Below are 113,542 nucleotides of genomic sequence, written 5' to 3' on the forward strand. Positions count from 1 at the left end.
TTTGGTGTCTTTTGTTTAGGTCAGATTGTTCTGAACTTGAAATTCTGCCCTGTCTTTGATGGGGAGTTTTTGTTTGGAGAGTTTGATCCTGGCTCAGGACGAACGCTGGCGGCGTGCTTAACACATGCAAGTCGAACGGAAAGGCCCTTCGGGGTACTCGAGTGGCGAACGGGTGAGTAACACGTGGGTGATCTGCCCTGCACTTTGGGATAAGCCTGGGAAACTGGGTCTAATACCGAATAGGACCGCGCTCTTCATGGGGTGTGGTGGAAAGCTTTTGCGGTGTGGGATGGGCCCGCGGCCTATCAGCTTGTTGGTGGGGTAATGGCCTACCAAGGCGACGACGGGTAGCCGGCCTGAGAGGGTGACCGGCCACACTGGGACTGAGATACGGCCCAGACTCCTACGGGAGGCAGCAGTGGGGAATATTGCACAATGGGCGCAAGCCTGATGCAGCGACGCCGCGTGAGGGATGACGGCCTTCGGGTTGTAAACCTCTTTCAATAGGGACGAAGCGCAAGTGACGGTACCTATAGAAGAAGGACCGGCCAACTACGTGCCAGCAGCCGCGGTAATACGTAGGGTCCGAGCGTTGTCCGGAATTACTGGGCGTAAAGAGCTCGTAGGTGGTTTGTCGCGTTGTTCGTGAAAACTCACAGCTTAACTGTGGGCGTGCGGGCGATACGGGCAGACTAGAGTACTGCAGGGGAGACTGGAATTCCTGGTGTAGCGGTGGAATGCGCAGATATCAGGAGGAACACCGGTGGCGAAGGCGGGTCTCTGGGCAGTAACTGACGCTGAGGAGCGAAAGCGTGGGGAGCGAACAGGATTAGATACCCTGGTAGTCCACGCCGTAAACGGTGGGTACTAGGTGTGGGTTTCCTTCCTTGGGATCCGTGCCGTAGCTAACGCATTAAGTACCCCGCCTGGGGAGTACGGCCGCAAGGCTAAAACTCAAAGGAATTGACGGGGGCCCGCACAAGCGGCGGAGCATGTGGATTAATTCGATGCAACGCGAAGAACCTTACCTGGGTTTGACATGCACAGGACGCCAGTAGAGATATTGGTTCCCTTGTGGCCTGTGTGCAGGTGGTGCATGGCTGTCGTCAGCTCGTGTCGTGAGATGTTGGGTTAAGTCCCGCAACGAGCGCAACCCTTGTCTCATGTTGCCAGCACGTAATGGTGGGGACTCGTGAGAGACTGCCGGGGTCAACTCGGAGGAAGGTGGGGATGACGTCAAGTCATCATGCCCCTTATGTCCAGGGCTTCACACATGCTACAATGGCCGGTACAAAGGGCTGCGATGCCGTGAGGTGGAGCGAATCCTTTCAAAGCCGGTCTCAGTTCGGATCGGGGTCTGCAACTCGACCCCGTGAAGTCGGAGTCGCTAGTAATCGCAGATCAGCAACGCTGCGGTGAATACGTTCCCGGGCCTTGTACACACCGCCCGTCACGTCATGAAAGTCGGTAACACCCGAAGCCGGTGGCCTAACCCTTGTGGAGGGAGCCGTCGAAGGTGGGATCGGCGATTGGGACGAAGTCGTAACAAGGTAGCCGTACCGGAAGGTGCGGCTGGATCACCTCCTTTCTAAGGAGCACCACGAGACCTGGGCCGGCCCCGTAAATCGCGGGATCAGCTGAGCTTTCAGGCGATTCGTTGGATGGCCCCACACCTGTAGTGGGTGGGGGTCTGGTGCAACAACAAACTTGTGGAACTGCCAGACACACTATTGGGCTTTGAGACAACAGGCCCGTGCCCCTTTTGGGGGTGGCATCCGGTTGCGGGTGTCGGCGTGTTGTTGCCTCACTTTGGTGGTGGGGTGTGGTGTTTGATTTGTGGATAGTGGTTGCGAGCATCTAGCACGCATATGTTGGGTCTCACTCCTTGTGGGTGGGGCCTGGTTTGTGTGTTGATGTGCAATTTCTTTTGAAACTCATTTTTGGTTTTTGTGTTGTAAGTGTTTAAGGGCGCATGGTGGATGCCTTGGCACTGGGAGCCGATGAAGGACGTTGGAGGCTGCGATATGCCTCGGGGAGCTGCCAACCGAGCGTTGATCCGAGGATGTCCGAATGGGGAAACCCGGCACGAGTGATGTCGTGTCACCCTGCACTGAATACATAGGTGTAGGGAGGGAACGCGGGGAAGTGAAACATCTCAGTACCCGTAGGAAGAGAAAACAAAATGTGATTCCGTGAGTAGTGGCGAGCGAAAGCGGAGGATGGCTAAACCGTATGCATGTGATACCGGGTAGGGGTTGTGTGTGCGGGGTTGTGGGACCTGTTTTTCCAGTTCTACCTGGCTGGAGGGTAGTGAGAAAATGTCGTGGTTAGCGGAAGTGGTTTGGGATGACCTGCCGTAGACGGTGAGAGCCCGGTACGTGAAAACCTGACATCTACCTTGAACGGTGTTCCCGAGTAGCAGCGGGCCCGTGAAATCTGCTGTGAATCTGCCGGGACCACCCGGTAAGCCTGAATACTTCCCAGTGACCGATAGCGGATTAGTACCGTGAGGGAATGGTGAAAAGTACCCCGGGAGGGGAGTGAAATAGTACCTGAAACCGTGCGCTTACAATCCGTCAGAGCCCTCGACTTGTCGTGGGGTGATGGCGTGCCTTTTGAAGAATGAGCCTGCGAGTCAGGGACATGTCGCGAGGTTAACCCGTGTGGGGTAGCCGCAGCGAAAGCGAGTCTGAATAGGGCGTATCCACACAACAGTGTGTGGTGTAGTGGTGTGTTCTGGACCCGAAGCGGAGTGATCTACCCATGGCCAGGGTGAAGCGCGGGTAAGACCGCGTGGAGGCCCGAACCCACTTAGGTTGAAGACTGAGGGGATGAGCTGTGGGTAGGGGTGAAAGGCCAATCAAACTCCGTGATAGCTGGTTCTCCCCGAAATGCATTTAGGTGCAGCGTCACATGTTTCTTGTTGGAGGTAGAGCTACTGGATGGCCGATGGGCCCCACAGGGTTACTGACGTCAGCCAAACTCCGAATGCCGACAAGTCCAAGAGTGTGGCAGTGAGACGGCGGGGGATAAGCTCCGTGCGTCGAGAGGGAAACAGCCCAGATCGCCGGCTAAGGCCCCTAAGCGTGTGCTAAGTGGAAAAGGATGTGCAGTCGCGAAGACAACCAGGAGGTTGGCTTAGAAGCAGCCACCCTTGAAAGAGTGCGTAATAGCTCACTGGTCAAGTGATTGTGCGCCGATAATGTAGCGGGGCTCAAGCACACCGCCGAAGCCGCGGCAACGTATTTATACGTTGGGTAGGGGAGCGTCCTGCATCCGGTGAAGCAGCAGAGTGATCTAGCTGTGGAGGGTGTGGGAGTGAGAATGCAGGCATGAGTAGCGAATAGGCAAGTGAGAACCTTGCCCGCCGAAAGACCAAGGGTTCCTGGGCCAGGCCAGTCCTCCCAGGGTGAGTCGGGACCTAAGGCGAGGCCGACAGGCGTAGTCGATGGACAACGGGTTGATATTCCCGTACCCGTGTATGTGCGTCCCTGATGAATCCATTGTGCTAACCATCCAAAACCGTCGTGACCGATCCCTTCGGGGTGAGGCGTTGACGGGGCTGCGTGGGACCCCGGTGGGTAGTAGTCAAGCGATGGGGTGACGCAGGAAGGTAGCCGTACCAGTCAGTGGTTGTACTGGGGTAAGCCTGTAGGGAGAAACGTAGGCAAATCCGCGTTTCACATATCCTGAGAGGTGATGCATAGCCGTTTGAGGCGAATTCGGTGATCCTATGCTGCCAAGAAAAGCCTCTAGCGAGGACATACACGGCCCGTACCCCAAACCAACACAGGTGGTCAGGTAGAGAATACTAAGGCGTACGAGTGAACTATGGTTAAGGAACTCGGCAAAATGCCCCCGTAACTTCGGGAGAAGGGGGACCCCCATATCGTCAAGGCTCTTGCGGCCGGCAGCGGGAGGGGGTGGCACAAACCAGTGAGAAGCGACTGTTTACTAAAAACACAGGTCCGTGCGAAGTCGCAAGACGATGTATACGGACTGACGCCTGCCCGGTGCTGGAAGGTTAAGAGGACCTGTTAACCCTTCGGGGTGAAGCAGAGAATTTAAGCCCCAGTAAACGGCGGTGGTAACTATAACCATCCTAAGGTAGCGAAATTCCTTGTCGGGTAAGTTCCGACCTGCACGAATGGCGTAACGACTTCTCAACTGTCTCAACCATAGACTCGGCGAAATTGCACTACGAGTAAAGATGCTCGTTACGCGCGGCAGGACGAAAAGACCCCGGGACCTTCACTACAACTTGGTATTGGTGCTCGATACGGTTTGTGTAGGATAGGTGGGAGACTGTGAAGCTCACACGCCAGTGTGGGTGGAGTCATTGTTGAAATACCACTCTGATCGTATTGGGCCTCTAACCTCGGACCGTATATCCGGTTCAGGGACAGTGCCTGGTGGGTAGTTTAACTGGGGCGGTTGCCTCCCAAAATGTAACGGAGGCGCCCAAAGGTTCCCTCAACCTGGACGGCAATCAGGTGTTGAGTGTAAGTGCACAAGGGAGCTTGACTGCGAGACGTACATGTCGAGCAGGGACGAAAGTCGGGACTAGTGATCCGGCACCTCTGAGTGGAAGGGGTGTCGCTCAACGGATAAAAGGTACCCCGGGGATAACAGGCTGATCTTCCCCAAGAGTCCATATCGACGGGATGGTTTGGCACCTCGATGTCGGCTCGTCGCATCCTGGGGCTGGAGCAGGTCCCAAGGGTTGGGCTGTTCGCCCATTAAAGCGGCACGCGAGCTGGGTTTAGAACGTCGTGAGACAGTTCGGTCTCTATCCGCCGCGCGCGTCAGAAGCTTGAGGAAATCTGTCCCTAGTACGAGAGGACCGGGACGGACGAACCTCTGGTATACCAGTTGTTCCACCAGGAGCACCGCTGGATAGCCACGTTCGGACAGGATAACCGCTGAAAGCATCTAAGCGGGAAACCCCCTCCAAGACCAGGCTTCTCACCCTTTTAGAGGGATAAGGCCCCCCGCAGACCACGGGATTGATAGACCAGACCTGGAAGCCTAGCAATAGGTGCAGGGAACTGGCACTAACCGGCCGAAAACTTACAACAACCAACAAACACCAAAGTTTGATGAGTTTCAGTAAGACACACACCTGACCTCGCAACCACACCACAAACACCCACACCTCGTGTGACCGGAGTGCACACCGCACCCCACCACCAAAACACAAGGTTCACACCCAAAAACGGGTGAATAAAGTTACGGCGGTCCATAGCGGCAGGGAAACGCCCGGTCCCATCCCGAACCCGGAAGCTAAGCCTGCCAGCGCCGATGATACTACCCTCCCGGGTGGAAAAGTAGGACACCGCCGAACACAAATTAAGTCCCGAGCCCTCCAATTTCGATTGGAGGGCTCGGGCATTTTTGTATGTGCATGCAAAGAGGTGCGTATTCAATTCCAATTCGGAAATTGAATACGCACCTCTTTGCTCAATTGAAAAGCGCCGGCATCGTGCGGCTTTTCTCCAATTCCAACAGAGCCCGCTTGCGTTCCAGTCCACCGCCGTATCCGGTGAGGCTGCCATTGGCGCCGATGACCCGATGGCACGGCACAATGATGCCGATCGGATTGTGCCCGTTGGCCAGCCCGACTGCGCGCGATGCGGTCGGTGAACCGATCTGACGGGCGATCTCGCCATATGTGCAGGTCTGGCCGTACGGGATGGTCAGCAAGGCCTCCCACACCCGGCGCTGGAACTGCGTCCCCACCATGTCGAGCTTGAGGTCGAACTCCGTACGGTCGCCGGCGAAATACGCCGACAATTGGTCGACGGCGTCGGAGAACGCCGTGTCGTCGGCCTCCCAGCCTTCGCGGCTCGGTTCATAGGTCTGATCGACCATCCGCAGGTGCATGAGCCGCCCGTCGCGGCCGGCCAGCGTGAGCAGACCGACGGGACTGTCCATGGTGCGGTATTGCAGTGTCGTCATGACTTCTCCTGTCGGTCGTGCGGGGGCCATTCGTTCACCGCGTGGTCCAGTGTGGTCCACAGGTGTTGGGTCGCATACGCGCGCCACGGTCGCCATCTGGTGCTGTGTTCCACGAGCCGCTCCGGGGGTAAGCCCAGATGGCCGGCGGCCGCACGCACGCCAAGATCGGTGGCCGGGAAGGCATCTGGATCTCCGAGGCCGCGCATGGCGATCACCTCCGTGGTCCACGGCCCGATCCCGGGGAGCTCGAGCAAGCGCTCGCGAGCCCGGGTCCAGTCGCAGCCGGGATCGAGGACGACATCCTCCTCGGCGATCGCCCGCACCAGTGCGGTGACGGTGCGCTTCCTGGACGCGGGCATCGCCAGATCGGCGGGTTCCAGGCCGGCCAGCTCGGTGATGCTGGGAAACACGTGGGTCAGACCTCCGGCCTCGTCGGAGAGCGCGGATCCGTAGCGGGCGACGAGGCGACCGACGTGAGTGCGGGCGGCCTTGATCGACACCTGTTGCCCGATCACCACCCGCAGAGCCAGTTCGGATTCGTCTACGGTGCGCGGGATGCGCTGCCCCGGTGCCTTGGCCACCACCGCGGCCATTCCCGGATCGGCCTGGAGTGCCTCCACTACCGCCTCGGGATCGGCATCGAGGTCCAACAGGCGCCGGCACCGTGCGATGGCGGCCGACAGGTCCCGGAAGTCCTCGAGTACCAGCATGCACCGGACATGGTCGGGTTGTGGGGTCAGGCCGACCACCCCGTGGCCGTGTGGCAGCCGCAGGGTGCGCCGGTACTGCCCGTCGCGCACTTCCTCCAGGCCCGGAACCGCACTCGCGGCCAGGTGCCCGAACAAACCTTCGTAGGCGAAGGGCGTGCGAACCGGCAGCCTCAGCGACAGGACTCCGGGAGCCGCGGAGGCGTCGGACGCGAAGCGGCGGCGGGCGCGCTGCCGCAATTCGGTCGGTGTCAGATCGCATACCGCGCGCACGGTGTCGTTGAACTGCCGGATGCTGGCGAAGCCCGCGGCAAACGCAACGTCGGAGAACGGCAGCTCGGTGGTCTCGATCAGAACCCGAGCGGTCTGGGTGCGTTGCGCCCGGGCCAATGCCAGGGGGTTGGCTCCCAGCTCGGTCTGCAGGATGCGTTGCAGCTGGCGGCTGGTGTATCCCACGCGGGCGGCCAGGCCCGTCACCCCTTCGCGGTCCACCGTGCCGTCGGCGATCAGGCGCATGCATCGCGCGACGACGTCGCCGCGCACGTTCCACTCCGGGGAGCCCGGCGAGGCATCCGGCCGGCATCTCTTGCACGCTCGGAAGCCGGCCGCCTGGGCGGCAGCCGCGGTGGGGTAGAACCGCATGTTGCGGGCGAAAGGCGGACGCACCGGACAGCTGGGGCGGCAGTAGATGCCCGTGGTGAGCACGGCGGTGACAAACCAGCCGTCGAACCGTGCGTCCTTCGACTGGACGGCCCGGTAACAGCGGTCGAAATCCTCGTGCATGAATTCCACGATGGCACGGCAGCCGGCGCTTCACTAGCGGAAAAACGACATGGTAGTGGGAGCGTGCTCGCGGTTAGACTGCGACCGTGGCCGACCTGGTGCAGCACTACCTGGACCGGATTCGTGCCGAGCAGATCGAACTGCGTGACGGCACTTTGGCAAGCTACATCCCAGAACTGGCCGATGTCGACCCCGAGGGGTTCGGTCTGAGCCTGTCCTCCTCGGACGGCTACGTGTACGAATCTGGCGACACTGCAGTGGAATTCACCATTCAGTCGATCTCCAAACCGTTCACCTATGCGCTCGCGCTGTCGCAGATCGGCCAGGACGCCGTCGACGCCAGGATCGGTGTCGAACCCTCGGGTGAAGCGTTCAACGAGATCAGCGTCGACGATGTGACCAAGACGCCGAAGAACGCGATGATCAATGCCGGTGCCATCGCGGCGGTTTCACTCATCCCCGGAGCGAGCCCCGACGAGCGGTTCGACCGTATCCTCGCTTTCTACTCCGCGTGTGCGGGTCGACGGCTCGACATCGACATGGATGTGTACCTCTCGGAGAAGGAGACCGGCAACCGGAATCGGGCGATCGCGTACATGCTGACCAGTTTCGGTGTGCTGGACGGCGATCCGGACGACGTCCTCGACGTGTATTTCCGGCAGTGCTCGGTCAAGGTGACCAGTACCGACCTCGCCCGAATGGCAGCCACCCTGGCCCGGGGCGGGCTCAACCCGCTCACAGGTCGGCGGGTCGTCGATGCGGGTGTGGTCCGACGCACTCTCAGCGTGATGGTGACGTGCGGAATGTACGACGCGACAGGGGATTGGGTGAGTGCGGTCGGCATGCCCGCCAAAAGCGGGGTGGGCGGCGGCATCGTGGCGGTCCTGCCCGGCCAACTCGGTATCGGGGTGTACTCACCGCGTCTGGATTCCCGCGGCAACAGTGTGCGCGGGGTACAGGTGTGCCGCAGCCTGTCCGCACAGTTGGGGCTTCACTTCCTCACGGTCGGCCGTGAGTCGTCTTCGACCTTACGGGCGGTCTTCGACGTCAGCCCGGGCATTCGGGTCTACGAGGTACAGGGCGATCTGTTGTTCGCCGGAGCCGAGCAGGTGCTGCGGACTGCCGAACACGAGCGTGGTGAGTACGACGTCGCGGTGCTCGACGTGACCCGGGTCGATGACATCAACGATGCCGCGCGGGGCATGCTGACCGGAATGCGGGCCAGCCTGACCGCGGCAGGCAAGGAGGCCTATCTGGTCGACCCGGACGGCCGCGTGGTGCCGGCCGACCGGCGCGACGATTACGACGCCATCGTGTTCCGCACCCTCGACGAGGCGGTCGACGCGGCGCGGCAGTCGGGTATCGGCTAGGCCGGAACGGCCACGCGGGTCGGCTCGGCCAGCCCGCGCAGAGTGACCGTTTCGCCGAGTGACCAACGGGCCCTTTCGGTCTCGGAGGCATTGGCGATCGTGTCCGAGGAGGCAACCAGGTGCCCGGGCACCTGTTTGGAGAACTCGCACAGTCGCGCGGCCTCGTTGACCGGCTCCCCGATCACGGTGTACTCGAAGCGTTGTTTGGCGCCGACGTTGCCCGCCACCACCTGGCCGGCCGCCACCCCGATGCCTGCCGCGAGCTCGGGCACCTCGACTCGCAGTCGTCGAGCGATGGCCCGCGCCGCGGCCAGGGCTTCGTCCTCGGCGTTGGGCAGCGATACCGGCGCACCGAACACCGCGAGGATCGCGTCGCCCTCGAACTTGTTGACCAGGCCGCGATGTGTGTCGATCTCATCGACGATGACGGCGAAGAACCGGTTGAGCAGATCGACCACTTCGATGGCCGGGCGCGTGGTCACCAGCTGCGACGAGCCGATGACGTCCACGAAAATCACTGCGGCATGGCGCTCCTCGCCGCCGAGGACAGGCTTCTCCTGCTCGGCCAGTGCGGCCACCTCGCGACCGACGTGGCGGCCGAACAGATCGCGCACCCGCTCGCGCTCGCGCAGGCCGTGCACCATCGAGTTGAATCCGCGTTGCAGCTGTCCCAGTTCGGTGCCGTCGAACACCACCAGGTTGGTGTTGAGATCACCCTGCTCGACCCGGTTCAGGGCCGCGCGCACGACGCGGATGGGGGTTGCGGTCAGGTAGGACACAATCCACATCAGCAGGAACCCGAACACCAGCGCAAATGAGCCGAGACCGATGACGGCATAGGCGAACTGGACCGGGGTGAGGTTGTTGAGCGTCACGGCGAACACCGCGGCGAGCATGATGCCCAAGATGGGAACGCCCGAGCTCAGCGCCCACACCACCATGGTGCGGCCCATGATGCCCTGCGCCAGGCGGACCGGTGGCGGACCCGCTTCAAGTGCCTGCGCGGCGACCGGCCGCAGTGCGAACTCGGTGAACAGATGGCAGCTGACCGACACCACGATGCCGGGAAAACTGATGCCCAGCAGGAACTTCGGAATGTAGTTGGTGTCGACGAGGCCGTAGAGCGTCGTCAACAACGCGGTACCCACGCCCCACAGGATCAGCAGCACCCTGGTGAGCCGGAACGGGGCGAGGAAGGTGTTCCGCTGATCCGCGACGGTAGGTGGACGTTCTTCGATGGCCCAGCGCACGTTGTCGATCACCCGGGTGGTCGCCCAGAACACCCCGACGATCAACGCCGTGGCCATGTAGACGGGAGCCACGATGAAGGTGATCCAGCGGACCGGCGGGTCGAACACGGCCGGGGAGGGGAACAACAGCGTGACGATGATCATCGAGATGCCGATGCCGAGCAGGTTCACCAGGATCACGAACGTGGTGAGGATGACCTGAATGCGCACCCGGCGACGGCGCTGGCTCTCCGATACCCGGCCCAGCACCCACGATCCATATTCCGGTGTGGCCGGGATCCGGCTGTTCTGGCGGGTGACACCTTCAAGGACGCGACCCAGCCGTCGTGCCAGCGATTTGTCGGAGTTCATTGTGGCGTCAGCCTAGTTCGTTCGAGATGCCCTTAAGGTGGATCGGGTGCGCCTCGTGATTGCCCAGTGCACCGTCGACTACGTGGGGCGGCTGACCGCCCATCTGCCTTCGGCCCGCAGGCTGTTGTTGTTCAAGTCCGACGGTTCGGTCAGTGTCCATGCCGACGATCGCGCCTACAAGCCGCTGAACTGGATGAGCCCGCCGTGCTGGCTCACCGAGGATGCCACCGACGGTGTGCCGGTCTGGGTGGTCGAGAACAAGGCCGGTGAGCAGTTGCGCATCACGGTCGAGGACGTCGAGCACGACTCCAGCCACGAGCTCGGGGTCGATCCCGGCCTGGTGAAGGACGGGGTGGAGGCACACTTGCAGGTGCTGCTGGCCGAACATGTCGAGCTGCTGGGTGCGGGTTACACCCTGGTGCGCCGCGAGTACCCGACCGCGATCGGGCCGGTGGATCTGATGTGCCGGGACGAGCTGGGTCGTTCGGTGGCTGTGGAGATCAAGCGCCGTGGGGAGATCGACGGTGTGGAACAGCTGACGCGCTACCTCGACCTGCTCAACCGCGACACCGTGCTGGCCCCGGTGGCCGGCGTGTTCGCCGCCCAGCAGATCAAGCCGCAGGCAAGGACATTGGCCGCCGACCGTGGAATCCGTTGTGTGACTTTGGACTACGACCAGATGCGGGGCATGGACAGCGACGAATATCGGCTGTTCTGATGCGACGTCGGTCCCGCGAACACCGCCGGTTGGCTCCGTTGCCGCCGTCGCGCCGCATCGAGACGGGACCTGACGGCTATGACTACGAAGTGCGGATGGTGGCCGCTTCGCGTGCGGTGAAGGTCTACCGCTGCCCTGGATGTGACCACGAGATCCGGGTGGCTACCGCGCATGTGGTGGTGCTGCCGATCGACGTCGGCGATGTCGACGACCGCAGGCACTGGCACACCGCCTGCTGGGCGAACCGGGCCAATCGCGGCCCGACGAGAAAGTGGTCTTAGTGCTCGGAATCGGCGGCCGGTTCGACCAGTTCGATCAGCACGCCGCCGGCATCCTTCGGGTGGATGAAGTTGATGCGTGAGTTCGCCGTGCCCTTGCGCGGGGCGTCGTAGAGCAGCCGAACTCCCTGGCTGCGCAGGCGCTCACTCAGTGCGTCGATGTCGCTGGTGCGGTAGGCCAGCTGCTGCAGGCCGGGGCCGCTGCGATCGATGAACTTGGCGATCGTCGACTTCTCGTCGAGCGGGGCGAGGAGCTGGATCTGGGCGCTGCCCTTGGCGGCGCCGCGCACCGACAGCATGGCCTCGCGCACGCCCTGCTCCTCGTTGATCTCCTCGTGCAGGACGATCATGCCGAGGTTGTCGTGGTACCACTTGGCCGCGGCATCCAGATCGGGAACGGCGATACCGACGTGATCGATCGCCGTCACCAGCGCGGAAGCGAGTGCGGGACGGGCATCAACCTGATCGGCGGTCATAACGTAACGGTAACCTCAACCTGAACGTTTGCGCATGTGTGATCGCCCACACAGCTCTTGGACCCTGGCTTTGGAGGTAGGAAATGACTGCGGATAGTCGCACGTCGGTGATCGTTGCTGGAGCGCGTACTCCGGTCGGCAGATTGATGGGCTCGCTGAAGGATTTTTCGGGCAGTGACCTGGGTGCTATCGCCATCCGCGGCGCTCTGGAGAAGGCCAAGGTCGATCCTTCGCTGGTGGACTACGTGATCATGGGTCAGGTGCTGACCGCGGGCGCCGGTCAGATGCCCGCTCGCCAGTCCGCTGTGGCCGCCGGAATCGGCTGGGACGTGCCCGCGCTGTCCATCAACAAGATGTGCCTTTCGGGCATCGATGCGATCGCGCTGGCCGATCAGCTCATCCGGGCCGGTGAGTTCGAGGTTGTCGTCGCCGGTGGCCAGGAGTCGATGAGCCAGGCCCCGCACCTGCTGCCCAAGAGTCGTGAGGGCTACAAGTACGGCGATGCGACGCTGGTCGACCACCTGGCCTACGACGGCCTGCACGACGTCTTCACCGACCAGCCGATGGGCGCGCTCACCGAGCAGCGCAACGACGTCGACAAGTTCACCCGGGCCGAGCAGGACGAGTTTGCTGCTCAGTCGCACCAGAAGGCCGCCGCGGCGTGGAAGGACGGGGTGTACGCCGACGAGGTGGTGCCGGTGTCTATCCCGCAGCGCAAGGGCGACCCGATCGAGTTCGCCGAGGACGAGGGCATCCGGGCCAACACCACGGCCGAATCGCTGGGTGGCCTGCGTCCGGCCTTCCGCAAGGACGGCACCATCACCGCCGGCTCGTCGTCGCAGATCTCCGACGGTGCGGCCGCAGTTGTCGTGATGAGCAAGGCCAAAGCCCAGGAGCTGGGCCTGGACTGGCTCTGTGAGATCGGCGCGCACGGTGTGGTCGCCGGTCCGGACTCCACGCTGCAGAGCCAGCCCGCCAACGCGATCAAGAAGGCGCTCGAGCGCGAAGGCATCACCGTCGACCAGCTCGACATCCTCGAGATCAACGAGGCGTTCGCTGCGGTGTCGCTGGCCTCCGCCCGCGAATTGGGACTGGACGCTGGGTCCATCGCCTCGAAGGTGAACGTCAACGGTGGCGCGATCGCGATCGGCCACCCGATCGGCATGTCGGGTGCGCGCATCACGCTGCATGCGGCACTGGAACTGGCCCGCAAGGGCTCGGGCTACGCGGTGGCCGCGCTTTGCGGTGCCGGTGGCCAGGGCGATGCCCTGATCCTGCGTCGCTGACAGCTAATCGGCGCCTTTCCCAACGACGCTGTGTAGTAGCTGGCCGTCCGTTCGGGCACAATGGCGGCCATGAAGAGCTCTTTCGACCCGCGCACGGTTGCCGGCTGGTTCCGGCTCATCGCCCTCGCTGAGGCGGTGAGCTGGGCCGGCCTGCTGGTCGGGATGTACTTCAAGTACCTGGGAAGTCCGCGCACCGAGATCGGTGTCAAGGTGTTCGGCCCCATCCACGGCGGCATTTTCGTCGCCTTCGTGGCGATCGCCGTGCTGGTCGGGTTGGCCCGCAAGTGGAACATCGGCACCTGGATCCTGGCGTTGCTGGCCAGCATCGTGCCATTGGGCAGTGTGATCTTCGTCATGTGGGCGGACCGGACGGCCCGGATCGATTCGGGCCGGGATTCGGACGGGAGCCCGGCACTGGTGGCGCAACCGGGCGGCGCCGTGCCCGAAACGACGTGACAGACTTGGTGGCGTGACTCGTCCACGACCTTCTGTCGGGCCGGCGCTGGCCGGCGCGGTTGATCTCTCGGCACTCAAGCAGCGGCCCGCAACGGGCGGTGGCAGCCCCAGCGCGGCCGGCGGCCCGAATGTCACCGAGGTCAACGAAGCCAACTTCGAAGCCGAGGTGCTGGTCCGCTCCGGACAGGTGCCGGTGGTGGTCCTGCTGTGGTCGCCGCGCAGTGATTCCAGTGCCGCCCTGGGGGACACCCTGGCGGGTCTGGCCGCGACCGACAACGGCAAGTGGTCGTTGGCGCTCGTCAACGTCGACACCACCCCGCGGGTGGCGCAGATGTTCGGCATCCAGGGCGTGCCCACCGTGGTGGCGCTCGCCGGTGGCCAACCGATCGCCAGTTTCCAGGGCTCGCAGCCGGCCGACGAACTCCGCCGCTGGGTCGACTCGCTGCTCGAGGCGACCGCGGGCAAGCTGACCGGATCCGGCGCCGCCGGCGACGATGACGTCGAGCGGGTCGATCCTGAGCTGGCGGCGGCCCGGGCCGCCCTCGACGAAGGCGACTTCGCCGCCGCATCGGCCGCCTATCAGGCGATTCTCGATGCCCAGCCCAATCACGCCGAGGCCAAGGGCGCGGTCCGTCAGATCGCGTTCCTGCAGCGGGCGAGCGCACAGCGGCCCGATGCGGTGGCCGCTGCCGACGCCGCTCCAGACGACATCGAGGCGGCCTTCGCCGCTGCCGACGCCGAGATCCTGGCCCAGAACGTGTCGGCGGCCTTCGACCGGCTCATCGCGCTGATCAAGCGCACCGCGGGCGACGACCGGACCAAGGTGCGGACCCGACTGGTCGAGCTGTTCGACCTGTTCGACCCGGCCGACCCCGAGGTGGTCGCCGGCCGGCGCAATCTGGCCAACGCGCTGTACTAACGCGTCAGACGGGCTCGAACCACAGCATCGCCAGCGGCGGCAGCACCATCACCGCCGACGCCGGGCGGCCGTGCCACGGTTCATCGGTGGCCTGCACCGCGCCCATGTTCCCCGCGCCCGCGCCGTTGTAGATGGTCGCGTCGGTGTTGAGCACCTCGCGCCATTCGCCGGCGTGGGGTAGGCCGAGGCGGTATTCGCTGTGCTCACTACCGGCGAAGTTGACCACGCAGGCCAGCACGGAGCCGTCGGCGCCGAACCGCAGGAAGCTCAGCACGTTGTTGGCCGAGTCGTTCGCATCGATCCAGGAGTAGCCCTCGGGGCTGGTGTCGCGGCTCCACAGTGCCGGGTGCCGGCGGTAGATCCCGTTGAGGTCGCGCACCAACCGCTGCACGCCACCGGAGAAGCCGTGCTCGTCGAGCTGGAACCAGTCGAGCCCGCGTTCCTCCGACCACTCGGCCCGCTGCCCGAATTCCTGACCCATGAACAACAATTGCTTGCCCGGGTGTGCCCACTGATAGGCCAGCAGGCTGCGCAGGCCCGCGGCCTTGGCGTGATCGTCGCCGGGCATCCGGCCCCACAGCGTGCCCTTGCCGTGCACGACCTCGTCGTGGCTGATCGGCAGCACGTAGTTCTCGCTGAACGCGTACAGCATCGAGAACGTCATCTCGTGGTGGTGATAGCTGCGGTGCACCGGATCATGGCTGACATAGTCGAGCGTGTCGTTCATCCAGCCCATGTTCCATTTCATCGAGAAACCAAGGCCGCCAAGGTTGGTCGGGCGGGTGACGCCGGGCCAGGAGGTGGACTCCTCGGCGATGGTGACGATGCCGGGGCTCACCTTGTGGACCGTGGCGTTCATCTCCTGCAGGAACTGCACCGCCTCCAGGTTCTCCCGGCCACCGTGGATGTTGGGTGTCCAGCCGCCCTCGGGCCGTGAGTAGTCGAGATAGAGCATCGAGGCGACCGCGTCTACTCGCAGGCCGTCGACGTGGTATTCCTTCAGCCAGTACAACGCGTTGGCGACCAGGAAGTTGCGCACCTCGGGCCGGCCGAAGTCGAAAACGTAGGTGCCCCAGTCGAGCTGCTCGCCCCGGCGGGGGTCGGAATGTTCGTAGAGCGGGGTGCCGTCGAAACGGCCCAGTGCCCACGCGTCTTTGGGGAAGTGCGCCGGAACCCAGTCGACGATCACCCCGATCCCGGCCCGGTGCAGTGAATCCACCAGGTACCGGAAATCGTCAGGAGTCCCCAACCGCGACGTCGGGGCGTAATAGGAGGTGACCTGGTATCCCCATGAACCGCCGAACGGATGCTCCGCCACGGGCAGCAGCTCGACGTGGGTGAAGCCCTGTTCCACAACGTATTCGGTCAGCTCGGTGGCCAGCTGCCGGTAGCTCAGGCCCGGGCGCCAGGACATCAGGTGCACCTCGTAGGTGCTCATCGGTTCGAAGACCGGGTTCTGTGCGGCCCGCCGGCTCATCCACTCGCCGTCGCTCCAGGTGTAGGAACTGGTGAACACCCGGGACGCGGTCTGCGGTGGCACCTCGGTGGCGAAGGCCATCGGGTCGGCCCGGTCGGTGGTGACCCCGCCGGCGCCATGGACTCGGAACTTGTACAGCCCGTTGGGCGGGAAGCCGGGCCAGAACAACTCCCACACGCCCGACGAGCCAAGGGCCCGCATCTGGGCCTCGTTGCCGTCCCAGTGGTTGAAGTCGCCGATCACGCTGACGCCCTTGGCGTTCGGTGCCCATACGGCGAACGACACACCTTCGACGACACCGTCGGCGGTGGTGAAGCTGCGTGGGTGGGCGCCCAGGATCTCCCACAGACGTTCGTGGCGTCCCTCGGCGAACAGGTGCAGGTCGAGTTCGCCGAGCGTCGGCAGGAATCGGTAGGCGTCGGCCGTGGTGTAGGTGAAGATGGTGTCGTCGGTGCCGGGATAGCCGATCTCCAGGCGGTAATCGGCCAGGTTCGTGAACGGAACGGCCACCGCGAAAAGCCCGGAGTCGATGTGCTGCAGGGGGAATCGGTCGCCGCCGATCACTGCCACGACCTTGGAGGCGTGCGGGCGGTAGGCCCGGATGACCGTCCGGCCGTTGTATTCGTGGGCGCCGAGCACCGAGTGAGGATCGTGATGCTGACCGATCAGCAGTCGCTGGATGTCGGTCGGGTCGGGCCGCAGATGTAGGTCGGTGAGGTGATTGCTTCGTGTCATCTAGTTCTCATTCCCTGCGTAGCAAGCCCAGTCGTTGCTCATAGGGTACGAGCGGCATGTTCAAGACGTGTGCCACAGCCTTGGCAGGATCGAGGCGGACGTAATTCGACTGCCCCCATTGGTATTCCTCGCCGGTGATCTCGTCGCGTACCCAGAACCGGTCATGTGATTCCATACCCAACGCCTCCATGTTCAACCACAACATGGCTTCCTCCGCGCTGAACGGGTTGAGCGTGACGACCACGAGCACCGTGTCTCCGGTGATCGGGTCGAACTTGCTGTAGGCGAGCAGTGCGTCGTTGTCCACGTGGTGGAACGTGAGCGTGCGCAGCTGGCGCAGGGCCGGGTGCAGACGTCGGATCTCGTTGAGGCGGGACACAAACGGCTCAAGTGAACGGCCCTCGGCCAGTGCTGCCTCGAAGTCGCGAGGACGCAGCTCGTACTTCTCGGAGTCCAGATACTCCTCGCTGCCCTCGCGGACCGCCCGGTGCTCGAACAGTTCGAAACCGGAATACATGCCCCACGACGGGCTCATGGTCGCGGCGAGGACCGCGCGGATCGCGAACATGCCCGGACCGCCGTGCTGCAGCGATTCGTGCAGGATGTCAGGGGTGTTGACCCACAGGCTGGGTCGCGCACTGTCGGCGTTGTGGGTGATCTCGTTGCCGAATTCGGTGAGCTCCCACTTGTTGGTACGCCAGGTGAAATACGTATACGACTGGGTGAACCCCCGTTTGGCCAGGCCGTAGAGCCGGGCCGGCCGGGTGAAGGCCTCGGACAGGAACAGTACGTCGGGATCCTCGTTCTTGACCTCGGCGATCAGCCAGACCCAGAAGTTCGGCGGCTTGGTGTGTGGGTTGTCGACGCGAAAGACCTTGACGCCGTGCGAGATCCAGAACCGCACCACCCGGAGCACCTCGCGGTAGAGCCCGGCGGGATCGTTGTCGAAGTTGAGCGGGTAGATGTCCTGGTACTTCTTGGGCGGATTCTCCGCGTAGGCGATGGTGCCGTCGGGCAGCACCGTGAACCATTCCGGGTGCGCTGCGGCCCACGGGTGATCGGGGGCGCACTGCAGGGCGAGGTCCAACGCCACCTCGATGCCCTGCTTGCGGGCGGCGCCCACGAATTCGTCGAAGTCCTCGATGGTGCCCAGGTCCGGGTGCACCGCGTCGTGGCCGCCTTCGTCGCTGCCGATGGCCCACGGGGAGCCGACGTCGTCCGGGGCGGCGGTCACCGCGTTGTTGCGTCCCTTGCGGTGCACCTTGCCGATCGGGTGGATGGGCGGCAGGTAGACGATGTTGAAACCCATGCGGGAAAGCCGGGGGAGCTGCTGTGCGGCGGTGGCGAACGTTCCGTGCACGGGGTGCCCGGCCTTGTCCCAGCCGCCCGTGGATCGCGGGAACATCTCGTACCACGAGGAGAAGCGTGCCAGTGGCCGGTCCACCCAGACGCCGTATTGCTCACCGCGGGTGACCAACTCGCGCAGTGGGTACTGCGCGAGCAGTTCGGTGACCTCTTCGGACAGCGCGGCGCCGGCTCGCAGGAACGGGTCGCCCGGGACGCGGAGCGCCGCGGCCGCCTCCAGCAACGGGTCGCGCAGTTTTCGGGGCATCCCGGCGGCGGCACGCTCGAGCAGCCGCGCCCCGACGAGAAGATCGTTGGACAACTCGGCCTCGCTCTGGCCGGCGCCGAGTTTGGCCTCGACCGCGTGCCGCCAGGTGGTCAGCGGATCGCCCCAGCCGTCGACCCGGTACGTCCACAGTCCGACGCTGTCAGGGGTGAACTGACCGTGGAACACATCGGGGGTGTGCCCGGTCGACATCGGCAGGGCCTGCGGCTTGATCCGCTGGGTGGGGCGAATCACCGCGTCGATCGGCGTCGGTAACGCCGCGGTGCCGGGTCCGGTGGCCAGCCGTGGGTAGTCGGTGCCGAGGTATCGCACCACGAGGGTGGCCGCGACCGCGTCATGACCTTCGCGCCACACGGTGGCCCGCACCGGGACCACCTCGCCGACGACGGCTTTTGCCGGGAACTGCCCGCCGAAGACCACAGGCGCGACATCGTCGATTCCGATACGACCGGCCACCCATCCACTCCTCACATCGTCACGGTTCAAGCGGCTGTCTGCGTTCACTCGCCTTGTCGCGTCTGATACCCACCGTAGTGGGCTGCCCAATCTCGTGGGTGCTAAGCGCAAGCTGACCGCCGTCGAGACGGAGAACACTGTCTGTACGGATCTCTCTCGCCGCTGCGCGCGCCGCAATTGTCAGTAAGGTTGGATCGCGTGAAAGCCCTGAGAAGGTTCACTGTCCGCGCGCACCTTCCCGAGCGGTTGGCGGCACTGGAACGGCTGTCGATCAACCTGCGCTGGTCATGGCACAAGCCCACCCAGGATCTGTTTGCTGTCGTCGATTCCGACCTGTGGCAGCAGACCAACGGTGACCCGGTCGCGTTGCTGGGTGCGGTGAGCCCGCAACGGCTCGACGAGCTGGCCGGTGACGAGTCGTTCCTGGGTCGGCTCGATGAGCTCGCCGCAGATCTCGACAACTATCTGAGCCGCCCGCTGTGGTACCAGCAGCAGATCGCCGACGGTGTCGAGATGCCGAAGGGGATCGCGTACTTCTCGATGGAGTTCGGCGTCGCCGAGGTGCTGCCGAACTACTCGGGTGGCCTGGGCATCCTGGCCGGTGATCATCTGAAGTCGGCGTCGGATCTGGGTCTGCCGTTGATCGCGGTGGGCCTGTACTACCGCTCGGGCTACTTCCGGCAGTCCCTGACAGCCGACGGCTGGCAACACGAGACCTACCCGTCGCTGGATCCGCAGGGGTTGCCGTTGCGGCTGCTGACCGACGCGTCGGGGGAGCCGGTGCTGGTGACGCTGGCCCTGCCGGATGCCCGTGAGCTGCGGGCCCGGGTGTGGATCGCGCAGGTGGGCCGGATTCCGCTGCTGCTGCTCGATTCCGACGTCCCGGAGAACGAGCACGAACTGCGCGGCGTCACCGACCGGCTGTACGGCGGCGATCAGGAACACCGCATCCGGCAGGAGATCCTGGCCGGTATCGGCGGGGTGCGCGCGATCCGGGCCTTCACCGAGATCGAGAACCTGCCCGCACCAGAGGTGTTCCACATGAACGAGGGCCACGCCGGCTTCCTCGGGGTGGAACGGATCCGCGAACTGGTAGCGGCCGGGCTGGACTTCGACACCGCACTGACCGTGGTCCGGTCGTCGACGGTGTTCACCACCCACACCCCGGTGCCGGCCGGCATCGACCGGTTCCCGGTCGAGATGATCAGGCGTTACTTCGGCAGCCCAGCCGATGAGCGCTCGCGCGAAGAGCATCAATGGAGTGGGCCGCCCGACAGTCGCCTGCTGCCCGGGGTGCCGTTGGAGCGGGTCGTGGCGTTCGGTGCCGAGGACGATCCGTCGAAGTTCAACATGGCGCACATGGGCCTTCGGCTCGCGCAGCGCGCCAACGGAGTGTCGCTGCTGCACGGGCGGGTCAGCCGGGCCATGTTCAACGAACTGTGGCCGGGATTCGACCGGGCCGAGGTGCCGATCGGATCGATCACCAACGGTGTGCACGCCCCGACCTGGGCGGCTCCGCAGTGGTTGGCACTGGGCCGTGAGCTGATCGGGTCGGAGGCGGCCGAACCCGCGGTGTGGGAGCGGTTGCAGGAGGTCGAACCGGGGCATATGTGGTGGATCCGCTCCCAGCTGCGGGAGACGCTGATCGGCGATGTGCGTGCGCGGTTGCGCCGCTCCTGGCTGGAGCGTGGCGCGTCGGAAGCCGAACTGGGCTGGATCGCAACGGCTTTCGACCCATCGGTGTTGACCGTCGGGTTCGCCCGACGGGTGCCCACCTACAAGCGGCTGACGCTGATGCTGCGTGACCCGGAACGGCTGGAGAAACTGCTGCTGGATGAGGAGCGTCCGGTGCAGTTGATCGTGGCGGGCAAGTCGCATCCGGCTGATGACGGTGGCAAGGCGCTCATCCAGCAGATCGTGCGGTTCGCCGACCGCCCCGAGGTGCGGCACCGGATCGCGTTCCTGCCGGACTACGACATGTCGATGGCCCGGTTGCTGTACTGGGGTTGCGATGTGTGGCTCAACAATCCGCTGCGGCCGTTGGAGGCCTGCGGTACGTCGGGGATGAAGAGCGCGCTCAACGGCGGGCTGAACCTGTCGATCCGGGACGGCTGGTGGGACGAGTGGTACGACGGCGAGAACGGGTGGGAGATCCCGACCGCCGACGGTGTGGATGACGAGGCCCGTCGCGACGACCTGGAGGCGGCGGCCCTCTACGACCTTCTCGAACACGCTGTCACGCCGAAGTTCTACGAGCGCGACGAGCATGGCGTCCCGACCCGCTGGGTCGAGATGGTGCGCCACACGCTGCAGGTGCTCGGGCCGAAGGTGCTGGCCTCACGCATGGTTCGCGACTACACCGAGAAGTACTACCTTCCGGCCGCTCGGTCGTTGCGTGCGACCGTCGAGGCCACCTCGGGCGAGCCGTTCGGCGCGGCCCGGGAGCTGGCCGTCTACCGGCGGCGGGCGCAGGAGGCCTGGCCGAAGATCCAGATCACCGATGTGGACAGCTACGGCCTGCCCGACACACCGTTGTTGGGATCAGAGCTGACGCTGACGGCCACGGTCCAGCTGGCGGGCCTGCGGCCCGACGAGGTCACGGTGCAGGCCGTACTGGGCCGGGTGGACGCCGGCGACGTGATCCTGAATCCGGTGACCGTGCCGATGGCGCACACCGGATCGGGCGACGACGGCACCGAGGTGTTCTCGGCGAGCGCACCACTGCCGGTGGCCGGGCCGGTGGGCTACACGGTCCGGGTGCTGCCGCACCATCGGCTGCTGACCGCAGACAACGAGCTGGGTCTGGTGGCGCTGGCTTGAGTAAAGCGCTCAAAGTTCAGCTCGACGGCGGGCCGTACGCGCTGGCAGCCGGAAGTGACGGAGCCATGTGGGTGACCCTGGTGCACGGCGGTGCCGTCGCCCGGATCTCGGACACCGGCGAGGTCAGCAGATACCCGGTCGGTGAGTGCTCCCGTCCGTCCATCATCACGGCTGGGCCGGATGGGGCGCTGTGGTTCACCTGCTCCGGCGATGATCGCATCGGCCGGATCACCACGGCGGGGGAGTTGAGTTCCTTCGAATTGCCCAGTGGCAGTGCGCCATTCGGGATCACTGCCGGCCCCGACGACGCATTGTGGTTCACCACGATGTCCTCGGGCGAGATCGGCAGGATCGGCACCGATGGTGAGATCAGCACCGCGGCCGCGGTCGGCGGGATGCCGTCGATGATCACCGAGGGGCCCGACGGTGCGTTGTGGTTCACCCTCAACGAGACCGGCGCGGTGGGCCGGCTGACTGTCGACGGCGTTCTGAAGGTCCGCGAATTACCCACTGCCGCAGCCGGTCCCGTCGGCATCGCGGCGACCCATGACGATGCGGTGTGGTTCACCGAGATCCGAGCGGACAAGATCGGCCGGATCCCGGTCCACGACGCCATCCAGGAACTGGATCTGCCGGGTAAGCCGCACGCGGTGGTCGCCGACCCGACCGACGGAGTGTGGGTCAGCCTCTGGGGCGCCGACCAGATCGCCCGGATCAGCGGCGACGGCGAGGTGGTGACGATCGACCTGCCGCCGGGCAGTGAGCCCCACGGGTTGGCCATCGGTCCCGACGGCGCCTGCTGGGTGGCACTGGAGTGTGGCTTCGTCCTGAAAATGCCCACCTGAGTGTCAGCCGGTGATAACGGTCGGGTAAAGACATAGGCAGCCTTGTTCCCTCCGGGAACGTGGCGATACGTTCCCGCGGGGAACCGTAACGGGAGGCCGCCTGTGTTCATTCGCTCGTTCGGACTGCTCGCCGCAGTGTCGGTGGCCTGCGCGGCGTCGGTGACGCCGGCCTGGGCCGATCCCGCCGTCCCCGAGGTCGAGGTCGTCGCCGACGTGGCGCCCGCACCGGGCGAACCTGCCCCCGCCGACATCGTCGAGTCGACTCCGCCGGCCCACCTCAAGACCCCGGATGGCTGGAACCTGACGGTGTCGGCCAGTGACGAGACGCAGGCGACGGTGCCACCTCTGACCACCGCGATCTCCTCTCGCGAATATGTCGTCGGTGGTACCTACCGCGGTTCGATGGTCGGCCCCGACGGGGGCGACAAGCCGGGCGGCACTCTGGAGGCTGGCTATCAGATCGGCTGCGGCATCGACATGAGCACCTCCAACGGCGTCGCGCTGACCGGGACCCTCGGGCTCAACTCGTCCGTCGGAATTCTCGGCACCGACGTGGTCACACCATGGCCCGAGGGAATCCTGCCGGGCGTCGGCTCCAACATCGGCGGCGGTATCACCGTCGGACTCAAACCCGGCATCATCAACCTCATCCCGGTGACCGAGAAGGAATTCAAGGGCACGGAGCCCTGGGTGATGATCAGCAACTTCCGGGTGAAGATCGACGGCTGTGTGGGCCAGTCATTCATCCGGTCCTATGCGGTGCTGACCCGCTCGACCGATGAGTCCGAGGCCGTGCTGGCCTGGTACGGCACCACCAAGGTGGTTTGAGCGGTCACGCGAACCGTTTGAGGCAGCGGTCCTCGTCGCCGAGGATGCCGACCCGGAAGGCATCGATGCGGGCGAAGCCCGAGGGCACCGATTCACCGTTGACGTCGCTGGCCGCCAACCCGTTGGTGAGGATGCCCGACACCGCCTCGTCGACATCGCCGGCGGTCAGCAGGATCGTGTCACCGTTGGGCAGGTTGACGGGTTTGATCATCTTGGCCGTGGCCACGCCCGTCAGACAGGCCGTGCGCAGCGCCGCCTCGGCGTTGTCCAGCACCAGGCCGCGGGCATGCTGCAGGGCCAGGGTGTAGCGCGAGATCAGCACCGAGAAAGCGGTGTTGTCACCGCCGGCGAGGTCGCCGACATCGACGTCCTCGGACGGTTCGGCAAGCAACTGCAATTCGGCCAGATCGACCACGATCGTGTTGGTGTCAGGACAGTAGGAAACCGGCGGGCTGGGTCGCGCACCAGGACAGTCCACGGCGGCGTCGGGCCGGAAGTCGAGCTGCGGGGGATCGGCGGGCTTGAAGGTGATGTTGAGCGCGTCGACAATCGAGCGGACCCAGCGCTCGGTGATGTCCAGGTCGCCGCTCTGGTCCTCCGGCAACAGGACCGGAAGATCGCCGCGCCGCTGGTCGATCTCCTTGACGTCGATCGCGGCACACGCCGCGGGCCCGTCGGTGAACCCGAACTGGAATGCCGAGATCCGTTCGAACGCCGACCCGTGCTCGTCGATGCCCATCTGGGCCTCGGCCTCGGTCAGCAGTGGGTCCCGGAACGCGATCACCGCGGCCAGCAGGTTGTTGAGCCCGTCGGCGGTACTGAGCGTGAACCGGGGCGAATCACCTTCGGCCACCCAGCGCATGTAGCTGCCGGCCAGACAGTCCGCCTGCTGTTCGGCGACCAGGGTGGGTGTACTGCGGCTGATCAGCCCGGCCTGCTGCTGGATCGCATGGCCGTACTCGTGCGCGAGCACCATGACCGCGCCCATGTCGCCGTTCTGCCGGCGCAGGCCGGGTATCAGCACACCGCGGTCCCAGCCGATGGTCCGATCCGGTTTGCAGAACGCGGCATTGACCAGTCCGTAGGTCTCCATACCGCAGAATTCTCCGTCGAAACTCTCGGCGTCCCAGGAGATCAGCGCGCGCACCGGTTGGAACTCGCCGTCAAACGCCTGCGAGTACGCACTCGACCAGAAGTCCTCGAGGTCACTGACGGCACTGGCGGCCAGATTGTCGCTCTTGCCCCCGTCGGTGTCGTCGACCTCGCGCGAGGGCTTCTCGGCATCGGGACGCAACCCGCTGGACCCATCGGTGGCCGGCATGCCGGCAACCGAGAACGGATCGCTGAACACCGACACCGGCGTGCCGCCGACCAGAGATGCGCACGCGGTCAATGACACCGCCGTGCACACCGCGAGCGCGATACCGAACAGGGTGCGTCGGCTCATATTGCTGCCTTCCGGTGCACTCTGGCGGCCAACTGTCCGCGCGGGTATGCCGCACACACTAGTTAACTCGCGGTGCGCAGGGTGCGATATCAGCCCGCTCCCCGAAGCCGCTTCAGCGACTGACGCACCCGGTCAGGGTCGGTGGTGGACCAGAACGGGGGCAATGACGAACGCAGGTAGCCGCCGTAGCGGGCGGTCGCCAGCCGGGAGTCCAGCACCGCGATCACCCCGCGATCGTCGGTGTGGCGCAGCAGCCGGCCGGTGCCCTGGGCCAGAAGCAGCGCGGCGTGGTTGGCGGCGATCGCCATGAAACCGTTGCCGCCGTGGGCGCTGATCGCCCGCTGGCGGGCGGTCAGCAACGGATCGTCGGGACGGGGAAACGGAATCCGGTCGATCAGTACCAGGGACAATGAGGGCCCTGGTACGTCCACGCCCTGCCACAGCGACAACGTGCCGAACAGCGATGTCTCGGGGTCGTCGGAAAACTGTTGAACCAGAGCGGAAGTGGTGTCCTCGCCCTGACACAGCACCGGGGTGGACAGTCGCTCGCGCATGACCTCGGCGGCGGCCTTGGCCGCGCGCATCGACGAGAACAGGCCCAGGGTGCGCCCCCCGGCAGCGGTGATCAGGCCCTCGATCTCGTCGAGTGTCCGGCTATCGGTGCCGTCCCGTCCGGGCGGCGGCAAATGCTTGGCCACGTACAGGATCGCGGATTTGGCGTGGTCGAATGGGGATCCCACGTCCAGGCCGCGCCAGCCCGGTTTGGCGGGCGCGCCGGCCGCGCCCGGTTTTGCCGGCCCATCGGCGTCGGCGACGCCGCCCAGGCCCCAGTTGCGGGCCATCGCATCGAAGTTGCCGCCGAGGGTCAGCGTCGCCGAGGTCAACACCGCGGTGGTGTTGGCGAACAATCTCGTTCGCAGCAGGCCCGACACCGACATCGGGGCCACCCGCATGATCACCCGGGTGGCGTTCGCGCTTTCTTCCCGTGCCACCCAGACCACGTCGACGCGGTCGGGGATGGGTGGGACGAACGACGTGAGGATGCGGGTGGCGGTATCGCTGACGTCGTTGAGTGCGGTGACGGCCTCGGTGCGGGCCGAGGCGGCCTGCGGGTCGCTGGGGCTGGTATCGATTGCGGTGCGCGCCGCGTTCGCCGCGTCGCGCAGTGCGGTCAGGTAGATGCCCAGTTCCTCGTCGAGCACGTCGATGCGGCCGGCGTCGAGCTCGTGCAGCAGCGAGGACAGCGTCGCGACGGCGGCCTCGAAGCGTTGCGCCAGTTCATCATCGACCAGTCGTGACATCCTGCGGTGCGCCACCGCCATGGACGTCGCCGACAGTTCGGCGGTGGCCACCCCGGTGACCCGGTCGGCCAGCTCATGGGCCTCGTCGACCACCAGCAGCTCGTACTCGGGCAGCACCGAGAAGTCGGAGAGCGCGTCGATGGCCAGCAGGGCGTGATTGGTGACGACGACGTCGGCGGCACCGGCCTTCTCGCGCGCCCGCTCGGCGAAGCAGTCGGTGCCGAACTGACAGCGCGATACGCCGATGCACTCTCGCGCCGACACGCTGACCTGGGACCAGGACCGGTCCGGCACACCGGGAACCAGTTCGTCGCGGTCCCCGGTCTCGGTGTCCGAGGACCATTCGGTGAGCCGCTGCACGTCGCGGCCCATGGCGCTGACCGCCATCGGGGAGAACAGCTCGACCTGGGGAAGGTCCGCCGGTTCTTCGGTCGCTCCGTTGTGAATCTTGTTGAGGCACAGGTAGTTCCCCCGGCCCTTCAGCAACGCGAACGCGGGCTTGCGGGGCAATGCGTCGGCCAGTGAGTTCACCAGTCGGGGCAGGTCACGGTCGACGAGCTGACGTTGCAGGGCGATGGTGGCCGTCGAGACCACCACCGGCTGTTCGGTCTGCAGCGCGCGGGCGATCGACGGCACCAGATATGCCAGCGACTTGCCGGTGCCGGTCCCGGCCTGCACCGCCAGGTGTTCCCCGGACTCGAAGGCGTTGGCGACCGCCTCGGCCATCTCCACCTGGCCCGGACGGCTGGCCCCGCCGAGCCCTGTGACGGCGATCTTGAGGAGGTTGGTCACCACGTTGGCCACCTCGCGGGATGGCTTCGCTTTGGTCGTCATGGTCTGGGTGGCACGACCCGGGTGGGGATGGCCGGCTCGCCGCGGGACAGTTTCAGCCCGTCCCACGGCAGGCTGTGCAGCCCGGCGGCGACCCGCTCACGCGCGGCGGCCAGTTCGGTGGCGGGGTGGGGCCTTCCGACGGGGACGCCGCCGGTCACCAGCGGCACGGTGAGCGGCCGGGCGGTGAGCCCCGATGTCTCCACCGGCTCCTCGCCGTACGGGTAGACCACTTCTTCGACGATCGTGCCCGAGGCCTTGGCGAGCCGGACGGCCTGCTTGCGGCCGCCGTGGGATTCCTTGTGGCTGCTGCGCTTGGCCACCGGCATCCCGTCGACCTCGACCAGCTTGTAGACCATGCCCGCGGTCGGCGCGCCCGACCCGGTGACCACCGAGGTGCCGACACCGTAGCTGCCGACCGGCTCGGCCGCCAGGGCGGCGATCGCGAATTCGTCCAGATCGCCCGAGACCACGATCTTGGTACTGGTGGCGCCGAGCTCGTCGAGCTGCTGGCGCACCTGGCGGGCCAGTACACCCAGATCGCCGGAGTCGATGCGCACCGCGCCCAGTTCCGGACCGGCCGCCGCGATCGCGTTGACCACGCCCGCGGTGATGTCATAGGTGTCCACCAGCAGGGTGGTGCCGACGCCGAGGGCTGCCACCTGGCCACGGAACGCCGCCTGCTCGTCGGGGCCGGACTCGGTGGTGTGCACCAACGTGTAGGCGTGCGCCGCGGTGCCCAGCGCCGGCACCCCGTAACGCTGCTGGGCGGCCAGATTCGACGATCCGGTGAACCCGGCGAGATAGGCCGCGCGGGCCGCGGCGACGGCGGCCTGCTCGTGGGTGCGGCGCGAGCCCATCTCGATCATGGGCCGGCCGTGGGCGGCGCTGACCATCCGGGCCGCTGCCGAGGCGATCGCCGTGTCGTGGTTGAGGATTGACAGCACGAGCGTCTCCAGGACCACGCACTCGGCGAAGGTCCCGTGCACGGACAGCACGGGCGAGCCGGGGAAGTAGAGCTCTCCCTCGGCGTAGCCGTCGATGTCACCGCTGAACCGGTAGTTCGACAGAAATTCCAATGTCGCCGGGTCCAGGAAATCGGAGAGTTCGTCGAGCATTTCGGGGATGAACGTGAACTCCGCCAACGCTTCCACAAAGCGGCCGGTGCCGGCGACCACGCCATAACGGCGCCCCTCGGGCAGCCGACGGGCAAAGACTTCGAACGTGGTGCGGCGGTGCGCTGTGCCGTCGCGCAGCGCGGCGGCGAGCATCGTCAGCTCGTACTTGTCGGTGAGCAGCGCGACGGTCACACCAGCAACCGTAGCTGTTCGCGGCTGCTTCAATATCGCGGCTCCCCTGCCGGTATTGTGGGCCCATGGTTACACCGGCGAAGGCCCGACCGGGGACCCGTGAAGAGCGCAGTGTGGGTGTGTCGCCCCGGGAAGATTCAGCCACCGAAAGCCCGTGGGTGACCATCGTCTGGGACGATCCGGTCAACCTGATGACCTATGTCACCTACGTGTTCCAGAAACTGTTCGGATACAGCGAGCCGCATGCCACCAAACTCATGATGCAGGTGCACAACGAGGGCAAGGCCGTGGTGTCGGCAGGCAGCCGCGAGTCGATGGAAACCGACGTGTCCAAACTGCACGCCGCGGGGCTGTGGGCCACCATGCAGCAGGACCGCTGATCGACTGTGCGCAAATGGAAACGGGTCGAGACCGCCGACGGTCTGCGGTTGCGCTCGGCGTTGGAGGCCCACGAGGCGGCGTTGTTGTCGAGCCTGGGCAATTCGATGCTCGGGATGCTCGACGAGCGTGGATCGTCAGGACCCACAGACGAACTCGAGATGATCACCGGGATGAAGACCGGCAATCCCCAGCCGCCCGAGGACGCCACCATGAAGCGTCTGCTCCCGGATTTCTATCGGCCGCAGACCGAGCACCCGGCCGGCTCCGGTACCGCCGAGAGTCTCAACAGTGCGCTGCGCGGTCTGCACGAACCGGCCATCATCGGCGCCAAACGTGAAGCGGCTCAACGGTTGTTGGACACCATCCCGGATGGTGGCGGCAAGTTCGAGCTGACCGAGCCCGACGCCGAGGCGTGGGCCGCGGCCGTCAACGACATCCGGTTGGCGTTGGGCACCATGCTCGACATCGGTCCGCGGGGGCCCGAGCAGTTGCCTGCCGAGCACCCGATGGCCGGACACCTCGACGTCTACCAGTGGCTGACCGTGCTGCAGGAGTACCTCGTTCTCGGCCTGATGGGGAGATAAGCGTGATGGGTTCGATCACCGACATCGGCGGCATCCTGGTCGGCCACCATCACCGCATCGACCCCGACGTGACGCTCGGCTCGGGATGGGCGTCGGGATCAACCGTCGTGCTCACCCCGCCCGGCACGGTCGGCGCCGTCGACGGTCGCGGCGGTGCCCCCGGCACCCGCGAGACAGATCTCCTCGACCCGATCAACACCGTGCGCCACGTCGATGCCGTGGTGCTGACCGGCGGCAGCGCCTACGGGCTGGCAGCTGCCGACGGTGTGATGACCTGGCTGGAGGAGCAGGGCCGCGGCGTGGCGATGGACGGCGGCGTGGTGCCGATCGTGCCCGCCGCGGTGATCTTCGACCTGCCGGTGGGCGGCTGGGCCAACCGGCCGACGGCCGAGTTCGGCTACGCGGCGGCCTCGGCGGCGTCCACCGAGTTCGCGCTGGGTACCGTCGGCGGCGGGGTCGGTGCGCGGGCCGGGGTGCTCAAGGGCGGCGTTGGTACCGCCTCGGTGACCCTGGATTGCGGGGTGACCGTCGGTGCCCTGGTGGTGCTCAACGCCGCCGGCGATGTGATCGATCCGGCCACCGGTCTGCCCTGGATGGCGCGGATGATCGAGGAGTTCGGGCTCATCGCCCCGCCTGCCGATCAGCTCGCCGCGTACGCCGACCGCCACCGCGAGATCGGCCCGCTGAACACCACCATCGCGGTGGTCGCCACCGATGCCGAGCTGAGCCCGGCCGGGTGCCGCCGGGTGGCCGTCGCCGCACACGACGGGTTGGCCAGGACCATCTCGCCGTGTCACACCCCGTTGGATGGCGATACGGTGTTTGCGCTGGCGACCGGCGCGGTGACCGTCGAACCCGACGAGAAAACGCCGGTCGCGATGTCACCGGAGACCGCACTGGTCACCCGGGTCGGGGCGGCCGCGGCCGATTGTCTGGCCCGCGCCGTGCTGGTCGGGCTACTGGCCGCCGAGCCGGTGGCCGGAATACCGACCTACCGTGACATGTTGCCGGGAGCGTTCGAATGAAGGAGTTGTGACGTGCTGGTGATCCGCCGGGATCTCGTCGAGGCGATGGTGGCGCATGCCCGCGCCGACCACCCTGACGAGGCGTGTGGGGTGATCGCCGGGCCGGAGGGCTCCGATCGGCCGGACCGGTTCATCGCGATGGTCAACGCCGAGCGTTCCCCGACGTTCTACCGATTCGATTCGGGGGAGCAGCTCAAGGTGTGGCGTGCGTTAGAAGATGCGGGTGACGCTCCGATTGTCATCTACCACTCACACACCGCGACCGAGGCCTACCCGAGCCGCACCGACATCTCCTACGCCTCCGAGCCGGATGCCCACTATGTGCTCATCTCCACCCGGGACCCGCAAGAGCACGAACTGCGCAGCTACCGCATCGTCGACGGCGTCGTCACCGAAGAACCCGTCACTATCGTCGAGCAGTACACCTAAGGAGACCTCATGGCAGTAACCGTTTCGATCCCGACCATCCTGCGTCCGCACACCGACGGGCAGAAGCGCGTCAGCGCCTCCGGCGACACCCTGCAGGCGGTGATCGCCGATCTCGAGGCCAACTACTCCGGGATTAGCGGTCGCCTCGTCGACCCCGACAATCCGGGCAAGTTGCACCGCTTCGTCAACATCTACGTCAACGACGAGGACGTGCGGTTCTCCGGCGGCCTGGACACCGCGATCACCGACGGCGACTCCGTGACGATCCTGCCTGCCGTGGCAGGAGGGTGACGGGCAGGTCATGACCAGATACGACTCGCTGCTGCAGGCACTCGGCAACACCCCGTTGGTCGGGCTGCAGCACCTGTCGCCCCGGTGGGAGGACGGCCCGGACGGGCCGCACGTGCGGTTGTGGGCCAAGCTCGAGGACCGCAACCCGACCGGCTCGATCAAGGATCGGCCGGCGCTGCGCATGATCGAGCAGGCCGAGCGTGACGGTTTGCTCAGCCCGGGGGCCACGATCCTGGAACCCACCAGCGGCAACACCGGAATCTCGCTGGCGATGGCCGCGATGCTCAAGGGCTACAACATGATCTGCGTGATGCCCGAGAACACCTCCATCGAGCGGCGGCAGATCCTCGAACTCTACGGCGCGAAGATCATCTTCAGCCCGGCCGAAGGTGGTTCCAATACCGCCGTGGCGACCGCGAAAGAGCTTGCGGCAGAGAACCCTTCGTGGGTGATGCTGTACCAGTACGGCAATCCGGCCAACACCGACGCGCACTACTACGGCACCGGCCCGGAGCTGCTGGCCGATCTGCCCGAGATCACCCACTTCGTCGCCGGGCTCGGTACCACCGGCACGCTGATGGGCACCGGCCGATTCCTGCGCGAGCAGGTCCCGGGTGTGCAGATCGTGGCTGCCGAACCGCGTTACGGCGAGGGCGTGTACGCGCTGCGCAACATCGATGAGGGATTCATCCCCGAGCTGTACGACCCCGACGTGCTGACCACGCGGTTCTCGGTGGGTTCCTACGACGCGGTCAAACGCACCCGCGATCTGGTGACCCGCGAAGGCATCTTCGCCGGCATCTCCACCGGCGCGGTCCTGCACGCGGCACTCGGTATGGGCGCCAAGGCCATCAAGGCCGGTGAGCGCGCCGACATCGCCTTCGTGGTCGCCGACGCCGGCTGGAAGTATCTGTCCACCGGTGCCTACGCCGGTAGCCTTGATGACGCAGAGGACGCGTTGGAGGGGCAGCTATGGGCGTGAGCGGGCAGGCGTGACGAACCCAGGTCTACCCTCGTCCACCGAACCGAAGAAGCGGCCGGCGTGGGTGGTCGGCGGCCTGACGATCGTCAGCTTCGTGGCGTTGTTGTACGCGATCGAGATCGTGGACACCGTCATGGGTCACCGCCTCGACCAGGATGGCATCCGGCCCCTGCAGACCGACGGACTCTGGGGCATCCTGTGGGCGCCCCTGTTGCACGGCGGCTGGCCGCATCTCATCGCCAACACGGTGCCCGCCCTGGTGCTCGGCTTCCTGATGACCCTGGCCGGCATGGGGCGCTTCATCGCCGCGACCGCCATCATCTGGATAGTCGGCGGCTTCGGCACGTGGCTGATCGGCAACATCGGCCTGCACTGCCCCTACGTGACCGTGCAGTGCACGAGCACCCACATCGGCGCTTCCGGGTTGATCTTCGGTTGGCTGGCCTTCCTGATCGTGTTCGGGTTCTTCACCCGCAACGTGTGGGAGATCGTGATCGGCATCGTCGTGTTGTTCGTGTACGGCGGCGTCCTGTTCGGGGTGCTGCCCGGCAATGCGGGGGTGTCCTGGCAGGGCCACCTGAGCGGGGCCATCGCCGGTGTGGTGGCGGCGTACCTCTTGTCCGGACCGGAGCGCAAGGCACGGGAAGCGCGCAAAAGGCCCAACCAATTGACCGCATGAGCGAACAACTGGCACCCGTCGGCATCTTCGACTCCGGCGTGGGCGGACTGACCGTGGCCCGCGCGATCATCGACCAACTGCCCGACGAGGACATCATCTACGTCGGAGACACCGGCAACGGTCCCTACGGGCCGCTGACAATCCCCGAGATCCGGGCCCACTCGTTGGCCATCGGCGACGACCTGGTGGCCCGCGGCGTCAAGGCTCTCGTGATCGCATGCAACACCGCGTCGTCGGCCTGCCTGCGCGATGCGCGCGAGCGCTACTCGCCGGTGCCGGTGGTCGAGGTGATCCTGCCCGCCGTGCGGCGCGCGGTGGCCGCCACCCGCAACGGGCGCATCGGGGTGATCGGCACCGCCGCCACGATCGCCTCTGGCGCCTATCAGGATGCGTTCGCCGCCGCGCGCGACACCGAGGTGTTCGGGGTGGCCTGCCCGCGGTTCGTCGACTTCGTCGAACGCGGGGTCACCAGCGGCCGTCAGGTGCTCGGTCTGGCCGAGGGTTATCTGGAGCCACTGCAGCGGGCCGAGGTCGACACCCTGGTGTTGGGCTGCACGCACTATCCGATGCTGTCCGGGCTCATCCAGCTGGCCATGGGCGACAACGTCACGCTGGTGTCTTCGGCCGAGGAGACCGCCAAGGATCTGCTCAGGGTGCTCACCGAGCTCGATTTGCTGAAGCCACACGAATCCGGTCCGGCGCAACGGGTGTTCGAGGCGACCGGAGATCCCGAGGCATTCACCGGCCTGGCGGCCCGCTTCCTGGGGCCCGGGTTGGACGGCGCGCGGCAGGTCCGACGTCACGCAGGCTCCGGAAAATGATCTCCGTCGCCCAAACCGGCGATGTCTTGGCAACGCGCACTCCGGGCATGGCAAGCTAGACACTGTGCGATTGACCATCCTGGGGTGCTCCGGCAGCGTTGTCGGCCCGGATTCGGCAGCCTCTGGCTATCTCGTCACCGCACCTGACACGGTTCCGATGGTCGTCGACTTCGGCGGTGGCGTCCTGGGTGCGTTGCAGCGCTATGCCGACCCGAATTCGGTCAACGTGTTGCTGTCGCATCTGCATGCCGATCACTGTCTGGATCTGCCCGGGCTGTTCGTCTGGCGGCGGTATCACCCGATCCCGGCCACCGAACGTGGGCTGATGTACGGGCCGGCCAACACGTGGGCCCGGCTGGGTGCGGCGTCCTCACCCGAGGGCGGTGAGATCGACGACTTCACCGACATCTTCGAGGTGCGCAACTGGGAGGACGGCTCCCCGGTGCAGTTGGGCACGCTCAACGTCACGCCGCGGTTGGTGTGTCATCCCACCGAGTCCTACGGCATGCGTTTCACCGATCCGTCCGGGGCGACCCTGGTCTACAGCGGCGACACCGGATACTGCGACGCACTCGTCGAACTGGCCCGCGGAGCCGACGTCTTCCTGTGTGAGGCGTCGTGGACACATGACCCGTCGCGCCCGCCCAAGCTGCACCTGTCGGGCACCGAGGCAGGCCGCGCCGCCGCGGCCGCCGGTGTCGGTGAACTGCTGCTGACCCACATCCCGCCGTGGACCTCACGCGAGGACGTGATCAGCGAGGCCAAGGCCGAGTTCGACGGTCCGGTGCACGCGGTGGTCTGCGGCGAGACCTTCGACGTCACCCGGGGCTGACCCGCTAGGGTTGGCGGGTGTCCAAGCGAGAAGACGGTCGTCTCGACGACGAGCTGCGTCCGGTAACCATCACCCGCGGTTTCACATCGCATCCCGCCGGCTCGGTACTGGTGGAGTTCGGCCAGACCCGCGTCATGTGCACCGCCTCGGTCACCGAAGGCGTGCCGCGCTGGCGCAAGGGTTCCGGGCAGGGCTGGCTGACCGCCGAATACGCCATGTTGCCGGCCGCCACGCACGACCGCTCGGACCGGGAATCGGTCAAGGGTCGCGTCGGTGGGCGGACGCAGGAGATCAGCCGTCTGGTCGGGCGCTCACTGCGCGCCTGCATCGACCTCGGCGCGCTGGGGGAGAACACGATCGCCATCGACTGCGATGTGCTGCAGGCCGACGGCGGAACCCGCACCGCGGCGATCACCGGCGCCTATGTCGCGCTCTCCGATGCCGTGACGTATCTGGCTGCGGCCGGGCGGCTTTCCGACCCACGGCCGCTGTCCTGCGCGATCGCGGCGGTGTCGGTGGGTGTGGTCGACGGCCGCGTCCGCGTCGACCTGCCCTACGTCGAGGACTCCCGTGCCGAGGTCGACATGAACGTCGTCGCCACCGACACCGGTACCCTGGTGGAGATCCAGGGCACCGGCGAGGGCGCGACCTTCCCGCGGTCCACGCTGGACAAGATGCTCGATGCCGCGCTCGGAGCGTGCGAGCAGTTGTTCGTGATCCAGCGCGAGGCACTGGAACTGCCGTATCCGGGCGTGCTGCCCGAAGGGCCGGCTCCCAAGAAAGCGTTCGGTAGCTGAGTGCCCGCACTTCTCGTGGCCAGCCGTAACGCCAAGAAGCTGGAAGAGCTGCGTCGAGTGCTGGATGCCGCCGGAGTAGTCGGGCTGGAGTTGTTGTCGCTGGCCGACGTGGCCGCCTACGACGAGGCACCCGAAACCGGTGCGACGTTCGAGGACAACGCACTGGCCAAGGCCATCGATGGCTTTCGAGCCACCGGATTGGCTTGTGTGGCAGACGATTCCGGCATTTCCGTGGACGCGCTGAACGGAATGCCCGGCGTGCTGTCCGCGCGGTGGTCCGGCAAGCACGGGGACGACGCCGCGAACACCGCGTTGCTCCTGGGGCAGCTGGCCGATGTGCCCGACGAGCGGCGCGGGGCGGCGTTCGTGTCCGCGTGCGCCCTGGTGTCTTCGGCTGGATCGACCGTGGTGCGGGGGGAGTGGCCCGGGACGGTCACCCGTTCGCCGCGCGGCGACGGCGGGTTCGGGTATGACCCCGTCTTCCTGCCTTCAGGGTCCGACAAGACGGCCGCCGAGCTCTCGCCGGCGGAGAAGGACGCGGCATCACACCGCGGCCGGGCGCTGGCGTTGCTGGTGCCGGCGCTGCGGGAACTGGCCGGGGCTTAGCCGGCTCGCCACGGCGTGCGTTTGTCGCGCTGCTCGTTTGGCGCACCGCTCGTTTGTCACGCCGCTCGTTTGTCACGCTGGAGTGGCTGTCGCGCCCGAGTGTCACGCTAGCGTGCACAGAATCGACTGCGGCCCAGTCGTTGCCACGCTGGAGTGGCTCCCAAGTTCGGGGGCCACGCTGGCGTGACAAAGCGGGTCGAGTCAGACCGCGACAGCCTGTGAGCGGCGGGTCAGCAGGAGTGCTGCCGCGCCGATGCAGGCACTGGCCACCATGGCCACGGCCATGGGCAGGGCGGTGTGGTCACCGCCGAGGCCGACTATCGGCGACACGACAGCGGCCAGGCCGAACTGCAACGCGCCCAGGACCGCAGACCCGGTGCCGGCCGCATGGCGGACCTGATCGAGGGCCAGCGATGTGGCATTGGCGGCGACCAGGCCCAGGCTCGCGACCGCGCCCCACAGCAGCAGCAATGAGGCCCACAGCACCGGGCCGAGCAGGGCGTCCACCAAGAGCAGGACCGAGAACAGGACGAGCAGGCCGATCCCCAGGTGCAGCAGCCTGCGCTGGCCGAAACGGCCGACGATTCTGGCGTTGACGGCATTCACGATCACGATGCCCGCGGCGTTGGCGGCGAAGGCGAACGAATAATGCAACGGGGAGAGGCCGAGCACGTTCTGCAGCACGAACGGTGAAGCCGAGATGTAGGCGAACATCACCGTGAAGCCGAACGCGAAGGCCAGTGTGTAGCCGATGTAGCCGCGGTTGGTCAGCACCGACCGCGCATCGCGGAGCATGGCAGTCACGCCGCCGGTGTGGCGCCGGTCCTGCGGATGGGTCTCGGGAAGCACTGCGACCACGCCGAGGAACATCGCGACGGCGAGCCCGGCGAGAATCCAGAAGATGCCGCGCCAGCCGATCAGGCCCATCAGCGATCCACCGATGAGCGGCGCCAGCACCGGTGCGGCACCGTTGATGATCATCATCAGGCTGAAGGCACGGGCGGCCACGGCGCCATGTGCGCGATCGGCCACCACGGCACGGCTCAGCACGACGCCGGCGGCGCCGCTGAATCCCTGCACGAAGCGGAATGCCGTCAGCGCAGCGATGTTCGGAGCCAGCGCGCAGGCCACGCCGGCCAGGATGCAGACCAAGGTGCCCGCGAGCATCAGGGGGCGCCTGCCGAATCGGTCGGAGAGCGGACCGATGATCAACTGCCCGCTGGCCAGGCCCACCATGAACGAGGTCAGGGTGAACTGAACGGCCGAGGCCGATGTTCCGAACTCGGCGGCCATTGCCGGGAAGGCGGGCAGATACATGTCGATCGACAACGGCGCCACGGCGGTCAGCAGCGCAAGCACGCCCAGCCAACTCAGCGGCAGTGCAGGCGTCTCGGGCGTCGTCTCGGCATTTGTGGTTCGAGTAGTCATAAGGCCTTGGATCGAAGATTTATGTATAAAGTTATATGTAATATAGCGGACGTGGCGGCCACACGAGTACCCGAAGCGATACGTGATGTGCGTGACACCGCGGCGGCCGTGCGGACGCTGGTCTGGTCACTACGGCGGTTCGGCGAGAAGCAGGTCGGTCTGGAACCGTTGCCGCACTCGGAGTTCGAAGTCATCCGCACGGTGGGCGACCACCCGGGGATCAGTGTGTCCGAGACCGCACAGGTGCTGGCGCTGCAGCCCAGCAATGTCAGCACCACGGTACGGAAGCTGGTTGAGCGCGGTCTGATCGACCGCACGCCCGACGACCAGGACCGCCGCTGCATTCGGCTGCATCTGACAGCCAGGGCCACCGAACACAAGAAGTTGATCGACGCCGCCTGGACCGCCGGCATCCGCGAGCAGTTCGCGCAGATGACTGAAGAGGAGGTGGCGACCTTGGTCAAAGCCGGGCCGCTACTTCAGCGGCTGGCCTCGATGGCATAGCCGCTGGAGCCTAGAGCTCGAAGCGCTTCTTCAGCTCCAGGGTGTTGAAGTGCTCGACGATGATGCCCAGCAGCGGAATGGTGCCCGCGAGCAGCACACCGATGGTCTTGCCGATCGGCCAGCGAACCTTGACCGCGAGGTTGGCCGTGAACATCAGGTAGATGAAGTACACCCAGCCGTGCACGATGCCGATCCAGCTCGGCGGGTTGTCCACCTGCACGATGTACTTGAGCACCATCTCGTAGCACAGCGCGATGAGCCAGATACCCGTCGCCCAAGCCAACACGCGGTAGCCCAGCAGGGCCTTGCGAATGGTCTCCTTGGGCGTCGAAACAGGCGGCGTGACCTCGGTGCCCGGTTCTGGTGTGGTCATCTATCGGTCCTGTCTTTCTTCTCGGACTGGTCGGACTTGGCCAGCTCGGCGAGGTAGGCGTTGTACTCGGAGAGTTCTTGGTCGCCGCCGTCCGCGGCCGCGGGCTTGGGCCGTTCGGGCAGCAGGCCCGCGGGGATCTCGGTGACATCGCCGCTGGGCCGTTCCGGCGGCGCGTCCTCGTAACGGACGAACTTGTAGTAGGCGTAGAAACAGAATCCCGCGAACATCGGCCACTGCAGGGCATAGCCCAGATTCTGGAAGGTGCCCGAGGCCGACTCGTACCGCGTCCACTGCCACCACGCCAGCGCCAGGCAGCCGGCGGCGCCAAGGCAGACCAGTGCGATGAGCGCCGGTCTCCTACGCCGTGTAGTGGACATTCGTCCATGGTACGGCGCGGGTCTCGGGGGCGACGAATGTGTCGAGGTGAGCGGTGGCGGCCTTGCGGTAGGCTGAGCGCGCTCCATGCGGGCGTGGCGCAATTGGCTGACGCGCCGGCTTTAGGTGCCGGTGTTCGAAAGAACGTGTGGGTTCGAGTCCCACCGCCCGCACTCTTCACGGTCGGTGGTCGGGTCCCGAGCCCTCGACGGCCGGCGCCCGCAATTCATCCCGCAGCGACGCGATCTCGGCCCGCAATTCATTGATGTGCGCTGCGGTCACGGCCGCAGTGGCAGCGTCGTCGTCAGCGACGCTCTGCACGATCCACGACGCGATCGTCGCGGTGATCGAACCGACCAGGCTGATCCCGCCGATCATCAACAGCGCGGCGATGACTCGTCCCGTCGTGGTCACCGGGTACATGTCTCCGTAGCCGACGGTCGTGATGGTGGTGATCGCCCACCAGACCGCCTGGCCGAAGTCGGTGATGTGGGCATCGGGGTGGCCGCGCTCGGCCTGCAGCACGGCCAGCGACGCCACGTAGACCAACAGGACCGCGCCCGAGATCGTGTAGAGGATGACCTTGCCGCGGATCGCATGCCCGACGGCTTTCTGGATCACGCCGATCAGGACGATGAGGCGCAACAACCGCAGCGGCCGCAGCAGCGGCAGAATCACGATCGCGAGATCGACGAGGTGGGTGCGGAACCAGTGCTTGCGGTCGTCGGCCAGATACATCCGGGCCGCATAGTCCGCGGTGAACACGGCCCAGGTGAGCCAGGTCGCCAACTCGACGGCCCGGGCTGCCAGCCCGTGGGGCTGCACCAGCACCTCCACCGAATATGCGGCGAGGAACACTGCTGCCACCGAGGCCAGCGGCCACTCGGCGCGGGCTTCCCATCTGTCGAGGCGCTGCATCGTCACCGCAAAAGTGTGCGACACATAGCGCAAACGGGCTCGGGCAACCCCGCCGAATCTCCCCACCGACCTGCTGGTCGGTCCTGCCGGCCAGGCCGTATCGTTCCATCTCGCCGGCACGTTCACGGCATACGGCAGTCGTCGTCAGCGCGGGAGGAATCGATACACGTGAGCAAGCGGATAGTCGCAATTGTCCTGGCAGTGATGGTGATTGCCGTGGGTTGCGGCAAAGGCGATGACTCCGCGGCGCAGACGGTCACCCCCGGCCACGCCCAGGCATCGCCGTCGGGCACCTATACCGCCTTTGCCGAGCCGGGTCAGGAAGAGAACGGGGACGCGCCCTGGGCCGTGGTGGTTCGGGACAAGGCCGGCAAAGAGGTGTTCCACGACCATTCGTCCTACAGCGCGCGCAACGGCGTGATGATCACCTGGCTGCCGACCGAACCCGAACAGCTGTGGGTGTATTCGGGCGACGCCGGGGTCTACCGGATCGCTCCCGGCAGCCAGGGCGGGTGGACCCGCGCCGGCGTCAAACCCGAGAACGTGCCCTCGGAGGTAACACGCCTCTGGGAGTCGTCACGCTCCTGAGGCGACCGGGGCAGACTCGAGGTGTCAGACGGGAGGAGAACCGATGATCGAAGTACTTCCCGACATGCCCGAGGGTGTGTTCGGTATCCGGGTGTCGGGCCGAGTCCGCGGTGACGACCTACGCGAATTCCGGCCGACGATGGACGAATTGCTCCAGACCGGTGAGATCCGGATCGTCGAGGTCATCTCAGCGGACTATGAGGGGTTCGGCAGCGGCGGGCTCGTGGAGGATTTGAAGCTCGGCTTCGGTGCGCTGTTCCGCCATCATTCGGCGTTCAAACGGATCGCCGTCGTCTCCGATATGGAGTGGGTCGCGCACGCGATGCATGCGTTCGCGTGGATGATCCCGGGTGAGATCAAGGTGTTCGGGCTCGGCGAACTCGACGCGGCCAAGGAGTGGGCAGCGGCCTGAGGTCTGCGGGCCTGCCGTGTCACGATGTCGGTCATGACGATCGTTCTGGTGCACGGTAATCCGGAGACCGACGCGATCTGGGGACCACTGGTCGGCGCGCTCGGCCGCCGAGACGTCGTGCGGTTGTCGCCGCCCGGGTTCGGGGCTCCGCTGCCCGACGGTTTTTCGGCGACGTACCTGGCCTACCGCGACTGGTTGGAACGCGAGCTCGAGGCCTTCGATGAGCCGGTCGACCTTGTCGGACACGACTGGGGTGGCGTGCATGTGGTGAACGTGATGATGCACCGGCCTGAGCTGGTTCGCAGTTGGGCGAGTGACATTGTCGGAGTGTTCGACCGTGACTACGTGTGGCCTGACATCGCCGAGGTGTGGCGAACACCCGGCAAGGGTGAGCGGCTCGTCGAGAACATGTTGGGCGGAACCGTCGAAGACCGGACCGCGGTATGGGCCGCATTGCTCCCTGAGGACATCGCCGCCTCGATGGCGCGCGCTCAAGGTCCGGAGATGGGTTGGGCGACACTGCAGTTGTACCGCTCGGCAGGACAGCCCGGCGACATGGCCGAAGCGGGCGGGGGGTTGGAGCGAGCGAGTGCTCGCCCGGGTCTCTCACTGCTGGCCACCGCGGATCCGTATGTCGGGTCAGAGCAGATTCGGCGCGGGCTGGCCGGCCGGGCCGGTGCCTCCACGGCGGTGCTCGACGGCCTGGATCACTGGTGGATGGTGAGCGACCCGGCTTGCGGCGCGGCGGCGCTTTCGCAGTTCTGGGAGTCACTCGGCTGACCCCGGCCCGTCGGGCAGGGGAGAGCCGAGACTACTTGTTGAACTTCCCGCTCAGATACTCAGCGCGGCAAGCATTCCGGGCCAGTTTGCCGCTCGTCGTGCGAGGGATCACGCCGGCGGCGACCATCCGCACGTCGGCCACCCGGATCTGGTGGTGGCGTGACACGGCCGCCCGGATCGCCTCGACGATGGGTTCGGGCTCGGCACGGCCGGCCCCGGCGGCCCGCTCGGCGACGATCACGAGTTCTTCACCGCGGTCACCGACCACCGAGAACGCCGCGACATAGCCCGAGCGCACGGCGGGTGACGACGCGCTCACCGTGGTCTCGATGTCGGTCGGATAGTGGTTGCGTCCGTCGATCAGGATCATGTCCTTGATCCGGCCGGTCAGGTACAGCTCCCCGTCGAGGTAGACCCCGAGGTCGCCGGTGGCCAGCCAGTGGCCGTTGTCCGGCACGCCGTCGGCGTGGCTACCGGTCGTGAGCCGGGTCTGCAGCTTGTTGGCGAACACGCGCTCGCTCTCGTCGGCCCGGCCGAAGTAGCCCTGGCCGACGTTGTTGCCGTGCAACCAGATCTCTCCGACGGTGCCATCGGAGACCTCGTCGCCGTCGCTGCTGGCGATCACCGCCCACTGGTTCGGGATCGGCTGGCCGCAGGACACGTGGGCCACCGCGCCCTCGTCGGTGGGGGCGACGATCACCGCGCGGCCGGCGCTGAGCTCGTCGCGGTCGAGATGCACCGCGGTGGCCGCAGCGCTCGGCGCGATGCTGGCCACCGACAGGGTGGCCTCGGCCATGCCGTAGGACGGCTTGATCGCGGTTGCCGGGAGCCCGTACGGGGCGAACGCTGAGGTGAACTTCTCGATCGCGGCCATGGTGACCGGCTCGGATCCGTTGAGGAGCGTCACCACGTTGGTCATGTCCAGCGTTTCACCCTCAGGCGGCAGGCCACGCTCGGCGGCCAGCTCGAAGGCGAAGTTCGGGGCAGCGGCGAAGGTGCGGCCGTGGGCAGCCTCCTCGGCCAGCCGCTTGATCCAGCGGTAGGGGCGGCGGACGAACGCCATCGGGTCCATCAGGCTGATGTGACCACCACACAGTGCCGGGAACATGATCATGATCAGGCCCATGTCGTGGTACAGCGGCAGCCAGCTGACACTGCGGATACCGGTGTCCAGGTCCCCGGCGAGGATCATCTGGATGACGTTGGTGCACACGTTGCGGTGGGTGATCTCCACGCCGGCCGGCGTGCGGGTCGACCCCGAGGTGTACTGCAGGTAGGCGATGTCGTCGCTGTCGACCGCTGGGCTGACGTACATCTCGGCCAGCGTGTCCGGGACCGCGTCGACGGCGATCACGCGGGGACGCTCGGCGGCCGGCAGCGTCTTGATGAAGGTGCGCACCGATTCGGCCGCAGAGGTCGTGGTGAGCACGACTGTCGGCTTGGCGTCGGCCAGCACCGCGGCCAGTCGCTCGGCGTGACCGGCCAGAGCCGGGGCGAACAGCGGCACCGCGACGTTGCCGGCATGCACGGCGGCGAAGAACGCCGCCACGTACTCGACACCCTGCGGGGCCAGGATTGCCACCCGGTCACGGGGCTGGGTGACTTGCTGCAGCCGGGCGCCGACCGCGCACACCTGCGACCACAGGGCGTTCCAGCTGAGCTCGACGGCACGGCCATCGGGATCGGATGAGTAGTCGAGGAACCGGTAGGACGGCTCGTCCCCGTAGATCAACCGGTTGCGATCCAGGAACGACGTCAGTGTGACCCCGTCGGGTACGACAATCGTGCCGTCGTCGCGAACGTAGTTCTCGATGTTCGACGCCGACGAATCAACAGCACTGGTTGCAGCGGGATCCCGACCCATAACCCGTAAGACTAATAGCGGCTCTAATAAAGCCTGGCAGCGTGGTCGGGTGTGGGTTGTCACGGGCTGCCGACAATGTGTCGTGCGTCTCTCTATCGGGGCCCGTCAACTGCATAAGTACCGTTATTGTCCGTGAATTCCACGATCACCCGACGCAACGTGTCGTTGATCTCGACGGCGCACGTGAACGTCGCGCCCGCCCGCACGACCGGATCGTCGCCGTTGTTGCATGCCACCGCGGTGACGCGGTTGGCCCCGTAGCCGTTGATCGGATCGGACAGGATCTGCGCCACCCCGGTCTCGGCCTGGCGGACGTCCAGCCGGGTGCCGTGGCCATCCGATTGGCTCCACGCCCACACCGCCGAACCGATCACCGCGACGGCCACGACGGCGACGGCCGCGCCGATGAACAGGCGGCGATCGGAGGACTTGGGCTTGGGCTTGGTCTGCGACGGCGGTTGCGGTGCGCGCTGCGGCGGCGGCGCGGGCCGCGCAGGGTGTTGTGGTGGTGGGGGCGGTGGCCGTCGCGCAGCCGGCGGTGGCCCCGCGGGCCGAGTGCCCGGTTGCGGCGTGCCACCCGGCAGGGGTGCGCCGCCCGGTCGCGCCCACCAGGGTTGCTCGGGACCGCTCATCGGCTCTCCTCGACTCGGCTCATCGCTCACGCGAACCGTTGGTAGCACTGCTTGTCATCACCTTGCAGGCCCGACCGGTAGGCCAGGATCCGGGTGAATCCGGCCGGCAGCACCCGGCCGTTGACGTCGCTGGCAGCCAGGCCGTTGGTGAGCAGGCTGCTGATTGCCTCGTCGGTGTCACCGGCGGACAGCGTGATCGGCAGGCCCGGCTCGGCCATCCTGGCCTGTCCCACGCCGGTCAGGCAGCCGGTGCGCATGGCGGCCACCGGGGTGTCGAGCGCAAGGCCTTTCTCGTGCTGCACGGCCAGCGCATACCGTGATGTCAGTACGGAGATCGCGGAGTTGTCGCCCTGCAGAAGCTCTTGCTCGTCGTTCTCGTTCCTGGCTTCCCCCAAGGCTTTCAGCCCGTCCAGATCCACCACGATGGTGTTGGTCGCCGGACAGTAGGACGCCGGTGGCGACGGCCCGGCGTCGGGACAGGCGGTGGCTTCGGTGCTGAGCGTCGGCGGGTTCGAGGGCGCGTAGACCTGCTGCAGCGACTGCATGGTCTGGTCCAGCAGATCGGTGGTGATCGTGCTGTTCGCGCTCTGCGCTCCGCCGAACAAGTCGAGGAACTTCGGCAGATCGCCGCGGCGCTTCTTGATCTCGTCGGAGTCCATCGCCGCGCACTGGTCGACGTTGCCGCTGAAGCCGATCTGGAACGCGCTGACCCGGTCCAGTGCCGACCCGTGCTCGTTGCCGGTGAGGGTGGCGTCGACCCGGGTCATCAGGGGATCGCGGATGTAGATGAGGCCGCCCAGCACGTGGTTCAGCCCGTCGCCGGTGCTCAGCTCGAAGCGCGGTGAGTGGCCCGCGGCCACCCAGCGCAGGTAGACCCCGGCGAGGCAATCGGCCTGTTGCTCGGCCACCAGCACGGGCGTGCTCTCGTTGATCAGCCGGGCCTGTTGCTGTACGGCATGGCCGTACTCGTGGGCCATCACCCCGACCACGCCCATCTGGCCGAAGTATTGTGCCGCAACGGGAATCGCCACGCCGCGGTCCCAGGCCATCACATCGCTCTTCAAGCAGTAGAACGCATTGGTCAACCCGGCGGTGTTCTCGCCGCAGATCTCGAGCCCGGGGGAGGCGTCGGAGTTGAACGACACCAGGCGGGCCACCGGGGTGAACGTTCCCGGCAACGAACCACCGGTGTAGTTCTGCGACCAGAAATCCTCGATGTCGTCGATGGCGAGCAGGGCCAGGTCGTCGATCTGGCCGCCGTCGGTGTTCTCGGCCCGGCGCGTGGGCCCCGGTGCGTCGGGCCGGGTGCCGCTGTGGCCGTCGGTCACCGGCAGGCCGCCGACCCGGTCGGGCAGGAACAGCATCGAGGTAGCCCGGCCGCCGACCAGAGTGGCGTTCCCGCACCCCGCAAGCAGCACCGCACAACAGGCCAGACCGAGCCACCAGCGAAGCCTCGCCACTTGAGCCGCCTTCCGTGCGTTACACCCCAGCCAGTTCTACCTGGTCGTGCGGACGTTCGGCATCGGCCGTTGCTGACCTGGGCGACAATGACAGCGCTATGTGCACGTTCGATGATCTGCTGGCCCGGGTGCTGGCCCGCGCCGCGGCGCCGGGGACGGCCATCATCGGGATCACGGGAGCGCCCGGGGCGGGCAAGTCCACGTTGACCGAGGCATTGGTGGGCGCGGCACGGGCCCGGCTCGGCGCCGAGGCGGTGGCCTACCTGCCGATGGACGGTTTTCACCTCGCCGATGTGGAACTGCGCCGGTTGGGGCGGCTGGATCGCAAGGGCGCGCCCGACACGTTCGACGTTGCCGGCTACGCGGCGCTGTTGCGCCGTATCCGGGCGGGCGGCGAGGTGGTCTACGCGCCGGGCTTCGAGCGTGATGTCGAGCAGCCGATCGCCGGCGCCATCCCGGTGTTCCCCGACACCGCGGTGGTGCTCACCGAGGGCAATTATCTGCTGCTCGATGTTCCGGAGTGGTCGGCGGTGGCCGATCAGGTCGACGAAACCTGGTACTGCGCACTGCAAGACGAGGTGCGAGTGGCGCGTCTGGTGGCCCGTCACGTCACGTTCGGCAAGCGGGCGGATGCGGCGCGACGGTGGGTTGCCGAGGTCGACGAACCCAACGCCAGGTTGGTGGCCGCCACCGCGGTTCGGGCCGATCTGGTGGTGCCGGTCGCGGCCGTGATGCCCGACTCACACTGACGTGGTTTTGTGTGGATTATCACGGCCCATCGAGTTGCTATAACTATCTGCCGCCAGCCAGAATCGAATCGTAAATCTGGAATCATTCCAGAAAATCATGCGAGATTGGATAGGTTGCGATGGCGCTTTTGACGATTGGTTCTCAGTTCCCGGAATACGACCTCACGGCCGTGGTTGGCGGAGATCTGTCCAAGGTCGACGCCAAGCAGCCCGATGACTATTTCACCCGCGTCACCAACAAGGATGACGAGGGCAAGTGGCGGATCATCTTCTTCTGGCCCAAGGACTTCACCTTTGTGTGCCCGACCGAGATCGCCGCTTTCGGCAAGCTGAACGAGGACTTCGAGGATCGCGACGCCAAGGTCATCGGCGTCTCGGTGGACAACGAGTTCGTGCATTTCCAGTGGCGTGCGCAGCACGAGGATCTGAAGAAGCTGCCGTTCCCGATGGCTTCCGACCTCAAGCGTGAGCTCTCGCAGGCCGCGGGCGTGCTCAACGCCGACGGTGTCGCCGACCGTGCCACCTTCATCGTCGATCCCAACAACGAGATCCAGTTCGTCTCCGTGACCGCCGGTTCGGTGGGGCGCAACGTCGACGAGGTGCTGCGCGTGCTCGACGCACTGCAGTCCGACGAGCTGTGCGCCTGCAACTGGAAGAAGGGTGACCCGACCCTGGACGCCGGCGAGCTGTTGGCCGAGGCGGTCTAATCATGAGCATCGACAACATCAAGGAAGCACTGCCGGAGTACGCGAAGGACCTCAAGCTCAACTTCGGCAGCATCGTCAAGTCGACCGAGCTCACCGAGCAGCAGCTGTGGGGCGCCCTGGTGGCCACCGCGGCGGCGACCAAGTCGCAGCGCCTGCTCAAGGAGATCTCCGAGGACGCCCTCGACGTGCTCAGCGAGGAGGCCTACAACGGCGCTCTCGGCGCTGCCTCCATCATGGGGATGAACAACGTCTTCTACCGCACGAAGGGCCAGTTGGACGGCCGGTACGACGACCTGCGGGCCGGGCTGCGGATGAACATCATCGCCAACCCAGGTGTGCCCAAGGCGGATTTCGAGCTGTGGTCGCTGGCGGTGTCGGCGATCAACGGCTGCTCGCACTGCCTGTCGGCGCACGAGACCGTACTGCGCGATGCCGAGGTGTCCCGCACGACGATCTTCGAAGCCATCCGGTTGGCGTCGATCGTCTCCGGGGTGGCCCAGGCGCTGCTCACCGCGGAAACGCTCGCGGCGGTCTGATGCCCTGAGCCTCCGGAAAGGGGCTTACGCGCATAACCCAACGGATAAACTCGCCTCTCGCGATCAGAGAGGCGAGTTTTCTGTTGATGGCACAAAAGGACGGCGCCGGCACCCCCCATACGGAAGCCACGGTGCGCAAGGCGATTACCGGCGCCTCCATCGGTAACGCGGTCGAGTGGTTCGACTTCGCCATCTACGGCTTCCTGGCCACCTACATCGCCGCCAACTTCTTCCTGTCCGGCAACGAAACCGCGGCGCTGCTCAACACTTTCGCGATCTTCGCCGCCGCGTTCTTCATGCGTCCCCTCGGCGGTTTCGTGTTCGGTCCGCTGGGGGATCGGCTGGGCCGCCAACGTGTGCTGGCCGTGGTGATCCTGCTGATGTCGGCCGCCACTCTGGGCATCGGCCTCCTGCCGACCTATGCCACCATCGGGATGGCAGCCCCGCTGCTGCTCTTGCTGCTGCGCTGCCTGCAGGGGTTCTCGGCCGGGGGCGAATACGGAGGCGGCGCAGTCTATCTCGCCGAGTATGCGAGGACCCGATCGCGCGGTTTCACTGTCACCTTCATCGCATGGTCGGGTGTTCTGGGCTTTCTGCTGGGTTCGGTTACCGTGACCGCGTTGCAGGCGTTTCTGCCGCCGGACGCGATGGAGAGCTACGGCTGGCGGATCCCTTTCCTGATGGCCGCACCGCTCGGGCTGGTTGGCCTGTACATCAGGCTGCGCCTCGACGACACACCCGAATTCGCCAAACTCGACGAGGCCGACCGGGTGGCCACGTCGCCGCTGCGTGAAGCCATCGGGACGGCCCGGCGGGCGATCCTGCAGGTCATCGGGCTGTTCATCGTGTTCAACGTCGGCTACTACGTCGTGTTCACCTTCCTGCCGACGTACTTCATCAAGGCGTTGCATTTCAGCAAGACCCAGGCTTTCGTCTCGATCACCCTGGCCAGCCTGGTAGCGCTGATCCTGATCCTGCCGCTGGCCGCGCTGTCGGACCGCATCGGTCGCAAGCCGCTGCTGGTGGCCGGGTCGGCTGGGTTCGTCGTGTGCGCTTATCCGCTCTTCCTACTGATGAATTCGGGCTCGGTGGCGGCGGCCATCGCGGGACACTGCCTGCTGGCCGCCATCGAATCGGTCTATGTGGCGACGGCGGTGACGGCCGGCGTCGAACTGTTCGCCACCCGGGTGCGCTACAGCGGCTTCTCGATCGGCTACAACATCGCGGTGGCGCTGTTCGGCGGGACGACTCCGTATGTGGTCACCTGGCTCACCGCGGCCACCGGCAACACCCTGGCGCCCGCGCTCTATCTCGTTGCCGCCGGCGTCATCTCGGTGGTCACCGTCCTGACCTTGCGGGAGAGTGCCGGCCGGGATCTGCGCGGCGTAGACGGCTCCTCCGATCAGCAACGTGTCACGATGTCACCGTGAGCACCACAAGAGGACGCCCGACCGGATCGAATGCCGGGCTCCGCCCGACCAAGGCGGACGTTGCCAGACTGGCCAACGTCTCGACAGCCACGGTCAGCTATGTCCTGAACAATGTTCAAGGGCAACGTATCTCGGAGCAGACGCAGGCTGCGGTGCGCAAGGCGGCAGCCGATCTCGGCTACCGGCCCAACCTTGCCGCCCGCAACCTCGCGGTCGGCGGCAGCGGTGTGGTGCTCTACATCGTCGGGCGGCTTTCGCTGGGCAACCTGCCCATCGAGGTGGGCAGCCGGCTCACCACGGCCCTGGCCCGGCACGGCATCGTGCTGTCCTTGCAGTTCGAAACCGAGGACGACCGCAATGTGGTCGACGCGATCGCCGATCTCAACCCGATGGCGGTGACCAGCACCTTCCCGCTGACCGGCAACGCGCTGGCGGCGGCGACCGCGGCCGGCATCCCGCAGATCCACCTGGGCAGTTCGCAGCTGCACGCGATCGGCTCGCTGGACGCCAGCATCGGCGAGATGCGGGTGGATCATCTCGCGGGGCGTGGCCATAGCCGGCTGGCGTTCGCGTACACCACCGATGAAGAACTCCGTCCCCTCGGTGACTACTGGCTTGCGGGCCTGCGGGCTGCCGCCGCCCGGCGCGGGCTGCCCGAGATCACCGTGGCCAGCTTCGCCGCCGACGGTTCCAACGCTGCCGAGATCCTCGAGCGTTGGGCCGCCGACGGGGTGACCGGGATCTGCGCGCAGAGCGACGAGACGGCTTTCGTGGTGCTGCACGGCCTGCGTCAGGCCGGGTTGCGGTGCCCACAGGACATGGCGGTGATGGGGGTCAACGCCATCGACCTCGGTGCGGTGAGCGCCCCGCCGCTGACCTCGGTGGCCTTTGACGCCAAGGCGATCGTCGATGTCGCGGTTGCCGCGATGATGTCGGAGCTCGGATACCCGGCCGAGGCCGAGCCGAGCAGTGCGGAAGTGGCGACGCTGATCGCGCGCGACTCCACCTGACCGGCGGTTCGGCGGTGTTTCGGGGATCGAGACGGCAATCTACTTACGCGCATAACCATCCGTGTGTAAACTCCGCTCTCGGACACAGAGAGGTGGATTTCCGTGACAGCCAGCGCGACCCAGAGCGTGTACTTCGACCCCTACGACGTCGAGATCAACGCCAATCCGTACCCGACGTTCGCGCGGCTCCGCGAGGAATCGCCGCTGTACTACAACGAGCAGTACGACTTCTATGCGCTGAGCCGCTTCGCCGACGTCAACAAAGGCCTCGTGGACCACGAGACCTTCAGCTCCGCTCGTGGCGCGATCATCGAACTGATCAAGGCCAACATCGTCATTCCCTCGGGCGCCCTGATTTTCGAGGATCCGCCGATCCATACCGCGCATCGCAAGCTGCTGTCGCGGATGTTCACGCCGCGCAAGATCAATGCGCTGGAGCCCAAGATCCGCGAGTTCTGCGCCCAGTCGCTGGATCCGCTGGTCGGCACCGGCAAGATCGACTTCATCAAGGATTTCGGCGCGATCATGCCGATGCGGGTGATCAGCGCACTCCTGGGCATCCCCGAGGACGACCAGGAAATGATCCGCGATCACGGCAATGATCAGCTGCGCACCGAGGCGGGCAAGCCGATGAAGGCCGCCCAGGAGGGCCTGGTCGACGGCTCGATCTTCGAGACGTACATCGACTGGCGCAAGGACAATCCGTCCGACGACATCATGACCGACCTGCTCAACGTCGAGTTCACCGACGAGCACGGGGTCACCCGCAAGCTCACCCGCGAGGAACTGCTGATCTACATCAACGTGGTGGCGGGTGCGGGTAACGAGACCACCACCCGGCTGATCGGTTGGGCCGCAAAGGTACTCGCCGAGCACCCCGATCAGCGGCGCCAGTTGGTCGAGAATCCCGCTCTCATCCCGCAGGCCATCGAGGAACTACTGCGCTTCGAGCCGCCGGCCCCTCACGTGGCCCGCTACGTCACCCGCGACGTCGAGTTCTACGGCCAGACGGTGCCCGAGGGCAGCGTGATGATGATGCTGATCGGTGCGGCTGTCCGCGACAGCCGTCAGTTCCCGCCCGACGGCGAGGTTTTCGACATTCACCGCGAGCAGCGCCAGCATCTGGCGTTCAGCGTGGGAACCCACTACTGCCTGGGCTCGGCGCTCGCGCGACTGGAGGGCCGGATCGCGCTGGAGGAGATGCTCAAACGGTTCCCGGAGTGGGATGTCGATCTCCCCAACGCCGAGTTGTCGCCGACTTCGACTGTCCGCGGCTGGGATTCGATGCCGGCGTTGATCCCGTGAGCGACGCTTGCGGAGCGAACCGTACCTGGACGCGCGGGAGTCGAGCCTGCGAGGCAACCGCGTGACGGCCGCGCTCACCGTCCCCAAGGACTGGACCCAGGTCACCCCGGAGTGGATGACGGCGGCACTGGCCGACCATCACCCGGGCGCGGTGGTGGACCGCGTGACCATCGACATGCGCGACGACGGCACCAACCGGCGGGCGCGCCTTTCGGTCACGTACTCGCCGGGGCCCACCGGGCCGTCGAAGGTGTTCGCGAAGGCTGTCGACCCCGGCCACAAGGAGATGATCAAGTACACCAGCGGCCTGCTGCATGAGCCGAGGTTGTTCAACTCCAAAGTCGATCTCCCGCTGGAACATCCGACCGTTTACGCCGCCCCCGTCGATGAGGGCGACGAAGACTTCGTGCTGATCATGGAAGACCTCACGGTGCGAGGAGCCGACCCGCGCGATGCCACCCGGCCGCTGACCGTGGAGCAGGCCGCTCATGGCGTGCGCGGCCTGGCCCGGCTGCACGGTGCGTTCTGGGGCGAACGCGTGCGCCGTCCCGGTCTGGAGTGGCTGGAGCCGTTCGTGCCGTGGGACGGCATGCAGTGGGCGCCCCTGCCGGCTGCGCTGGAGCGTCTCGGTGACGATGCGCCTGCCTCGGTGCATGCGTTGACCATCGACGAACTGGTGGAAGGGACCTGGAAACCCTTCATCCGGACCCTCACCCTGCCCGGCACCGCCCAGACGCTGCTGCACGGTGATCCCCACATCGGGAACACCTATCTGTTGCCCGACGGCGATGTCGGTTTCCTCGACTGGCAGGTCGCGCGCCACGGCAACTTCTCCCTGGACCTCGGCTACTTCCTACAGGGCGCGTTGACCACCGAGGATCGCCGCACCGCCGAGCGGCAGTTGCTCGAGGAATACCGTGACGAGTTGCGACTGCCCGCCGATGAACTGCCGTCGCCGGATGAGATCTGGCTGCGCTACCGGGCTTCGGTTGCCCACGGTCTGATGACGTGGCTGGCCACCGCGAGCGCGGGAGAGCTGTGGCAACGGCCCGACATCGCCCTGGCGCTGGCGCAGCGGTATTCGGCGGCGTTCGAGGATCTTCAGACCGCGCAGGCATTGGCTGATCTCATCGATTAGTCGGTATAACCAAAATCGCCTCCGGATCGCCGCGGAGCCCCTAACCTGTCCGGCATGACAGGTGTGGTGGTGACAGGTGCAGCGTCGGGAATCGGGCGAGCCAGCGCGGAGGCGCTGATCGCGGACGGGCGGCGGGTTGCGTTGTGGGACATAGCTCCCGAGGTTGGCGACGTGGCCGGTGCCTTGGGCATGCCCTCGACGGTGATCGACGTGTGTGACACGGGTGCCTTGCCGGCTGCGGTCGAGGAGGCGGCCCAGGCGCTCGGCGGCATCGACGGCCTGGTGCACGCCGCGGGCCGGGTGCTGCCCGAACCTGTGGGCGCCTACACCGAGGAGTCCTGGGACGCGGTGCTCGACGTGAACCTGCGCGCGCAGGCGCTGTTGGTCCAGTTGCTGTTGCCGTACCTGGAGAAGGCCGCGGCCGACGGCGGGGCGCCCTCGGTGGTCGGCATCTCGAGCATCGAGGGCCTGGCCGCCAACCCGTTCATTCCGGCCTACTGCGCCTCGAAGGCCGGCCTGCTCGGGATGACCCGGTCGATGGCTGCCCAGTTGGGCCCGTTGGGAATTCGGGTCAACGCGGTGTGTCCGGGCTTCATCCACACCCCGATGCTGCAGATCGCGCTGGATGTCGAGGAGATCCGCGCAAGCTTCGAACAGGCCGCACCGCTGGGCCGGCTCGGTCAGCCCGACGAGGTCGCCGCCGCCGTGGCGTTCCTGATGTCGCCGAAGGCGTCGTTCATCACCGGCACACAGTTGGTGGTGGACGGCGGGGTGACCGGCCGTCACGCGTGAGCGACGGCCCGCCGGTCCGATGGCAGCAAGCTGACGCTGATGCTCGAAACCGCTGACACCGCAATCAGATACCACGCGATTGCATCACTGGAGTGGGTCGAAGTGTAGAGCGCGGCGGCGACGGTCGGCGCGAACGCCGAGCCCAGAACCTGGGACAGTGTGTAACCGATCGACATCCCGCTGTAGCGCACGTCGGTGTCGAAGACGAGGCTGAACAACGCCCCGGTGACGCCGGCCGCCGGCGCCATCGCCAGGCCGAACACCAGCACCAGGGCGAGGCCGAACAGCACCGGATCGCCGGTGTTGATCAGCGCGAATGCCGGGAACGCCGACAGGCCCATGAGCAGAACGCCCAACAGGAAAAGGCGCTTGCGGCCCACCGAATCCGACCAGGCGCCGAACAGCGGGTAGGCGACCACTGCCACCAGCGCGGCGATGAATACGCCGAAAAGTGCGGAGCCTCGGCTGATTCCGGCTGCGGTGGTCGCGTAGGACACCAGATAGGCCACGCAGATGTAGGCGAACACACCTTGGGACAGGTAGGCGCCGGCCACCAGGACGATCTGGCGCCAGTGCCGCCGCAGCGCCTTGACGACGGGCATCGAGGAGATCCCCGAATCCTCACGGATGGCTGCGAATTCGGGGCTTTCGGTGAGCTTGAGCCGGATCACCAGGCCGATCGCGATCAACACCGCGCTGAACAGGAAGGGCAGCCGCCAGCCCCAGGTGAGGAACTGCTGGTCGGACAGCTGGGAAGCCAGGAAGAACGCGAGGGTGGCCGCTGCCGTCCCGGCCGGTGCGCCCATCTGCGGGAACGATCCGTAGAACCCGCGCCGTTCCGGGCCTGCGTGTTCCACCGCCATCAACGTGGCCCCGCCCCACTCACCTCCGACGGCGAAGCCCTGACACAACCGCAGCACCGTCAGCAGGAGCGGGGCCGGCAGACCGATCTGGGTGTAGGTGGGTAACAACCCGATCAGCACGGTCGAAACGCCCATGCCGACAAGGGAGTACACCAGCATCCGTTTACGGCCGAGCCGGTCGCCGAAGTGGCCGAACACGATGCCGCCGAGCGGCCGGGCGATGAACCCGACACCGAAGGTGGCGAACGACAGCAGCACTCCGGCTGCTGGTGAGGCCTGTGGAAAGAACAGTTTGGGGAAAACCAGCGCGGCCGCGGTGCCGTAGATCAGGAAGTCGTAGAACTCGACTGTGGTGCCGATGAAACTGGCGACCGCGACCCGCAGCGGGGTCACCCGCGAGGCCATGGCCCGGTGCTAGTCGCTGGCAGGCAGTGGCTTGGCCTCTTTGAGGCTGAGCGCGGTGGTTCCGATCGACAGCGTGCCGGTCCCGGCCTTGGTCACGAGCACCTCGGCGCCACCCTCGTCGACGTAGCGCTTGCCCATCAGGTTGCCATCGGAGAACGCCGCGTCGATCGTTGCGCCCGAGTCCTTTTCCTGGTCGAGCGGGACCATGGGCACGCCTCCGGCGCGGAGGTCGTCGAGGCTGTCGGCGCTGCGGACCACGATGACCTGGGTGTCGCACACCTGGCTCTGGAGGCGGGTGCCGTTCTTGATCATGCTGACTCCTTCGAGATGGGTGCGAGTTCGTCGACGAGTTGGCGGCGCAGCACCTTGCCGGTCGGGTTGGTGGGCAGTTCATCGCGGAACACCACCCGGTCGGGGGTGCGGGATCCGCGCAGTTGCTTGCGCACATGATCGCGCAGTGCGTCCGGGTCGGGCGAAGCGCCCTCGACAGGTACCACGACCGCGACGATGATCTGCCCCCACTGCGGGTCTTCGGGGCCGACCACGGCCACGTCACGGACCTCAGGATGTTCGACGAGCACGTCCTCGATCTCAGCCGGGGCGATGTTCTCCCCGCCGCGGATGATGGTGTCGTCGGAGCGCCCACCGATGAACAGATAGCCGCCTTCGTCGAGCATGGCGACATCCTTGGTGGGGAACCAGCCTTCGGCGTCGAGCACCGAGCCGATGTCGGTGTAGCGGCCCGACACCTGCTCGCCACGCACGAACAGCTCACCGGTCTCGCCCGCGCCGAGCACGGTGCCGTCGTCGGCGCGGATCTGGACCTCGATACCGGGCACCACCTGACCCACCGAGCCGAGCCGGCGGGCGGCGGCCGGGTCGTCGGCGGCCAGCGCCTCGCGGGGGTCGTCGGGTCCCAGAACCGCGATGGTGGAACTGGTTTCGGTCAACCCGTAGGCGTTGACGAAGCCGACCTCTGGCAGCAGTTGAAGGGCTTTGCGGACCAGCGGCAGCGCGACCTTGGAGCCGCCGTAGGCGAGGTTGCGCAGGGTGGGCAACTGCAGGCCGGCCGACTCCAGGGCCGTGACGATGCGGTCCAGCATGGTCGGCACCACGGTGGCCGACGTGACGCCTTCGCTGCGGACCAGCTCGACCCATCTGTCGGCGTCGAAGTGGCGCAGGTACACCATCTTCCGGCCGGCATACAGGTTGGACATCGCCGCGCTGACCCCTGCGATGTGGTACGGCGGGACGCAGATCAGGGCGGCATCTTCCTCTGCGGCCGAGGCGAATTCGACCGTGCTGGTGATGTAGCTGGTCAGATTGTTGTGGGTGAGCTCGACGGCCTTGGGACGCGAAGTGGTGCCCGAGGTGAACAGCACGACCGCGACCGCGTCGGGGTCGGCGAACTCGGCCGCGGGTTCGGCGGTGCGCGCCGCGGCCAGGAACTCCTCGGAGGTCATCACCTGCTTGCCGGCTCCGGCGACTACGTCGGCGTATTCGGCATCGGTGACCACCAGTGGCTCGGGCAGTCGTTCGATCAGTTCGTGCAGACCGTCCTTGCTGAGTCGGTAGTTCAGCGGCGTGAAGGGGACGGCGGCACGGGCCGAGGCGAACAGCAGCAACGGCAGCAGCGCGCCGCCGGTGCCGACATAGGCCACATGGGCCGCTCCAGAGGCGGCGATGACACCGGCGCCACCGTCGGCCAGGCTGCTGAGTTCCTCGGTCGTCAGGCGGAGATCGTCGGACACCAGTGCGGTGCGGTCGGGTCCGCCCGAAACCGCCATCTCCAGCAGCAGCGAGATGCTCATAGGCCCTGTCCCGGTGCGTCGATGAAGATGTCGATGATCGGATCGTCCCCGCCGCCGTAACGGGAGAGGTCGGTGACACCGGAGGCGGTGAGCACCTCCGAGTCGACGAAGGTCTGCCCGTTCACCTCGGCCGCCGGACGCGACAGGATCTCTACCGCCGCATCCGCCATGATCTCGGGGCTGCGGGACGACTGCGCCAGGTTCTGCCCGTCGGCCAGGTTCGTGACCGCAGAGGTGACGATGTAGGTCTCGGGCCACAGGCAGCTGAATCCGATTCCGGAGTCGGCGTATTCGGCGGCCCAACCCAGTGACAGCAGCGTCATGCCGTACTTGGACAGGGTGTAGGACGGGTGCGCACCCAGCCAGTAGGGGTTCATGTTCATCGGCGGGGCCAGCGTGAGCACCTGTGCGTTCGCGGATTTGCGCAGGTGCGGCAGCGCGGCCTTGGTGAGCAGGAAGGTGCCGCGGATGTTGATGTCCATCATCAGGTCGAACTTCTTGGCCGACAGCGACTCGGTGGGGTCGGTGGAGATGGCGCTGGCATTGTTGATCACAATGTCGACGCCGCCGAAGTGCTCGACCGCCGTCTCGATCGCGCGGGCCACGTCCTCTTCCTTGCGCACATCGCCCACCACCGCGACGCCCTTGCCGCCGGCGGCCTCGACCTCGGCGACGGCGGTGTGCACGGTCCCGGGGAGTTTGGGGTGGGGTTCTGCGGTCTTGGCCAGCAGCACCACGTTCGCTCCGCGACGGGCCGCGCCGAGCGCGATCGCCAGCCCGATACCGCGGCTGCCGCCGGAAACGACCAGCGTGCGATCGCTGAATGACTCTTGCTGGCTGGACATGGTCCTCCTCGTTCAGCGCAGCGTTAACAGTGCGCCGTTGTCAACCGTACCCAAATGGTATTGGCATTCTCATTTTTAGCAAGTGTCGTAATCGTCGGGCGCGACGGCCGGGGAATCGGCGTCGACCAGACCTGTTCGGTCTCGTCGCGCGATGCCGTCGGTGCGCAGGTCGGAGCACTCCCGGCCAGTACAGCCGCTACATTTCCACCACGCGGTATTGGCATTCTCATTTTTAGCAAGTACGTTATCCACTGATGAGCGAGCAAGTTGTACCTCCGGTACAGACCCCATCTGGCATCCCGCTGGCGCCCGTCTACGGACCGAGCGACCGCGCGGTCGAGCCGCCCGCGCCCGGGACCTATCCCTTCACGCGTGGCAACTTCGCGTCCGGTTACCGCGGGAAGACCTGGACCTTCCGGCAATACTCCGGTTTCGGCACCGCCGAGGAATCCAACCGCCGCTACCGCTACCTGCTCGACCAGGGCGGGACGGGTCTGTCGGTGGCGCTGGATCTGCCCACCCAGTGTGGCTACGACTCCGATGACGAAGAGTACGGGGAAGAGGTCGGTCGCGTCGGCGTTGCCGTGGACACTCTCGCCGACGCCGAGATCCTGTTCGACGGCATCCCGCTGGGCAAGATCAGCACCAGCTTCACCATCAACGGCACCGCCGCCATCCTGCTGGCCTTCTACGTGGCCGCCGCGGAGAAGAAGGGTGTGCCGCGCGAGAAGCTCACCGGCACCATCCAGAACGACATCCTCAAGGAATACGCCTCGCGTGGCACGTGGATCTGGCCGCCGGAGCCGTCTCTGCGGCTGATCGCCGACACGATCGAGTTCTGTGCCGCCGAGGTGCCCCGGTTCAACGCGATCTCGGTGGCGGGCGCGCACTTCCGCGACGCGGGTGCCAACGCCGTGCAGGAGATGTCGTTCACCCTGGCCGACGGTGTCACCTATTGCGACACCGTCGTCGAACGCGGCCGGATGACGATCGACAAGTTCGCCCCGCAGATCTCCTTCTTCTTCTACACCCACGGTGACTTCTTCGAGGAGATCGCCAAATACCGGGCCGGCCGACGCCGTTGGGCCACGATCGTGCGGGAGCGCTACGGCGCGACCACGGACAAGGCCTCGATGTTCCGGTTCGGCTGTGTGGCGGGCGGGGCGTCGTTGTACGCCCCGCAGGCGCAGAACAACCTGGTGCGGGTGGCCTACGAGTCGCTGGCCGCGGTACTCGGCGGCGTGCAGTCGATGTTCACCGCCGCGTGGGACGAGCCGTTCGCCCTGCCGAGTGAGGAGTCCGCGACGCTGGCGCTGCGGACCCAGCAGATCCTGGCCTACGAGACCGGTGTCACCAAAGTGGCCGACCCGCTGGGCGGTTCGTACTTTGTGGAGGCGCTCACCGATGCCACCGAGGCCAAGATCATCGAGATCATGGACGACCTGGAGAAGCACGGCGGCATGGTGCGGTGCATCGAGGATGGCTACCTGCAGGGCCTGATCGCCGACGAGGCGTTCAAGATCCACCAGGAGGTCGAATCGGGGGAGCGGCCGGTCGTCGGGGTCAATCGATTTGTCACCGACGAGCCGGCACCCGACATCGACACCTACGAGCTCGACGCCGAGGGTCGCGATCTGCAGCTCAAGCGGCTGTCGAAGGTCAAGGCCGAACGCGACGACGTCGCGGTGAAAGAGACTCTGGCCGCGTTGGCCAGGGGTGCCGAGGGCGACGACAACTTGATGCACCGGTTGATCGACTGCGCCAATGCGTATTGCACAGTGGGAGAGATGGTGTCGACATTGAAGTCGGTGTGGGGCGAGTTCCAGCAGCCGGTGGTGTTCTGATGGCAACCCGAGTACTGGTCGCCAAGCCCGGTCTGGACGGCCATGACCGTGGCGCCAAGATCGTCGCCCGCACCCTGCGCGATGCCGGATTCGAGGTCATCTACACCGGTATCCGGCAGCGCATCGAGGACATCGTCTCGATTGCACTGCAGGAAGACGTTGCGCTGGTCGGACTTTCGATCCTCTCGGGTGCGCACGTGGCGCTGACCACGCGCACCGTCGAGGCGTTGCGGGCAGCGGATGCCGGTGACATCGCCGTCGTCGTCGGCGGCACCATCCCGCAGTCCGATGTCCAGAAACTGCTGGATGCCGGTGCGGCTGCGGTGTTCCCGACGGGAACATCGCTCGAGACGCTGGTGACCGATGTTCGTGCGCTGACAGAAAAGGTTTCAGGCTGATGCGTCTCGGTGTGATGATCGGAGCCGAGCGCGGCGATATGGCCCGCAAGGTGTCCAAGCTGGTCTCCGATATCCAGTGGGCCGAGTCGGCCGGCCTGGACAGCGCGTGGATGCCGCAGGTGCCCAACGATTTCGACTGCCTGACGATGGTCGCGTTGATGGCGGCCAACACGACGCGTATCGAGCTCGGCACCGCAGTGGTGCCCTTGCAGGCGCAGCATCCGATCGCGCTGGCCCGTCAGGCGCTATCCGTACACGCCATGTCCGGCGGCCGGCTGGCCCTGGGCGTCGGGCCCTCGCACCACTGGATCGTGCGCGACATGCTCGGACTGCCCTATGAGAAGCCCGCGGCGTACACGCGGGACTATCTGCAGGTGTTGAACACCGCGATTGCCGGCCCCGGACCGGTTGATGTGGAGAACGATTCGTTCACCGTGCACAATCCGACCGTGCTGGCGGCCGACACCCCGATGCCGGTGCTCGTGTCCGCGCTGGGCCCGGTGATGCTGCAGATCGCCGGCGAGCACGCCGACGGGACCTCGCTGTGGATGGCCGACGAGAAGGCGATCGGTGAGCACATCGCACCGAAGATCAACAAGGCCGCCGCGGAAGCGGGGAAGCCCGCGCCGCGCATCGTGGCCGGCATCCCGGTCACCCTGTGCGCCAACTCCGAGATCGAGGCCGCCAAGGAGCGGGCCAACCGCATCTTGGCCGAGGCCGAGACCTCGCCGAACTACCAGCGGCTGCTGGACCGGGGTGAGGCCCGCAATGTCGGTGATCTGTGCGCGGCCGGCGACATGGATCAGATCCTGCGTCGATTCCAAATGTTCGCCGACGCCGGGGTGACCGACCTGTCGGTGCGCTTGTTGCCGATCGGGGAGACGCGCGACGAGCTGATCGCGTCGAAGTACCGGACGCGTGAGGTGATCGCGGAGCTCGCGAAGGCTGTACGGTGAGTTCTGCTTCGGGTCCTCTGGCGGGCATCCGCGTCATCGAGGTCGGCGTCATGCTGGCGGGTCCGTACGCCACCATGATGCTGGCCGATCTGGGTGCGGAGGTGATCAAGGTCGAGCCGCCCGGCGGCGAGATCTCTCGTCAGGTCAGCGACAGTTATTTCGCCAGCCTCAATCGGGGCAAGCGCAGCATCTGCCTCGATCTCGCCTCGGAGGCCGGTCAGGCGAAACTCGCCGAGCTGGTGGCTGATTCTCATGCGCTGCTGGTGAACATGAAGCCGTCGGTGATCCGCCGGCTGGGCCTGACGTATGAGAATCTGCAGCGCTTCAATCCCAAGATCGTCTGTGTCGCGATGACGGGATTCGGGCTGGACGGGGGAGACGACCCGGCGTTCGACTACGTCATCCAGGCCGCCACCGGCGTAGCCGCGATGACCGGCGACCCCGACGGCCCACCGACGCTGCCCGGCTATTCCTCGGCGGACAACTCGACCGGCCTGACCGCTGCGCTGGGCCTGCTGGCGATGATCGTCTCGGGCAAGGGCGGCCAGGTGGATGTCTCGCTGCGCGACGTGATGCTCTCGCAACTGAACTACCGCGCGTCGGCCTATCTCAACGACGGTGCCGAACCGCGCCGCCACCCGTTTGGGGCGCATTCCTATTACGTACCCGCGCAACTGTTCCCGACGGCCGAGGGCTTTCTCGCGTTGTTCATCACCCACGACGGCTTCTGGAAGTCGTTCGCCGGTGAGGCGGGTGTCGAGGGGTTCGAGACGATGGCCGAGCGGGCTGCCCGGCGCGACGAGGTCTTGAATGTGGTGACCGCCGCGCTGGCGACCGATACCGCCGCGGGCTGGGAGTCTCGGCTCAAGCCGTTGGGGATTCCGGCGGCCGCGGTCCGTACGCTGCCGCAGGCGCTGGACGCCACGCCTGAGGTGCTGGTTCGCGCAGGCGATTTCCGGTTGGTGGGTAGTCCGGTGCATGTCACCGGCTATACGCCCGACTACCGGCCAGCGCCGGTGTTCGATGAGTACAGCCAGCCCGCTCAGTCTTCGTCGTAGGAGACCGTCACCGAATTGCAGTCCGGCACCGCCTGGCACGTCAGCACGTAGCCTTCGGCAACTTCGTCGTCGTCGAGCGCGTCGTTGACCCGCATGGTGGCGGTCCCCTCGAGAAGCTTGGCCATGCAGGTGCCGCAGTTACCGGCCTCGCACGAGAAGGGCGGCGTCATCCCGGCCCGGCGCGCACTCTCCAGCAGGGTCTCGCCCGGCCTCCGCGGCACCGACAACTGCTCGCGGTCGAACACGATCGTGACCTTGCCGTCCGCGTCGCTGCCGGCCATCGGTTCTGCGGTCATGAGACTCCCCTGTGCAAGTACGTTCTGATAGGAAGAGAATACCATTCTCGTTAACTGATAGTATCTTCTCGGTGTGCTCGATGCCCAGCGGAGCCCGGGGAAAGGGGTTGGATCTTGAGTGACCCCACCGTGCTCGCGTTCGAGGATCGTGAGTACACCCTGGCCGAACTCGACGCGCTGACCAGCGGAATGGCCACCGAGTTGGAGCGCAGGGGTGTCCGGCCGGGCGATCGGGTCGCCATCATGTCGTCCAACCGGCCCGAGTTCGTCGTCGCGCTGCGCGCGATCTGGGGCCTGGGGGCGGTGGCCGTGCTGATCAGCCCGGCCTGGAAAGAACGCGAGGTGGCCCACGTCCTGGCGTTGACCGCGCCCAGCCATGCGGTGGGCGACCACGAGGTGCTCGCCGCGCACATGCCGATGCTGCACCTCGACGAGCCGATTACGCCGGGCCTGCGGCAGTTCGATCCGCCCGGCCCGGACAGTGACGCGCTGTTCGCCTTCAGCTCGGGAACCACGGGCCTGCCCAAGGCGGTGCGGCACACCCATCGCGGATTCGCCGCGGCCATCGAGCACTGGCGTGACGCCCTGGGGTTCACCAGTGCCGACCGCATGCAGATCATGACGCCGCCGTCGCACATCCTCGGCCTGCTCAACATCGCCATGGTGCTCGATACCGGCGCCTGGATGCGGCTGCACCGGCGCTTCGACGTCGACACCATGCTGCGTCACATCGAATCCGATCGCATCACCATCGAAATGGCCGTGGCGCCAATCGCTTTGGCGCTGGCCGCCCACCCCGATCTGGGCCGCTACGACCTGTCGTCGCTGCGTTACGTGATGTGGTGTGCCACCCCGGTGACCCGCAGCGTCGCCGAAGCCGTCACCGAGCGGGCCGGGATCCGGTGGCTGACCGCCTACGGGACCACCGAACTACCGGTGATCGCGTGTAATCCGCTGGGCGCCACCCGCATCGACACGGTCGGCACCCCGGTGCGCGGGGTGGGCGTGCGCATCGGGGACGACGGCGAGATCCAGGTGCGATCGGACTCCGTGATGGCCGGCTATCTGCCGAAGGACGCCACCGCGGGCGCATTCTGCGACGGCTGGTACCGCACCGGGGACATCGGCTACCTCGATGACGACGGCTATCTGCACATCACCGACCGCTCCAAGGAGATGGTCAAGGTGCGCGGCTTCCAAGTGGCGCCGGCCGAGGTCGAGGCGGTACTGCACGGCCATCCCGCGGTCACCGACTGCGCGGTGTTCGGTGTGGCCGATACGGCCGACGGCGAGTCCATCGTGGCCGCCGTGACGACACATTCTGCGGTGTCGGCCGAGGAACTCATCGACCTGGTCGGTGAGCGGCTGGCCTCGTACAAGCGGCCCAGCCGCGTGGAGTTCGTAACCGAGATACCCCGGTTACCTTCCGGAAAGGTATTGCGACGAGTGCTGAAGGAGCGGCATGGACGTTCGTCTGACGTCTGAACAGCAGCAGCTGCGAGAGGCCGCAGCGAAACTGGCCGATGACCTCGGACCGGATGCGGTCGGAGAATTGTCGGATGAGGGCCGGATCGCCCGGTTGGAAAGCACGGTCGCCGCAACCGAGTGGCGCACCCTGCGTTCCGACGGCGCCTCCGGCGTGGAAGTGGCGATCATCGCCGAGGAGTTCGGACGCGGTCTGGTCGACGTGCCGTTCCTCGGACCGGTGCTCGCCGACGACCGCAGCTACACCGAGGAACACGAATGGGTGCTGATCGCTCCCGGCGCTGCCCTGCCGGACACCCCGGTGCGCGTCGGCATCACCTCCGTCGCCGCCGCAGCACTCGCGGTCGGCGTCGACGAAGCCGCCACCGCCGGTGTGGATCTCACCCGCAGCACGGTGGGTGTGGTGGAATCGCCCGCCGAGCTCGGTGAGCTGTCGAGCGAGGATGCCCTGCGATGGCAGGCTCTGGCGCTCACAGCCACCAGCGCCGACCTGGTCGGCGCGGCCCGCGGCGTGCACGCGCTGGCTGTCGACTACGCGAAAGTCCGTGAACAGTACGGTTCGACGATCGGCTCCTACCAGGCCATCGCGCACCTGCTGGCCGAGGGGCTCGCCCTGATCGAGGGCTCGATCAGCGTGCTCCGCCACGCCGCATGGGCAGTCGACGAACTGCCCGCGGAAGAAGCCGTCCGGGCCGCCAAGATCGCCAAGGTCTACTGCGCCCGCGCCGCGCGCACCGTCTGCGAGACCGCGATCCAGGTGCACGGCGGTATCGGAAACACCTGGGAATGCCTGGCGCATGTGTATCTGCGCAGGGTTCTGACATCCACCGAATTGTGGCCCGTCGCACTGGAGGACATCGATCTTGGACTTTCGTGATTCACCTGAGGAAGCTGCCTTCCGGGACCGGCTGCGGACCTGGTTGGCCGACAACGCCGCGTCCTTCAAGGCGTCCGGCGACGATTACTGGGCCCGGATGGGGGAGTGGCATCAGGCCCTCTATGCCGCCGGGTTTTTCGGTACGTCCTGGCCCAAGGAGTTCGGTGGCCAGGACCTGGCTCCGGTCTACGACGTCATCGTCGATGAGGAGCTGGCCCGGGCCGGTGCACCGCCACGACCCAGCCTCGGCTACCTGGTGGTCGGGTTGGGCCATCACGGCAGCAAGGAACTGCAGCAGCGGTTCCTGCCGGGGATGATCAACGGCACCGAGCGCTGGTGCCAAGGCTTTTCGGAGCCCGGTGCCGGTTCGGACCTGGCTTCGTTGACCACGACGGCCACCCGCGACGGCGACAACTACATCATCAACGGACACAAGATCTGGACCAGTTACTCCGACGTGGCGGACTGGTGCCTGGTGCTGGCCCGCACCGACAAGGAAGTCGCCCGGCACAAAGGCATCTCGGCGTTCATCGTCTCGATGCACCAGGACGGCATCGAGCAGCGGCCGTTGCAGATGATCAACGGCGTCACCACGGAGTTCGGCCAGGTGGCGTTCGACGGTGCGGTGGTGCCGGCCTCGAACATGGTCGGTGAGCCGGGCGACGGTTGGCGCCTTGCCATGACCGTCGTCAGTCATGAACGTGAACCGTCGACCCTCGGTTATTCGGCGCGCTACGGAAAGCTGGTGCGCGAGATGGCCGCTCGGGTCGAGAGCGCGGGCGCCAAGGTGCCCGAGGATCTGGCCTGGGCCGGGGTGCAAGCCGAGATGCTGCGCCTGCATGTGCGCCGCCGGCTGTCCGAACAGCTCGACGGGCTCAAGCACGGCCCGGAGGGCTCGCTGGACAAGCTGCTGATGACGTGGGTCGAGCAATCCGTCGGGCATGCCGCCCTGTCGGTGACCGGCACCAGCGATCCCGAACTGCTGAGCGCGTATCTCTACAGCCGCGCCCAGAGCGTCATGGGTGGCACGTCGCAGATCCAGAAGAACATCATCGCGTCACGAATCCTCGGGCTGGGAGTCTAGATACATGTACGGAATGCCGGACGAAATCGATGTGCGGGCAGACGGTGCGCTGCGCATCATCACACTGAACCGCCCCGATGCGCTCAATGCGGTCAACGACAACTTGCACGTCGGGCTCGCGCGGCTGTGGGAGGCGCTCAACGAGGACGCCGACGCGCGCGCGGCGGTGATCACCGGTGCGGGACGGGCGTTTTCGGCGGGTGGCGACTTCAACTACCTCGACGAGTTGCGGCGCGACGAAGCCTTGCGGCAGAAGACGATCAAGCACGGACGTGATCTCGTCATCGGCATGGTGCGTTGCCGCATCCCGGTCGTCGCCGCGGTGAACGGACCGGCCGTCGGGCTCGGCTGCAGCCTGGCCGCGCTGTCCGACGTCGTCTACATGGCCGAGAACGCCCACTTCGCCGATCCGCACGTGCAGATCGGGCTGGTGGCCGCCGACGGTGGTCCGCTGGTGTGGGGCTCGCAGATCAGCCTGTTGCAGGCCAAGGAGTTTGCGCTCACCGGGGTCCGGATCAAGGCCCAGCGGGCAGTCGAACTGGGCCTGGCCAATCACGTGGTCGAGGACCCGCTGGCCGAGGCGATCGCATGCGCGAAGAAGCTCATCGATCTGCCCAAGCAAGCGGTCGAGGCCACCAAGCGATTGATGAACATCCAGCTGGAGCAGCAGGTGATGGCATCGCTGGATTACGCCAACCTCGCCGAGTACGTCTCGTTCGGAACGGCTGACTTCAACCGGATCGTGGACGGGCTGATCGCCAAGAACTGAATCCTTCTGCACCGCTCACCCAGCACCGCGAGCGTGCAGTTAGCTCGCGGTGCAACTAGAAGGTGAGGGCCTCAGAGCGCTGGACGGTGCCGGTGACCCCGCCGGCATCTTGACCGGCCAGGCGTACGGCTGCGAGTCCCATCGCCTCGGGCGGTTCGACCATCTCCGGCGGGATCTGCAGCCCGCTGCCCCCGGCTTGCCAACCCTCGGTCAGCACCACGCGGGACGGGCTCAGGCAGTTGACCGCGATGTTGTCCTCGCGCAGATCAGCGGCAAGGCCAAGGTAGAGCCGTTCGGCGGCGGCCTTGGAAATCCAGTAGGCGTTGGCCCCGTGCTCGACCATGTCGACGCCGGTGGTGGTGATCGCGATGAGTGACCCGCCGCCGCGTTTGCGGACCTGCGGGATGACGGCCTTGGTCACCAGGAACACTCCGGTGAGGTTGACGTCCAGGCACAACTGCCATCGTTTGAGTGGCGTGGTTTCCACCGGGCCGAGCCACAGCACACCGGCGTTGGCGACGAGGATGTCGATGCCGCCGAACTCCGAGACCGCAGCGGCGACAGCCTTGTTCACCGATTGCTCGTCAGTGACGTCGCAGGAGACCGGCAGCGCCCGTCCGCCTGCCTCGTTGATGGCCGCGGCCACCGAGCCGATCGTGCCGGGCAGCTTGCCCGGTTGTTCGGAGCGGGCGGCCACGGCTACCGCGGCACCTTCGGCGGCCAGTGCGGCCGCGATCGTTGCGCCGATGCCGCGGCTCGCCCCGGCGATGAAGGCGACCTTTCCGCTCAGGTTGCCGGTCGTCCCGCCACGGTGGACCGGCGCGTCATGCACGTTGGTCATGAACCGAGTGTGCATGAAATGTTGGGCAGTACCGGCGTTTCCACCAACAGACGCGCACGCTCGCGGGGCAGGGCGGAAGTCATCTACTTGGGCGGGAAGCGCAATGCCCCATCGAGACGGATGATTTCGCCGTTGAGGTAATCATTTTCGATGATGCTCTGCGCCAGTTGGGCGTACTCGACCGAGCGGCCCATCCGCTTGGGGAACGGTACCTGCGGCCCCCAGTACTGCTCGAGCTGATCGGCGGCCTTGCCGTAGGCGGGGGTGTTGATGGTGCCGGGGGCGATGGTGCAGACCCGGATGCCCAGCGGTGACAGGTCACGCGCGGCGACGAGCGTCATGCCCAGCACGCCACCCTTGGCAGCCGAGTAGGGGAGCTGCCCGATCTGGCCTTCATATCCAGCGATCGAGGCGGTGTTGACGATGACGCCGCGGCCGCCTTCCTCCAGCGGTTCGGTCTTGGCGATCGCCGCGGCGGACAGTCGCATCACGTTGAACACGGCGGTGAGGTAGAACTCGATGGTCTTCTTGAAGCCGTCGAGATCCAGCGGGGAGCCGTCCTTGCCGACCAGGCGCCCGCCGGCGGCAGGGCCGCCATGGGTGTCCACCGAGATGCGGAGAGGGGCGAGGGCTTCGGCCTCTGCGATGGCGGCGAGCACCGATTCCTCGGAGGTGGCGTCGGTAGGCACGTAGCGCACGCCCAGCTCTTCCTCGAGCTTGGCGCCCTTCTCATCGGCCAGGTCCGCGACGACCACCTTGGCGCCCGCTGCCTGCAGCCGGCGGACGGTCGCCTCACCCAGACCACCCGCGCCGCCGACGACGATCGCGGAACTACCGGCGATTTGCATACGGTTCCCCTTCTTGCAACTGAGACTCTCTGGCTGAGAGAATAACATTCTCTTACCGGGTAAACCAGGGAGCAGATCAATGCCTGAAGCCGTCATCGTGTCCGCATTGCGTACCCCCATCGGCACGGCCAAGAAGGGCACGCTGCGCGACACCGACGCGTACGCGCTGGCTGACCACGTGGTGCGTGCTGCGGTCGAGGACCTCGCCGGGCACGGCACCGTCGGAGTCGACGACGTGATCCTGGGCGAAGGGCTCTATGGCGGCGGGGTCATCGCGCGCCATGCGGCCATCACCGCCGGCCTCACCACCGTCCCGGGGGCGGCCGTCAATCGGCACTGCGCCGCCGGCCAGGCCGCCGTGCAGAGCGCCGCGGCCAGCATCCGCGCCGGGATGGACCGGTTGGTTCTGGCCGGCGGGGTCAACTCGGCCTCCACCTCACCGCGGTTCATCCGCGCGGCCAGCAGCGCCAAAGATGCCGAGTGGGTGAACTGGTTCCCGCCCACCCATCCCGACCGACCGGACGCTCCGAACATGGACATGTCGATCACGGTCGGATGGAACGCGGCCGTCAAGGCCGGGGTGAGCCGCGAGGAGATGGACCAGTGGGCGTTGGGCTCGCATCTCAAGGCCATCGCCGCGATCGACGAGGGCCGGTTCAAAGAGGAGATCGTTCCGATCCAGACACCGCACGGGCTGTTCGACACGGACGAGCATCCCCGCCGCGACACCACGCTGGAAAAGCTGGCCGCGCTGAAACCGCTGCATCCCGAGATCGAGGGATTCTCCATCACCGCAGGCAATGCCTGCGGTGCCAACGACGCCGCCGCACTGCTGACCATCGCCAGTGACGAGCTCGGCCTGCCGGCCCTGGCCACCATCAAGTCCTGGGCGTCAGTGGGGGTGGATCCGGCCTCGACCGGGCTGGCCCCGGTCGAGTCGATCACCAAAGCCCTTGACCGGGCCGGGCTTTCGCTGTCGGACGTGGACCTGTTCGAGATCAACGAGGCCTTCGCGTCGATGTGTGTGGCCACCATCAAGCTTCTCGACATCGACCCCGAGATCGTGAACGTCAGCGGCAGCGGGTGCTCATTGGGGCATCCGGTGGCTGCCACCGGGGCACGCATGCTGGCCACCATGGTCCATGAGTTGCGCCGGCGCGGCGGCGGCATCGGCGTGGCCGCGATGTGCGCGGGCGGTGGGATGGGCTCGGCGACGGTCATCGAGGTGCCCGCACCGTAGTGTCATCGCTGATGCCAGATATCGAAGAACTCATCACCGCAGCCCGCGGCGGATCCCAGCGCGCCGTCGGCCGGTTGTTGAGCATGGTCGAAAGTGACCGTCGGGACGAGGTTCTCGCGGTGCTCGGCCCGGCCTCGCCGCGCGTCATCGGGATCACCGGGCCGCCCGGAGCCGGAAAGTCGACGACGGTGGGTGCTCTCGTCGGTGCCTACCGGGAGCGTGGCCTGCGGGTCGCGGTGCTCGCGGTGGATCCGTCGTCCCCGTACAGTGGCGGCGCGCTGCTGGGTGACCGGATCCGGATGGCCGCCCACATCAACGATCCTGACGTACTGATCCGCTCGGTGGCCACCCGTGGTCATCTCGGTGGACTGGCTGCCGCTGTGCCTGCGGCGATTCGGCTGCTGGCCGCACTGTCGTATGACCTGATCGTGCTGGAGACGGTCGGCGTGGGGCAATCCGAGATCGAGATCGCCGCGATCGCCGATCCGACCGTGGTGATCCTCAATCCCGGTGCGGGGGACGCCGTCCAGGCGGCCAAGGCCGGGCTGCTGGAGGTCGCCGACCTGGTGGTGGTGAACAAGGCCGACCGAGAGGGTGCGGATCAGACTGCCCGTGACCTGCGGGCCGAGGCCAGTGTTCCCGTGCTGAAACTTGTTGCGGCCCAAGGGGAGGGACTGGCCGAGCTGGTCGAGGCCATTGACGCCCACCACCGGTCCGACACATCGGAGCGCCGCAGCGCCCGGGCCAGGACGCAGATCCTGTCGCTGGCCCAGACCCTGCTGCGCAATCACGCCGAGTTGGACGGGCTGGCCGCCGCGGTGGCCGACGGCACCACGGACCCGTACAGCGCCGCGGCGCAATTGATCGCGGGCTCAGCCGGGTAGCTCCAGCCTCTAACTCACCGACTTACCCGTGGCTGCGGCGTATCCACTGCGGTAGCCGAACACCATTGCCGGGCCGAGTGTTCCGCCGGCTCCGCCATAGGCCTTTCCGGTCACGCCGGCCATGGCGTTGCCCGCGGCGTACAGCCCGGGAATCGGGGTGCCGCTGACGTGCAGGACCCGGCCGTCGCGGTCGGTGCGGGGGCCGCCCTTGGTGCCCATCGCGCCGATCTTGACCGGCACCGCGTAGAACGGCGCGGTGTCGAGCGGGCCGAGGGTCTGAAGTGCCGGCGTCGCCGCCGAGTTGTCGCCCCAGTACCCGTCGTATGCGCTGGATCCGCGTCCGAAGTCGGGATCGACCTGGTCCGAGACGTTGTGATTCCAGAGGTTCAAGGTCTCGGCCAGACCTTCGGGGTCGATACCCGTCTTGGCCGCCAGCTCGGTGAGGGTGGCCGATTCGCAGAACCAGTCCGGCACCGCGTCGCCCGGTTCGACGCCGAGGAAGCCGTAGCGCTGCAGGTGCACGGAGTCGAACACGATCCAGGCCGGGTCGTTGGCGTAGCCGATCTTGGGGTCGAGGTACTGGAAGGCGCCGGCCATGGAGTTGTATTCGCCTGCCTCGTTGAGGAATCGTCTGCCGGCCCGGTTGACGATGACGCTGCGCGGACGGGTGCGCTCCAGCCGGACGCTGCGGCTGCGTGGATGTCCGTCGATGGTGTCGCCGGGGATCTGCACGATCGGAACCCACCACGCCTCACCCATGTTGGCCAGATCCGCGCCGTGTGCCATGGCCATCCGGAGTCCGTCACCGGTGTTGTTCGGCGGTGACACCGCGCCGCGCATCGGCCCGCGCAGGTAGGCCTCGACCAGCTTTGCGTCCCACTCGAATCCACCGGTCGCCAGCACCACGCCGCTGCGGGCCCGCACGCTGACGTCGGCGCCGTCGACGCTCAGCCGCACTCCGGTGATGCCGGTGGCGTCCCCGATCAACTCGACCGCGCGGGCCTCGGTGACCGGCTGGATGCCGCGATCGAGCAGGCCGCGTAGCAGCCCCGCGATGAGCGCCGTGCCCGCCACGCACAGGTCGGCATCGGGATCGTCGTAGACGGCGTGAATGCGAGCACGCGTTTCCGCGTCGATGCCGACGTTGCTGAAATCCGCCGGGAACGAGGTGATCCGGTCCCGCCACACGCCGAGCTTGCCCTGATCAACCGGGCCGGCGCTCAGCGAGCGGCCACCACCCGGGCGCCCGCCCGGCAGTTCGGGCTTGTAGTCGGGGAATCCTTCGGCGACGGCGAACCGCAGCTCACTGTGTTCTTCGACGAAATCGAGCATGGCCGGACCGGTCCGCACGAATGTGTCCACCAGATCGGCGTCCATGTAGCCGAGGGACTGGGCCTGCAGATAGTCGATGGCGTCGGAGACCGGAAGCGGTCCGTCGGCGCTGCGGTCGTGGGCCGGGATCCACACGATGCCACCGGAGACGGCGGTGGTGCCGCCGACGGTGGGCGCCTTCTCGTAGATCGCCACCGAGGCGCCGCTGACCGAAGCGGTCAGTGCAGCGGTGAGCCCGGCGCCACCACTGCCCAGTACGACGACGTCGACCGAGTCATCCCAATCAGTCACTGGTCCAAAACCTTTCAGTACAGGATCGCCGATAGTTCGTTTGCCGCTCGCACCACGGCGTCCTTGCCGCCCAGTACGACGTCTTCGCGGTGCGAGATGAGATTGATGCAGGTGGGTGGGGACGGCAGGCGCCGACGGACGGGCACGGCCAGGCCGTAGGTGTCCGGTTCGATCTCGCCATGGGTGATCACCCAGCCCTGTTCGCGGGTCCGGCGGACCAGTTCGCGTTCACCGGGACGTGGCGGCATGCTCGCCAGCAGCGCCACCCCGGCCGCACCACGGTCCAGCGGGTGGCGGCTGCCTTCGTGGAACGACAGTTGATAGAAGACCTGCGTCGGGACGATCACCGCGACCGCCACCTGTTGATCGCCCTCGGCCACCAGCAGCGACACCGTGCTGCCGAGTTCGTCGGCGAGCGCGCGCAGGGTCGGGACGCTGAGCGCACGCATGTTGTTGTCGAAGGACGCACCGAGCGCGGCCAGCCCGGCGCCGGGCCGGTAGCGGCCGTCCTCACCCTTTGTCACATAACGGAACTGGCTCAGGGTGGCCAGCAACCGGTAGGCGATCGTGCGATGGGCCCCGACATGGTCGGCGACCTGCTGCACCGTCAGCCCGGTCGGTGCCGCGGCAATGGCTGCGAGCGCGCTCAAACCGCGCGCCAGCGTCTGTGAACCGGGCGCTCCGGTAGGAGTGCCGTCGGTCTTCGATTGTGGCTGCGGCTGGGTTGCTTTGGCCGGCATCGCGCCCCTCCTTGACAGATAGAACCGCGAGAGTGATGCTCTGATAATAATGCACGCGGATGTGCGATATGTGAGCAAAGTGCTTACAAATTTGGAGAACAACGTTCTCCCTACCTCCGGAGAGGGGAACATGACAAGCACTGCCGCCGGGCCGGCATCCGGTTCCGTTTCGGCCACCGAGCACGAGAGTGTCTGGGCTGACCTGCAGGGTGTCGCGTTCTCGCAGGGTTACCTCGACGTCGGCGGTGTCCGCACCCGCTACCTGCAGGCCGGCGACCCGAGCCTGCCGACGCTGGTCCTGCTGCACGGGTCGGGCGGACATGCCGAGGCCTATGTGCGCAATCTGGAATCTCATGCCCGGCATTTCTCGACGTGGTCGATCGACATGCTCGGCCACGGTTACACCGACAAGCCCGGGCACCCGCTGGAAGTCGCCCATTACGTCGATCACCTGATCGGTTTCCTGGACGCGATCGGCGCGCAGCGCGCCCACATCTCGGGTGAGTCACTGGGCGGCTGGGTGGCCGCTCGGGCCGCCGCCGATCACCCGGACCGCATCGACCGTTTGGTGCTCAACACCGCCGGCGGCTCACAAGCCGACCCCGAGGTGATGAAGCGGATCATCACGCTGTCCATGGAGGCCGCGGAGAACCCGAGCTGGGAAACCGTGCGGGCGCGGATCAAATGGTTGATGGCCGACAAATCGAAGGATTACGACGACATCGTCGCCAGCCGGCAGGCGGTATACCGGCAGCCCGGATTCGTCGCCGCGATGAGCGACATCATGGCACTGCAGGATCCAGAGATCCGCGCACGGAATCTGCTGGGGGAGAAGGAATACGGCTCGATCACCGCACCGACGCTGGTGTTGTGGACCAGCGACGACCCGACGGCCGACGTCAGTGAGGGCCGGCGTATCGCGTCGATGATCCCAGGCGCCCGGTTCGAGGTGATGCCCGACTGCGGGCACTGGCCGCAGTACGAAGACCCCGAGACGTTCAACCGGTTGCATCTGGACTTCCTGCTGGATGCGCAGTGAGCGAGCAAGAGGTCGACGTCCTCATCGTCGGGGCCGGGCCGGTGGGCCTGACCCTGGCGAATGCCCTTGGTATCAAGGGCGTCGCGACCCTTGTCGTGGAGGAACGTGACACCCTCATCGACTACCCGCGCGGGGTGGGGCTGGACGACGAATCGCTGCGCACCTTCCAGTCCATCGGACTGGTCGAGCCGATCCTGCCGCACACCGTACCCAACCAGATTCTGCGGTTCTACGACGGCAACCGCCGGCTCCTGGCCGAAATGGCGCCTCCTGACGCACGGTTCGGCTGGCCCAAGCGCAACGGGTTCGTCCAGCCACTGGTCGATGCGCAACTGCTGGCCGGGCTGGACCGGTTCGAGCATGTTCAGGTGGCCTGGGGCCGCCGCATGGAGTCAGCGGTCGAGACCGCCGACGGTGTGACGGTCGAGTTCGGCCCGGACGTGCCCGCGGTGCGGGCGCGCTACGTGGTGGGGTGTGACGGCGGGCGCAGCGCCACCCGCCATCTCATGGGGGTGTCGTTCGACGGCACCACCTCGGCGACCCGATGGGTGGTGGTCGACCTGGCCAATGATCCACTGGGACACCCGAACAGCGAGGTCGGCGCCGACCCGGACCGGCCGTACGCCTCGATCTCGATCGCGCACGGCATCCGCCGGTTCGAGTTCATGATCCACGCCGACGAAACCGACGAGCAGGCCGAGGATCCCGAGTTCGTGGCGCGGCTGCTCGCTCCGTTCGTGCCGCATCCGGACAAGGTCGACGTGATCCGCCGCCGGGTCTACACCCACCACTCGCGCATCGCCGGGAACTTCCGCAAGGGCCGGTTCCTGTTGGCCGGCGACGCCGCGCATCTGATGCCGGTGTGGCAGGGCCAGGGCTACAACAGCGGGATCCGGGATGCGGCCAACTTGGGCTGGAAGCTGGCCGCGGTGGTCAAGGGGCAGGCCGGCGACGGACTGCTGGACAGCTACGACACCGAGCGCCGCAAGCATGCGCGCGCCATGATCGACCTGTCCACGTTGGTGGGGCGGGTCATCTCGCCCACCAACCGCAAGGTCGCGGTGTTGCGGGACAAGTTGATTCGCGGTGCCTCGGTCGTTCCGGCACTCAAGCGCTATGTGCTGGAGATGCGGTTCAAGCCGATGCCGCGCTACGACCAGGGGGCGGTTTACCACCCGAAGCCGCCCACGCCGGAGTCGCCCACCGGCACGCTGTTCATCCAGCCGCGGGTGGACACCCGCGAGCAGCCGAACGTCCTGCTCGACGATGTCATCGGGCTCAACTTCGCGGTGCTGTGCTGGAACAACAATCCGCGCGCACTGCTCGGCGAGCCGGCGTATGCGCGCTGGAAGGCCCTGGGCGCGAAGTTCATCGCCGCCCGGCCGCAGACGCAGTTGTTCTGGACCGGACACGATGCCGACCACGATGACGCCGTGGTCATCGTCGGGGACCGCACCGGGGCGCTCAAATCCTGGTTCGACGTACACGCCGAATCGGTGCTGGTCCTGCGGCCCGACCGGTGCATCGCCGGGGCCGACATCGCCCAGCGCGCCCCCGAACTGAGCAACGCCGTGTTCGACGTGCTGCACGTGCTGGAGGAAGGAGTGAACGGTGCCAGTAGCCCTGTGCTGTATGTCCCACAGCCCACTGCTGAATCTTCCGGGACCGTCGGCTGAACTCCTCGACGAGATCAGAGCGGCGGTCGCGAGTGCTCGCCAGTTTGTCGCCGACTACGACCCCGAGCTGGTCGTCACGTTCTCTCCCGACCACTACAACGGCTTCTTCTACCGGCTGATGCCTCCGTTCTGCATCGGCACCGCCGCATCCGGAGTGGGGGACTACGGGACGTACGAGGGTGCGCTCGACGTCGCCGGCGACATCGCTCAGGAGTGCGCACAGGCGGTGTGGGAGTCCGGGGTGGACATCGCGATATCGACGAGCATGGACGTCGACCACGGCACCGTGCAGCCGCTGCAGGAGTTGTTCGGCGAGGCAACCGCACGGCCCATCGTGCCGATCTTCATCAACTCGGTCGCCACCCCGCTGGGCCCGCTGTCGCGGTCCCGCGCTTTGGGGGCAGCCGTCGGCGCCTACCTGGCCACCCTCGACAAACGGGTACTGGTTCTGGGTTCCGGTGGGCTGTCGCACGATCCGCCGGTTCCGACACTGGCCACCGCGCCGCCGGCCGCGCTGGACCGGATCGTGCACGGGGCCCCGATGACCGCGGAACAGCGCATGGCCCGGCAGAGCGCGGTCAGTCAGGCCGCGCAGGATTTCGCCCACGGTGACAGTGCGTTGAGGCCGTTGAATCCCGCGTGGGACCACGGTCTGCTGGAGATCTTCGACGAGGGCCGGCTCACTGATCTGGACGGCTGGTCCAACACCTTCATCGCCATCGAAGGGGGCAATTCGGCACACGAGATCCGTACCTGGGTGGCCGCCTTCGCGGCGCTGGCAGCCAACGGGCCGTACCGGACCGGGAACCACTTCTACCGGGCGGCACCGGAATTGATCGCAGGATTCGCAATCAGGACGGCAGTAGGAATCGCAGTATGACCTCAGACACCAAGACGTTTGACGAAACGGTGGACGTGCTCATCGTCGGATCCGGCGGTGGTGGCATGACGGCGGCGCTGGCCGCCGATGCGGCCGGGCTCGACACCCTGGTGGTCGAAAAGTCCTCACATTTCGGCGGTTCCACCGCGCTCTCCGGCGGCGGCATCTGGGTGCCCGGCGCGCCCTCGCAACGCCGTGCCGGGTACGTGCCGTCGCCGGACGGGGTATTCGAGTACCTCAAGCAGATCACCGAAGGCACCGTCAGCGATGCCCGACTGCGCAAGTACGTCGAAGCCGCGCCGGAGATGATGGACTTCCTCGAGCACAACAGCGAGTGGTTCGAGTTCGTCTGGAAACCCGGCTACGCCGACTACTACCCGGAGCTGCCCGGCGGCTCCGCCCAGGGCAGCACCATCAACGTCCCGGCCATCGACCTGCGCAAGCTCGGCGAGCACGAGCAGGAACTGCTTGCCCCGCTGGCGTTGGCGCCCAAGGGAATCTGGTTCGCGCCCAAGGACCTTCGGCTCTTCTACCAGGTCCGGCAGAACTGGCGCGGCAAGGCCGTGTTGCTGAAGCTGATCTGGCGGATGGTGCGGGCCCGGCTATTCGGGGACCGCATGGCCGCCATCGGCCAGTCACTGGCTGCCCGGATGCGCCTGGCGCTCAAACAGCACGACATCCCGCTGTGGCTGGACGCGCCGATGACCTCGCTGATCACCGATGCCGACGGGACAGTGCTGGGCGCCGTCGTCGAGCGCGATGGCAAGCCGCAGCGGATCCGGGCCACCGGGGGCGTGATCCTGGCCTCAGGGGGATTCGATCACGACATGGCGTGGCGCAAGGAGCACCTACCGGTCCTCGAGAAGGACTGGAGCTTCGGCAATCCGGCGGCCACTGGCGACGGTATCCGGGCGGGCGAGAAAGCCGGCGGCGCCACCGAATTGCTGGACGAGGCATGGTGGTTCCCGGCCATCTGCTGGCCTGACGGCCGACTGCAGTTCATGCTCAACGAGCGCATGATGCCGTCACAATTCGTGGTCAACGGCGACGGCAAGCGGTTCATCAACGAAGCCGCGCCCTACATGGACTTCGCCCACGCCATGATCAACGGGCAAGAATCCGGAGTCGCCCACATCCCGTGCTGGCTGGTAACCGACATCGACTCGTTCCACCGGTACGTGGTCGCCGGGCATCTGCCCATCCCGAAGATTCCGTTCGCGCCGGTGCCGACCGGGCGAAAAGTACCCCGGGCCTGGCTGGATTCAGGTGTCGTGGTCGAAGCGCACAGCTGGGAGGAACTGGCCGGCAAGATCGGTGTGCCCGCGGAGAATCTGCGCGCCACCGCCGAGCGGTTCAACCAGTTGGCGCACGGCGGGCACGACGACGACTTCAACCGCGGTGACAGCGCATACGACAACTACTACGGGGACCCCACCCTGCCGAATCCTAATCTGCGCCCGCTCGGCAAGCCGCCGTACTACGCGTTCCAGATCATCCTCGGCGACCTGGGCACCTCCGGCGGTCTGCGTACCGACGAACACGCCCGGGTCCTGCGCGCCGACGAGTCCGTCGTCGAGGGGCTCTACGCGGTCGGCAATGTCTCGGCAGCCGTCATGGGGCGCAGCTACGCCGGTGCGGGCGCGACCATCGGGCCCGCGATGACCTTCGGGTATGTAGCGGCCCGGCACATCGCCGATCTGTCCGCAGAAAACCGTGCCGTGCAACCAGTCTCGCAAGGTGCCAACCAATCAGTCCAGGACACCGTCAGCAACCCCTCAGGAGGAGACCGATGAAGATTTCGCTGTTCTACGAGTTCCCACTGCCCCGGCCGTGGTCGGAGGATGACGAACATCAGCTGTTCCAGCACGGCCTGACCGAGGTGGAGGCCGCCGACAAGGCCGGCTTCTCCACCGTCTGGCTCACCGAGCATCACTTCCTCGAGGAGTACTGCCATTCCACCGCGCCGGAGATGTTCCTGGCCGCCGCCAGCCAGCGCACCAAGGACATCCGGCTGGGGTTCGGTGTCATGCACCTGCCGCCACCGATCAATCACCCGGCCCGCATCGCCGAACGCGTCGCCACCCTGGATCACCTGTCCAACGGGCGCGTGGAGTTCGGCACCGGTGAGGGTTCCTCGGTCGCCGAGCTCGGTGGGTTCGACATCGACCCGGCCGACAAGCGCACGATGTGGGAAGAGGCCCTTGAGGTTTCGATCCGCTGTATGACCGAGGCGCCGTTCACCGGTTTCAAGGGTGAGCATGTCGAGATGCCCGCCCGCAACGTGATCCCCAAGCCGCTGCAGAAGCCGCACCCGCCGGTCTGGGTGGCCTGCACCCGCCCGTCCTCGGTGCAGATGGCGGCGCAGAAGGCCATCGGTGCGCTGAGCTTCGCCTACACCGGCCCCGAGGCGCTCAAGGAGCGGGTCGACGGGTACTACAAGGAATTCGAAGAGCAGGGTGCGCCCATCACCCCGGCGATCAACCCCAACATCCTGGCCATCGGCGGTGACCTGTCGATGATGGTGGCCCGCTCCGATGACGAGGCACTCAAGCGCCTCGGTATCGGTGGTGGCTTCTTCTCGTTCGGGATCATGCACTACTACCTGACCGGCATGCACACGCCCGGCCGCACCAAGGTGTGGGAGCGATACGAAGAGGCGGTCAAGGAAGATCCGACGCTGGCCTACGGACCCGGCCGCGGCGCCATCGGTTCACCCGACACCGTGCGGGAATTCCTGCGCAGCTACGAGGCCAGCGGTGTCGACGAGATCATCTTGCTGCTCAACCCGCGCAGCCACGAGGGCACCATGGAGTCCATCGAGATCATGGGTAAGGAGATTCTGCCCGAGTTCATCGAGCGAGATGCGAAGGCGGTGGCGGACAAGGCCAAACGTCTGGAACCGGTGATCGAGAAGGTCGAGTCGCGCCGCCGGCCTTCGGAGGCGCCGCTGTTCGACGAGACCTACGCCTTCGGCGGCCTGCCCACCGGCCGCGACAAGTTCACCGCCGGCGAGATCCCCGAGGCGATGGCCGAGATCAACGAGGGCCGCGTCAAGGCCGCCGCGGCTGAGAAGGCAGCTCGCGAAGCAGCCGGCTGACCGTGACCGCACTGGACGAGTTGGTGCGCTACGACGGCAAACACGTCGTGGTCACCGGCTGCGGGTCGGGCATCGGCGCCGAGGTGACCCGCGCGCTGGGCGAGCTCGGAGCCCGGGTGACCGGGCTCGACATCCGGCCACCCGATCGCCTGCCCGAGCAGTTCATCGAACTGGACCTGGCGGACCCGGAATCCGTCGACCGTGCTGCAGGTGCGGTCGATGGACCGGTGGACGCGCTGTTCAATGTGGCCGGGGTGTCGTCCGGGATCGGCAATCCGTTGCTGGTGGTGCGGATCAACTTCCTGGGCACGCGGCAGTTCACCGAGGCGGTGCAGGACCGCATCACCGCAGGAGGATCGATCACCTCGGTCTCCTCTCTGGCGGCTTCGGGCTACCGCGAAAACCTCAACACCACAGCGGGGTTGGTCAACACGCGATCGGTCGGCGAGGGCTTGCAGTGGTGTGCCGATCACCCCGAGGCGCTGGCCGACGGCGGCTACCGGCTGTCCAAGGAGGCGATGATTCTCTACGGCATGCGCCGTGTCGGCGAGCTCGGCGCCCGCGGGATCCGGATCAACTGCACCGCGCCGGGGGTGACCGAAACACCCATTCTCGACCAGTTGCGCTCGGCCTACGGGCAGCAGTATCTCGATTCGTTCACCACTCCGCTGGGCCGCAAATCCGAGGCTGCCGAGCAGGCTGCGCTGCTGGCTTTCCTGGGAAGTCCGGCTGCCAGTTACGTGACCGGGCAGGTTATCTGGGCCGATGGCGGCATTCTCGCCCAGCGGGAGGCATCGCTGGTCGATGCTGTAGTCGACCCTGAGCAGAGGAGCTGAGCTTGGCCGGAACGATGACCGAGTTTCGCAAGGTCGCCGACGATGTGCGCAACTGGGGCCGGTGGGGTTCGGGTGATGAGCTCGGGACGCTGAACCTGATCACCCCCGGCAAGGTGGCCGAGGGTGCCTCACTGGTCAACCACGGCAAGGTGTTCGCGCTCGGCGGCGATTTCTCGGCGGCCGGCCCACAAGGGGCGTTCCAGTTCCGGCAGAACCCCACGCATGTGATGACCGTCGACGGCGGGGACGCGAACACGCTGGCGCAGTACGGGCCGCAGTGGCTGCGCAACTCGGTGGCCCACCAGGTCAGTGAGTTCTTCGTGGACAACCCGTTCCGCTTCAACGACGACATGATCGTCATGCCGCTGCAGGCCGCCACACAGTGGGACGCGCTGTCGCACGTCTACTACGAGGACAAGCTCTACAACGGATTCCCGGCCGATTCGGTCACCAGCTTCGGCGCCTTCCACTGCGGCATCGACAAGGTGGACGGCAAGGGCATCACGTCTCGCGGGGTGCTACTGGATGTGGTCCGTCACCGTGGCGCCGAGCAGTTCCTCGAACCGGGCAATCCGATCACCCCCGCCGAACTCGACGATGTGGCCAGGGCGCAAAAGGTGGTCATCACATCCGGTGACATCATCGTGGTGCACACCGGTTGGTGGACACGGTTCCTGGCCAATGGTGACGGGGCCGAGCCCGGCTCCGGCCTGGACTGGCACTGCGCCTCATGGCTGCACGATCATCAGGTCGCCGCGGTGGCCGCCGACAATCTGATGGTCGAAGATCCCGACCCGGCCAACGGCGTCGAGGGCACGTTCCTGCCCATGCACATGCTGTGCTTGCGCGATATGGGCCTGATGCTCGGGGAGTACTGGGATCTGGGGGCACTGGCCGCAGACTGTGCGGCCGACGGCGTCTACGAGTTCCAGCTCATCGCCCCGCCGCTGCGGGTGACGGGGGCCGTCGGGTCTCCGGTGAATCCCATTGCGATCAAGTGAGGAATCATGACGTCAACTGAGAAGGTGCCCTTCGTGGTGGGGCTCGGTGGCACCCTGCGCGCCGATTCCTCGACCGAGCGGGCCGTGCGTTACTGCCTGGAATCGGTAGAGCGGCAAGGGGGCCGGACCCGGATGTTCGCCGGGCCGGATCTGGAGCTGCCGATGTATGCGCCGCATTCCCTGGAGCGCACGCCCGCAGCTCTGGAGTTCGTCTCCGCGCTGCGTGACGCCGACGCGGTGGTGGTCGGCTCACCCGGCTATCACGGTGCGATCTCCGGTCTGGTCAAGAACGCCTTGGACTACATCGAGGATCTGCGAGAGGACCCTCGGGTCTACCTGGACAACACCCCATGGGGCTGCATCAGCTGCGCCTACGGCTGGCAGGCCGCGGTCGGAACCCTGGGGCAGCTGCGTTCGATCGGTCACGCACTGCGCGCCTGGCCGACCCCGCTGGGGGTGGCCATCAACTCCGCGGACAAGATCTGGGCTGAGACAGGCGAATTGGCCGACGGCACGGTGCGCGGCCAACTCGAGATGCTGGCCACTCAGCTGCTCACCTTCGGCCGGTCGAACGGAGCTGCGCAGTGACGGCGCAGCGCACCTTCGCACGCAAGGCCATCGATGTCGACGGCCTGACGACCGGCTACCTCGAAGCCGGGGCGGGTGACTCCGTCGTCCTGCTGCACGGCGGTGAGTTCGGCGCCGGCGCCGAATTGGGTTGGGAGCGCGTCATCGACACGCTCGCCGAGCACTACCGGGTATTGGCACCGGACATGCTCGGTTTCGGTGAGAGCGCCAAGGTCATCGACTTCAACGACGGCAGGGGCATGCGGATACGCCACATCGCCCGGTTCTGCGCCGAACTCGGTCTCGCCGATCCGCATTTCGTGGGTAACTCGATGGGGGCAGTCAACCTCCTGGTCGACGCCACCTCCGATGTTCCGCGGCTCCCGGCGCGTTCGCTCACCGCGATCTGTGGGGGAGGGGAGATCCAGCGCAATGAGCATTCGGCGGCGTTGTACGACTACGACGCCACCCTGGACGGGATGCGACGCATCGTCACCGCACTGTTCGCCGATCCGGGATATCCGGCCGACGAGGCGTACGTGCAGCGGCGGTACGAGTCGAGCATCGCGCCGGGGGCCTGGGAATCCCTGGCCGCGGCCAGGTTTCGGCGGCCCGGCCTCGAACCGCCGGCGATGCCGTCGTCGCAGCGGGCATATGACCGCATCGGTGTGCCGACCATGCTCATCGAGGGGGATCGTGACAAGCTGCTGCCGCCCGGTTGGGCCGCCGAAATCTCCGGCCAGATCGCGGGCGGCCGCAGTGCGGTGATTCCCGATGCCGGGCACTGCCCGCAGATCGAACAGCCTGCCGCGCTGACCGCGGTGCTGCTGGAATTCCTGAAAGAGGTGTAATGAATAACGAGCTGGCCGGAAAGGTCGCGGTCGTCACCGGCGGCGCGTCGGGTCTCGGTGAGGGATTGGTGCGCAGGTTCGCCGCCGAAGGCGCCCAGGTGATGATCGGCGACATCGATGAGGAGCGCGGCAAAGCGCTGGCCGACGAACTGGGGGACAACGCCCGGTTCCTGTACACCGACGTGGGCGACGTCGAGCAGGTCGGGCGGCTGGTGTCGGCCGCGGTGGACACTTTCGGCGGCCTGGACGTCATGGTGAACAACGCCGGTGTCTCGGGCCGTATGCACCGTCGCTTCCTCGAGGACGATCTCGCTGATTTCGACACCGTGATGCGGGTCAACGTCCGGGCTGTCATGGCCGGAACCCGTGATGCCGCGCGGTACATGTCCGAGCACGGCGGCGGTTCGATCCTCAACCTGACTTCCATCGGCGGAATCCAGGCCGGTGGCGGGGTGATGACGTATCGCGCATCCAAGGCCGCGGTCATCCAGTTCACCAAGTCCGCGGCGATCGAGCTGGCCCACTACGAGATCCGGGTGAACGCCATCGCGCCCGGCAACATCCGGACGGCGATCGTGGCGAAGTCGGCCTCGCCTGAGGAGCGCGAGCGCATCGAAGAGTTCGAGGCCGGGATCCGCGCTCAGATGCGCAACGACCGCCCGCTCAAGCGGGAGGGCACGGTGGAGGACGTGGCCGAGGCGGCGGTGTATTTCGCGACGGACCGCTCCCGCTACGTGACCGGCACGGTTCTGCCGATCGACGGCGGCACCGTCGCGGGCAAGGTCATCGTGAGAAAGCCCAAGTAGGCGCCTCAGAGCGCTCGGTTGCCAAGCACGTTCAGGTTGCGGGGAGAGATTAAATCAAGTGCTTGACTTAATTACAGGAGGGGCGTTGACTGTAACGGTGACAGCAGCCAACCGGACCGCCCGCGCCGACCGGGCGAGCAGTACTCAGGAGGCGATCCTCAAGGCAGCCGAGCGTCTCTACGCCGAGCATGGCGTGTTCGCGGTGTCCAACCGTCAGGTGAGCGAGGCGGCCGGCCAGGGCAACAATGCCGCGGTCGGCTACCACTTCGGCACCAAGACGGATCTGGTCCGCGCGATCGAGCACAAGCACCGCGGCCCGATCGAGTGCCTGCGCGAGCAGATGGTCGCCGACACCGGAGCTTCGGCCGAACTGCGGGACTGGGTCGCCTGCCTGGTTCAACCGCTCACCGATCACCTTGCCGCGCTGGGAAACCCGACCTGGTATGCGCGGTTCGCCGCCCAGGTGATGACCGATCCGGCTTACCACAACATCGTGGTCCGCGACGCCCTGAGTTCCGCGTCGCTCGTGCAGGTCATCGAGGGGATGAAGAACTGCCTGCCGGACCTGCCTCCCGAGGTCGTCGCTGAACGCAACATCATGGCGCGCAACCTGTTGATGCACAGCTGCGCCGACCGCGAACGTGCGATGGCCCAGGGCGGCAACGTGCCCCGGGCGTCCTGGCAGGGAGCGGCGGCGGGATTGATCGACGCGATCGTCGGCCTGTGGATGGCGCCGGTTACTCAAGAAAGCGACGTCATATGAAAGTCACTGTCGACCAGGACAAGTGCGTCTCGTCTGGGCAGTGCGTACTCAACGCCAGCGAGGTGTTCGACCAGCGCGACGAAGACGGTGTCGTCGTCCTGCTCGAACCCGAACCCGGTGCGGACCAGACCGACAACGCCCGCCGCGCGGCGGCGGCCTGCCCAGCCCTAGCCATCCAAATCGAGGAATGACACCGAACCCATGTCTGAAACCCTTGCCGATTCCGTGAGCACCGACATCCCCGAATATCCGATGGAGCGCGACGCGCGGTGCCCGTTCGCGCCGCCGCCGCCCATGCTGGGCCACGCCAAAGGTCTGTTCCGCGTGAAGATCTGGAACGGCAGCACCCCGTGGCTGATCACCGGTCACGAGGAAGCGCGGGCCCTGTTCGCAGACTCCCGGATCAGTGTGGACGACCGGATCGACGGCTTCCCGCATTGGAACGAACACATGCTGTCCACCGTCGACAAGCGGCCCCGCTCGGTGTTCACCTCCGATGCCGAGGAGCACACCCGGTTCCGCCGGATGCTGTCCAAGCCGTTCACCTTCCGCCGTGTCGAGGGATTGCGCGCGGCCATCCAGAAGATCACCGACGAGTGCATCGACGAGATCCTGGCCGGCCCGCAGCCCGCCGACCTCGTGGCCAAGCTGGCTTTGCCGGTGCCGACCGTGGTGATCAGCGAGATGCTCGGCGTCCCTTACGAAGACCACGAGTTCTTCCAGGAGCATGCCAACGCAGGCCTGGCCCGCTACGCCGCGGCCGACGCCATGCAGAAGGGCGCGATGAGCCTGCACCAGTACCTGATCAATCTGGTCGAGGAGAAGCAGGCGAATCCGTCCGAGGATGCGGTGTCCGATCTGGCCGAGCGGGTGACCGCCGGGGAGATCAGCGTCAAGGAGGCCGCGCAGCTGGGCACCGGGCTGTTGATCGCCGGGCACGAGACCACTGCCAACATGATCGGTATCGGCATCCTGGCGCTCCTGGAGAATCCTGAGCAGGCCGACTTCCTCCGCAATGCCGAGGATCCCAAGGTCATCGCGAACGCGGTCGAGGAACTGATGCGCTACCTGTCCATCATCCAGACCGGCCAGCGACGGGTGGCACTGGAGGACATCGAGATCGGCGGCGAGACCATCCGCGCCGGTGACGGAGTCATCATCGATCTGTCCCCGGCCAACTGGGACGCAAAGGCCTACCCGGAGCCCGACAAGCTCGACCTGCGCCGCGACGCCGGCCAGCAGCTCGGCTTCGGGTACGGCAGACACCAGTGCGTCGGCCAGCAGCTCGCGCGCGCCGAACTGCAGATCGTCTTCCACACCCTGCTGCGCCGGATCCCGACCCTGCGCTTGGCCATTCCGCTCGACGAGGTGCCGTTCAAGCACGATCGCCTCGCCTACGGCGTCTACGAACTCCCCGTTACGTGGTAACTGCCGGCACGCCGGCCTTCAGCCCCTACAGCCCGATTGGAGTACCACAGATGACTGCTTCGACGACCCTCTATCCGCCGGAAGGCTTCGGTGCCCCCAAGAACCGGAAAGGCCATGCCACCGGCGATCTCGGATTGCCTGCGGGCACCGAGATCTTCTCGGCCGACAACCACATCTCGGTGGCCGACGACATCTTCTACGAGCGCTTCCCCGAGGAGCTCAAGGGCGCCGCGCCGCGCATCTGGTACGAGGACGGCGCCTACATGGTCGGCATGAAGGGCAAAGCCTGGACGGGAGGCGATTTCGGACGCGTGCTGATGCAGTACGACGACCTCGCCGGTGCGGCGTCGAACAACATCGCGGCGCGCATCCGCGAGCTCAAAGAGGACGGTATCGACAAGGAGCTGGCCTTCCCCAACGCGGTGCTGGCCCTGTTCCATTACCCGGACAAGGGGCTGCGCGAGCGGGTGTTCCGGATCTACAACGAGCACATCGCCGCCCTCCAGGAGCAGTCGAACGGACACTTCTACGGTGTCGGACTGATCAACTGGTGGGACCCCAAGGGTGCGCGCAGCACCCTGGAGGAACTGAAGTCGTTGGGCCTCAAGACATTTCTGCTGCCGCTGAATCCGGGCAAGGACGACGAGGGCAACATATACGACTACGGCAGCACCGCGATGGATGCGGTCTGGGACGAGATCGAGGCGTCCGGCATCCCGGTCAGCCACCACATCGGGGAGACCCCGCCCAAGACACCGTGCGAGAACAACAGCGTGGTGGTCGGCATGATGGTCAACGTCGACTCCTTCCGTGAGCAGTTCGCCAAGTACGTCTTCTCCGGCATCCTCGATCGGCATCCCACACTCAAGATCGGTTGGTTCGAGGGTGGAATCGCCTGGGTGCCCACCGCACTGCAGGATGCCGAGCACATGTTGGCCTCCTACCGGCACATGTTCAACCACGAGCTGCAGCACGATGTCCGGCACTATTGGGACAAGCACATGGCCGCGTCGTTCATGGTCGATCCGCTGGGGCTGCGGTTGATCGACGAGATCGGCATCGACAACGTCATGTGGTCCAGCGACTACCCACACAACGAGAGCACCTTCGGGTACTCGGAGAAGTCCCTTGCCACCGTTGTCGAGGCGGTCGGTCCGGAGAATGCGACCAAGATCGTGTCGACCAACATCCAGAAGTTCCTGGGGCTCCTATGAGCGCTGCCACACTGTCCGGGGTCACGCAGATCGCCCACACCGGCTTCACCCCGCTCGATATTCCGGATGAGCCCGACCTCGCCCGGATGCGCCGAGAGGTCGGTGCGCGCCTGCATACGGCGATGGCCGAGCAGGGGGTGGACGCGCTCGTGCTGCTCGGCAACAGCAACGTCATGTACGCCACCGGCATCGCCTGGCCGTTGGCCGACGCGGGCCTGTCGCATGTCGAGCGGCCGGTCGCGGTCGTGCTGGCCGACGACGAACACCCGCACCTGTTCCTGCCGTTCCGTGAGGGCGCGGCCATGGAGACGGGGCTGCCCGAGGACCATCTGCACGGGCCGGTCTATCTCGAATTCGACGAGGGTGTAGCCGAATTCGCCCAGATCCTGGCCGGATTGCTGCCAGCCGGTGCGACGATCGCAACCGACGAGCTGACCGGGGCGATGCGGCTGGCGGGCAGCGCACTGTTCCCCAGTGCACCGGTGGATGCCGCGGCGGCGATCGGTGCGGCCAAGATCGTCAAGACGATCGACCAGATCGCCTGCATCCGCCGGGCCTGCCAGATCACCGAAGAGGCAGTCGGCGAGATCCACAAGTCGCTGGCGCCCGGTGTGCGCCAGATCGACCTGTCCGCCGAATTCGTGCGCCGCACTTTCGAACTGGGCGCCACAACCAACATGTTCGACTCGATCTGGCAGGTCATGCCGGCCTCGAAGGCAGAGGGCACCTGGACCACCACGGGCGATCTCGCCCTACCACTGCTCACCACCGAGCGCGAGTTGCAGCAAGGCGATGTGCTGTGGACGGATGTGTCGATCGCGTACCACGGCTACTGCTCCGACCATGGGCGCACCTGGATCGTCGGTCAGGACCCGACGCCGGTTCAACAGAAGCAGTTCGACGCGTGGAGCCGCATCGTCGACGCTGTCCTCTCGGTGACCAAGGCCGGTGCCACCTGCGGTGATCTGGGCCGCGCGGCGACCGCGGCCGGCGGCGGCCAGAAGCCGTGGCTGCCGCACTTCTACCTGGGGCACGGCATCGGTACCAGCGCCGCCGAAATGCCCATGATCGGTACGGATCTCGGCCAGGAATGGGACGACAACTTCGTCTTCCCGGAAGGCATGTTGCTGGTGTTCGAGCCGGTGGTCTGGGAGGACGGCACCGGCGGCTACCGCGGCGAGGAGATCGTGGTGGTGACCGAGAACGGCTGGATGCCGCTGACCGCGTATCCGTACGACCCGTATGAGGTGTCCCGTGGGAACTGAAATCGAGGCCGACGGCCTGGCACTGCGCGCCAGCCGGCGGGAGCGCGCCATTGCACAGATGGAAGCCCATGACCTCGACGCGCTGGTGCTCGGCAGGCAGGCCAATGTTCGGTACATCTCCGGCGCACCGCAGTTGTGGGTGGTGGGCACCCGGCCCTTCGGACCGATCTGTACGTTCGTGCGCGCCACGGGTGAGATCCACCTGAACAGCACCTGGGATGAGGGCATCCCAGAGGAGATCCCGCACGAAAATCTGTACGGCTTCGCCTGGAACCCGATGACTCTGGTTGGTGTGTTGCAGAGCATCAAGGGTGCCGACTCGGCGTGGCGCATCGGAACGGATGCTCTGACGCCCACCTTCGCAAAGCTGCTGCCGATGGCCTTCCCGAACGCGGAGTTGGTGGACGGTGAGCAGGCCATGCGCGCCGCACGCCGGGTGAAGACCCCCGAGGAGATCGTGGCACTGCGCCGCGCGCTGGCCGTCGCCGAGGAGGGACTGGCGAAAGGCATTGCCGAGCTGGTTCAGGGAACCACCGAGAAGCGCCTCGCCGGTGCGATATTGGAGGCCGAGGCGGCCGGCGGGGTGAGCACCCCCGCCACCCAGGACGCTGCGTGGGTCACCTCGAAAGACCATCCGTGGCGCCGCGCCGAAGTCGACGGGCGCGTGAGCGAGGGTGACCTGGTGGCTCTGTCGGCGGGCGTGCTCGCGGACGGTTATGTCGCAGAGGTCGCGCGGACGGTTTACGTGGGCGAACCGACAGATGCGGTTCGATCGCTGTACCGACGCCGGGATGACCTGTGGGACAGGCTGGTTGATGCTTGCCGCGCCGGAGAACCGACGAGCGCGTTACTCGATGCGTACGAACAGGCCGGCGAACCGCTGCCGGCGATGCCGGTGGCGCACGGGCTCGGGCTGGGATTCGACCCGCCGGTGGTGTCGCCGAACCTGCGGGCGACCGCCGAGGCCGACATTCTCGAGGAGGGCATGGTCCTGGCCGTCACGGCCTACGTCTGGGAGCAGGGCGTCGGTGCGGTGTTCACCCGCGATGCCGTTGTCGTGGGGGCCGACGGTCCTGAGGTGCTGACCCAGGCCCCGACCGACAGCGAGGTGGCACATGTCTGAGCGGCCCACACCGGAGGAGATCATCCTCTACGACAAGGACCCCAAGACCAAGATCGCCACCATCACCTTCAACCGGCCGGACTTCCTCAACGCGCCGACGTCGATGGCCCGGCTGCGGTACGCCGACGTGCTGCGGGCGGCCAACGCCGACAACGACGTCAAGGTCGTGATCATCCGCGGCGTGGGGGACAACCTGGGCAGCGGGGCTGACCTGCCGGAGTTCATGGAGGGCAACGACAATCCGGCGGTACGGCTGGCGGAGCTGCGGCTGGAGGATGACGGAGTGGGGGAGGTGACGTACCCGCCCAAGGGCACCTTCCGCAACGGCGCCACCATCAGCTCGTGGTACGCCAACTCCCAGGCCGGCAACCGTGCGTTGCAGGATTTCAAGAAGATCAGCATCGTCGAGGCCAAGGGTTACTGCTACGGCTGGCACTTCTACCAGTGCGCCGATGCCGATCTGGTCATCTCCTCTGACGATGCCCTCTTCGGGCATCCGTCGTTCCGATACCACGGCTGGGGGCCGCGGATGTGGACGTGGGTCCAGATGATGGGCCTGCGCAAGTTCCAGGAGATGGTCTTCACCGGGCGGCCGTTCACGGCCGCGGAGATGTACGACTGCAACTTCCTGAACAAGGTGGTGCCTCGCGATCAGCTGGAAGCCGAAGTGCAGAAGTACGCGCTCGCCTGTACCCGGAACCGACCGGTGGACACCGTCTTTCAGCAGAAGATGTTCTTCGAGATCTTCAAACAACAGCAGGGCGAGTACATGGGCAGCCTGCTGTCGGCGTTCTTCGAGTCGATGGGCAACGGGGTCGCCAACGACAGTGAGGACGACCTGGACATGTTCGAGTCGATCGATTCCGGACTGTCGGCTGCGGTGAACGACAACGACAGCAAGTTCCCACCTGAGTTCCGGCTGTCCAAGAAGAACCGGGCGAAACCCGAATAGGCACATGAGCTCACCACTTGACGGGTACACCGTCGTCGATCTGTCGTCGGGAATCGCCGGGGCGTACGCCACGAAGATCCTCGCCGACGGCGGCGCCGACGTGATCAAAGTCGAAGCCCCCGAAGGTGACCCGTTGCGCCGCTGGTCGGCGTCGAGGGCACACATCCCTCCGGACGAGGACGGCGCGCTGTTCGCCTTCCTGTCCGGCGGCAAACGCAGCGTGGTCGTCGACCCCGGTGACCTCGCCCTGCTCGACCGGCTGGTGGCGGCGGCCGATGCCGTGATCTGGTCTCCGGAATCGGCTGTCGCCCAGTCGGTCGCACCGGAGGATCTGTTCCGGCGGTATCCGCATCTGATCGTCACCACGATTACGCCGTTCGGGCTGGACGGGCCATGGAGCGACCGCGCCGCCACCGAGTTCACGCTGCAGGCGTGGTCGGGCGGTGCCATCGGTATCGGTCGCGGCGTGCAGGACCGGGCGCCGGTGTCGATCGGCGGTCAAGTGGGCGACTGGCTGGCCGGTGCGTACGCGGCGGCGATGACGCTGGCATTCCGGGTACGCGCGCTCCGTGACGGCCATGGCGAGCTCGTCGATCTCTCCAAGCTCGAGGCGCAGATCCTGGGCCTCACGTACTACCCGGTCACCTACTTCGAGATGCTGGGCCGCCCGTGGCGCAGCGAGCGCAGGCCCACGGTTCCCGGCGTCGCGGAGGCGGCAGACGGATTGGTGGCACTCGGATGCGGTACCGCCCAGCAATGGTGGGACCTGTGTGCGATGTCGGGTCACGACGAGTGGATAGACGAGACCTCGGAGCTCACCATCACCGAACAGGCGAACCTGCATGCCGAGGAGTTGTACGACTGGCTGCGCGACCAGAAGGTGGACGACGTCCGTGACCTGGCGTCCGCGTTCCGGATCCCCAACTCGCCGGTGGGTAACGGTGAGAACGTCACCGCCATGGATCATTTCGTGCAACGGCAGGCTTTCGTCCGTAACCCCCAATATGGGTTCACCCAGCCGGCTGCACCGTACCGGCTGACCGGTGTGGCATTGCGCGAGCCGGCGCCGGCTCCACTCCTCGGTGAGCACACCGAGGAGATCCGGGCCGCCGAGCTGACCCCGCGCAAAGCACCGGACGGTGAGCCGGGCCGGGACCGGCTGCCGTTCAGCGGATTGCGCGTGCTCGACATGACCACGTTCTGGGCCGGGCCGTCATGTACCCACCCGCTCGGCTTGCTCGGCGCCGAGGTGATCCATCTCGAGTCGACCCCGCGCCCGGACGGCACCCGGCTGATCGCCGGCATCCCGGCCTCGGTGGAGCAGTGGTGGGAGCGTTCGCCGATCTTCAGTGCGCTCAACACCAACAAGAAGAGCCTCACCCTCGACTTCCAGACCGAGCAGGGCCTGGATCTGTTGCGCCGGCTGATCGCCACCTGCGATGTCGTTGTGGAGAACTTCACGCCGAGGGTGATCGACCAGATCGGGCTCGATTTCGACTCGGTGCGCGCACTGCGCGAGGACATCGTCATGCTGCGGATGCCCGGGTTCGGGCTCGACGGCCCGTGGCGCGACAACCCGGCATTCGCCTACATCATCGAGGATGCCACCGGGCTGAGCTGGCTCACCGGCTATCCGGATCGCACTCCGTTCGAACCGTATTCGATCGGTGACCCCAATGCCGGCGTGCATGCGCTGTCGGCGCTCATGCTGGCCCTGGAGCACCGTCGCCGCACAGGGGAGGCGGTGCTGGTTGAGGCGGCGATGGCCGACGCGGCGCTCAACATCGCCGCCGAACAGGTCATCGAGCACTCGGCCTACGGTGTGCTGCTGCAGCGCGACGGCAACCGCGGTCCGGCGGCCGCGCCACAGAACATCTATCAGAGCGACGGGATCGACGAATTCGGCCGCGATGACAGCTGGGTGGCGATCGCGATCAGCACCGACGCGCAGTGGGCCGCGTTGCGCGCGGCGCTGGGTGAGCCGGACTGGGCCACGGATCCGGGATTGGATTCCGTCGACGGGCGCCGAGCGCAGCACGACCTGATCGATGAGCAGCTGGCCTCGTGGTGCCGGTCGCGCAGTGGCGATGAGATCGTCGAAACCTTGTGGCCGATGGGAGTTCCCGTGGCCAAGGTGATGCAGCCGCACCGGCAGCTGGAGCTGGACCAGGTGCGGTTCCGGCGGTTCTTCGAACATGTCGGCCACCCGGTGAACAACGCCGCCCCGCACAGCACATTGCCGGTCGCGTTGGCCAATGGGCCGCGGGCGCTGCATCGGCAGGCCGCACCCCTGCTCGGCGAGCACAATCACGAGCTGCTGGCCGAACTGGGACTGTCCGACCACGAGATCACCGCACTGGCCACCGACGGCGTGATCGGTACTCAACCCGGCGCCGGCGGACGCCGCAAGGCCGCTCGCTGAGCGGGCCGTGAGCCGATCTCAGCGACGCTCGAATTCGTCGAGCAAGGCGCCGAAATCCTGTGTTTCCCAAAGGCGGAGGAAGTTGCTGAGCATCAGCAGCTGGGCCCGCACCGACTCGTTGTCGGCGATTCGGGCGTCGAAGCGATCGATGTTCTGATCGGGCAGCGCGGCCTCGAGGTGGGCAGGAGCGTCGAGAAGCCAGGCAACCCCCATCACCGCGGCGTAGAGCACGAGTTGGGTGCGCAGCCGCGCGGTGTCGAGTGCGGGGCCGCCGGCGGCGTGAAACTCGGCCGCGAAGTGTTCCAGCAGCCCATCGAGATGCTGTTCCCAGATCTCTGTCTCGGCGCTGCACAGCGAACCCCATAGGGCCATGGCGACATTCATCACGCTGACGCAGCCCCAGTCCATCAAACCGCACTTCAACGTCCCATCCGGCTCGGACCAGAACCAGGCGTTGTCGACGTTGGCGTTCCAGTGGCAGAGCGCCACCTGGTCCACGGTGGTGTGCAGCCAGCTCATGATGGCGTCCTCGGCACCGGCGATCCGGCCCACGTCGGCGAGCATGCGGTCGGTGAACTCCGGGTGGCCGACGGTCGTGGGCAGCAGTGCCGGGTAGCGGTCTGCGAATGCGGTGAGGCGCCGGACCTGCCCGGCGAGCTCGTCGGGCGAGCGGTCTGTCCGGGCGCCGACCGTCACTTTGGCGGCGTCGTAACGGAACTGACCGGTCACGTTGTCAGGAAGGCGGCCGGATCGGTGCGCGCCGGCCAGTCGCGCGACCGAGGTCAGTAGGGCCCGGTAGTGCCCGAGCGCATCGGGCATCCGGTAGTCGAGACATTTGTCGTAGTGCCGTTCAACCGCAGAGGTGCCGAACGCGATCCGCTCGGTCAACAACATCCCGGTGCACGAAGCCGCGTGGTAGTCCGCGAACAGGCATACCGGCACCGTGACCGGCAGCTCGGCGCCGGCCGACAACGCCCCGAATGCCACCTCGAGCTCCATCTGCGACTTGCCCCGGTCCCGGCGGGAGTTGTCGAAATCGCGGGAGAACTTGACGAACAGTTCGCTGGGCAGGAGATCGGCCGGATCCGCGTAACGCACATCCAGCAGCGCTTTGCGGCCGGTGCTGCCCCCGGCGCATTCCTGGAAGCGGGTGATCTCCGTGATGCGATTTCCCTGCGGGAGAGCGCCGAAAGTGTGCAGCGCTGAGGTCAAGAAGTCCGGTCCGGCCGAACGGAGGGTGTCCGGATCAGCGGGAAATTCGAGCCCGGTGCCGTCTCCGATCACCCAGCGCTGCATCTAGCCTCATCGCACGTCACACCATTAGCCTCAATGACCATGGCTATCAATCCTTCTGACATTCTGCTCACCGGACAGGTGGCGGTTGTCACCGGCGGCGGCACCGGTATCGGCCGGGGCATCGCTGCCGGTCTGGCGGCATTCGGCGCCTCGGTGGCGATCTGGGAGCGCAACGAGCAGAGCTGTGCAGAATCCGCCGAGTCGATCGGTGCATTGGGCATCGTCACCGATGTGCGCGACTCCGAACAGGTGGATGCAGCGTTGGCGCAGACGGCCGCAGAGCTGGGCCCAGTGCGCGTCCTGGTCAACAACGCCGGGGGTGTGTTCTCGTCACCGCTGCTGGAAACGAGCGAGAACGGTTGGGACGCACTGTACAAGAGCAATCTGCGCCACGTGTTGCTGTGCACCCAGCGGGTGGCGCGCCGGCTGGTCGCCGACGAATTGCCGGGCAGCATCATCAATCTCACCTCGATCGAGGGCGTGCGCGCCGCACCCGGCTACGCCGCGTATGCCGCGGCCAAGGCCGGCGTCATCAACTACACCCAGACCGCGTCGTTCGAACTTGCGCCGCACAACATCAGGGTCAATGCGATCGCGCCCGATCTCACCATCACCGAGGGCCTTCTGGCCCTGTCGCCGGACGGCCCGCCCTCGGGCATCGCCGACGGCATCCCGATGGGGCGGGCCGGTCACGTCGACGAAATCGCCGGGGCAGCAGTATTTCTGGCTTCGGGGATGTCGGGCTACATCACCGGGCAGACGTTCCACATCGACGGTGGCACGCGGGCTGCGGGCGGCTGGTACCGCCACCCGCAGACCGGTGCCGCAACCCTCGGTCCGGGCTAGGGATCCGGACCTACTTGAGGCAGCTTCCCGCGTCGACCGGCAGCGTCACACCGGTGACGTAGCGGGCCTCGTCGGAGGCCAGGAACAGCACGGCGTTACTGATGTCCACGGCCTCGACCCACGGGATGGGCAGAGTGTGGAACAGCTGGCAGATCGGCGCCATGTCGTCGGGGCCTGGGTTCTCTAGGTCGGGCCGGAACATCTTGAACGTGCCGTCGTTGTGCAGCATCGGGGTCGCCACGTGCGTGGGATGCACACTGTTGCAGCGGATGTTGTGCTGGCCCAGCTCCACGGCGAATCCGCGCATCAACCCGACGACACCGTGCTTCGCGGCGACGTAGTTGCCGCAGTGCGGGTAGGCCTTGAGTCCGCCGACCGAGCTCGTCAGGATGATCGAGCCGCCGCGACCGCCCGCGATAAGGTGCGGCACACCGGCTTTGACCGACTTCCAGACGCCGGAGAGATTGATGTCGATCATCTCGTCCCAGTCGAGCTGGCTGGTCTCGTGCAGCACGCCCCCGCCGTTGCCGATGCCGGCGTTGGCCACGATGATGTCGAGGCGGCCGAGCTGCTCGACACCACTGTCGACGGCGGCCTTGATCGCCTCGGCGTCGCGCACGTCGACCTCGGCGGTGACGACGCGGCGGTTGAGTCCCTTGATGAGGTTCGCGGTCTCGGCCAGGTCGTCGGAGGTGGAGGCCGGGATGGCGGTCTCCACGCCGGGCCGGATCGGTCCACAGATGTCGATCGCGATGATGTCGGCACCCTCTTGCGCCAGCCGTACCGCGTGACTACGTCCCTGGCCACGGGCCGCGCCGGTGACGAACGCGACCTTGCCTTCCACCCGTCCAGTCATTGATTACCCCAGTTCTGTTTGCGATGTCTGCCGCGTGCTCTGCGTATTTCTGAGCACCTGCTCAGCAACTGTGTCACCGGGCAGCCCACCGTGTCAACGACAGATACGTTTCAGGCAATTTGTACTCTCCGCTTAGAAGAACGAAGTTCTCGGCCGACCGCCGGGCGACGATTTGCGGCAGGAGATACCGCCGTCATCCGGTCGAGCGGGATCGCCATGCGGGCGCCGGAGACGTGAACAGCGCTGAGTTCGGGCTGTGGATGCTCGATGAGTGAGCACAGCGAGCGGGTTCGGATGGTGGCGGTCGCCCGTTGTGCAACGCGATAGCGGTGAGTCCGGAGATCGGGTACACGCCAGAGGGTGAGGAGAATTCTTTCGCTAAGAGAACGAAATTCTCAGCTAGCTGGCGGCGAATCCGTTGGCGACGAAGTCCCATACTTCGTCGGCGGTGATCGGGTGCACCGACGCCTCGTCGGCGCCGCCGCTCGACTGTGCGACGAACATCACGGTCTGCATCGTCATCGCCGCCATCCGCCGGGGGTTGATCCCGGGGCGCAGCTGGCCGGCCTCAGAGGCCTCTTCCATCAGCTCGGTGAGCAGCGCCAGCAGCGGCGCGTGGGCGACCTTCACCTCGGATGGGTGCGATACCAGCAACCGGGGCGCGAAGTCGGTGAACAGCGGGCGCTTGGCGGCCGGATCGGGCCGAGATGACTCGAAGAGCAATTGAATTGCGATCTTGAGCCGCTCGATCGGCTCGCCCTTTGTCGAGGTGGCCGCCCGGATCTGATCGGCCGAACGGCTCAAGGCATCCTCGAACAGCGCGAGCAGGAGCTCGTGCTTACCGTCGAACTGCAGGTAGAAGCTTCGCAGCGACTGGCGCGAGCGGTCCACGACCTCTTGCACGGTGAAGTCGGTGCTGCCCTTTTCGATGATGATCGCCTGGGCCGCGTCCAGGAACCGTTGCACGCGCTGGGCGGCGCGCAACTTTGCGGTTTTGATCGACCGCTCGACAGCTCGTTGCTTCCACGCGGGTTCTTCGCCAGCAGTAGTCACTGGCTGCTCCGACGCTTGTCGAGTGGGGAGAACATGAACTGACTGTACCGGAGAACGCCTTGCCATTGTGGTGCCAGACCCCCTCGCGGCCAACGTGTCGGAGATTGTAACTTTCGTACTGTGAGAATAGTATTCTCACGAGGGGAATTATAGAAGTCCTTTGAGAAGAAGGGTTTCGCATCAAATTTGGCGCCGCCGGGGCGCTGTTTGCGGGTGGCTGCCGCGGTCGCGAAGGCGGCTGTCGTGTGGCAGCTGTGAACAGAAGGATTTACGTGTACATCGACTACGACGTCGCCGATTCGGTCGCCACGATCACGCTGAACCGGCCGGAAGCGGCCAACGCGCAGAACCCTGAGCTGCTCGATGAGCTCGATGCGGCCTGGACGAGGGCTGCCGAGGACCGCGAGGTGAAGGTGATCGTGCTGCGGGCCAACGGCAAGCATTTCTCCGCGGGGCATGACCTGCGCGGCGGGGGCCCGGTGCCCGACAAGATCACACTGGAATTCCTCATCGAGCACGAGTCGCGGCGCTACCTGGAGTACACGCTGCGGTGGCGCAACGTGCCCAAGCCGTCGATCGCGGCGGTGCAGGGGCGCTGCATCTCCGGTGGTCTGCTGCTCTGCTGGCCGTGCGACCTGATCCTGGCCGCCGACGATGCGTTGTTCTCCGATCCGGTGGCGCTGATGGGGATCGGTGGCGTCGAGTACCACGGCCACACCTGGGAACTCGGGGCCCGCAAGGCCAAGGAGATCCTGTTCACCGGGCGGGCCTTGACCGCGGAGGAGGCCGAGCGCACCGGCATGGTCAATCGGGTGGTGCCGCGTGCCGAACTCGATACCCAGACCGCCGAGCTGGCCGCGCAGATCGCCCAGATGCCGGCGTTCGCGCTCCGTCAGGCCAAGCGAGCCGTCAATCAGACCCTCGACGTACAGGGTTTCTATGCCGCGATCCAATCCGTGTTCGACATTCACCAGACCGGGCACGGCAATGCGCTTAGCGTCAGCGGATGGCCGGTGCTGATGGATATCGACGGAATGAAGCAGAACATCAAGTAGGCCCGGGCCTCTGAAGATGGGGGCGATCCGGCTCAGCGTGAGTTACGCGGCCCGGCAAATCTACGCGCAGACCACTGCGGCGGCGGCCGTGACGCTCGTCGTGCTGGCGCTGAGCCGTAACACGGTCGGCGACGCGCGTCAGCTCATGACGCAGGCGAACCTCGTCGCGCTGATCGCGCTGATGGTCGCGGCGGCGATCGTCGATACCATCGTGGGTTGGATGAACGTCCATCCGACGTTCAAATGGTTTGCCGCGGGGGAGAAGCCGACACCGCAACAGCAGCGCGCCGCGATGCGCATCGCGCCGCGTCAGACCATCATCCAGTTCGCCACCTGGGCGGTGAGCGCGCTCGTCTACACGCTGCTGAATCTCGATGCCGGCGGCGGCGTGGCCTACGTGATGGGTGGTGCGATCCTGTTCGGCGGCGTGGCCGCGGCCTGCATGGGATTCCTGGTGACCCAACGGATGTTGCGGCCGATCGTCGCGGCGTCGCTGACCGCCTCCTCGTCCACGATCGTGCGGATGCCCGGCGTGCTGGCCCGGTTGGTGACCATCTGGACCCTGTTCAGCGGGCTGCCCCTGGCCGGCATCGCATTGATCGTCCTGGCCCGGTCCAACGGCTGGTTCGTGCAGAAGACGGCGCCGGTCGAGGCAGCGGTGCTGGTGCTGGCCGTCGTGTCACTGGTCTTCGGGCTGCGGTCGATGGTGCTGGTGGCGCGTTCGGTGTCCGACCCGATCGGGGAAGTCGTGCTGGCCATGAAAGCAGTCGAGCGTGGATGGTCCGGGGTCTCGGTCAAGGTGTACGAGTCGTCCGAGATCGGCCGGCTCCAATACGGATTCAACCGGATGCTGGCCGGGCTGGCCGAGCGAAACCGGTTGCGCGACCTGTTCGGTCGCTACGTCGGAGTCGACGTAGCTCGTCACGCCCTGCAGCAGGGCGGGACCGTCAGCGGTGATGTCCGTGAGGCCGCTGTTCTGTACGTCGATCTGGTCGGCTCGACAGCACTGGGTGCATCACGTCCGCCGCAAGAGGTGGCCCAGCTGCTCAATGGATTCTTCAAGATCGTGGTGGACACGGTCGAGCGGCATCACGGGCTGATCAACAAGTTCGAGGGTGATGCTGTGCTGGCCGTCTTCGGTGCACCGCTGCGGCTGGACAATCCGGCCTCGTCGGCGCTGGCCACCGCTCGGGCTCTGGTGCCACGGCTGCACAAACTGCCGGATGTCGAGTTCGGCGTTGGTATTTCGTGCGGTTCGGTCTTCGCGGGCAACATCGGCGCCGAGAACCGGTACGAGTACACCGTGATCGGCGACGCGGTGAACGAGGCGGCGCGCCTGGCCGACCATGCCAAGGATCGCGAGTCGACAGTGTTGTGTTCGGGAAGCGCGTTGGCTCACGCCGATGCAGACGAAGGGCAGTACTGGGTGGTGCGTGGTTCGACGGTGTTGCGCGGCCGCTCGACGGCCACGGTCTTCGCCGAGCCGATCACGCCCTAGCGCGAACAGTCCCCCGCTTGGGGGACTGTTCGGCGCGAAAGCGCTACAGCTGGGCCAGGCGGGGCACCGTGCCACGGGCCCGAAGCCCGGCGCCGGCCTTGCGGGTGAGTTCCCTTGAACTGCCCAGTAATCCGTCGAGCACCAGGACCCGCTTCACATGGTGATGCAGCTCGTGTTCTTCGGTGAAACCGATCCCGCCGAGCACCTGCTGGCAGTGCTTTGCCGCGGTCAGCGCGGCCTTGCCCGCGGCGGCCTTGGCCAGCAGCGAGTTCAGGTCGACGTTGTCGGCACCGGGCAGGCTCAGCGTCGCCTCGGCGCCTTCGATGGCCACCAGTGTCTCGGCGAGTCGGTGCCGTACGGCCTGGAAGGACGAGATCGGCTTGCCGAACTGCACGCGGTCCAGGGCATGCTGCCGGGCCAGTGCCAGCATCGCGCGGGCCGAGCCGACCAGCCACCAGCCCAGGGCACGCCGTGCCTCCGAGATCCGGAGCAGCTGTCCGTCGGGCACCTCGCGCAGCGGCAGGCCGCCCATGGTCTGATTGGCGCCGGCCGGAGAATCCTCGCGTTCCCACACCACCCAGATGCCGCCGGCGTAGGGCATCGGCGGGGTACCGCCGGGCAGCCCGCCGATGGTCTCAAGCAGCACGTCGTTGAGAATCGAGGCGTGCGCGCCTGTTTCGCCCAGCAGCCGGAACACCAGCGGCATGGCGACCTCTGGCATATCGGACAGCATCTCGGCCCAGCCGAGTTCGGCCAGCGCGGCGTCCAGCTTGGCGCCCGAGGCCGACAGCATGGTCTTGCGGAGGGTGTCTTCGAGCAGTCCGAGTGATTCGGTATCCAGATCTGTCACGCCTCACTCCTTCCCGAGGTCGAGCAGCCGGCGCGCGATGATGTTGCGCTGAACTTCGGCCGTGCCGCCGTAGATGGTCGACGCCCGCGAATACAGGTATTCGGTGCGCCATTCGGAGTCCTCGAGCTCGATGACACCGGGCATCAGGTTGCGGGCGGTGTCGTAGAGCAGCTGTTCGGCACTGGCCAGCAGTACCTTGTCGATCGAGGTGTCCGGCCCCAGCTTGTGGCCCTCGGCCAGCCGGTGCTGGGTTGCCGCCGAACGGCAGCGCAGCGTGTGCAGGGCCAGGTAGACCTCACCCAAGTCCGGATCCACCGCCTGCCCTTGCCTTTTCACCGCGTCGACCAGTGCGTCGAACCGTGAGTACAGGTAGGCGATGCGCTGCCAGAAGCAGGTCGAGCGCTCGTAGGGCAGCAGGTCCATCGCCAGCTGCCAGCCGTCGCCGGGCTTGCCCAGCATCCGGCTCGCGTCGACCTCGACGTCGTCGAAGTACACCTCGCAGAACTCGTCGACATCGTGCATGGTGCGCAACGGCCGCACGGTGATGCCGGGAGAGTTGGTGTCGACAAAGAACGCGGTGATCGCCTGGTGGTTGGGGGTGTCGGCGTCGCCGGTGCGGGTCAGCAGGATGCACCGATGTGAGAACTGCGCGAAGCTGGTCCAGACCTTCTGGCCGTTGATGACCCATTTGTCGCCGCGCTGGACGGCGCGGGTGGTCAGCGAAGCCAGGTCGCTGCCGGAGCCGGGTTCGGAGAATCCCTGGCACCACTGCTCTTCGCCGGACAGCAGCTTGGGCACCATCTCGGCCGCAAGTTCCTTGGGTGCGTAGTCGATCATCGTGGGCGCGAGCACTTCGAGCATCGAATACGGACCGGGCTCGGCCAGCCTGCGGCCCACGACCTCCTCGCCGACGATGGCGCGCAGCATCTCGGGTCCACCCAGTCCACCGGCGTGCTCGGGCCAGCCGTACCGGCTCCAGCCACCCTCGTACAGCGCCTTCTGCACCCGGGCGAACTGGCGCATGTGACCTGAAAGCGAGTGGTCATCGGGTGGCGTCAGATCATTCTCGGCGAGCCAATTCCGCAGCGCCGTGCGGAAAGTCGCGGGTTCAAAGAGGTCGCTCATCCGGCCTCCGGCCTGCCGATCGCGTGCGGCCGGCCGTGGTCGTGGTCGCCACTGCGCCGGATGAAGGTCATCGCCCGGGTCTTCAGCCGCCAGCCTTCGGCGGTCCGCACGTAGGTGTCGCGGTAGTAGCCGATGCGCATGTCGTGCTTGGAGTGCTCGATGAAGCAGAGCGGCTGGGTGCCCGAGGCTGTATCGGCGCCTTCGTCCAGGTCGATCAGGGCGGTTCCGGTCATGAACAGGCCTTTGGGGGCGGCGTCCACCAGCACCGGGAAGCGGTTGAGCGTGTAGGTCTCGCCAAACGCGCTGTAGGTGCCATCGGGGGTAAAAACGCTGATCAGACCGTCGATGTCGCCCTGGGTGATGGTCACCGCGTACTTGGCGAGCACCTGCTGGATCTCGATCAGATCCTCGGTCCGTGTCGGGGAATCAGTTGATGTGCTCATTGCGGAAGACCTTACCGCCTTTCATTACAAAATCCACATGTTGTGTAACGTTGATGTCCTCGAGTGGGTTGCCCGGCACCGCGATGATGTCGGCGAGCAGGCCCTCGGCCAGCCGCCCCCGGTCGGTGACGTTGATCAGGTCGGCGGCGATCGTGGTGGCCGAGCGCAGCACCGCGGCCGGGGGCATGCCCCACTCCACCAGGGTGACGAGCTCGTCGGCGTTCTTGCCATGCGGGATGGCGGGGGCGTCGGTGCCGACGGCGATCTTCACCCCGGCCTCGTATGCGGCCTTGATCGACGTCTCGGCCTTCGGGAACATCTCGGCAGCCTTGTCCTGCAGCACCTTCGGTGCTTTCGACACGTCCATGGCCTGCGCCAGGCGGCGGGTGGTAACCAGGAACCGGTCGTTGTCGACGAGCATCTGGATGGCCTCGTCGTCCATGAGGAAGCCGTGCTCGATGCAGTCGATTCCGCAGTCGACGGCGTGCTTGACGGCTTCGGCGCCGTGGGTGTGGGCGGCGACCCGCAATCCGCGCCGGTGTGCCTCATCGACGATGACGCGCAGTTCCTCATCCGAATAGTGTTGCGCCCCAGCCTCACCGGTCAGTGACATGACACCGCCCGAACAACACACCTTGATCAGCTGCGCGCCGTGCTTGATCTGGTAGCGCACCGCCTTGCGGATCTCGTCGACCCCGTTGGCGATGCCCTCTTCGATCGTCAGCTCCAGCACGCCCGGCATGAACGCCGCGAACATCGTGGGATCCAGGTGTCCGCCGGTGGGGGTGATGGCGTGGCCGGCCGGGACGATGCGCGGACCATCGATCCAGCCCGCGTCGATCGCCTTGCCGAGGGCGACGTCGAGCAGGTAGCCGCCCGTCTTGACGAACAATCCGAGGTTGCGCACGGTGGTGAACCCGGCGCGCAGGGTGCGCCGCGCATTGCCCACCGCGCGCAGCACGCGGGTCGGGGGATCGTCCTGCACCTGGGACAGGCCCGGGTTCTCACCCCGGCCACCCATCAGCAGGTTGACTTCCATGTCCATCAGGCCGGGCAGCAGAATCGAGTCACCGAGATCGATGACCTCTGAACCCTCTGGGATTTCGCCACCTACACCGATTATCCGGTCACCGTCGACACGGACAATGCCGGGACGAATGATCGTCCCGGCATCGACGTCGACAAGACCCGCAGCTTTGAGGGTCAGCACGACTAAACCACCGGCTCCTTGATGAGATTGATATAGGCAGCACCGCTGTCGAGCACCCGAGGCTGCTTCCAGACCTCGACCGGGAAGCTGACCTGAACGATCGACTGCCCCAGGTGTACAAGGGCTTTGGCGTCGTCGGGCATGCCGGCCAGCGGGAAGCGAGCATCGACGTAGACCATGATGTCCTCAAGCCGCGCCATGCCGGCGTCGTAGAGCTCCTGCATCTCGTCCATCGTCGAGTTCAGGCGCTTCTGATAGCGCTCCTCCTCGGTGGGCAAGCACCAATCGCTGAATCGCTCCAGATCGGCGAATTCCTCGGGCAGCTTAGACATTGACTTCATCCTTCTTGTCGGCACCGGCGTGCTTGCCATTGGTCGATCCATTTCCGTTGGCCTTGGCCTCTTGGTACCGGTCCACGTACTTGTGGGCGGTGTGGTGCAGGTGGCGCAGCAGAATTTCCTGGTCGCACAGCGGGAAGTCGAGCACGGCGCGGGTGCCGATCTGAGTCTGCGTGGCTTCCAGGGTGTTGGCGTCCTGGAACGCGTACTCCTTGAACGTCACCGCGGCCAGCTCCTGAGACAGCCGCTCGCGCAGGTTCTTCGGCGGCACGAAGTACAGGTCGGCCTCGAAGATGTGGCTGTCCACACCGGTGGGCCAGTAGTTGTAGGTCAGGTACCAGCCCGGGGCCCAGAAGAGCAGGGTGAAGTTCGGGAAGAACTCGAAAGAGTCCTGGCCCCAGGTGGAGTGCCGGCCGGGATTGATCGCGGGCGGCAGCTCGTCGGGGAGGATGCCCTTGATGTCGGGACGATCCCACGGCCCGAACAGGCCGCTGTGCAGGATGCGCTCGATGGGCTTGACCATCTTGAGGTCCTTCGGCGGGCTCATGCCACCCCAGGACGAGATCATCGAGTGATCGCCCTTGATGTCGTAATGCAGCGCCTCGAAGCCGAACTTGGCCAGCTTCTCGGCCTCCTCCTTCTCCGCCTGCTTCATGTGCAGGATCGGCGCGTGGTAGAACTCGACGAACGCGTCGATGAACAGCTTCCAGTTGGCCTTGACCTCCGAACGGTAGCTGTAGTGCTCGGTCATCTCGTGGAAGGGATAACCCTTGAGGCCCTGGCCGAACTCACCCAGGTATTCCTCCAGCGAGACTGCGTCGTCGTCGAAGTTGACGAAGATGAAGCCCTCCCAGACCTCGCAGCGCACCGGCTTGAGCGGATAGTCGGCCTTGTCGACGTCGAAGAACTCCTGCTCCTGCTGGATGAAGGTCAGGTCGCCCTTGAGGTTGTAGCGCCAGGCGTGGTACTTGCAGACGAATTGGCGGCAGCTGCCGGACACCTCCTCGCCGGGGTAGTCGTTCCACACCAGCTTGTTGCCGCGGTGGCGGCACAAATTGTAGAAGGCGCGGATCTCGTCACCGTCGTTGACGATGACGATCGACGTGCCCGGGCCGACCGACGGCAGCTCACGGGTGATGTAGCTGCCTTTCTTGGGGATCAGCTCCACGCGGCCCATCTGCAGCCAGGTCTTGCGGAAGATGGCCTGCTGCTCCAGTTTCCAGTGCTCGGGGTCGATCGAATCCTCGTAGTTGACCGGGGCGGTGCCCAGTTCGGGCCAGTTCTCGGTCCAGCTGCCCGCAGCCGGCTTCGGGAAGAACGCCATCATCTACCTACTTTCTTCTTGAGTTAGTGGCCGGATTCCGGCGCAATTCCAAAGGTGTTGTAGGCCATGGCCATCAGGCCATAGCCGCCGATCGTGAAGACCAGGTCCATGCGCTGGCGTTCGTCGAGGTGCTCGCTCAGCGCCGCCCAGGTGCTGTCGGAGATTTCCGCCTGTCCGTCGAGTTCATCGACGGAGTCGAGCACCAGCTGGTCGAGGGGAGTAGAGCCTTCGCCGCTCGTGCTGCTGGCGATCTGCTCATCGGTGAGTCCCTCGGACTTGCCGATGAATGCGTGGTGCGCCCACTCGTATTCACACTTCTTGCGGTGGGCGATGCGCAGGATGGCCAGCTCACGCATCTGCGGGTCCAGCGTCGAGCGGAACAGCAGATGATTGCTGAACCGCAGGAACGCCTTGGTCAACGCGGGGTGGCGGGCCAGCGTCGACAGCGCGGTGCCCGCTCCCTCGGGATTGAGCCGCTCCTCCGGAAGCATGACCGACAGTGCTCGCCGCACGTTGTCGTCCCACTCCTCGGCGGGCAAGGGGGCCAAGCGCACGGGGCGGTTCTCCTCTCGATGACCCGTCACTGACTCTCGGTTGCGAGAATCAGGTTCTCATTTCCGACTAAGAGGTTTCCACCTTTTGCCGCGATGGTCAACAAGAACGCGCCAGATTCTGCGGTGACCTGGCTAAATCTGCTCGTCAGCGCCATCAGACATTGATTCTCGCTAGATGAGAAGCTAGTTTTCTCTCATAGAGAACCAATGTGACGGCCTATGGACGGAGCGAGGCAGTGAACAAAGACGACATGATCTTGATCAGCGTCGACGACCACATCATCGAACCGCCGAACATGTTCAAGAACCATCTTCCGGAGAAGTACCGCGACGAGGCGCCGCGTCTGGTGCACAACCCGGACGGCAGCGACACCTGGCAGTTCCGCGACACGGTGATCCCGAATGTGGCGCTCAACGCGGTGGCCGGCCGGCCCAAGGAGGAGTACGGCCTGGAACCCCAGGGGCTCGATGAGATCCGCAAGGGCTGCTACGACCCGGACGAGCGGGTCAAGGACATGAACGCCGGCGGCGTGCTGGCGACCATGAACTTTCCGTCGTTTCCGGGCTTCGCGGCCCGGTTGTTCGCCACCGACGACGACGAGTTCTCGTTGGCACTGGTCCAGGCTTACAACGACTGGCACATCGACGAGTGGTGCGGGTCGAATCCGGGCCGATTCATCCCGATGGCCATCCCGGCGATCTGGAACCCGCAACTGTGCGCCGACGAGGTTCGTCGCGTGTCGAAGAAGGGTGTGCACTCGCTGACCTTCACCGAGAACCCGTCGACGCTGGGCTACCCGTCCTTCCACGACCTGGAGTACTGGAAGCCGTTGTGGGAGGCCCTGGTCGACACCGACACGGTGATGAACGTGCACATCGGATCGTCGGGCAAGCTGGCGATCACCGCCCCGGACGCCCCGATGGACGTGATGATCACGCTGCAGCCGATGAACATCGTGCAGGCCGCGGCCGACCTGTTGTGGTCGGCGCCGATCAAGGCCTACCCGGGCCTCAAGATCGCGCTGTCCGAGGGCGGCACCGGGTGGATTCCGTACTTCCTGGACCGCGTCGACCGCACCTATGACATGCACTCGACGTGGACGCACCAGGATTTCGGTGGCAAGTTGCCCAGCGAGGTGTTCCGTGAGCACTTCATGACCTGCTTCATCTCCGACCCGGTCGGGGTGAAGAACCGCCACGAGATCGGCGTGGACAACATCTGCTGGGAGATGGACTATCCGCACAGTGACTCGATGTGGCCGGGTGCCCCCGAGGAGTTGAGCGCGGTGTTCGACACCTACGACGTGCCCGACGACGAGATCAACAAGATCACTCACGAGAACGCCATGCGGCTGTACCACTTCGACCCGTTCGCCCACGTGCCGAAGGAGCAGGCGACCGTCGGTGCACTGCGTAAGCAGGCCGAAGGGCATGACGTGTCGATCCGTGCCCTGAGCCACAAGGAGAAGACCGGCACCACCTTCGCCGACTTCCAGGCCAACGCCAAAGCCGTTGCCGGCGCGCGAGACTGAACGCCGAGACGAACGGCCCAGAAAAATAGGAGAGCACACAGTGTCGGGCGGTATGAACTTCGAGCTGACCGAGGACCAGCAGCTGATCCGCAAATCAGTGGCGGAGCTGGCGGGCAAGTTCGACGATCACTATTGGATGACCAAGGACCAGGCCCACGAGTTCCCGCAGGAGTTCTACGACGCCATCGCGGGCGGGGGCTGGCTCGGGATGACCATCCCCGAGGAGTACGGCGGGCACGGCCTGGGCATCACCGAGGCCACCATCCTGGCCGAGGAGGTGGCCCGGTCCGGCGGGGCCATGAACGCCGCCAGCGCAATCCACATGTCGATCTTCGGGATGCAGCCGGTGGTGGTGTTCGGCTCCGAGGAGATGAAGAAGGCGACGCTGCCGCGCATCGTCAACGGGGACCTGCATGTGTGTTTCGGTGTCACCGAGCCCGGTGCGGGACTGGACACCTCGCGCATCACCACCTTCGCCAAGAAGGACGGCGACAGTTATGTGGTCAACGGCCGCAAGGTATGGATCTCCAAAGCGCTTGAGTCGGAGAAGATCCTGCTGCTCACCCGTACCGAGTCACGCGAGGACGTGGAGAAACGCGGCGGCAAGCCGACCGAAGGTCTCACACTGTTCCTGACCGACCTCGACCGAGACCACGTGGAGATCCGGCCCATCAACAAGATGGGCCGGAACGCGGTGAGTTCCAATGAGTTGTTCATCGATGACCTGCGGGTACCCGCCGAGCACCGCATCGGCGACGAGGGCAGTGGCTTCAAGTACATCCTGCACGGGCTCAACCCCGAGCGGATGCTGATCGCGGCCGAGGCCCTCGGCATCGGCCGGGTGGCGCTGGACCGGGCGGTCAAGTACGCCAATGAGCGGGTGGTGTTCGACCGGCCGATCGGCATGAACCAGGGCATCCAGTTCCCGCTGGCCGACTCACTGGCCCGCCTGGACGCCGCCGAGCTGATCCTGCGCAAGGCCACCTGGCTGTACGACAACGGCAAGCCGTGCGGACGGGAGGCCAACATGGCCAAGTACTTGTGCGCCGATGCCGGTTTCGGTGCGGCCGACCGCGCGCTGCAGACCCATGGCGGGATGGGCTATTCCGAGGAGTACAACATCTCCCGGTTCTTCCGGGAGTCACGGCTGATGAAGATCGCACCGGTGAGCCAGGAGATGATCCTGAACTTCCTGAGCGCCAACGTTCTCGGCCTGCCCAAGAGTTACTGAGGAGATATCCAGTTCAATGAGGACCTATTTCGACCTGACCGGACGGTCGGCGCTGGTGACCGGCGCCGGTGCCGGGATCGGCGCGGCGGTATCCGAGGCGCTGGCCGCTGCCGGCGCCGCGGTGCTCGTCACCGACATCAGTGGTGAGGCGGCTGCGAAGGTCGCCGAGCGCATCAACACCGCAGGCGGCAAGGCTGACAGCGCCGCGCTTGACGTCAGCGACCGTGACGCGGCCGAGGCCGCCGCGGCGCAGGCTGCCGCACTCGGCGAGGGCAACCTGCACATCGTGGTCAACAACGCCGGGGTGACCTCGCCGGCGATGTTCCCGAAACTCACCGACGAGACGTTCCGGCTCACCTTCGACATCCACGTCATGGGCACCTTCCATGTCACGCAGTCCGCGCTGCCGCACATGCCCACCGACGGCACCGGTCGCATCATCAACGTCACCTCATCGGCCGGAATCACCGGGACGCTCGGCCAGGTCAACTATTCGGCGGCCAAGGCCGGACTGATCGGCATCACCAAATCGCTGGCCCGTGAGCTGGCGACCAAGAACATCATGGTGAACGCGCTGGCGCCGCTGGCCGCGACGCCGATGACCGAAACCATCCGCACCAACGAGAAGTTCGCGGCCAACATGATGAACCGCATCCCGCTCAAGCGCTGGGCCGAGGCCGACGAGGTCGCGGGTGCGTTCGTGTTCATGGCCTCCGACGCCGCGTCGTACATCACCGGGCAGGTATTGCCGGTCGATGGCGGCATGGTTATGTGACGTTGTGAGCGAGTTTACGAGCGAACCATCGAGCACAGCGGCTGAATCCTCTTTGCCGCTGGCCGGCATCACCGTCATAGCGATGGAACAAGCGGTCTCCGCACCGATGTGCACCCGGGTGCTCGCCGACTTCGGCGCCAGGGTGATCAAGATCGAGAACCCCAAGGGCGGGGACTTCGCCCGGGACTATGACGATGTCGTGCTGGGGCAGGCGGCCCATTTCGTCTGGGCCAACCGGGGCAAGGAATCGGTCACGCTCAACCTCAAGTCACCGGAGGGGATGGAGGTGCTGCACCGGTTGCTCGACGGTGCCGACGCCTTTGTGTCCAACCTGGCCCCCGGCGCCACCGCGCGTCTGGGGCTCGGGCCCGACGACCTCAAGGTGCGCCACCCGCAGGTGATCCCGGTGGAGATCGACGGCTATGGCCCGGGCGGGCCGCTGTCGCACAAGCGTGCCTATGACCTGCTGGTGCAGGCCGAGTCCGGATCGTGTGCGTCAACCGGTTACGCCGGTATGCCGGCCAAACCCGGTGCGGCCGTTGCGGATATCGCCACCGGATTGTATTCGGCGCTGTCGATCATGGCGCTGCTGGTGGGCCGGGCCCGCAACGGTGAGGCCGGTGCCGCGCCGGCCGTCGCGGTCAGCCTGTTCGACACCATGACCGACATCATGGGATACCAGCTGGCCTATACCCAGCATTCCGGAATCGACCAGATCCCACTGGGGATGAGCTCACCGGCGGTGGCACCCTACGGCGCGTTCGACACCCGCGACGGGCAGACCGTGGTGCTGGGCACCACCAATGACCGGGAATGGCAGCGGTTGGCCCGCGAGATCATCGAGCGGCCCGACCTCGCCGACGACCCGCGCTTCGCCACCAACTCCGACCGCTGCGCGCATCGCGACGAGCTCAACAAGGCCATCGAATCCTGGTGTGCCCAGCACGATCTCGCCGATGTTCAACGGACCGCCGATGAGGCCGGGATCGGCAATTCGCGGTACAACCTGCCGAGTGAGGTCATCACCCACCCGCACCTGCAGGCGCGGGACCGGTGGCGTCAGGTCGGCACCCCCAACGGAGAGATCTCGGCCCTGCTGCCGCCGCCGGTGATCACCGGCATGGAGTTGGGCATGGGTGCGGTGCCGGGTCTCGGCGAGCACACCGATGCAGTCCTGAGCGGGATCGGCGTGAGCGCCGAGCAGATCGCCGCCCTGCGTGAGCAGGGCGCTATCGGCCCGGCCTACCAGTCTTGAGTTCTAGAGGAGAATCCCATGCGCGAAACCGTCATCGTTGAGGCCGTCCGCACCCCGGTCGGCAAGCGTAACGGCGGCCTGTCCGGTTTTCACGCCGCCGACCTGTCGGCACTGGTGCTCAATGCGCTCGTGGAGCGGGCGGGCATCAGCCCCGAAATCGTCGACGACGTGGTCTGGGGCTGCGTCTCTCAGGTCGGTGATCAATCCAGCAACATCGGCCGGTACTCGGTACTGGCAGCAGGCTGGCCCGAACACATTCCGGGAACCACGGTCAACCGGGCCTGCGGATCCAGCCAACAGGCGCTGGATTTCGCGGTCCAGGCCGTGATGTCCGGCCAGCAGGACGTGGTCGTCGCTGGTGGGGTGGAGGTGATGAGCCGGGTCCCGCTGGGTGCGGCGCGGGCCACCGGCACTCCGTACGGCCCGAAAGTGTTCGAGCGGTACAAGGACTTCGGGTTCAACCAGGGCATCTCGGCCGAGATGATCGCGCAGAAGTGGGGTTTCAGCCGGACCCGGCTCGATGAATACTCCGTGGCCTCACACGAGCGGGCCGCGGCCGCCCAGGATCGCGGCGCCTTCGAGAACCAGATGATCACGGTGTTCCCCGACCCGGCTGACCAGCTGGACCCGGTCGTCGCCGACGAGGGTGTCCGGCGCGGCACCACGGTGGAGAAACTGGCCGGCCTCAAGCCGGCGTTCGCCGAGGACGGGGTGATCCATGCCGGCAACTCCTCGCAGATCTCCGACGGTGCCGCGGCCCTGCTGGTGATGACCGCCGAAAGCGCTGTGACGATGGGCCTTTCGCCGATCGCGCGGTACCGGGCGGGCGCGGTGACGGGCGCCGATCCGGTGCTGATGCTGACCGGGCCGATCCCGGCTACCGAGAAGGTGCTGCACAAGGCCGGCGTGCGACTCGATGAGATCGGCGTGTTCGAGGTGAACGAGGCGTTCGCCCCGGTGCCCCTGGCCTGGTTGGCCGAGACGGGCGCCGACGAAGCCAAACTGAACCCGCTCGGCGGCGCCATCGCGCTGGGGCATCCGCTCGGCGCATCGGGCGCGGTGCTGATGACCCGGATGATCAATCACATGCGCGACAACGGAATTCGTTACGGCTTGCAGACCATGTGTGAGGGCGGCGGTACCGCCAACGCCACGCTGGTCGAGCTCATCGACTGACGCTAGGGAGAAGTAGTGCAACGCAATCTGTTCACCGAGGACCACGAGGCGTTTCGCGCGCTGGCGCGCGATTTCATCGAAAAGGAAGTCGTCCCTGCCTATCCCGAGTGGGAAAAGGGCGGCCGGATGCCCCGTGACGTCTTCAAGCAGATGGGTGAACTCGGCATGCTGGGGATGGCGATCCCCGAGGAGTACGGCGGCGCGGGCATCGACGACTACCGCTACAACGTGGTGCTGCAGGAGGAGGCCGCGCGGGCGCTGGTGACGTTGTCGACGGTGCGCACGCAGCTCGAGGTGATCCTGCCGTACTTCCTGCACTACGCGAACGAAGAGCAGCGGCAGCGGTGGTTCCCGGGTCTGGCCGCGGGGACGCTGCTGACCGCGGTCGCGATGACCGAGCCGGGGACCGGCTCTGATCTGGCCGGCATGCGCACCACCGCGGTGCGCTCGACTGATTCGCAAGGCGACCACTACGTGCTCAACGGGGCCAAGACGTTCATCACCGGCGGTATCCAGGCTGATCTGGTGGTCGTGGTGGCGCGGACGTCCACCGACCCGGAGAACCGCCGTAAAGGTTTGACGCTGCTGGTCGTCGAGGACGGCATGGCCGGCTTCGAGCGGGGCCGCGAGCTGGAGAAGATGGGCTGCAAGGTGCAGGACACCGCGGAGCTGTCGTTCACCGATGTGCGGGTTCCCGTGACCAACGTGCTGGGGGAGGAGGGCGAGGCCTTCAGCTACCTCGGCCACAACCTCGCCCAGGAGCGGCTCACCGTGGCGGTGGGTTCGGTGGCCCAGGCCCGCTCGGCGATCGCCGCGGCGATCGGCTACACCAAGGACCGCAAGGCATTCGGCCTGCCGGTGGCGTCGTTTCAAAACACCAAGTTCGAACTCGCGGCGTGCTCGACGGAGGTCGAAGCGGCCCAGGCGATGCTGGACCGGGCGGTGGCGCTGCACGTCGACGGTGAGTTGTCCGGTGCCGACGCGGCCCGGGTGAAGTTGTTCTGCACCGAGATGCAGGCGCGGGTGATCGATCGTTGCCTGCAGCTCTTCGGTGGGTACGGCTACATGATGGAGTACCCCATCGCGCGGCTCTACACGGACGCGCGGGTGGCACGCATCTATGCCGGCACCAGCGAGGTGATGAAGGTGATCATCGCCAAGTCTCTGGGCCTCTGACCGGGCGAGCCCGGCGGTTGTGACGGCCGTCGGGAAATACTTTTCCTGAGACGCTTGTCACAGCGGTCAAACCAACTTACTGTGTGTTCACTAGGTTGGTTCGACGAAGGAGTCGTGTGGCTTCGGTTTCTGGTTTACAGGCGCAGTCCGAGGGCGTGCGGCCCTACGAGACGCTCCTGGCCAAAGGGGAAGACCGCAGGCAGCGGATACTTTCCGTGGCTGAGAAGCTGCTGGCGCGCAATGGGTGGCGTAACACCTCGCTGGCGCAGATCGCCAGGGAGGTCGGGGTCACGCCGGCCGGTCTACTCCACCATTTCGAGTCCAAGGAGCAACTGCTGAACGCGGTGCTCGATGCGCGCGATCACGACGACGACACCCACGCCGACCGGTCCGGTGATCTCGCCGAGGAGATCAAGCGGGTGGCCGAGCGGTTCGTCCGCGCGCCCGAGCTGGTCGGCACCTTCACCGTGCTGCTGGTCGAGAACATCCAACCGGACGCTCCGTTGCACGATCGTTTGCTGAAACGACAGCAGGCGGCGCGCGACATCGTCGCGGACATCATCACCCGTGGCCAGCTCAGCGGCCGCTATCGCACCGACTTCGACGCGGCCACCAAGGCCGTGGAAATCCTGGCATTCATCAATGGAATGGAGACCTCATGGCTACTCGATCCCTCGCTCCCGTTGACGGACGTGTTCAACAGCTACGCGGAGATGCTGGGGAGGGACTTGGGGCAGGGCCTCGGGGAGGGCACAGAGCAGCCGGCCGGCCGCAACGGGGCGGCCGTCCAGTGAGATTGGAGGACGACATGCGGTATCGGCTTGATGTGGTGGCCCCCTGTGTGGTCGACGCGGTCCGGTTCGCCGGTGGCTGGTTGGTCGACCGGGTGATGGCAGGGTGGGATGTCACTGTGCTGATCGGTGCCGACGAGGATGTCCGTCCGTTGGCGATCCTCGGGGTCGAGACGATGCCGCTGGAATCCGTGTTGGAGTCATGGGAGGACCGCCCGCATCCGCAGACCGTTGCGGTGGCCGCTGATCTGTTCAACAGCGACGAGCGCGTCCGGCGCGGTGTGCTGGGGGCATTGGAGCAGGGGCACACCGAGGTGACCCTGTGGGGCGACGAGTGTCCGGCCGACCTGAGCGTCGATCCGGTACGTCACGAATTGTCAGCTGCCGCACGCGCTTTCAAGGCGCAGGCGTTGGCCGCGGTCAACGATCCCGATGCTGAGATTGTCGGAAGCAGTGAGGCCTTCCGGTGCGGCACGATGGTCAGCCGCTCGGTGCCCGCGGATCTGATTCCGGCGAGCTGAGGGAGCGTTTCTGCCAACCGCAGACCAATTCCTGCCACCGGAATTAACCCTCTGACCTCGATGTTTGATCTGTCAGATCGGCGAAAGCGCAACACCAGACCGCCGACCTGTGGAGCCGTAGCGCGACGCTCGACGCCACCGGAGAGCACATCGGAAGAGGGCACCAAAATGAAGAGTTTCGGCTTCGCCACCCTGATCGCCAGTGGACTGATCGCGGCGGTGTTCGGCTGGGCCGCACCGGCTCAGGCCGAGCCGGTCACCCCGGTCGGGCCGCACTACAGCGTCGACAATCACGACGAGGTCTACACCACGAACGGATTCGTGGATCTTCCGTTCTGATCCGCCAATTGGGTTGATCCATCGAGCCTGCGTACAGCGCGTCGAGCCTGCGTACAGATCGCGAAAAACTCCCAAATTCGCGCTCTGTACGCAGGCTCGACGTCAAACAAGCGTCGGCATGGCCGCCCAGCCGCGCACCGCTGCGGTTTCCGACGGCTTGGCGGCTGCCCAGTCGACCTCCCACTCGGGGAAGCGTTTGAGTATTTCCTCCAGGGCGATGCGTCCTTCGAGGCGGGCCAGCGCGTTGCCCATGCAGAAGTGCGTACCCGCCCCGAAAGTCATGTGTGACTTCTGTTCCCGGTGGATGTCGAAGACGTCGCCGTCGGGGGCGAACCGGCGGTGGTCGCGGTTGGCCGCGCCCACGAGCATCAGCATCGCCGAGCCCTGCGGAACGGTTTGGCCGTAGTACTCGACATCGCGGGTGACATAGCGAGCGATCTGCAGTGCCGGCGGCTCCCAGCGCAGGATCTCCTCGATCGCCTGGGGGATGAGCTCCGGGTTTTGAACCAGCTCGCGGCGTTGGTCCGGGACGTCGGCCAGGGTCTTGCCGGCCCAGCCGATCAGCCGCGTGGTGGTCTCGGAACCGGCTGTCGCGATGACCGTCAGGTACAGCAGCAGCTCGTCGCGGCGCAGCTTGCGTACGGTCCCGGTCTCGTCGGTGAATTCGGCGTTGAGCAGATCGGTCATGATGTCGTCGGACGGGTGCTGGGTGCGCCAGTCGATGAACTCCGCGAACACCTCGCCGGTGGCCAGGGCGTCGACCGTCTGGCCTTGCAGCGTCTCCTCGCCGTGGTCGGTGATGGCGCGTTGCCGGTCCTCGGGGATGCCCAGCAGCATGCCGATGACGCGCA

General features: G+C 66.2%; 108 protein-coding genes, 1 tRNA gene and 3 rRNA genes (1 of these 112 cut by a window edge). 76 read left to right on the forward strand and 36 right to left on the reverse strand.

From position 1 onward, the window contains the following. Window positions 1-70: 70 nt before the first annotated feature. The 3 genes from BN2156_RS00005 (at window position 71) to rrf (ending at window position 5,344) form a co-directional block, all read left to right on the forward strand. Window positions 71-1,588 (forward strand): 16S ribosomal RNA (locus BN2156_RS00005). Window positions 1,589-1,952: 364 nt separating this feature from the next. Next, a 23S ribosomal RNA gene (locus tag BN2156_RS00010) occupies window positions 1,953-5,078 on the forward strand. A 152-nt stretch (window positions 5,079-5,230) separates the two neighbouring features. Continuing rightward, window positions 5,231-5,344, forward strand: a 5S ribosomal RNA gene (gene rrf, locus BN2156_RS00015). Together the 16S, 23S and 5S rRNA genes form the textbook arrangement of a ribosomal RNA operon. Window positions 5,345-5,460: 116 nt before the next feature. On the opposite strand, the gene BN2156_RS00020 is transcribed toward rrf, so the two are convergent. After that, window positions 5,461-5,958, reverse strand: a complete 498-nt coding sequence (locus BN2156_RS00020; RefSeq protein WP_162490692.1) for a methylated-DNA--[protein]-cysteine S-methyltransferase — start codon at window positions 5,956-5,958, stop codon at window positions 5,461-5,463. Further along, on the reverse strand, window positions 5,955-7,448 hold the full coding sequence (locus BN2156_RS00025) for a DNA-3-methyladenine glycosylase 2 family protein (RefSeq protein ID WP_090515253.1): 1,494 nt from the start codon (window positions 7,446-7,448) through the stop codon (window positions 5,955-5,957). Before BN2156_RS00025 ends, BN2156_RS00020 begins: the two co-directional genes overlap by 4 nt. 86 nt (window positions 7,449-7,534) lie before the next feature. Here BN2156_RS00025 and glsA point away from each other — a divergent pair, with 86 nt between their 5' ends. Continuing rightward, a complete protein-coding gene (gene glsA, locus BN2156_RS00030) occupies window positions 7,535-8,818 on the forward strand; it encodes a glutaminase A (protein ID WP_090508962.1) in 1,284 nt (427 codons plus the stop codon). On the opposite strand, the gene BN2156_RS00035 is transcribed toward glsA, so the two are convergent. Then, on the reverse strand, window positions 8,815-10,419 hold the full coding sequence (locus BN2156_RS00035) for an adenylate/guanylate cyclase domain-containing protein (protein WP_090508963.1): 1,605 nt from the start codon (window positions 10,417-10,419) through the stop codon (window positions 8,815-8,817). The two genes, glsA and BN2156_RS00035, sit on opposite strands and share 4 nt — an antisense overlap. A 46-nt stretch (window positions 10,420-10,465) precedes the next feature. Here BN2156_RS00035 and nucS point away from each other — a divergent pair, with 46 nt between their 5' ends. Both nucS and BN2156_RS00045 read left to right on the forward strand, forming a co-directional pair. After that, entirely contained in the window at window positions 10,466-11,137 is a 672-nt protein-coding gene (nucS, locus tag BN2156_RS00040) for an endonuclease NucS (RefSeq protein ID WP_090515255.1), read from the forward strand. Beyond that, window positions 11,137-11,418, forward strand: a complete 282-nt coding sequence (locus BN2156_RS00045) for an Rv1322 family protein (RefSeq protein ID WP_090508965.1) — start codon at window positions 11,137-11,139, stop codon at window positions 11,416-11,418. The genes nucS and BN2156_RS00045 overlap by 1 nt, the downstream gene beginning before the upstream one ends. Here the strand turns inward: BN2156_RS00045 and mce are convergent. Continuing rightward, complete coding sequence (gene mce, locus BN2156_RS00050) at window positions 11,415-11,891, reverse strand: methylmalonyl-CoA epimerase (RefSeq protein WP_090508967.1); 477 nt, start codon at window positions 11,889-11,891, stop codon at window positions 11,415-11,417. The genes BN2156_RS00045 and mce overlap by 4 nt on opposite strands. An 83-nt stretch (window positions 11,892-11,974) precedes the next feature. Between mce and BN2156_RS00055 the strand changes: the two genes are divergently transcribed. Genes BN2156_RS00055 through BN2156_RS00065 form a run of 3 tightly spaced genes read left to right on the forward strand, consistent with a single transcriptional unit; the run spans window position 11,975 to window position 14,552 of the window. After that, a complete protein-coding gene (locus BN2156_RS00055) occupies window positions 11,975-13,177 on the forward strand; it encodes an acetyl-CoA C-acetyltransferase (protein WP_090508969.1) in 1,203 nt (400 codons plus the stop codon). Window positions 13,178-13,237: 60 nt separating this feature from the next. After that, window positions 13,238-13,633 carry a DUF3817 domain-containing protein gene (locus tag BN2156_RS00060; RefSeq protein ID WP_090508972.1) on the forward strand — a complete coding sequence of 132 codons (396 nt, stop codon included), beginning with the start codon at window positions 13,238-13,240 and terminating at the stop codon, window positions 13,631-13,633. Window positions 13,634-13,646: 13 nt separating this feature from the next. Beyond that, window positions 13,647-14,552 (forward strand): tetratricopeptide repeat protein, encoded by a 906-nt coding sequence (locus tag BN2156_RS00065; protein ID WP_090508974.1) that lies wholly within the window; start codon window positions 13,647-13,649, stop codon window positions 14,550-14,552. Between the two features lie 4 nt (window positions 14,553-14,556). On the opposite strand, the gene glgB is transcribed toward BN2156_RS00065, so the two are convergent. After that, window positions 14,557-16,764 carry a 1,4-alpha-glucan branching protein GlgB gene (gene glgB, locus BN2156_RS00070; RefSeq protein ID WP_090508976.1) on the reverse strand — a complete coding sequence of 736 codons (2,208 nt, stop codon included), beginning with the start codon at window positions 16,762-16,764 and terminating at the stop codon, window positions 14,557-14,559. A 7-nt stretch (window positions 16,765-16,771) separates the two neighbouring features. Then, on the reverse strand, window positions 16,772-18,850 hold the full coding sequence (locus tag BN2156_RS00075) for an alpha-1,4-glucan--maltose-1-phosphate maltosyltransferase (protein WP_090508977.1): 2,079 nt from the start codon (window positions 18,848-18,850) through the stop codon (window positions 16,772-16,774). Between the two features lie 198 nt (window positions 18,851-19,048). On the opposite strand from BN2156_RS00075, the gene BN2156_RS00080 reads away from it, so the two are divergent. The 3 genes from BN2156_RS00080 to BN2156_RS00090 all read left to right on the forward strand — a co-directional run bounded on the left by BN2156_RS00080 (window position 19,049) and on the right by BN2156_RS00090 (window position 23,343). Then, window positions 19,049-21,670, forward strand: a complete 2,622-nt coding sequence (locus BN2156_RS00080) for a glycosyltransferase family 1 protein (RefSeq protein WP_090508979.1) — start codon at window positions 19,049-19,051, stop codon at window positions 21,668-21,670. After that, the gene (locus BN2156_RS00085) at window positions 21,667-22,515 is read left to right on the forward strand and encodes a Vgb family protein (RefSeq protein ID WP_090508981.1); all 849 of its coding nucleotides are present in this window, start codon (window positions 21,667-21,669) and stop codon (window positions 22,513-22,515) included. Before BN2156_RS00080 ends, BN2156_RS00085 begins: the two co-directional genes overlap by 4 nt. Window positions 22,516-22,617: 102 nt before the next feature. Next, window positions 22,618-23,343 carry an MspA family porin gene (locus BN2156_RS00090; protein ID WP_162839200.1) on the forward strand — a complete coding sequence of 242 codons (726 nt, stop codon included), beginning with the start codon at window positions 22,618-22,620 and terminating at the stop codon, window positions 23,341-23,343. Between the two features lie 4 nt (window positions 23,344-23,347). Here the strand turns inward: BN2156_RS00090 and BN2156_RS00095 are convergent, their stop codons facing one another. The 3 genes from BN2156_RS00095 to BN2156_RS00105 all read right to left on the reverse strand — a co-directional run bounded on the left by BN2156_RS00095 (window position 23,348) and on the right by BN2156_RS00105 (window position 28,232). Then, entirely contained in the window at window positions 23,348-24,790 is a 1,443-nt protein-coding gene (locus tag BN2156_RS00095; protein WP_090508983.1) for a neutral zinc metallopeptidase, read from the reverse strand. A gap of 89 nt (window positions 24,791-24,879) precedes the next feature. Next, a complete protein-coding gene (locus BN2156_RS00100) occupies window positions 24,880-26,925 on the reverse strand; it encodes an ATP-dependent DNA helicase (protein ID WP_090508985.1) in 2,046 nt (681 codons plus the stop codon). Next, window positions 26,922-28,232 (reverse strand): nicotinate phosphoribosyltransferase, encoded by a 1,311-nt coding sequence (locus tag BN2156_RS00105; RefSeq protein ID WP_090508987.1) that lies wholly within the window; start codon window positions 28,230-28,232, stop codon window positions 26,922-26,924. Before BN2156_RS00105 ends, BN2156_RS00100 begins: the two co-directional genes overlap by 4 nt. 65 nt (window positions 28,233-28,297) lie before the next feature. On the opposite strand from BN2156_RS00105, the gene clpS reads away from it, so the two are divergent. From clpS to rdgB, 11 genes are all read left to right on the forward strand, one after another. Beyond that, the gene (gene clpS, locus BN2156_RS00110) at window positions 28,298-28,612 is read left to right on the forward strand and encodes an ATP-dependent Clp protease adapter ClpS (RefSeq protein ID WP_090508990.1); all 315 of its coding nucleotides are present in this window, start codon (window positions 28,298-28,300) and stop codon (window positions 28,610-28,612) included. Between the two features lie 6 nt (window positions 28,613-28,618). Next, the gene (aosR, locus tag BN2156_RS00115; protein ID WP_090508992.1) at window positions 28,619-29,197 is read left to right on the forward strand and encodes an oxidative stress transcriptional regulator AosR; all 579 of its coding nucleotides are present in this window, start codon (window positions 28,619-28,621) and stop codon (window positions 29,195-29,197) included. Window positions 29,198-29,202: 5 nt separating this feature from the next. After that, window positions 29,203-30,222: a P1 family peptidase gene (locus BN2156_RS00120; RefSeq protein ID WP_090515259.1), complete on the forward strand. Its 1,020-nt coding sequence runs from the start codon at window positions 29,203-29,205 to the stop codon at window positions 30,220-30,222. A gap of 12 nt (window positions 30,223-30,234) precedes the next feature. Next, window positions 30,235-30,651: a M67 family metallopeptidase gene (locus tag BN2156_RS00125; protein WP_090508995.1), complete on the forward strand. Its 417-nt coding sequence runs from the start codon at window positions 30,235-30,237 to the stop codon at window positions 30,649-30,651. A 9-nt stretch (window positions 30,652-30,660) separates the two neighbouring features. Next, on the forward strand, window positions 30,661-30,942 hold the full coding sequence (locus tag BN2156_RS00130; RefSeq protein WP_090508997.1) for a MoaD/ThiS family protein: 282 nt from the start codon (window positions 30,661-30,663) through the stop codon (window positions 30,940-30,942). Window positions 30,943-30,952: 10 nt separating this feature from the next. Continuing rightward, window positions 30,953-31,924: a cysteine synthase gene (locus BN2156_RS00135; RefSeq protein ID WP_090508999.1), complete on the forward strand. Its 972-nt coding sequence runs from the start codon at window positions 30,953-30,955 to the stop codon at window positions 31,922-31,924. Continuing rightward, window positions 31,884-32,603, forward strand: a complete 720-nt coding sequence (locus BN2156_RS00140) for a rhomboid family intramembrane serine protease (protein WP_276020688.1) — start codon at window positions 31,884-31,886, stop codon at window positions 32,601-32,603. Before BN2156_RS00135 ends, BN2156_RS00140 begins: the two co-directional genes overlap by 41 nt. Next, window positions 32,600-33,424 (forward strand): glutamate racemase, encoded by an 825-nt coding sequence (gene murI, locus BN2156_RS00145; RefSeq protein WP_090509004.1) that lies wholly within the window; start codon window positions 32,600-32,602, stop codon window positions 33,422-33,424. The genes BN2156_RS00140 and murI overlap by 4 nt, the downstream gene beginning before the upstream one ends. Before the next feature lie 64 nt (window positions 33,425-33,488). After that, complete coding sequence (locus BN2156_RS00150; RefSeq protein WP_090509007.1) at window positions 33,489-34,256, forward strand: cyclic nucleotide-degrading phosphodiesterase; 768 nt, start codon at window positions 33,489-33,491, stop codon at window positions 34,254-34,256. Between the two features lie 17 nt (window positions 34,257-34,273). After that, a complete protein-coding gene (gene rph, locus BN2156_RS00155; protein WP_003880216.1) occupies window positions 34,274-35,053 on the forward strand; it encodes a ribonuclease PH in 780 nt (259 codons plus the stop codon). Beyond that, window positions 35,054-35,659, forward strand: a complete 606-nt coding sequence (gene rdgB, locus BN2156_RS00160; RefSeq protein WP_090509009.1) for an RdgB/HAM1 family non-canonical purine NTP pyrophosphatase — start codon at window positions 35,054-35,056, stop codon at window positions 35,657-35,659. Between the two features lie 201 nt (window positions 35,660-35,860). On the opposite strand, the gene BN2156_RS00165 is transcribed toward rdgB, so the two are convergent. Further along, entirely contained in the window at window positions 35,861-37,087 is a 1,227-nt protein-coding gene (locus tag BN2156_RS00165; protein WP_235625171.1) for a multidrug effflux MFS transporter, read from the reverse strand. A gap of 51 nt (window positions 37,088-37,138) precedes the next feature. On the opposite strand from BN2156_RS00165, the gene BN2156_RS00170 reads away from it, so the two are divergent. Continuing rightward, window positions 37,139-37,591, forward strand: a complete 453-nt coding sequence (locus tag BN2156_RS00170; protein ID WP_235625172.1) for a MarR family winged helix-turn-helix transcriptional regulator — start codon at window positions 37,139-37,141, stop codon at window positions 37,589-37,591. Window positions 37,592-37,601: 10 nt separating this feature from the next. Here the strand turns inward: BN2156_RS00170 and BN2156_RS00175 are convergent, their stop codons facing one another. Together BN2156_RS00175 and BN2156_RS00180 are read right to left on the reverse strand one after the other, a co-directional pair. Then, the gene (locus BN2156_RS00175; RefSeq protein WP_090509013.1) at window positions 37,602-37,964 is read right to left on the reverse strand and encodes a DUF3817 domain-containing protein; all 363 of its coding nucleotides are present in this window, start codon (window positions 37,962-37,964) and stop codon (window positions 37,602-37,604) included. Beyond that, on the reverse strand, window positions 37,961-38,341 hold the full coding sequence (locus BN2156_RS00180; protein ID WP_090509015.1) for a hypothetical protein: 381 nt from the start codon (window positions 38,339-38,341) through the stop codon (window positions 37,961-37,963). The genes BN2156_RS00175 and BN2156_RS00180 overlap by 4 nt, the downstream gene beginning before the upstream one ends. Window positions 38,342-38,428: 87 nt before the next feature. Between BN2156_RS00180 and BN2156_RS00185 the strand changes: the two genes are divergently transcribed. Next, window positions 38,429-38,512 (forward strand) — tRNA-Leu (locus tag BN2156_RS00185). 4 nt (window positions 38,513-38,516) lie between these two features. On the opposite strand, the gene BN2156_RS00190 is transcribed toward BN2156_RS00185, so the two are convergent. Then, window positions 38,517-39,257, reverse strand: a complete 741-nt coding sequence (locus BN2156_RS00190) for a potassium channel family protein (RefSeq protein ID WP_090515262.1) — start codon at window positions 39,255-39,257, stop codon at window positions 38,517-38,519. A 168-nt stretch (window positions 39,258-39,425) separates the two neighbouring features. Here BN2156_RS00190 and BN2156_RS00195 point away from each other — a divergent pair, with 168 nt between their 5' ends. The 3 genes from BN2156_RS00195 to BN2156_RS00205 are packed head-to-tail and all read left to right on the forward strand — an operon-like array spanning window position 39,426 to window position 41,037. Next, window positions 39,426-39,845, forward strand: a complete 420-nt coding sequence (locus tag BN2156_RS00195) for a hypothetical protein (RefSeq protein WP_210436555.1) — start codon at window positions 39,426-39,428, stop codon at window positions 39,843-39,845. Window positions 39,846-39,888: 43 nt separating this feature from the next. Next, window positions 39,889-40,257, forward strand: a complete 369-nt coding sequence (locus BN2156_RS00200; RefSeq protein ID WP_090509020.1) for a SpoIIAA family protein — start codon at window positions 39,889-39,891, stop codon at window positions 40,255-40,257. 33 nt (window positions 40,258-40,290) lie between these two features. After that, window positions 40,291-41,037: an alpha/beta fold hydrolase gene (locus BN2156_RS00205; protein ID WP_090509022.1), complete on the forward strand. Its 747-nt coding sequence runs from the start codon at window positions 40,291-40,293 to the stop codon at window positions 41,035-41,037. A gap of 31 nt (window positions 41,038-41,068) precedes the next feature. Here the strand turns inward: BN2156_RS00205 and BN2156_RS00210 are convergent, their stop codons facing one another. From BN2156_RS00210 to BN2156_RS00220, 3 genes are all read right to left on the reverse strand, one after another. Continuing rightward, window positions 41,069-42,901 (reverse strand): fatty acyl-AMP ligase, encoded by a 1,833-nt coding sequence (locus BN2156_RS00210; RefSeq protein ID WP_090509023.1) that lies wholly within the window; start codon window positions 42,899-42,901, stop codon window positions 41,069-41,071. 92 nt (window positions 42,902-42,993) lie between these two features. Next, a complete protein-coding gene (locus BN2156_RS31075) occupies window positions 42,994-43,533 on the reverse strand; it encodes a DUF4333 domain-containing protein (protein WP_235625173.1) in 540 nt (179 codons plus the stop codon). A gap of 26 nt (window positions 43,534-43,559) precedes the next feature. Continuing rightward, the gene (locus tag BN2156_RS00220; RefSeq protein ID WP_090509024.1) at window positions 43,560-44,993 is read right to left on the reverse strand and encodes a neutral zinc metallopeptidase; all 1,434 of its coding nucleotides are present in this window, start codon (window positions 44,991-44,993) and stop codon (window positions 43,560-43,562) included. 98 nt (window positions 44,994-45,091) lie between these two features. On the opposite strand from BN2156_RS00220, the gene BN2156_RS00225 reads away from it, so the two are divergent. The 8 genes from BN2156_RS00225 to BN2156_RS00260 all read left to right on the forward strand — a co-directional run bounded on the left by BN2156_RS00225 (window position 45,092) and on the right by BN2156_RS00260 (window position 52,660). Beyond that, window positions 45,092-45,742: a nucleoside/nucleotide kinase family protein gene (locus BN2156_RS00225; protein WP_090509025.1), complete on the forward strand. Its 651-nt coding sequence runs from the start codon at window positions 45,092-45,094 to the stop codon at window positions 45,740-45,742. Between the two features lie 119 nt (window positions 45,743-45,861). Then, window positions 45,862-46,449, forward strand: a complete 588-nt coding sequence (locus BN2156_RS00230; RefSeq protein ID WP_077741589.1) for a peroxiredoxin — start codon at window positions 45,862-45,864, stop codon at window positions 46,447-46,449. A 2-nt stretch (window positions 46,450-46,451) separates the two neighbouring features. After that, window positions 46,452-46,985: an alkyl hydroperoxide reductase AhpD gene (gene ahpD / locus BN2156_RS00235; protein ID WP_090509027.1), complete on the forward strand. Its 534-nt coding sequence runs from the start codon at window positions 46,452-46,454 to the stop codon at window positions 46,983-46,985. A gap of 86 nt (window positions 46,986-47,071) precedes the next feature. After that, window positions 47,072-48,415 (forward strand): MFS transporter, encoded by a 1,344-nt coding sequence (locus tag BN2156_RS00240; RefSeq protein WP_090509029.1) that lies wholly within the window; start codon window positions 47,072-47,074, stop codon window positions 48,413-48,415. Continuing rightward, entirely contained in the window at window positions 48,412-49,425 is a 1,014-nt protein-coding gene (locus BN2156_RS00245) for a LacI family DNA-binding transcriptional regulator (protein WP_090509031.1), read from the forward strand. Before BN2156_RS00240 ends, BN2156_RS00245 begins: the two co-directional genes overlap by 4 nt. Window positions 49,426-49,527: 102 nt before the next feature. Next, window positions 49,528-50,730: a cytochrome P450 gene (locus BN2156_RS00250; RefSeq protein WP_090509033.1), complete on the forward strand. Its 1,203-nt coding sequence runs from the start codon at window positions 49,528-49,530 to the stop codon at window positions 50,728-50,730. A 115-nt stretch (window positions 50,731-50,845) separates the two neighbouring features. Then, a complete protein-coding gene (locus BN2156_RS00255) occupies window positions 50,846-51,868 on the forward strand; it encodes a phosphotransferase (protein ID WP_162839224.1) in 1,023 nt (340 codons plus the stop codon). Window positions 51,869-51,922: 54 nt separating this feature from the next. Further along, on the forward strand, window positions 51,923-52,660 hold the full coding sequence (locus BN2156_RS00260; RefSeq protein WP_090509035.1) for an SDR family NAD(P)-dependent oxidoreductase: 738 nt from the start codon (window positions 51,923-51,925) through the stop codon (window positions 52,658-52,660). Here BN2156_RS00260 and BN2156_RS00265 read toward each other — a convergent pair. Genes BN2156_RS00265 through BN2156_RS00280 form a run of 4 tightly spaced genes read right to left on the reverse strand, consistent with a single transcriptional unit; the run spans window position 52,651 to window position 56,584 of the window. Then, window positions 52,651-53,928 (reverse strand): MFS transporter, encoded by a 1,278-nt coding sequence (locus BN2156_RS00265; RefSeq protein ID WP_090509038.1) that lies wholly within the window; start codon window positions 53,926-53,928, stop codon window positions 52,651-52,653. The two genes, BN2156_RS00260 and BN2156_RS00265, sit on opposite strands and share 10 nt — an antisense overlap. A gap of 9 nt (window positions 53,929-53,937) precedes the next feature. Continuing rightward, a complete protein-coding gene (locus tag BN2156_RS00270; protein ID WP_090509040.1) occupies window positions 53,938-54,240 on the reverse strand; it encodes a hypothetical protein in 303 nt (100 codons plus the stop codon). Continuing rightward, window positions 54,237-55,739 carry a class I adenylate-forming enzyme family protein gene (locus tag BN2156_RS00275; RefSeq protein ID WP_090509041.1) on the reverse strand — a complete coding sequence of 501 codons (1,503 nt, stop codon included), beginning with the start codon at window positions 55,737-55,739 and terminating at the stop codon, window positions 54,237-54,239. The genes BN2156_RS00270 and BN2156_RS00275 overlap by 4 nt, the downstream gene beginning before the upstream one ends. After that, on the reverse strand, window positions 55,736-56,584 hold the full coding sequence (locus BN2156_RS00280; RefSeq protein ID WP_090509043.1) for an SDR family oxidoreductase: 849 nt from the start codon (window positions 56,582-56,584) through the stop codon (window positions 55,736-55,738). Before BN2156_RS00280 ends, BN2156_RS00275 begins: the two co-directional genes overlap by 4 nt. 254 nt (window positions 56,585-56,838) lie before the next feature. On the opposite strand from BN2156_RS00280, the gene BN2156_RS00285 reads away from it, so the two are divergent. Genes BN2156_RS00285 through BN2156_RS00300 form a run of 4 tightly spaced genes read left to right on the forward strand, consistent with a single transcriptional unit; the run spans window position 56,839 to window position 60,840 of the window. After that, window positions 56,839-58,428, forward strand: a complete 1,590-nt coding sequence (locus tag BN2156_RS00285) for a methylmalonyl-CoA mutase family protein (protein WP_090509046.1) — start codon at window positions 56,839-56,841, stop codon at window positions 58,426-58,428. Further along, complete coding sequence (locus tag BN2156_RS00290; RefSeq protein WP_090509048.1) at window positions 58,428-58,826, forward strand: cobalamin B12-binding domain-containing protein; 399 nt, start codon at window positions 58,428-58,430, stop codon at window positions 58,824-58,826. The genes BN2156_RS00285 and BN2156_RS00290 overlap by 1 nt, the downstream gene beginning before the upstream one ends. After that, window positions 58,826-59,782, forward strand: coding sequence for an LLM class F420-dependent oxidoreductase (locus tag BN2156_RS00295; protein ID WP_090509050.1), 957 nt, complete (start codon window positions 58,826-58,828; stop codon window positions 59,780-59,782). Before BN2156_RS00290 ends, BN2156_RS00295 begins: the two co-directional genes overlap by 1 nt. Then, window positions 59,779-60,840, forward strand: coding sequence for a CaiB/BaiF CoA transferase family protein (locus BN2156_RS00300; RefSeq protein WP_090509052.1), 1,062 nt, complete (start codon window positions 59,779-59,781; stop codon window positions 60,838-60,840). Before BN2156_RS00295 ends, BN2156_RS00300 begins: the two co-directional genes overlap by 4 nt. On the opposite strand, the gene BN2156_RS00305 is transcribed toward BN2156_RS00300, so the two are convergent. Continuing rightward, window positions 60,825-61,136: a 2Fe-2S iron-sulfur cluster-binding protein gene (locus BN2156_RS00305; protein WP_162490694.1), complete on the reverse strand. Its 312-nt coding sequence runs from the start codon at window positions 61,134-61,136 to the stop codon at window positions 60,825-60,827. The genes BN2156_RS00300 and BN2156_RS00305 overlap by 16 nt on opposite strands. 114 nt (window positions 61,137-61,250) lie before the next feature. Between BN2156_RS00305 and BN2156_RS00310 the strand changes: the two genes are divergently transcribed. The 4 genes from BN2156_RS00310 to BN2156_RS00325 are packed head-to-tail and all read left to right on the forward strand — an operon-like array spanning window position 61,251 to window position 65,351. Continuing rightward, window positions 61,251-62,621, forward strand: a complete 1,371-nt coding sequence (locus BN2156_RS00310; RefSeq protein ID WP_162490695.1) for a class I adenylate-forming enzyme family protein — start codon at window positions 61,251-61,253, stop codon at window positions 62,619-62,621. Further along, window positions 62,599-63,498 (forward strand): acyl-CoA dehydrogenase family protein, encoded by a 900-nt coding sequence (locus BN2156_RS00315; RefSeq protein WP_090509058.1) that lies wholly within the window; start codon window positions 62,599-62,601, stop codon window positions 63,496-63,498. Before BN2156_RS00310 ends, BN2156_RS00315 begins: the two co-directional genes overlap by 23 nt. Next, window positions 63,485-64,582, forward strand: a complete 1,098-nt coding sequence (locus tag BN2156_RS00320) for an acyl-CoA dehydrogenase family protein (protein ID WP_090509060.1) — start codon at window positions 63,485-63,487, stop codon at window positions 64,580-64,582. The genes BN2156_RS00315 and BN2156_RS00320 overlap by 14 nt, the downstream gene beginning before the upstream one ends. A gap of 4 nt (window positions 64,583-64,586) precedes the next feature. Next, complete coding sequence (locus BN2156_RS00325; RefSeq protein WP_090435024.1) at window positions 64,587-65,351, forward strand: enoyl-CoA hydratase/isomerase family protein; 765 nt, start codon at window positions 64,587-64,589, stop codon at window positions 65,349-65,351. A gap of 55 nt (window positions 65,352-65,406) precedes the next feature. Here the strand turns inward: BN2156_RS00325 and BN2156_RS00330 are convergent, their stop codons facing one another. Then, window positions 65,407-66,192, reverse strand: a complete 786-nt coding sequence (locus BN2156_RS00330) for an SDR family NAD(P)-dependent oxidoreductase (RefSeq protein ID WP_090515268.1) — start codon at window positions 66,190-66,192, stop codon at window positions 65,407-65,409. 83 nt (window positions 66,193-66,275) lie between these two features. Next, window positions 66,276-67,040 (reverse strand): SDR family NAD(P)-dependent oxidoreductase, encoded by a 765-nt coding sequence (locus tag BN2156_RS00335; protein WP_090509062.1) that lies wholly within the window; start codon window positions 67,038-67,040, stop codon window positions 66,276-66,278. A gap of 79 nt (window positions 67,041-67,119) precedes the next feature. Here BN2156_RS00335 and BN2156_RS00340 point away from each other — a divergent pair, with 79 nt between their 5' ends. Continuing rightward, on the forward strand, window positions 67,120-68,280 hold the full coding sequence (locus tag BN2156_RS00340) for a thiolase family protein (RefSeq protein ID WP_090509064.1): 1,161 nt from the start codon (window positions 67,120-67,122) through the stop codon (window positions 68,278-68,280). An 11-nt stretch (window positions 68,281-68,291) separates the two neighbouring features. Beyond that, on the forward strand, window positions 68,292-69,164 hold the full coding sequence (gene meaB / locus BN2156_RS00345) for a methylmalonyl Co-A mutase-associated GTPase MeaB (protein ID WP_090515270.1): 873 nt from the start codon (window positions 68,292-68,294) through the stop codon (window positions 69,162-69,164). A 9-nt stretch (window positions 69,165-69,173) separates the two neighbouring features. Here the strand turns inward: meaB and BN2156_RS00350 are convergent, their stop codons facing one another. Together BN2156_RS00350 and BN2156_RS00355 are read right to left on the reverse strand one after the other, a co-directional pair. Further along, on the reverse strand, window positions 69,174-70,787 hold the full coding sequence (locus tag BN2156_RS00350; RefSeq protein ID WP_162490696.1) for an FAD-dependent oxidoreductase: 1,614 nt from the start codon (window positions 70,785-70,787) through the stop codon (window positions 69,174-69,176). Window positions 70,788-70,801: 14 nt separating this feature from the next. Continuing rightward, window positions 70,802-71,527: an IclR family transcriptional regulator gene (locus BN2156_RS00355; RefSeq protein WP_090509068.1), complete on the reverse strand. Its 726-nt coding sequence runs from the start codon at window positions 71,525-71,527 to the stop codon at window positions 70,802-70,804. A 130-nt stretch (window positions 71,528-71,657) separates the two neighbouring features. Here BN2156_RS00355 and BN2156_RS00360 point away from each other — a divergent pair, with 130 nt between their 5' ends. The 18 genes from BN2156_RS00360 (at window position 71,658) to BN2156_RS00445 (ending at window position 91,447) form a co-directional block, all read left to right on the forward strand. Next, entirely contained in the window at window positions 71,658-72,566 is a 909-nt protein-coding gene (locus BN2156_RS00360; RefSeq protein ID WP_090509069.1) for an alpha/beta fold hydrolase, read from the forward strand. Continuing rightward, on the forward strand, window positions 72,563-74,242 hold the full coding sequence (locus tag BN2156_RS00365; protein WP_090509071.1) for a bifunctional 3-(3-hydroxy-phenyl)propionate/3-hydroxycinnamic acid hydroxylase: 1,680 nt from the start codon (window positions 72,563-72,565) through the stop codon (window positions 74,240-74,242). Before BN2156_RS00360 ends, BN2156_RS00365 begins: the two co-directional genes overlap by 4 nt. Further along, window positions 74,199-75,122 carry a 3-carboxyethylcatechol 2,3-dioxygenase gene (locus tag BN2156_RS00370; protein WP_235625174.1) on the forward strand — a complete coding sequence of 308 codons (924 nt, stop codon included), beginning with the start codon at window positions 74,199-74,201 and terminating at the stop codon, window positions 75,120-75,122. The genes BN2156_RS00365 and BN2156_RS00370 overlap by 44 nt, the downstream gene beginning before the upstream one ends. Further along, window positions 75,119-76,915 carry an FAD-binding protein gene (locus tag BN2156_RS00375; RefSeq protein ID WP_090509073.1) on the forward strand — a complete coding sequence of 599 codons (1,797 nt, stop codon included), beginning with the start codon at window positions 75,119-75,121 and terminating at the stop codon, window positions 76,913-76,915. Before BN2156_RS00370 ends, BN2156_RS00375 begins: the two co-directional genes overlap by 4 nt. Then, a complete protein-coding gene (locus tag BN2156_RS00380; RefSeq protein WP_090509075.1) occupies window positions 76,912-78,219 on the forward strand; it encodes an LLM class flavin-dependent oxidoreductase in 1,308 nt (435 codons plus the stop codon). Before BN2156_RS00375 ends, BN2156_RS00380 begins: the two co-directional genes overlap by 4 nt. Window positions 78,220-78,221: 2 nt before the next feature. After that, a complete protein-coding gene (locus tag BN2156_RS00385) occupies window positions 78,222-79,055 on the forward strand; it encodes a coniferyl-alcohol dehydrogenase (RefSeq protein WP_090509077.1) in 834 nt (277 codons plus the stop codon). 2 nt (window positions 79,056-79,057) lie between these two features. Next, on the forward strand, window positions 79,058-80,056 hold the full coding sequence (locus BN2156_RS00390; RefSeq protein WP_162490697.1) for a cyclase family protein: 999 nt from the start codon (window positions 79,058-79,060) through the stop codon (window positions 80,054-80,056). Window positions 80,057-80,062: 6 nt separating this feature from the next. Further along, window positions 80,063-80,644 (forward strand): NADPH-dependent FMN reductase, encoded by a 582-nt coding sequence (locus BN2156_RS00395; protein WP_090509079.1) that lies wholly within the window; start codon window positions 80,063-80,065, stop codon window positions 80,642-80,644. Beyond that, window positions 80,641-81,474 carry an alpha/beta fold hydrolase gene (locus tag BN2156_RS00400; RefSeq protein ID WP_090509081.1) on the forward strand — a complete coding sequence of 278 codons (834 nt, stop codon included), beginning with the start codon at window positions 80,641-80,643 and terminating at the stop codon, window positions 81,472-81,474. The genes BN2156_RS00395 and BN2156_RS00400 overlap by 4 nt, the downstream gene beginning before the upstream one ends. Beyond that, window positions 81,474-82,280: an SDR family NAD(P)-dependent oxidoreductase gene (locus BN2156_RS00405; RefSeq protein ID WP_090509083.1), complete on the forward strand. Its 807-nt coding sequence runs from the start codon at window positions 81,474-81,476 to the stop codon at window positions 82,278-82,280. Before BN2156_RS00400 ends, BN2156_RS00405 begins: the two co-directional genes overlap by 1 nt. 97 nt (window positions 82,281-82,377) lie before the next feature. Continuing rightward, window positions 82,378-83,043: a TetR/AcrR family transcriptional regulator gene (locus BN2156_RS00410; RefSeq protein ID WP_210436556.1), complete on the forward strand. Its 666-nt coding sequence runs from the start codon at window positions 82,378-82,380 to the stop codon at window positions 83,041-83,043. After that, window positions 83,040-83,234 carry a ferredoxin gene (locus tag BN2156_RS00415; RefSeq protein ID WP_090509087.1) on the forward strand — a complete coding sequence of 65 codons (195 nt, stop codon included), beginning with the start codon at window positions 83,040-83,042 and terminating at the stop codon, window positions 83,232-83,234. The genes BN2156_RS00410 and BN2156_RS00415 overlap by 4 nt, the downstream gene beginning before the upstream one ends. Window positions 83,235-83,244: 10 nt before the next feature. Beyond that, window positions 83,245-84,471, forward strand: coding sequence for a cytochrome P450 (locus BN2156_RS00420; protein WP_090509089.1), 1,227 nt, complete (start codon window positions 83,245-83,247; stop codon window positions 84,469-84,471). 50 nt (window positions 84,472-84,521) lie between these two features. Next, entirely contained in the window at window positions 84,522-85,685 is a 1,164-nt protein-coding gene (locus tag BN2156_RS00425) for an amidohydrolase family protein (protein WP_090509091.1), read from the forward strand. Then, window positions 85,682-86,950 carry a M24 family metallopeptidase gene (locus BN2156_RS00430; RefSeq protein WP_090509093.1) on the forward strand — a complete coding sequence of 423 codons (1,269 nt, stop codon included), beginning with the start codon at window positions 85,682-85,684 and terminating at the stop codon, window positions 86,948-86,950. The genes BN2156_RS00425 and BN2156_RS00430 overlap by 4 nt, the downstream gene beginning before the upstream one ends. Continuing rightward, window positions 86,940-88,073, forward strand: coding sequence for a M24 family metallopeptidase (locus tag BN2156_RS00435; RefSeq protein WP_090509095.1), 1,134 nt, complete (start codon window positions 86,940-86,942; stop codon window positions 88,071-88,073). Before BN2156_RS00430 ends, BN2156_RS00435 begins: the two co-directional genes overlap by 11 nt. Next, window positions 88,066-89,025, forward strand: a complete 960-nt coding sequence (locus BN2156_RS00440) for an enoyl-CoA hydratase/isomerase family protein (protein WP_090509097.1) — start codon at window positions 88,066-88,068, stop codon at window positions 89,023-89,025. The genes BN2156_RS00435 and BN2156_RS00440 overlap by 8 nt, the downstream gene beginning before the upstream one ends. A gap of 4 nt (window positions 89,026-89,029) precedes the next feature. Further along, a complete protein-coding gene (locus BN2156_RS00445; protein WP_090509099.1) occupies window positions 89,030-91,447 on the forward strand; it encodes a CaiB/BaiF CoA transferase family protein in 2,418 nt (805 codons plus the stop codon). Between the two features lie 18 nt (window positions 91,448-91,465). Here BN2156_RS00445 and BN2156_RS00450 read toward each other — a convergent pair whose 3' ends face one another. Further along, entirely contained in the window at window positions 91,466-92,743 is a 1,278-nt protein-coding gene (locus tag BN2156_RS00450) for a hypothetical protein (RefSeq protein ID WP_090509102.1), read from the reverse strand. 39 nt (window positions 92,744-92,782) lie between these two features. Between BN2156_RS00450 and BN2156_RS00455 the strand changes: the two genes are divergently transcribed. Next, entirely contained in the window at window positions 92,783-93,589 is an 807-nt protein-coding gene (locus BN2156_RS00455; RefSeq protein ID WP_090515276.1) for an SDR family NAD(P)-dependent oxidoreductase, read from the forward strand. A gap of 10 nt (window positions 93,590-93,599) precedes the next feature. On the opposite strand, the gene BN2156_RS00460 is transcribed toward BN2156_RS00455, so the two are convergent. Beyond that, entirely contained in the window at window positions 93,600-94,445 is an 846-nt protein-coding gene (locus tag BN2156_RS00460) for a mycofactocin-coupled SDR family oxidoreductase (RefSeq protein ID WP_090509104.1), read from the reverse strand. 399 nt (window positions 94,446-94,844) lie between these two features. Further along, a complete protein-coding gene (locus tag BN2156_RS00465) occupies window positions 94,845-95,564 on the reverse strand; it encodes a TetR/AcrR family transcriptional regulator (RefSeq protein WP_162490698.1) in 720 nt (239 codons plus the stop codon). Between the two features lie 206 nt (window positions 95,565-95,770). Between BN2156_RS00465 and BN2156_RS00470 the strand changes: the two genes are divergently transcribed. Next, window positions 95,771-96,553, forward strand: a complete 783-nt coding sequence (locus BN2156_RS00470; RefSeq protein ID WP_090509109.1) for an enoyl-CoA hydratase — start codon at window positions 95,771-95,773, stop codon at window positions 96,551-96,553. Between the two features lie 16 nt (window positions 96,554-96,569). Beyond that, entirely contained in the window at window positions 96,570-98,051 is a 1,482-nt protein-coding gene (locus tag BN2156_RS00475; RefSeq protein WP_090509111.1) for an adenylate/guanylate cyclase domain-containing protein, read from the forward strand. A gap of 43 nt (window positions 98,052-98,094) precedes the next feature. Here BN2156_RS00475 and BN2156_RS00480 read toward each other — a convergent pair whose 3' ends face one another. From BN2156_RS00480 to BN2156_RS00510, 7 genes are read right to left on the reverse strand one after another with little or no spacing between them, the layout of a single operon-like run. Further along, window positions 98,095-98,844 carry an acyl-CoA dehydrogenase family protein gene (locus tag BN2156_RS00480; RefSeq protein ID WP_235625321.1) on the reverse strand — a complete coding sequence of 250 codons (750 nt, stop codon included), beginning with the start codon at window positions 98,842-98,844 and terminating at the stop codon, window positions 98,095-98,097. Between the two features lie 60 nt (window positions 98,845-98,904). Beyond that, window positions 98,905-100,026: an acyl-CoA dehydrogenase family protein gene (locus tag BN2156_RS00485; RefSeq protein WP_090509113.1), complete on the reverse strand. Its 1,122-nt coding sequence runs from the start codon at window positions 100,024-100,026 to the stop codon at window positions 98,905-98,907. Beyond that, window positions 100,023-100,469, reverse strand: a complete 447-nt coding sequence (locus BN2156_RS00490) for a nuclear transport factor 2 family protein (protein ID WP_090509115.1) — start codon at window positions 100,467-100,469, stop codon at window positions 100,023-100,025. Before BN2156_RS00490 ends, BN2156_RS00485 begins: the two co-directional genes overlap by 4 nt. Further along, window positions 100,453-101,679 carry a metal-dependent hydrolase family protein gene (locus BN2156_RS00495; RefSeq protein ID WP_090509117.1) on the reverse strand — a complete coding sequence of 409 codons (1,227 nt, stop codon included), beginning with the start codon at window positions 101,677-101,679 and terminating at the stop codon, window positions 100,453-100,455. Before BN2156_RS00495 ends, BN2156_RS00490 begins: the two co-directional genes overlap by 17 nt. 2 nt (window positions 101,680-101,681) lie before the next feature. After that, window positions 101,682-102,011 (reverse strand): hypothetical protein, encoded by a 330-nt coding sequence (locus tag BN2156_RS00500; RefSeq protein WP_090509119.1) that lies wholly within the window; start codon window positions 102,009-102,011, stop codon window positions 101,682-101,684. Further along, window positions 102,004-103,341 carry an aromatic ring-hydroxylating oxygenase subunit alpha gene (locus BN2156_RS00505; protein WP_090515280.1) on the reverse strand — a complete coding sequence of 446 codons (1,338 nt, stop codon included), beginning with the start codon at window positions 103,339-103,341 and terminating at the stop codon, window positions 102,004-102,006. The genes BN2156_RS00500 and BN2156_RS00505 overlap by 8 nt, the downstream gene beginning before the upstream one ends. 23 nt (window positions 103,342-103,364) lie before the next feature. Beyond that, on the reverse strand, window positions 103,365-103,895 hold the full coding sequence (locus BN2156_RS00510) for a carboxymuconolactone decarboxylase family protein (RefSeq protein ID WP_090509121.1): 531 nt from the start codon (window positions 103,893-103,895) through the stop codon (window positions 103,365-103,367). Between the two features lie 236 nt (window positions 103,896-104,131). On the opposite strand from BN2156_RS00510, the gene BN2156_RS00515 reads away from it, so the two are divergent. The 9 genes from BN2156_RS00515 (at window position 104,132) to BN2156_RS30835 (ending at window position 112,691) form a co-directional block, all read left to right on the forward strand. Then, a complete protein-coding gene (locus BN2156_RS00515) occupies window positions 104,132-105,427 on the forward strand; it encodes an amidohydrolase family protein (RefSeq protein ID WP_090509123.1) in 1,296 nt (431 codons plus the stop codon). Between the two features lie 52 nt (window positions 105,428-105,479). Further along, window positions 105,480-106,658: an acyl-CoA dehydrogenase family protein gene (locus tag BN2156_RS00520; RefSeq protein WP_090509125.1), complete on the forward strand. Its 1,179-nt coding sequence runs from the start codon at window positions 105,480-105,482 to the stop codon at window positions 106,656-106,658. A 16-nt stretch (window positions 106,659-106,674) separates the two neighbouring features. Beyond that, window positions 106,675-107,433, forward strand: coding sequence for an SDR family NAD(P)-dependent oxidoreductase (locus tag BN2156_RS00525; RefSeq protein WP_090509126.1), 759 nt, complete (start codon window positions 106,675-106,677; stop codon window positions 107,431-107,433). Next, complete coding sequence (locus BN2156_RS00530) at window positions 107,414-108,688, forward strand: CaiB/BaiF CoA transferase family protein (protein WP_090509128.1); 1,275 nt, start codon at window positions 107,414-107,416, stop codon at window positions 108,686-108,688. The genes BN2156_RS00525 and BN2156_RS00530 overlap by 20 nt, the downstream gene beginning before the upstream one ends. Window positions 108,689-108,706: 18 nt before the next feature. Beyond that, window positions 108,707-109,864: a thiolase family protein gene (locus BN2156_RS00535; protein WP_090509130.1), complete on the forward strand. Its 1,158-nt coding sequence runs from the start codon at window positions 108,707-108,709 to the stop codon at window positions 109,862-109,864. Between the two features lie 15 nt (window positions 109,865-109,879). Continuing rightward, complete coding sequence (locus tag BN2156_RS00540) at window positions 109,880-111,040, forward strand: acyl-CoA dehydrogenase family protein (protein WP_090509132.1); 1,161 nt, start codon at window positions 109,880-109,882, stop codon at window positions 111,038-111,040. A gap of 116 nt (window positions 111,041-111,156) precedes the next feature. Further along, window positions 111,157-111,834 (forward strand): TetR/AcrR family transcriptional regulator, encoded by a 678-nt coding sequence (locus tag BN2156_RS00545; protein WP_090509133.1) that lies wholly within the window; start codon window positions 111,157-111,159, stop codon window positions 111,832-111,834. Window positions 111,835-111,848: 14 nt separating this feature from the next. After that, window positions 111,849-112,352: a hypothetical protein gene (locus tag BN2156_RS00550; protein WP_090515282.1), complete on the forward strand. Its 504-nt coding sequence runs from the start codon at window positions 111,849-111,851 to the stop codon at window positions 112,350-112,352. A gap of 168 nt (window positions 112,353-112,520) precedes the next feature. Continuing rightward, on the forward strand, window positions 112,521-112,691 hold the full coding sequence (locus tag BN2156_RS30835; protein ID WP_162839201.1) for a hypothetical protein: 171 nt from the start codon (window positions 112,521-112,523) through the stop codon (window positions 112,689-112,691). Window positions 112,692-112,793: 102 nt separating this feature from the next. Here the strand turns inward: BN2156_RS30835 and BN2156_RS00555 are convergent, their stop codons facing one another. Then, a protein-coding gene (locus BN2156_RS00555) for a cytochrome P450 (protein ID WP_090509135.1) crosses the window boundary here: on the reverse strand, window positions 112,794-113,542 show its 3' portion. 466 nt of this gene lie beyond the right edge of the window; 749 of the gene's 1,215 nt are visible here — the last part of the coding sequence; the start codon falls outside the window, past its right edge; it ends in the stop codon at window positions 112,794-112,796.

The sequence above is a fragment of the Mycolicibacterium neworleansense genome (assembly GCF_001245615.1).
GTDB lineage: Bacteria > Actinomycetota > Actinomycetes > Mycobacteriales > Mycobacteriaceae > Mycobacterium > Mycobacterium neworleansense.

Excerpts from the sequence above, each read along its gene's own strand:
- BN2156_RS31075 (WP_235625173.1), bottom strand. The coding sequence starts at position 43,533 with ATGAGCGGTCCCGAGCAACCCTGGTGGGCGCGACCGGGCGGCGCACCC.
- BN2156_RS00445 (WP_090509099.1), top strand. The coding sequence starts at position 89,030 with ATGAGCTCACCACTTGACGGGTACACCGTCGTCGATCTGTCGTCGGGA.
- BN2156_RS30835 (WP_162839201.1), top strand. The coding sequence starts at position 112,521 with ATGAAGAGTTTCGGCTTCGCCACCCTGATCGCCAGTGGACTGATCGCG.
- BN2156_RS00375 (WP_090509073.1), top strand. The coding sequence starts at position 75,119 with ATGACCTCAGACACCAAGACGTTTGACGAAACGGTGGACGTGCTCATC.
- ahpD (WP_090509027.1), top strand. The coding sequence starts at position 46,452 with ATGAGCATCGACAACATCAAGGAAGCACTGCCGGAGTACGCGAAGGAC.
- mce (WP_090508967.1), bottom strand. The coding sequence starts at position 11,891 with ATGACCGCCGATCAGGTTGATGCCCGTCCCGCACTCGCTTCCGCGCTG.
- BN2156_RS00240 (WP_090509029.1), top strand. The coding sequence starts at position 47,072 with ATGGCACAAAAGGACGGCGCCGGCACCCCCCATACGGAAGCCACGGTG.
- BN2156_RS00520 (WP_090509125.1), top strand. The coding sequence starts at position 105,480 with ATGAACTTCGAGCTGACCGAGGACCAGCAGCTGATCCGCAAATCAGTG.
- BN2156_RS00480 (WP_235625321.1), bottom strand. The coding sequence starts at position 98,844 with ATGCTGTCGGCCTCGGGCGCCAAGCTGGACGCCGCGCTGGCCGAACTC.
- BN2156_RS00095 (WP_090508983.1), bottom strand. The coding sequence starts at position 24,790 with ATGAGCCGACGCACCCTGTTCGGTATCGCGCTCGCGGTGTGCACGGCG.
- BN2156_RS00485 (WP_090509113.1), bottom strand. The coding sequence starts at position 100,026 with ATGAGCGACCTCTTTGAACCCGCGACTTTCCGCACGGCGCTGCGGAAT.
- BN2156_RS00425 (WP_090509091.1), top strand. The coding sequence starts at position 84,522 with ATGACTGCTTCGACGACCCTCTATCCGCCGGAAGGCTTCGGTGCCCCC.
- BN2156_RS00045 (WP_090508965.1), top strand. The coding sequence starts at position 11,137 with ATGCGACGTCGGTCCCGCGAACACCGCCGGTTGGCTCCGTTGCCGCCG.
- BN2156_RS00535 (WP_090509130.1), top strand. The coding sequence starts at position 108,707 with ATGCGCGAAACCGTCATCGTTGAGGCCGTCCGCACCCCGGTCGGCAAG.
- BN2156_RS00450 (WP_090509102.1), bottom strand. The coding sequence starts at position 92,743 with ATGCAGCGCTGGGTGATCGGAGACGGCACCGGGCTCGAATTTCCCGCT.
- BN2156_RS00200 (WP_090509020.1), top strand. The coding sequence starts at position 39,889 with ATGATCGAAGTACTTCCCGACATGCCCGAGGGTGTGTTCGGTATCCGG.
- BN2156_RS00100 (WP_090508985.1), bottom strand. The coding sequence starts at position 26,925 with ATGACGACCAAAGCGAAGCCATCCCGCGAGGTGGCCAACGTGGTGACC.
- BN2156_RS00190 (WP_090515262.1), bottom strand. The coding sequence starts at position 39,257 with ATGCAGCGCCTCGACAGATGGGAAGCCCGCGCCGAGTGGCCGCTGGCC.
- BN2156_RS00455 (WP_090515276.1), top strand. The coding sequence starts at position 92,783 with ATGGCTATCAATCCTTCTGACATTCTGCTCACCGGACAGGTGGCGGTT.
- BN2156_RS00120 (WP_090515259.1), top strand. The coding sequence starts at position 29,203 with ATGGGTTCGATCACCGACATCGGCGGCATCCTGGTCGGCCACCATCAC.
- BN2156_RS00270 (WP_090509040.1), bottom strand. The coding sequence starts at position 54,240 with ATGATCAAGAACGGCACCCGCCTCCAGAGCCAGGTGTGCGACACCCAG.
- BN2156_RS00165 (WP_235625171.1), bottom strand. The coding sequence starts at position 37,087 with ATGACTACTCGAACCACAAATGCCGAGACGACGCCCGAGACGCCTGCA.
- BN2156_RS00380 (WP_090509075.1), top strand. The coding sequence starts at position 76,912 with ATGAAGATTTCGCTGTTCTACGAGTTCCCACTGCCCCGGCCGTGGTCG.
- BN2156_RS00430 (WP_090509093.1), top strand. The coding sequence starts at position 85,682 with ATGAGCGCTGCCACACTGTCCGGGGTCACGCAGATCGCCCACACCGGC.
- BN2156_RS00370 (WP_235625174.1), top strand. The coding sequence starts at position 74,199 with ATGTCCCACAGCCCACTGCTGAATCTTCCGGGACCGTCGGCTGAACTC.
- BN2156_RS00060 (WP_090508972.1), top strand. The coding sequence starts at position 13,238 with ATGGCGGCCATGAAGAGCTCTTTCGACCCGCGCACGGTTGCCGGCTGG.
- BN2156_RS00265 (WP_090509038.1), bottom strand. The coding sequence starts at position 53,928 with ATGGCCTCGCGGGTGACCCCGCTGCGGGTCGCGGTCGCCAGTTTCATC.
- BN2156_RS00475 (WP_090509111.1), top strand. The coding sequence starts at position 96,570 with ATGGGGGCGATCCGGCTCAGCGTGAGTTACGCGGCCCGGCAAATCTAC.
- BN2156_RS00295 (WP_090509050.1), top strand. The coding sequence starts at position 58,826 with ATGCGTCTCGGTGTGATGATCGGAGCCGAGCGCGGCGATATGGCCCGC.
- BN2156_RS00055 (WP_090508969.1), top strand. The coding sequence starts at position 11,975 with ATGACTGCGGATAGTCGCACGTCGGTGATCGTTGCTGGAGCGCGTACT.
- BN2156_RS00260 (WP_090509035.1), top strand. The coding sequence starts at position 51,923 with ATGACAGGTGTGGTGGTGACAGGTGCAGCGTCGGGAATCGGGCGAGCC.
- BN2156_RS00405 (WP_090509083.1), top strand. The coding sequence starts at position 81,474 with ATGAATAACGAGCTGGCCGGAAAGGTCGCGGTCGTCACCGGCGGCGCG.
- BN2156_RS00025 (WP_090515253.1), bottom strand. The coding sequence starts at position 7,448 with ATGCACGAGGATTTCGACCGCTGTTACCGGGCCGTCCAGTCGAAGGAC.
- BN2156_RS00440 (WP_090509097.1), top strand. The coding sequence starts at position 88,066 with ATGTCTGAGCGGCCCACACCGGAGGAGATCATCCTCTACGACAAGGAC.
- BN2156_RS00305 (WP_162490694.1), bottom strand. The coding sequence starts at position 61,136 with ATGACCGCAGAACCGATGGCCGGCAGCGACGCGGACGGCAAGGTCACG.
- BN2156_RS00490 (WP_090509115.1), bottom strand. The coding sequence starts at position 100,469 with ATGAGCACATCAACTGATTCCCCGACACGGACCGAGGATCTGATCGAG.
- BN2156_RS00285 (WP_090509046.1), top strand. The coding sequence starts at position 56,839 with ATGAGCGAGCAAGTTGTACCTCCGGTACAGACCCCATCTGGCATCCCG.
- BN2156_RS00460 (WP_090509104.1), bottom strand. The coding sequence starts at position 94,445 with ATGACTGGACGGGTGGAAGGCAAGGTCGCGTTCGTCACCGGCGCGGCC.
- BN2156_RS00205 (WP_090509022.1), top strand. The coding sequence starts at position 40,291 with ATGACGATCGTTCTGGTGCACGGTAATCCGGAGACCGACGCGATCTGG.
- BN2156_RS00505 (WP_090515280.1), bottom strand. The coding sequence starts at position 103,341 with ATGGCGTTCTTCCCGAAGCCGGCTGCGGGCAGCTGGACCGAGAACTGG.
- BN2156_RS00290 (WP_090509048.1), top strand. The coding sequence starts at position 58,428 with ATGGCAACCCGAGTACTGGTCGCCAAGCCCGGTCTGGACGGCCATGAC.
- BN2156_RS00330 (WP_090515268.1), bottom strand. The coding sequence starts at position 66,192 with ATGACCAACGTGCATGACGCGCCGGTCCACCGTGGCGGGACGACCGGC.
- BN2156_RS00140 (WP_276020688.1), top strand. The coding sequence starts at position 31,884 with ATGACGCAGAGGACGCGTTGGAGGGGCAGCTATGGGCGTGAGCGGGCA.
- BN2156_RS00415 (WP_090509087.1), top strand. The coding sequence starts at position 83,040 with ATGAAAGTCACTGTCGACCAGGACAAGTGCGTCTCGTCTGGGCAGTGC.
- BN2156_RS00275 (WP_090509041.1), bottom strand. The coding sequence starts at position 55,739 with ATGAGCATCTCGCTGCTGCTGGAGATGGCGGTTTCGGGCGGACCCGAC.
- clpS (WP_090508990.1), top strand. The coding sequence starts at position 28,298 with ATGGTTACACCGGCGAAGGCCCGACCGGGGACCCGTGAAGAGCGCAGT.
- BN2156_RS00335 (WP_090509062.1), bottom strand. The coding sequence starts at position 67,040 with ATGCAAATCGCCGGTAGTTCCGCGATCGTCGTCGGCGGCGCGGGTGGT.
- BN2156_RS00280 (WP_090509043.1), bottom strand. The coding sequence starts at position 56,584 with ATGTCCAGCCAGCAAGAGTCATTCAGCGATCGCACGCTGGTCGTTTCC.
- BN2156_RS00230 (WP_077741589.1), top strand. The coding sequence starts at position 45,862 with ATGGCGCTTTTGACGATTGGTTCTCAGTTCCCGGAATACGACCTCACG.
- BN2156_RS00315 (WP_090509058.1), top strand. The coding sequence starts at position 62,599 with ATGGACGTTCGTCTGACGTCTGAACAGCAGCAGCTGCGAGAGGCCGCA.
- murI (WP_090509004.1), top strand. The coding sequence starts at position 32,600 with ATGAGCGAACAACTGGCACCCGTCGGCATCTTCGACTCCGGCGTGGGC.
- BN2156_RS00175 (WP_090509013.1), bottom strand. The coding sequence starts at position 37,964 with ATGACCACACCAGAACCGGGCACCGAGGTCACGCCGCCTGTTTCGACG.
- BN2156_RS00530 (WP_090509128.1), top strand. The coding sequence starts at position 107,414 with ATGGCGGCATGGTTATGTGACGTTGTGAGCGAGTTTACGAGCGAACCA.
- BN2156_RS00225 (WP_090509025.1), top strand. The coding sequence starts at position 45,092 with ATGTGCACGTTCGATGATCTGCTGGCCCGGGTGCTGGCCCGCGCCGCG.
- BN2156_RS00035 (WP_090508963.1), bottom strand. The coding sequence starts at position 10,419 with ATGAACTCCGACAAATCGCTGGCACGACGGCTGGGTCGCGTCCTTGAA.
- meaB (WP_090515270.1), top strand. The coding sequence starts at position 68,292 with ATGCCAGATATCGAAGAACTCATCACCGCAGCCCGCGGCGGATCCCAG.
- BN2156_RS00550 (WP_090515282.1), top strand. The coding sequence starts at position 111,849 with ATGCGGTATCGGCTTGATGTGGTGGCCCCCTGTGTGGTCGACGCGGTC.
- BN2156_RS00020 (WP_162490692.1), bottom strand. The coding sequence starts at position 5,958 with ATGACGACACTGCAATACCGCACCATGGACAGTCCCGTCGGTCTGCTC.
- BN2156_RS00525 (WP_090509126.1), top strand. The coding sequence starts at position 106,675 with ATGAGGACCTATTTCGACCTGACCGGACGGTCGGCGCTGGTGACCGGC.
- BN2156_RS00500 (WP_090509119.1), bottom strand. The coding sequence starts at position 102,011 with ATGTCTAAGCTGCCCGAGGAATTCGCCGATCTGGAGCGATTCAGCGAT.
- BN2156_RS00395 (WP_090509079.1), top strand. The coding sequence starts at position 80,063 with ATGACGTCAACTGAGAAGGTGCCCTTCGTGGTGGGGCTCGGTGGCACC.
- BN2156_RS00355 (WP_090509068.1), bottom strand. The coding sequence starts at position 71,527 with ATGCCGGCCAAAGCAACCCAGCCGCAGCCACAATCGAAGACCGACGGC.
- BN2156_RS00135 (WP_090508999.1), top strand. The coding sequence starts at position 30,953 with ATGACCAGATACGACTCGCTGCTGCAGGCACTCGGCAACACCCCGTTG.
- BN2156_RS00180 (WP_090509015.1), bottom strand. The coding sequence starts at position 38,341 with ATGTCCACTACACGGCGTAGGAGACCGGCGCTCATCGCACTGGTCTGC.
- BN2156_RS00255 (WP_162839224.1), top strand. The coding sequence starts at position 50,846 with ATGACGGCGGCACTGGCCGACCATCACCCGGGCGCGGTGGTGGACCGC.
- BN2156_RS00420 (WP_090509089.1), top strand. The coding sequence starts at position 83,245 with ATGTCTGAAACCCTTGCCGATTCCGTGAGCACCGACATCCCCGAATAT.
- BN2156_RS00130 (WP_090508997.1), top strand. The coding sequence starts at position 30,661 with ATGGCAGTAACCGTTTCGATCCCGACCATCCTGCGTCCGCACACCGAC.
- glgB (WP_090508976.1), bottom strand. The coding sequence starts at position 16,764 with ATGACACGAAGCAATCACCTCACCGACCTACATCTGCGGCCCGACCCG.
- BN2156_RS00210 (WP_090509023.1), bottom strand. The coding sequence starts at position 42,901 with ATGGGTCGGGATCCCGCTGCAACCAGTGCTGTTGATTCGTCGGCGTCG.
- BN2156_RS00325 (WP_090435024.1), top strand. The coding sequence starts at position 64,587 with ATGTACGGAATGCCGGACGAAATCGATGTGCGGGCAGACGGTGCGCTG.
- BN2156_RS00340 (WP_090509064.1), top strand. The coding sequence starts at position 67,120 with ATGCCTGAAGCCGTCATCGTGTCCGCATTGCGTACCCCCATCGGCACG.
- BN2156_RS00465 (WP_162490698.1), bottom strand. The coding sequence starts at position 95,564 with ATGGCAAGGCGTTCTCCGGTACAGTCAGTTCATGTTCTCCCCACTCGA.
- BN2156_RS00360 (WP_090509069.1), top strand. The coding sequence starts at position 71,658 with ATGACAAGCACTGCCGCCGGGCCGGCATCCGGTTCCGTTTCGGCCACC.